Source organism: Saccharibacillus sp. CPCC 101409, assembly GCF_030518235.1.
Lineage (GTDB): Bacteria > Bacillota > Bacilli > Paenibacillales > Paenibacillaceae > Saccharibacillus.
The window spans coordinates 461,374-576,716 of record NZ_JAULSA010000003.1 but is presented as its reverse complement, the minus strand read 5'-3'; the positions used below and the strand labels follow the sequence as shown (position 1 = coordinate 576,716).

Here is a 115,343-nt window from a genome sequence, read left to right as displayed (position 1 = left end):
CCGATCGAAACCATAACCATGACGCCGACCAGCGCGGCCAAAGGAATTTGGCTGACGATGCCGCCGAGCAGCAGCAGGATAATGAGCAGAAAAGCGCCAGCGGTAAATGTGGACAATCTGCCCCGGCCGCCGGATTTGATATTGATCACCGACTGCCCGATCATCGCGCAGCCCGCCATGCCGCCGAAAAAGCCGTTGACGATATTGGCGATGCCCTGTCCGCGCGCTTCGGCGTTCTTATTGCTTTTAGTTTCCGTCATATCGTCCATGATCGTGGCCGTCAGCAGCGATTCCAGCAGGCCGACCAGCGCAAGCGAGACCGAGACCGGCAGGATCGTGCCCAGCATGGACCAGGTGAGATCGATCTGCGGGATATGGAACAGCGGCGGCGTACTGCTCAGCTCGCCCATTTCCCCGACCGTTTTGATGTCCAGCCCCAGCCAGACCGCGACCAGCGACATGACGATAATCGCCACGAGCGGAGCGGGCACAGCCCGGGTAAAGCGCGGCAGGATATAGATAATCGCCAGCGTCCCCGCCACGATCGCGTACATCGCCGGGCCCGCTCCGACAAACTGCGGAAGCTGGGCCATAAAAATAATAATCGCCAGCGCATTGACGAATCCCGTCATGACCGGCTTGGGGATAAACGTGATAAAACGCCCGATCCCGAGCGCTCCGAGTCCTACCTGAATGATGCCGGCCAGCACGCCCGCCGCCAGCAGATACTCCATGCCGTGGTCGCGGTACAGGCCGCCCATCAGCACCGCCATCGCGCCGGTCGCCGCCGAGATCATCCCCGCGCGTCCGCCGACGAAGGCGATCACAATCGCGATCACGATCGATGCGTGCAGACCCACGATAGGGTCCACGCCGGCCACGATCGAGAAGCCGATCGCTTCCGGAATGAGCGCGAGCGCCACCGTGACGCCGGACAGCACGTCGCCGCGCACGTTGCCGAACCACTGCTTTCTAAGCTCCATAACCATCCTCTTCCTGCTCATTATAATGTTGTGGAGTTTTCCCCTTTCAGAAAAACCCGGGTCCGTTATAGACAAGACCCTCATTATACAGAATTTGAATGAATGGAGCCATAGAAGCCAGCGAAAGCAGCGTGCAGCAAAGCCGCGATTTCCGGCGCAATCCGCACGCTGCCCGGCCAGGTTCCACCTTTTCGGAAAATTTGCAAGCATTCGCTTACAAATCCGCTTTTTTCGGCTATATTCGCGTTAGAACCTGCCCGACCTGAAGATGGAGAACAACAGCAGCGCCACCATCAGCACCGCGACGATCACGCCGATCTCGATAATCGGGTAGTTCCAGATCATCGTCTCTTTCTGAGCCAGCGCGGCGCCGATCACAAGTCCCGCCATCACGATGCTGAACGCGAGCAGCACGATACTGAACGCCAGCCGGTTGACCAGCCGGTCCACGCCCCTGGACGCCTGCCGGAGCACCGGCGCTTCGAGTTCGACTTTGATCCGGCCGCCGCTGATAAACGACGTCAGATGCCGCAGCCGGTCCGGCAGCCCGGTGAGCGAATCCGCCAGACCGAGCGCGCTGCTGATCGTTTTGCGGCGCAGACGGTCGGGCCCGAATTTCTCCTTCGCCAGCCTGCGGCCGAACGGTTCGGCCAGCGTGACGATGCTGAGCGTGGGATCGAGCCGCTCGACCATGCCTTCCGTCGTCACCAGCGCTTTGCCGAGCAGCAGCAGATCCGGCGGAATGCCTATGCCGTGCTCGCGGGCGGTGGAGAAGAAATCGTTGATGACCTGGCCCAGATTGACTTCCGAGAACGGTACGTCGTAGTAGCGTTCGCGCAGCCGGTCCAGATCGCGCCGCAGCGCGGTCAGGTCCGTTTCCTCGGGCACCATGCCCATCCGCTCGATCGACCGCACCATCGCCGGCGTATCCTGGCGCATCAGCGCGATGACGAGCGAAGACAGGTAATCCCGCATATCCGAGCTGAGCCGCCCGACCATGCCGAAGTCCAGAAACGTAATCGACCCGTCTTTCATCAGCAGCAGATTGCCCGGATGCGGATCGGCGTGGAAGAAACCCGAGATAAAGATCTGGTTCAGCATGGCGTTGACGATGCGCGAAGCGATCGTTTTCACATCGTAGCCGCGCTGCTCCAGATACTGCCGGTCGGTCGGCTTGACGCCTTCGACATAAGCCATCGTCAGCACGCGTTCCGTCGTCAAATCCCAGAATACGTCCGGCACATGGATATGCTCGTCTTCTTCGAACTGGGCGGAGATGCGCTCCATGTTGCGGGCTTCCGACGTATAATCCAGCTCCGCTTCCATCGAACGAGAGAACTCGTCGACAAGCTGCGGGATCTGGTAGCGGGTCACCCACTCCCAGCGCTTCTCGCCCATCGCGACCAGGTCGTGCAGAATCTCCAGATCGCGCGTGACCTGGCGTTTGACGCCGGGCCGCTGCACTTTGACCGCGACCTTGCATCCGTCCGAAACCAGCCGCGCGGTATGCACCTGCCCGATCGAAGCGGCGGCGACCGGACGTTCGGAGAATTCGCTCATCCATTCTTCCAGCGGACCGCCGAGCTCCAGCTCCACGATCCGCCGCGCTTCTTCCGCTTCGAACGCCGGCACTTCGTCCTGGAGCTTGACCAGCTCCTGCACGACCGAAGCCGGCAGCAGGTCCGCTCTCGTGCTCGCCAGCTGGCCCAGCTTGATAAACGTCGGACCCAGCGATTCCATCACCAGCCGGATGCGCTCGCCAAGCGTTTTGTTCTCCGGCGCTTCGCGGCGAATCCAGGCGGTCGGCATGCGCAGCACGCGCGTCAGCCCCATTTCTTCGGCCATATAGCCGAAGCCTTGCCGGATCAGCGCGACGGCAATCTCCCGGTAGCGCCCGGCATGACGGATATGAACCGCCATTTTACTCCGCCGGCTCGCCGCCGGACGAAGCGGACTTGTACGTATTCGCTTCGGCGGCCGGGTCCGCCGTTACCGCGGGCTTCGAACCTTCCAGTTCGGCCACGCGCCGCTCCAGCACCTCGATGCGCTGCTCCAGGCTTTGCACGTCGCTGCCCGCCGGCACATCCAGTTCCTGCAGCACGCGCTTGACCTGTTCCTGCACCAGTCCGCGGATCGTGGAGCGTTCTTCTTCGCCGCGCTCGATCAGCTTGTTGACGACCGCTTTGGACTCCGACGGGGCGAGCTCGCCTTTTTTCACCAGATCGTCGACCGCTTTTTCCACTTTCTCTTTGCTTGCCAAAGTCAGGCCGATTCCCAGCGACAACGCCTTTTTCAACAGATCGCTCATGAATGATTCCTCCGTTTGTAAATGGAATAAGTACGCTTGCCTCTTCCCGCTTGAGTCCGATTCTTCCGGCGTATCAGGCGCGGGCCGCCCACTTGGCCGTCCGGTACAGGAGCCGTCTCATCTCCGGACGCTTCAATACGCCTTCCTGGTGCCCCGGCATCACGTACACGACGCGGCCGAGGCCGTACGTATGCGCCCATGCCGCCGGGTACTTCTGTCCGTCTTCTTCGTATTCGAGCAGCACCGTCCGCTGGACGAACGGATCGAACTCGAACCGGTACGGCTCTTCCTCGATCGCAAACGGCTCGACGCCGTCCACCGCCGGATGCTCCGGCGCGGCCACCGTAAGCTCAAGCGGCCTCGCGGGCGGATGCCCGGCGAACTTCGCCCCGACCAGCTGCGCGAATTCGCTTTTGCTTTGCAGCGAGATTCCGTTGTGCAGCACCAGCAGCCCTCCGCCGGACGCGGTGTACGCCAGCAGCCCGCCCATTTGCACCGACGAGATCGGCTCGCGCCACGAGTCCGCATACGAGATGCACAGGTCGTACGCGCCCAGATTCTCCAGCCGGAACATATTCCGGTTCTCGCTGCACTGCACGCTCAGAATGTCCTGCAGAATCAGGCTGACTTCCGTATCCACGCCCTGAAGCGGGTGATACTCCGGATACGTGTAGTTGCCGATCAGCAGCGCTTTTTTCCTCAACATTGTTCATCATCCTTCCGGGTTCCGGCTTGCGCCCAAACGCGAAACGGCTCGGATTGCGGTCAGATCGTTTCTTCCGGCTGCGTCTCGGCTTCGGCGTAATACTTGGCCAGTTCCACCATCATGCTGCCCATGCGTTCTTCCTGCGGCGCCACGACGCGCCCGATGCCTTCTTCGCGGATGGACTGGGCCGTGACTTTCCCCACCGCCACCGCCACCACTTCATGCTCGAACGCGGAGCGCAGCGACGGCTCAAAGCCGCGCTTGGCCGCGTGCCCGATCAGAAAACGCACCTGCGGAGCGCTCGTAAAGGTTACGGCGTCCACGCGGCGTTCGAGAATATCGTCCAGCAGCTGTTCAAGCTGCTCTTCCGGCGGCGCGATATGCCGGTACGGCAGCACCGTCCGCACATTCGCTCCCCGGCTCTCCAGCCAGGCAACGAGCCTGGGCGCGTGGTCGCCGTGCAGCTGCACCATCACGTTCGTTCCGGCGAAATCGTACTCTTCCATCTGCCGGAGCAGTCCCTCGGTGCTGCCGTCGTCGTCGCGCACAAGCGGAGCCATTCCTCTTTTTTTCAACGCGTTGGCCGTCTTGTATCCCCTCGCCGCAATCTTCGATTGACGCACGGCTTCCATAAAAGCATCGCCGAGCCCCATCTCCTGCGCCGTATTGATCAAAGCTTCGAGTCCCATTCCCGTCGTCAGCACGGACCACTCGGGTTTCAATCGAATCCATTCCGAGATGCCGCCGCCCAGCTCCGGTTCGTCCAGAAAGATCGTGCCCTGCGCCGGACGCACCAGCGCTTTGCCGCCCATCTTCTCCACGATCGTGCCGAGTTCTTCCGCTTTGCGCGGCCCCGTGATGGCGACCCGCTTTCCTTCCAGTCTTTTCGCCAAAAGTTCCGCCCCTTCCGTTTCTATAATAGAAGGCATTCCCCCGCGCGGCTGTGCCGCTTTCCTCATATTTTCGCCTGCCGGAGGCAAAATTGCAACCGCGGCTTCAAAAGAAAGTCTCTGCCGGAAAATCGCTTTCTTTACTTCTTACACCTTGACAAGAATACTGATAACTCTCATTCTATAAAATTACTATCATAACTCTTCTTTAACATCCGATATATAATTTAACGCACACAAGCAAAAGATTCGGCAATGCGATTTCCAGCTCCCAACTCCACGCCGGGCAAGGGTTTGGCTGTTTCGGTTTTGTTCAAAAACTTTTCAAAACAAAAAGAATTGACCCTCGTTCGGAATGAAGGTATATTGTAAATTAATTGTATTAAAAGGATTATTATGATAGCGATTTTGCTAAATATCGGTTAGGTGAGTGAGGTGCAGATATGCAAACGACAACAACTCTCCGTTCGGAGATCGAAAAAGGCATCGCCGCCCTGGGCATGAACTTCTCCAGCTTCGGCGAATTGTCCGGCATCAACCGCGGAATCTTCAGCGCAATCCTCAACGGCAACCCGCCGAAGCCGATCTCGCTCAACCAGATGGAAGCTATTACCCGCGCCTTCGGCAAGCCGGCGGGCTGGATGTTCGACCTGTACATCGAGGAATGCTTCTACGACGGCAAGCCCAACCGCCGCCGCGTCGAACCTTTCCTGATCCGCTGCGCCGAACTTGGCCTGACCGACTGCATCCGCGAAGTCCTGAACCGTCTGCTCGAAGACCTCAAGCACGTCTCCATGATCTTCGATATCGGGGAGACCCTGTTTACGTCCGGCAAAAAACAGGAGTCGCTGATCTTCTACGAGTGCGTGGTGGAGAACGAGAAGTACAACCACGCCGAGCGCCTGGCCGTAAGCTATTACCGGATCTTCCGCGCGGCCCTTGGCGAAGATAACGAGAAGAACCTGCGCGCCGCCATGCGGTTCGAGCCGTTTTGCGGGAAGTTGCCGGATCATCATCGGTTGGATGGGCTGCTGCATTTGACGCATACTTACTATTCTCTGGGACGTTGGACGGAAACAGAGATTTATGCCGATGAACTCCATTCCTTTTCTCAAACCGTTTACCAATTGGAGAAACAAAGAATGAAAAATCGTTCAAAATATACGCCTCTTCCTACGGAGAGACCTTTGGTTGTTTATTATGGTCAAGGTTTTTTAATGAAAGAAGCAGTTTTAGTAGAGCATTATCAAAAACTTGAAGAAGCTAAAATCTACAATCAGGGATATACAGACTTGAGTTGGTTTGAAGGTCTAAACGAAAAAGGACATAAAGAAGTAGAAAAGTTCAAAATTTATGCCAGCGCTAATGCAATGAATATCGAAATTTTAAAAGGTAATACAAATATTCTTCCGAGTTTTATCGATTTTTTGGATTCGCATCCAAGTGAAAGACTTCCTAGTTTATTGATTATATTGCAATCAGCAAATAAGTATAATTTTAAAATCAATGAGGTGTTATTTCACTTTCACGATTTTTTAAAAGAATATGAAGATGTAAAAACCCAATATAATAAGCGAAGCAGCTTAAATTGGTATGTAAATATATGTTTTGAATTAGCAACTTACTATTTAAATTCTCGCGATTTTTCATTTGCAATAAACAGTGCTTTACGAAGTTTGGAGATGGCTATTATAATAAACAATAAAGACATGTTTATGAAATGTGTTCCCTTTTTTGAAGAATTCAGAAATAAAGCCTCAGAAGAGCAAAAGAATAAATACGAGAATTTGGTAAGGAGTGTGTATCAAAATGCATAAGACACTTTTGGGCTTCATTTTGGTTTTATCTTTCACTTCTAACATTGCAGTAGTATCTGTTCATAATTCAAGCGAACAGAGCACTACGTCGACAACCAGTCAGCAAAGCGGTCCCTTCCTCGATTCAACTTCTTCTCATCCTATCATGCGTACTTTAATCAGTGGGGCTGGCGATTCTTAACCATATAATATAGGTGAGCCACTTTAGACATAAAATTCAAGATATACAAAACAGCCGTTGTGGTTAATTTGTATGTCTTTTTTATTTTAAATAAGTCATTTAAGAATTTACAAAAAGGGAGGTATAGCTCTGTTATTCTCCATAAAACTTCACTTTGTTATGAAAAATGAAATCTTGAAAGAGTATTCCACAATCTCTCAATTTGCCGAGAAAGTTAAAATCAACCGCAGCATATTCAGTCTGATCTTTCGCAAAAATAGTCGTAAACCTATCTCTTTTGCTCAACTCACCAAAATTACTCTGGCGCTCGGCTATCGCGAGGAACACTTTTTCAGCCTTTATATAAACGAGTGCTTCTTTGAAGGCAAGCCAAACCGGAGTCGGATAGAACCTTTCCTGATCCGCTGCGCCGAGCTTCATTGTCAGCCGTACATGGATCAAGTGTTGTTCAGACTAGGTACCAATTACAGCGAGCAGTACTGGCCTCTGATTTTCGAAATTTCAGAAAAGCTCGTCCGGACCTTGAATAAAAACCATATCTTTATTCTCCTCAACTGGTTGGTTAAATATAACGTTAATCAAAAACCTGAGCATATAGCGATCGTTTATTATCGGATATTTCGAATTTCGTTAGGCGAGGACAATGCGAAAAATTTGCGAACAGCCCTGCGGTTTGAGCCGCATTTGCAAGCGATTCCCGATGAGCTCCGTCTGGATGCGCTGCTTCAACTGACCAATATCTACTTCAATCTTGCCAAGTGGAAAGAAGTCGAAGGGTACGCCGATGAATTGCGCGCACTTGCCGAGAACGTCTACTTTACTCATCAAAGCGGCTTTTCCTTTTCGACGGATCGTCATCCGGTTGTTTATTATGGTCAAAGTTATCTGCAAAAAGGGAACGCCTTGGAACATCAGCACTTGTACGACGAATCGGTCCGTTACATCAGCAAGTACGAAGATTTAAGTTGGTTCCCTAATCTGGATAATCTGGGTCATACGGAAGTTCAGAAGTTCTCGCACTGGGCGGAAGCCAATCGTTTGAATCTCGCGATATTAAAGGGAGATCATTCCGTCTTAGATGAATATACGGCGTTTTTGGAACGGCATCCTCATGAAATTTTCCCAAGTCTGCTAACGATCATGGAATCAGCCAATCAGTATAATTTTTGCGTATGCCAACTGCTCGACAAGTTTAAAGCGTTTATCATGAAGGAAACCGAGGGAAACTATTACGGGGAACTGTTCAATCTCAATCGGAGAGCAAGTTTATATTGTCGAATTGCGATATATTATGCCAAAAGAAAACATTACGAAGATGCAGAACAGTTTGCAGCTTTGGCTTTAACCCTGTCCGAGGAATTGAATAATACCCAACATTTTCGCATGCTGGCTTCACTGTCCGTTTCTTATTTATCCGGTTCATTGGAAGACGACCCCAGTAGGAGTCAAGAATTCGATTTGCAGTAAGGAGGTCTTACACGATGAACTCTCTATTTCCGCTGCGCCTTGCGCTCCAACAAGAGATCAAAGACCGAAACCTAACTTTCTCGGATTTAGCCAAGCGCGCGGGATTGAATCGAAGCGTATTTAGTCTGATCTTTCGCAAAAAAGAACCCAAACCTATCGCCTTCCAGTACTTAACTAAAATCACTCTGGCCCTCGGATATCCTGAAGATCATTACTTTGAATTATACATAGATGAATGTTTTTATGGAGGAAAGCCGAATCGAAGCCGGATCGAGCCGTTCTTGATTCGCTGCGCGGAACAGAACAAGCAATCCTATATTCGCAAAGTGTTGTTCCATTTATCGTCAGAACATCGTGAGCGGAGCCTTGCCTTTATTTTTGAAATTGCAGAGAGATTGGTTCAATCGTATGACGACAAGCGGTCAACTCCATTCTTCCAATGGATAATAGATCATGAAACAGACCTGACGTCGGAGCGTTTGGCGGTGGCACATTTTAGAATGTTCAGAATGCACAAAGGAACGGACGAAGAAAGCAACTCCAAGCTGATAGAAAAGGTCTTCTCGGTAAAGGACCAACTGCCTGACGAACTGAAATTGACTGCTCTTTTAGCCATCATAAACGCTAAACACATATACGAAGACACCAAAGATATTCTGCCAATGTGCGAAGAATTTATTCATTTGTGCATACGCCTTTTTGGCACGTCTGACCGTCCTCGTCTTTTCAAGTTCAATGCGGCTTATCCGCTTATTCATCCGCCTATTTACTATTACGGTCAGAGTCATCTATTGAAAGAAGCACATCTAACGGATAAAGGGGATTTTGAAGAAGCTGCATTGTGTCAGCAAAAATATAAGGATCTGAGTTGGTTGGCCGGCTCCAGTGAAATAGGAATTTTTTATGTGCGAAGATTCAACTTGTATTATCGATTCAACGAAATTAGTTTGCGATTATTACAAGGTCAAGAAGAAGCTTTGACCGAGTATGTTCCGCTGCTGATCGATCATCCGCCTGAAATTCTGCCCGGTATAATTACGATGCTGGACGCTGCCTGTTCCTTTCAGTTCAATCTAGATGATGTTCTGGATATTTTCAAAGCTCCTCTTCATAATTATATGAGCCTGAATGATAATGCCTACAATATGAATTTTTCCCGCAACCGTTACGTCCTTTTCCTCCAAAAACTATCCGTCTACCAGTATAACCGGGGCCGTTACGAAGAATCCCTGCAAGCCGCCATGCAAAGCTGGGAGCTTTCCCAGGAACTCAACAACCATTCGCATCTGCGCATGTTTGCTTCGCTGGCGGTCATGTATAACACACCTGTAGAAGAAACATGAAAAAGCGGCTTGTCCGGTTCTAATGGCCTGGATAAGCCGCTGCCCATGCTTTGAACGTTTCCCAGAAGTCCGGGTCGTACATCGCTTCTTTGCGCAGGTCGAAGGTCAGGGCGAGGTCGCGCCAGCGGGCATAATCGAAGTCGGCGGGATATGTCCCTTTTCGATACAGCTGAATCACCAGGCCTTCGAACGCCATCTCGTATTCCGAATGGTAGACATAATTCCTTGAGAACCCTACTTCGCTTTCCGTCAGGGTAAGTCTGGAATCGCGGATCAGCTCTTGAAGCACCCGCTCCACGTCCAGATAATCGAGAAAAGCTTCATAGGCGGACGGCTCCCGGCTGCGGATCAAGCTCACCGCTTCTTCGCGGGCGATATCCGTCAGCAGCGCCAAACGTTCGAAATCGATCGCTTGTTGCTCCAGCCAGATTCCCGCCAGCGACTCGCCGCAGCTTCCGCGAATCATTTCGCTGTAGGCCTCGTCGTTCGCCGCTTCGAGCAGGGCCGCGATCGTCTCCTCGTCCGGATACAACTCAAGCTGCATCGCCGCGTCGTCTCGTTCGGCTTCGTTTGCGGAGGGGTCGCGTAGTATATCGATCAGACGATTTCGGGACATTGCCGATACTCCTCCCAAATTCCGCGCATAAGTGGAGCTGACGGCCACCAGTTCTCCGGATCGTCTTCGTCCAGAAGAGACCAGTACTCAACCGTATTCCAATGTATACTCGAATTTCGGACCAGGTGAGCGGCGATACGCGGCCATTCGTCCCGGCTTTCGCTCGCTGTGCTCAGCCAATCGTCGTAAGACGAAATGATGATAATCATCAAAGCAAATCGTTCGTCGATCGTCAGCTCCGCCTGTTCGTAAACGTTCAGGAACTCGTCGATCCGCTCGGGATCGCCGGCGACGTATTCCCAGTCCTGTTCGAGCTGGCCGGCTTCTTCCGCAAAGGTCAGCAGGAGTTCAAGTCCTTCCCGCGCCTGCCATGTAACATACTTCGGGCAATCTTCGCGCTCGCGCATGGGCATCTTCCTTTTCTCGTTATTCAATACCGTCCCCCGTCACAACCGTATGCGACTCGGGATCTCCCGGCCTGAATATGCGCCAGAATTCGTCCTCAAGCGAATCGCTCGGGAATATCTCCAGAACCGACCCGTCGTCAAAAAGCAGTCTGGCTCCGCCCAGCCGATCGTTTTGCGCAGACGTACAGACGATCTTTCCGGCGCGATCCTCGTTAAAAAAGACCGCGCGTTCATCAAACCGGTTCGCGCCGCGCACGTCCCAGTCGAACGGCCCGTCTTGTTCCGATCGAGCGGAAGACGGTTCGAACAGATCGCCGTAACCCAGCAAAATACGATCTTCCGCGCTCCAGCGCCAGGGACACTGGATATGCAGCGCCCATTCGCCTCTCGGCGCCTGTTCTCCTGCCGCTCCAAAGATCACCCATATCATTCCCGCCGCCCGGCCGACTTTGTGCAAAGGCAAGCCGGCAAGCGGGTTCAGCGCCTGTTCGATATGCGGCTGCCGCTTATTCTTCGCTGCGGCTTCCGCTTCGAGCACCCGGCGCTCAAGCTCCATTTCTTCCAGCTTCGCCAACTGCCAGGCCGCTTCGCGGTCTGTGGGATCGAGTTCGGCGATTCGCGCAAACGCCGCCATGCCGCCTTCGAAATCCCCGTTCTTTTTCAGGATAATCCCAAGACTATACAGGGCGTCCGTGTGGTCCGGTTCCAGCCGCAGCAGTTCGTTCAGCAGCGCTTTGCACTCCTCGGCGTGCGCTTCTTCGTCCTGATCGAACAGGACTACAGCCAGATTCAACAGCGTTTCCGGCTGCTCGCGATCGTATTCGAGCGATTCGCGGTAGCACTTCTCCGCTTCGGCCGGTCTTCCGGTTCGTTCGTAAACGACGCCCAGGTAATACCAGGCGTCGTCTTCGTCTCCGCCCATCTCCAGCGCCCGTTTGCATACTTCCTCGGCGAGCTTCTCGTTCCCCATTTTCAGATAAACGATACTCCGGTTGAACCATAAACGCGGCCAATCCGGGGAAAGTTCCGACGCCTGTTCCAGTAATCGCAGCGCCTGCCCATAACGTCCCAAATACGTCTCGCATCTCGCCAGAATATTCAGCAGCGAAGCGTCCGGGCCGTATTCGTCCAATATGTCGCGCGTCCGAACCGCCGTTTCTTCGAAACGCCCGCTTGCATAGAGCGAATCGAGTTCGTCCCAAAAATCCGGCTTGTTTCCAGTCATACGGTTCCTTCTTTCAGTCGTGGTATACTCTAGAAACAACCGTGCACGACATGCGTTGAAACGCTTTATCCCATTCACTTGGAGCCGCGTTAAAGAAGCCGTCACAATTTCCAGTCCTTTTCCGGCTTTATAAATAGATATTAAATAAGTTTCCCAAACGTTTCAGTATCTCGGCTTATAATGACTCAATTGGCTTTAGCAAGCATGCAGTATTTTTGTCTGCAATTTAATCGTTTTATCGCCATCCTCGGGGTGGCTTTTTCATATTTCGTATCGAGGTGCCATCATGCAGAATTTTATCCTACTTCGTTCGGTCATCCAACGGAATATGCGCAGATTGGGCTACAATTTCTCGGGGTTATCGGAAAAAACGGGCATCAGCCGCGGAACGCTCAGCGGGATCTTTGTGCGCCGGGCTGACGGATTCGCTCCGCTTTCGTTCGACCAGCTGACGCGGATCACAACGGCGCTCGGCTTTCCGGAAGACTTCTTTTACCCTTTATATATCGAAGAATGCTTCTTCGGCGGCAGACCGAACCGGAGCCGGATCGAACCTTTCGTGGAAAGCTGTATCCGCCTGGGGCGGCCGGACGCGCTGGAGCAGGTGCTGAACCGGCTCGAAGACGAGCCCCGGTATTTGCCCCTGCTGTTCGAAATTGCGGAACGCCGGCAGGAAGAAGAAACCAAACCGCAAACCGAACGTTTATATGAATACATCCTCATCCACAACCGGGACAGGCATTCGGCCGAAACGGCGATCTGTCACTACCGCCTGTTCATGCTTCGGCTGGGCGAGGACGGGGAACGCAATTTAAAAGCACTTAACGCTTTCTCGCCTTACCGCGTCAATCTGCCTGCCGAATTAAAGCTCGACGCGCTGCTCGTCATGGGCTGTTTGCTGTACGGACTGATGGAATCGGAAGAGCTGGAACGGATCGCCGACGAATTCGTTTCGCTATGCCTCCGCCTGTTCGGAACGCGCAGGCATCCTCCCGCCAGAACGTTCAATCCTGCTTACCCGCTTGGCTGCACGCCCGCCGCTTATTACGGATACAGCCATATGCTGAAGCAGGCCGCGCTTTGCGATCTGGGCCGGTTTCGCGAAGCGGCGTCCTGCTCGGACCGGTACGAGAACCTGTCCTGGCTGTCGCAAAAAGAAAACCGGGAACAGTCCGTCGTCCGCGAACTGGGCGTCTACGCCAAAGCCAACCGGCTCGGCTGCCGCCTGATGAACGGGGAGCGGAACGTGCTGCCGGATTACATCCGTCTGCTCGAAGAACATCCGGAAGAAATCGTGCCCGGCCTGATCGCCATGGTCGAAGCCGCGAATCGTTTCGGGTTCTCCGTCGACGAATGGCTAAACCGTTTTTCGCCGGAACTGCGGGAGCTGCTTCAGCATCGCGCCGACCGCAAACGCAGGCAGCTGGACCGCAACCGTTTCGCCCGCCTGCTGTACCAGCTGTCCGTGTATCACTGGAATCGGGGACGAAAAGGCGAAGCGCACCGGCGCGCCCTGGAGAGCTGGGAGCTTTCACGCAAATTAAACAACAACCGGATGTTCCGACTGCTCGCCTCACTGACGACGACATACAGCGGAACCGCCGGCACGACGGGACTTCGAGAGGTGGACTATGGAAAAATCGTTTAAACTGCGTGCGGCGATCGAGCGGGAAATGTCAAGGCAGGGGTATAACTTTTCGACGTTTAGCGATAAATCGGGCATCAACCGGGGCGTATTCAGCGCGATTCTGAACAGTACGCCGCCCAAACCGATTTCTTTCCACCAGCTCAAGACCATCACCGAGGCGCTGGGCAAACCGGCGGACTGGCTGTTCGACGATTATGTGGGGGAATGCTTTTACGACGGCAGGCCGAACCGCAGGCGGATCGAGCCTTTCCTGCTGGCCTGCGCCGAGCTGGGTCGTTACGATCTGCTGCGGGAAGTGCTGAACCGGCTGCTCGAAGACCTGAAATACCTGCCGTTCGTGTTCGATACGGGCGAAAGCCTGTTTATGGCCGGCAAATTCAAAGCGTCCGCGCCTTTTTACAAAAATGTGATCGACCACGAAAAACACCAGCACGCCGAACGTTTGTCGATCAGCCAGTACCGCCTGTTCCGCACGCGGCTGGGCGAAGACGGCGAAGAAAATCTGAAAGCGGCGGTCCAGTTCGAATGCTTCCGCTCCGCGCTGCCGGAACGTCTCCGGCTGGACGCGCTGCTGCGGCTGGGCAATATTTATTACGAGCTGGGCAAATTCGCCGAAATGGAAAAAATGGCCGACGAGCTGTACGAAACGGCGCGCAACGTGTACGACGAAGAGCGCAAAGGCGCGCCGGCCGCGCCGGCCGAGAACGAACCCCGGCCGCTGCCGGTCAAGCCGCTCGTGTTCTATTACGGCAGCGCCCTGCTGCATAAACAGCTGGCGCTGATCGAGCAGGAGCGTTACGAAGAAGCGAAGCCTTACAGCGCGATGTACGGGGATTTGAGCGGGTTCGAAGGACTGGACGACGAAGGGCGGACCGAAGTCGAGCTGTTCAAAGTGTTCGCGCACGGCAACGGCATGGATCTGGAACTGCTGACCGGCAACTTCTCGGTGCTGCCGGAATACGCCGCGTATATGGACAGCCATCCGCACGAAGTCGTGCTCTGCCTGGTCATTCTCGTCGAAGCGGCCAACAAGTACGACGCCGACGTGGACGATCTGCTCGGCCGCTACTTCGAGCCGATCGAACGTTATCTGGAGCAGCGCCCGGACAGCTATTATCCCGAAGCGGTCACGCGCAGCACGTTCGCCAGCCTGCATTACCAGCTTGCGGTCTACGAACAGCGCCGCGGCCGCCGCGATCAATCTTCTCGGCATGTGCGCGAATGCTGGAAGCTGTCGCAGGAACTGAATAATCAGCAGCACTTCCGCCAGCTGGCTTCGCTGCTGTCGATGCCGCCGATGCTGGGCGCGGAGACGCCGACAAACGAAGCGGAGCCGGACGAAGCCGCGGACGATTGAGCCGCCGGGAATCGAATCGGCAGTGCGATTCCCGCGGCGTGTCCGCGGCGAAAAAGAAGTTTTGCGCGCGCCTATATAGAGGAGTGGGAAGAATGACAAGAAAATTCGGAATTTGGCTGCTCGTACTGACGCTGCTGGCCGTGTGCCTGCCGGCCGGGCAGCCGGCCCAAGCGGCCCAAGCGTTCAACCAGGACCAGCTTCAGGCGCTGGACAAGCTGAACAAGATCCGCGCGGCAGCGGGCGCTCCGCCGGTCGTTTTAAGCGAAACGCTTTCTGCGGCGGCGAAGAATCACGCCTCGTACTATAACCTGAACGAAGCCGAAGCCAAGGAAGATCCGCACAGCGAAACCTTCGGCAGACCGGGCTTTACGGGCCAAAGCATACGCGAACGCTTCGTGGCGGCGGGATGGTCGCCGACTTATCGGGGCGCCGTTCATTTCGGCGAAACGGGCGGCGAAGTCATGGCGTTCAAGGAACCCGGCAGTTCGCACGCCATCGATTCCTGGCTCGATACGGCCTACCACCGGGCGGGCATTCTGGACACGTCGTACAGCGAAGTCGGCATCGCTCTCGTGGACGGCACGGCCGTCTTCGATCTGGGAGGCTCCGGCGAAGCCAACGCCGCGCGGGATACGCTGCTCGTCTATCCGTACGACGGCATGCAGAATACGGGCATCGGGTTCTACGGCTTCGAAGTTCCCAATCCGCTCGATTGGTTCGGCGCGCAGTACTCCGGTTATATCGTTTCGGCGCAGGCCGAAGAGGACTTCGCGGAGTACAGCTTCACGCTCAAGAACGAGCAGGGCGAATCCGTGGACTATTATGCGGACGAGCACGGCGACCGGCTTTTCTTTATGGCAAAAGAGCTCCTGCGCCCGAACCGGACTTACCGGGCCGAGCTGAGCTATACCATCGAAGGCGACTCGTCCCGCCGAACGCGGTCCTGGTCGTTCCGTACCGGGGAAGGACTGCCGCTGCGCAGGCTGTCGCCCCGGCTGCCGCAGGTCATGGTCAACGAAGGCGATTCGGCCGCGCTGGTCGTGAATGCCGAATACCGCCAGACAAACGCTCCGGTCGAAGAAGTCTCCAGCCTGGTCGCGTGGAGTCCGGCGTCGAACGCGGGCTACCGGATCAAGAACGGACGCGTGTACGGCTCCAAAGCCGGCACTTACACGGTCAAAGCGGCTTACAACGGTAAAGATGTTTCTGTCCGGATCGTTGTCCTGCCGAAACTCAAAACGACGCAAAAAGCGGTGCCTTCCGGCGACGCGGCCGCCTGGGCGCGTCTCTCCGGCGCGCCGGCCCGCCAATCGGCCGGCGCGGTAACGGAAGCGGAATTCCTGACGCTGCTGCTCCAGGCGTACCGCGTGGATATCGCGAAATACGCGCCCAAGAAAGCCGCGCACTGGGCGGACGGCGCTTACGCCGCGGCTGCGGCGCGCAATCTGCCGGTCGGCGGCATACAATCGGCGGCGGCGCGCAATAAAGCGATTACCCGCGGCAAAGCCGCGGAGCTGATCGCGGCCGCAAGCGGCGTTTCCTACAGCGGCGACTCCGCTTATCAGTACGTGATGGGCCTGGACTACATGCGCGGCGAAATCAGTTCTTACCTGGACGGCTTCGCGCCGGAGCGTACGCTGAGCTTCGCCGAGGCGGCCGCTCTGCTGGGCGCGCTTCCGGCCAAGAACGGTTCGCTGCTCGCGCGGCCGGCCAAAGTCTCCCCGGATGCTTCGCTGCCCGCGCTGCCGGAAGAAGAATATTATGTCGTGCCCGGCAATCTGGAGAAGCCGTACCTGATCGCCCGTTACGAAGCGAACGGTACCTTGAACGTCACGGGAATGTTCGAGAAACTGGCCGGCCGGGCATTGGAGATCAAGATCGATGCCGCTTTCCCGGATTGGAAAGCGATCGGCGATTACCCCGTACAGGTCGATTCGGCGGGCAATTTCTCGCTGAACGTTCCGGGTTTGAGCGCGAAAAAGCTGAATCTGTATCTGAGGACCGAAGAAACGGACTACTTTGTCCGCGTCTCCAAAGGCACATTCAATATCGGCGAATTCGGCTGGATGGACGACGAAGACCGGATCTACGAGGGCGAAGAGTAGGCCGACGCCGGATAGCGATCATTAAAACGCCATAAAGACGCCAAAAGCGCCGCAGAACGGAGAATTCCGTGTCTGCGGCGCTTTGTTTGTAGGCGATCTTTTGCTGTTTCTTTTCGCTGATCCGCCCGGCCGTCAGCCGGATCAGCCCAGAATGCTTTCGATCCGTTCCAGAACGTCCGCTTCCAGCTTGATGCCGGATGCCGAAGCGTTCTCCCGCACCTGCTCCGGCCGGCTTGCGCCGACCAGCGCGCTCGCCACGTTCGGCTGGCGCAGAATCCAGGCGATCGCCAGCTGGCCGACTTTGACGCCCAGCTCGTCGGCGATCTTGGTCAATTCGCCGACCTTGGCGATCCGCTCCTCGTTCAAGCGGTCTTCGTTCCAGCCGAGCTTGGCGGCGCGGCTGTCTTTCGGCGCTTCCGCGCCGGCTTTGTATTTGCCGGTCAAGAGACCCTGCGCCAGCGGCGAATACACGACCTGGCCGACGCCTTTGCGCTCGCCGAGTGGGATGATCTCGTCTTCGATATAGCGGTCGAACATGTTATAGACCGGCTGGTTCACCACGATGCGGTCCAGCAGATAACGGTCCGCCGTGGACAGCGCTTCTTCGATCTGCGCGGCCGTCCACTGGCTGACGCCGATGTACAGCACTTTGCCCTGGCGCACCAAGTCGTCCAGCGCCCGCAGCGTTTCATGCACCGGCGTTTCCGCGTGATAGCGGTGGCAGTAGTAGATATCCACGTAGTCCAGGCCGAGCCGCGACAGGCTGGCGTTGCACTGTTCGATAATATGTTTGCGCGACAAGCCCTGGTCGTTCGGCCCGTCGCCCATTTTGCCGAAGACTTTGGTCGCCAGCACATACGATTCGCGCGGATACTGCTTCAGCGCTTCGCCGACCACTTTCTCCGCTTCGCCGCGCTCGTACACATTGGCCGTATCGAAAAAGTTGATGCCTGCGTCGTACGCCGCATGAATCGAATTCACCGCGTTCTCGCGCTCGACGTATCCGCCGTAGGTCAGCCAGCTGCCCAGACTGATCTCGCTGACTTTGAGTCCCGTACCGCCCAATCTCCGGTATTCCATGATTCGATTCGCCTCCATTTTCGTTGATGCGGCCTTTTTCCCGATTCGATTCGATGTGCCGGGTCGGGCCGCTTCGTCTATACTTATACGCTTTCCCGTATTATTCCCCTTAACGGAGCCGGCTAAACATTCCGTTCGCCCGTCATGTCCAGATAGCGCTCCCAGCCCTGCCGCAGATTGTCGTACGCCCACTGCGTATGCTCCGGGCCGAAGCCGCGGTATGCGCATTCGACGCACATGACCAGATCGAGGTACAGCGGGTAGAGCGCGCGGCGGATCAACAGCGAACGATCGCCTTCGCCGGACGGCTCCGCCTGCGCGGAAGACTCCGACGGTTCTCCGCCGGATTCGTAGCCGCGTTCGAACTCGGGCGATTGCATAAACTTGCCGAAACCGTACTCCATCAGCGGATCGGCCCACAGCGCGCGTTCGAAATCGATAATGCCTTCGACGCGTCCGTCTTTGACGATCACGTTGCCGGGCCACGAATCCCAGTGGATCAGGCGCGGCGGCCGCACTTCGCCCAGCGTATCGCGGTGGCGTTCCAGTTCGGCATCCAGCGCTTCGTAGGGCATCGGCAGCCGAACGCCGGCGTCGCGGCCGTCCTGTAGCACATCGCGCATCAGGGCGGCAAAGCCGCTCCCCCAATCGGACGAATCGATGCCGCTTGGCAGATAATAGCCGAAGCGATCGCCTTCGATCGTATGGATCCGCCGGAAATACCCGCCCAGCTCGAAGTCGATCGCTTCGCGTTCCTCTTCCGGCAGCGTATCGCGAACCTTGTCATACGACGTGCCGGTCAAACGCTGCATCAGGAAATATTCGCACGGCACGATCTTTTTCGAATCGTCGTAGGTATAGATCTCCGGCACCGGCACGGTTCCGAGCTGCGCGATGCGCCGCATCACTTCGACTTCGGTCTTCATCAGCCCGCGTTCGCAGCGCATTCGTCCTTCTTCCGACTCCGCCGCCGCTTTGAGGATCGCCGAAGTCCCGTTTTCCAGATCGAGCCGGTAAGCCGAATTCGCCCAGCCTTCGCTCAATTCCTCGATGTTCGCAGGGCCGCAGCCGAACGCCGCTTCCGCGATTGTTACGATTTCTTCTTCAGTGAACTTTCTTTTGGTTACGCTTTCCATTTATAAAAACCCTCCATTCGTCGCAGTGCAGTCTGCCCGTTCCGCATTTTCCGATCACGTATTCGATTCCGCAAAGACTTTTCCTTTACGCGTCTCGCGCGGGAGAAAAGCCGTTCGGACCGAATCGTTTCGAATAACGGGACTCGTTCCTGAAACTCGCTTCCGGAGGGTAGATGCTTCGACATAATCCATGCAACGTAATCATTTCGACGCCGAGCGTACAGTCCCTTTTTTAACGCAAAAAAATACCGTTCCGCAAACAATCGCTTGTTCGGCGGAACGGTCCGGCAAAAGAAGCTTTTCATAAAAAATCGATTAATCGTTGTAATGCTCTTTGCAGCCGATAATATAAATGTTTTGTTCGTCGATGCGGTAGATCAAGCGATCTTTATCCGTGATTCGGCGGCTCCAATATCCCGATAAATTATGACGCAGCGGCTCAGGCTTCCCCATACCGGTATAGCCATTTCGTTCAATGTCTTTAATCAAAGTATTGATTTTCTTGAGCACTTTTCGATCTTCTTGAAACCATGTCATGTAATCTTCCCAGGCAAGATTGGAAAAAACTTTATTCATCTTCTTCTGTCAGCAGTTCTCTCGATTCACTCAAACCCTGCTCGAGCTGTTGTCTGGACTCTAACAAACGACTATAGTTTTTCTTATTGCTCATGATAAACATGTTTTCCATCAGGTTATTGTATTCGTCTTGAGAGATCATGACTACATTCTTATTATCTTTACGCGTAATAATGACGGTTTCAAAATCATCCGTAACTTTATCGCAGTAGTCTTTGAAATTCCCTCTCATTTCCGTGTAATTGATCGCGAGCATTTTCATCCTCCTAAGTTCATAAATAACTTCAAAGCGCCTCATTAATCACTTTTTAAGTACTATTTTAAGTGCTATTTTAAGTACTTCTTATTGTACACTATACTTCAAAAAAATTCAATCCGCCGTCAGCGCCAGCCACTCTTCCGTCAGTCTGTCGATCTCCGTATCCAGCCCGTTCTTCTCCGCCAGCCATCCGCTCAGCCGCTGCGCGTCCAGCGCGTGGGCCGGGTCGGCCAGCGCTTCGCCCAGCGCCGCCGAGCGCGCCTCCAGCCCGGCGATCTCGCGCTCCAGCTTCGCGGGGTCCCGCCGCGAAGCCGCGCCGGCCCCGGCGGAGCCGGCTTTCCCGCCCGGCACGCCGCGCGCGGCCGGGCCGCTTCCACCGGACGCGCCGGCCGCGCGGCCGCCCTCAACCCCGGAGGCGGCGCGGCGCTCCGCCTTCTTCTTCCGCTCTTCGCGGTAGTCGTCGTAGCCGCCGAGCGTCGCTTCGAGCGACCCGCCTTCAAGCGCCCACACGGTCTGCGCGATGCGGTTGATAAAGAACCGGTCGTGCGAGACGGCAAGGATCGTGCCGTCGTATTCTTCCAGCGCTTCTTCCAGCGCTTCGCGCGAAGGGATATCGAGATGGTTGGTCGGCTCGTCGAGCAGCAGCAGATTGGGCTTCTGCACCATCAGCACCGCCAGTCTCAGGCGGCTCCATTCGCCGCCGGACAATCCGGCCACCGGCTTGAATACGTCTTTGCCGTAGAACAGGAACTTCGCCAGGCGGCCGCGGGACTCGCCTTCTTCCACCGCGGCGTGCTCTTTGTAATAATCGAGCACGCTCGTCCGGTCTTCCGGCGGCGCTTCCTCCTGCGCCAGATACCCCACCCGCACGCGCGAGCCGAGGCGCAGATCGCCGCCGTCGGGCTGCTCAAGCCCCAGGACCATGCGCATCAGCGTGGTCTTGCCCGCTCCGTTGCCGCCGAGCAGCACGGCGCGCTCGCCGTAGCGCAGCAGCGCGTCGGCTTCGCCGAGCAACGTGCGCCCGCCGTACGCTTTGCGGACGCCGCGGAGCGTCAGCACGTCTTCGCCGGTTCGCTCGGCGCTCGCCAGCGCAAGCCCGATCGCGGCGCGTTCGAGCACCGGCCGCTTGACCTTCTCCATCCGGTCGAGCGCTTTTTGCATCGCCGCCGCTTTGCGGAAAAACTTCGGGTTGTCGCCCTGCTTGCCCCATTCGATCAGTCTCTTGATCGCTTCTTTCATCTGCTTGATGACTTTCTGCTGCTCTTTGTATTCCTCGAACTGGCGCAGCAGCCGGACTTCTTTTTCTTTACGATACTCGGCGTAGCCGCACGGAAATACGGTCGCTTCTCCGTCTTCGAGCTCGATCACCTTTTCCACCGTCTGCGTCAGGAAATACCGGTCGTGCGATACGATCACGATCGTCGCCGGCGATTCGCGGATAAAGTTCTCCAGCCACGCGGCGGCTTCCATATCCAGATGGTTGGTCGGCTCGTCGAGCAGCAGCGCGTCCGCTTCGCTCAGCAGCAGCGCGGCCAGCGAGACTTTGGTTTTCTCGCCGCCGGACAGCTCCGCGAACGGCCGCTTCCGCTGCTCCGGCGTTATGCCGATGCCCGACGCCACCATATCCACGCGCGCCGGAATTTCATAGCCGCCGGCCCGCTCGAATTCTTCCTGCGCTTCGCCGTACTCCCGCAGCAGCCGGTCCAGGACGCTTCCTGCCACCGCGCTCATCTGCGCTTCCAGCTCCCGCAGCCTCGACTGGAGCCCCAGCGTGCGTTCGAACACGCCGAGCAGCACTTCTTCGACGCTGCGCTCCCCGTAATCCGGAATCTGTTCCGTTTTTCCGATCTTCGCGCCCCGGCGCACGGAGACCGTTCCTTCGTCCGGCGTCTCCGTCCCGTCCAGCAGGCGCAGCAGCGTCGACTTGCCCGCTCCGTTGCCGCCGAGCAGCCCGACTTTCTCGCCTTCGTAAATATCGAACGAGACATCGCTCAGAATTTCCTCCGCGCCGTAAAATTTCTTGATTTGATAACCGTTCATCATCAACATGATCGTTCATCCTTTCGCCTTTTCGTTTATTTTGCGTGTGTGAATGCGCCGCCCGCTCCGTTTCGGGGCGGAAGACGGACTTCCCCCGCGGCCGGCGTGCGGGACGCGGACGGAACTTCCGCCGCTTACGGAAGTCCGGCCGCCGCCCGAATGGTCGTTTACGGGTACGCAAAAAGGCCGCGGAGGAAATGTCCTCTGCGGCCTCGAAAGTCGAATGATCGGATTGCGGGCTGACGATGGGCGCGGGCCGGATATGCCGGACCGCGATACGGCCGGAATTTACCGTCCGGCGGGGTCCAGGCTGCGAATATATAGCGGCCGAGCGACAATCGCCGGCCTCATCCGCAGACGCGAGACAGGAGCGGCATTTCGCTGTTCATATCGAATTTTGGACAGACGGGCGCCTTTCCCGAATTTGAGCGTCGAAGGCTCAAATTTGGACAGACTAATCCCGTTGCCGTTTTCGACATGAACAATGCCGCTCAGTGCCAATGGCAGCTGATTAAGCACCACAAATAAACTTGCAAGCGATTCCTTTTGTCGCATCCTGTCTCACCTCCCTGTCGTCGTATGTTCCCATCTTAACCGCGTTCCAAACGCGAAATCAAGCTTTTTTTGACGGGTCGTCCGAAGACGTCCCGGCGCCGCTGTCGTCCGCCGCGCCTGCGCCCATTCTGTTAACCGGTTTCTTAATTCGCCGAAGTGGTAAATAAGGGGAGTAGAGTTCAGTTATTTATCTGTAGCGGTTATTTATTTCGTATCGATCGAGTTCCCGTACAGAATCTTGAGGAGGCCCACCGACATGAGCGAAAAATTCAACGTTCCATCCGAACTTCCGAGGTACCCGCAGTCCATGTGGAGAACGATTACGACGCTTCCGACCTTCCCCGAGCTTCGCGAAGACATCGAAGTCGACGTGACCGTGGTCGGCGCGGGCATCGCCGGCGTGACGACCGCCTATCTGCTTTCCCTGGAAGGCTACAAGGTCGCGCTGATCGACGCCGGCCGCATCCTCGACGGCACAACGGGTTATACGACCGCCAAGATCTCCGCGCAGCACGGCATGATCTACAGCGAGTTCCTGACCAACTTCCGGCCGGAGATCGCCAAAGCTTATTACGAAGCCAACGACGAAGCGCTGCGCTTTATCCGCGAGACGGTCCGGGCGAACGATATCGACTGCGATTTCAAAGAAGAAACCGCCTACGTATACACGAATCAGGAAGATAAAGTCGACGATCTGCGCAAAGAATTCGACGCTTACCAGGAGCTCGGTATTCCGGGACAGTGGCACGAAGGACTGCCGATTCCGGTCGAAGCCAAAGCCGCCATTTCTATGCCCGGACAAGCCCAGTTCAATCCGCTGAAATACCTCAAATTCCTGGTGGAGAAGATTGTCGAGAACGGCGGAGTCGTCTATGAAAACACCACGATCGAAGACGCCGAATACGGCAAGCCGATCCAGGTGTTCACCACGGACAAAGCCAACACGATCCGCTGCAACGAGATGGTGGTCGCTTCGCACTATCCGTTCTGGAACTTCCAGGCCGGCTACTTCTCCCGTCTGAAGATCGAGCGTTCTTACGCGCTGGCCGTCAAGCCGGAAACGACGTTCCAGGGCGGCATGTACGTCAGCATCGACGACGAGAAGCGCTCGATCCGCTCCGCGACGTTCGAAGGCGAAGAAGTGCTGATCGTCGGCGGCGAGAACCACGAACCGGGCAAAAGCGACAAAACGTTCGATCATTATCTGGCGTTGGAAAAATTCGCGGGCACCACGTTCGGCGTGACCGAAATTCCGTTCAGGTGGTCGGCGCAGGACATTACGACGCTGGACAAGATCCCGTATATCGGGCCGTTCTCGTCGGACTATCCGTTCGTGTTTATCGCGACCGGCTTCAACAAATGGGGCATGACGAACGGCACCGTGGCCGGCCTGCTGCTGCGGGACAATATCCTGCGCCGCACCAATCCTTACATGGACGTGTTCAACCCGGGCCGCTTCAACGACAAGAGCATGAACCAGAATATCGTCACCGGCTTCAAGATGGCGAAAGAACTGATCGCGGGCAAATTTGCCGGCGCGCACGAGAAGCTCTCCAACCTGGAACCCGATCAGGGCGCGCTGGTGCGCCACCACGGCAAAAAGGTGGGCGCCTACCGCGATCCGCAGGGCGAGCTGTTCCTTGTCGATACCACCTGCACGCATATGGGCTGCGAGACGGCCTGGAACGAAGCCGAGCGCTCGTGGGACTGCCCGTGCCACGGCTCGCGCTTCTCGTACAGCGGCGAAGTGCTGGAAGGACCGGCCAAAGAGCCGCTGAAGCGCGTGGAAGAATAAGCCGGCGCACTGCGCTGGCGGCGACTGTCGGCTTCTCAATCAGAGCAAGCATACGAACAGGCCCGCGGGGAGCTTCCCCGGGCCTGTTTGCGTGTAAGCATATCGCTTTAAGCGGCGGGAATCATCCGGCGCTTCGCTTTTGAATTTACCGCGTTTACCGCATTTACCGCGCCGCCCCCGCGCGCAGCGCCGTCCTCAGCCGTCCGCTTCCGCCTCTCCGCGGGCTTTGCGTCCGTGCGCTGCCGAAGCTCCGTCGCTTTCCCGCGCTTCTAGCCTCGGAAGATTGAGGTACTCCGCAAAGTTCTCCAGCAGATACGCCGCGTTGATGTCTTCGTGCAGATGGTGCCGGACCAGGTCGTCGATGCGTTCGGCATCCCGGTTCACGATACATTCCAGGATCAGCCGGTGCTCGTCCAGAATCTCTTCCAGTTTTTCTTTCTTGAGCAGATGCAGACGGCGGTAACGGGCATAATGCGCGTTCGACTGCTGGATCAGATCCCAGAGCAGCACGCGTCCCGCCAGAGCGAACAGCGCTTTGTGAAAAGCGTCGTCCCAGAACAGGAAAGCTTCGTGCGCGTGGTCCTGCCGGATCGCTTCCGCCTGCTTGTTCAGAATCTCCCGCAGTTCCAGGATGCCGCGCAGCGGCAGCGAAACGTTCTGCGCGGCCAGATTCTTGATGATGTCTTTTTCCAGAATGCTCCGCAAGTAAATGATCTGCTCGACCGACTCCAGATCGATATACGAAACGAGATTGCCCCGCTTGGGATACACGTCGATATAACCCTCGTGCGCCAGCTGCTTCAGCACGTCGCGCAGAGGCGTTCGCGAAATCTTGAAACGTTCCGACAGGACGGTCTCGCTGAGGATGCTGCCCGGTTTCAGTTCCAGGGTCAGGATCTCGCTTCTCAACTGCTGCAGAATGCCCGCTTTTGTAGACATGGAATCCCTCCTTTCCCGAGTATCTCATACCCGGATATGTACGCAAACCTTTTGCTCCTCCCCGCTGGTCGGCCTGCGTATAACCAGTAGTATACAACGTTTTTCACAAAACAAAAATAAGCGCTTACAAAAAAATGACATTCAATTCGCTTACGAATGAATTCTTTGAAAATAAAGGATTGACAGAAGAGAATTTCGAATTTATCATGAACTTGTTCTTGTATACAAGATTTGAATTCAGAAATTGGTTCATGCCAAGCAGGAGGCTATTTCATGAAGATGACCTGGCGCTGGTACGGCGAAGGCAACGACAATATCACGCTCGATCAGATCCGGCAGATCCCCGGCGTGTCCGGGATCGTGTGGTCCTTGCATCACAAGACGGCCGGCGAAGTATGGGAAATGGACGAAATTCGCGCCGAAGCGGACCGGATCGCATCCAAGGGATTCAGCACGGCGGTCGTGGAGAGCGTCAACGTGCACGACGACATCAAGATCGGGCTTCCTTCGCGCGACCGGTATATCGATATTTACGCCGATACGATCCGCAAGCTGGCCGCGGTGGGCGTAAAAGTGATCTGCTACAATTTCATGCCGATCTTCGACTGGACGCGCACGGACCTCTATCGGGAGCTGCCGGACGGATCGAACGCTTTGTTTTATGAAAAGGCTTCCATCTCGGAAAATCCCTACGAAATGGCGGAAATGATTATCCGGGGCGGCGGAGAATTCACGATCCCCGGCTGGGAACCGGACCGGCTCGCCCGGCTCGACGAACTGTTCGCCGCGTATGCGGGAGTGACCGAGGAGATCCTGTTCGACAATCTGGTCTACTTCCTTGAGCGGATCGTTCCGGTCTGCGAAGAATTCGGCGTCAAAATGGCGATCCACCCGGACGATCCGGCCTGGCCGATCTTCGGACTGCCCCGCATCGTGCGCAGCCGGGAGACGATCCGCCGACTGCTGCGGGCGGTGGACAGTCCCTGCAACGGCCTGACTTTCTGCTCCGGCTCGCTCGGAACGAGTCCGCTGAACGACCTGCCGGCGATCCTGACGGAATTTATCGACCGGGTCCACTTCGCGCACCTGCGCAATGTGAGAGTATTCGAGAACGGCGACTTCATCGAAGTCTCGCATCGTCTGGGCGACGGCAGCGTGAATCTGCCGGAACTGGTGCGCATCCTGCACGAGCACGACTACGAAGGGTATATCCGTCCGGACCACGGCCGGCATCTCTGGGGAGAGGAAAGCCGCTGCCGCCCGGGTTACGGTCTGTACGACCGCGCGTTCGGCGTGATGTATCTGCTGGGCGTCTGGGACGGTCTCGGCGATGCCCGCCGCGCGGCGGATATCGCGGCCAGGGGAGGCGAAGTGAATGTTGGAGCTGAGTGAGCGCGGACTGGAAGACCGCGAAGCCTGGGAACGGACCGGCGTGGAGCTTCCCGGGTTCGACCGGCGGCGGATGATCGCCGAGACGCGGGAGCGGCCGGTCTGGGTGCATTTCGGAGCGGGCAACATCTTCCGGGCGCTGGTCGCCAAAGCGCAGCAGAAGCTGCTGAACGCGGGATTGGCGCGCAGCGGAATCATCGCGGCGGGAACGCCCGATTCCGAAACGATCGATCTCGTCTACCGGCCGCACGACAACCTGACGCTGCTGGTGGAGACGAGCGCGGGCGGCGGACTGCGCAAAGAAGTGATCGCAAGCGTCGCGCAGGCCGTTTGCGCCGATCCCGATCGCGCGGACGATTACGCGGTGCTGACGAACGCGTTCGAGAATCCGAGCCTTCAGCTCGTGACGTTCACGATTACGGAAAAAGGCTATGCGCTGACGGGGCCGGGCGGCGAATATCCGCCGGAAGCGGCCGCCGACCTCGAAAGCGGACCGGAACGTCCGGCGCACGCCATGGGCATCGCCGCTTCGCTCGCCTACCGGCGCTACCTCGCCGGCGCTTATCCGCTGGCGTTCGTCAGTCTCGACAATTGTCCGCACAACGGCGATGTGCTGCGAAGCGCCATGCTGGCGGTTGCGCGGGAATGGGAGCGGCGCGGACTCGTTCGAAGCGGCTTCGCCGACTACCTTGCGGATAAAGACAAGATCTCGTTTCCGCTGACCATGATCGACAAGATCACGCCCCGCCCGTCCCCCGCGATCCGCGAAGAGCTGGAGCGGCTGGGCATCGGCGGCATGGAAGGTTCGGCGACTTCCCGCAATACGTACGCCGCTCCGTTCGTCAACGCGGAGATCGGCGAGTACCTGGTGATCGAAGACCGCTTTCCGGCGGGCCGGCCGCCGCTCGAAGCCGGCGGCATCCTGCTGGCGGACCGCGATACGGTCAACCGGACCGATACGATGAAAGTGACGGCCTGCCTCAACCCGCTGCATACGGCGCTGGCCGTGACGGGCTGCCTGCTCGGGTACACCCGGATCGCCGACGAGATGCGCGATCCGCTGCTGCGCAGGCTGGCCGAGACGATCGGCCGCGGCGAGGGGCTGCCGGTCGTGACCGATCCCGGCATTATCCGGCCGGAGACGTTTCTGGAAGAAGTGCTGAGCGAACGGCTGCCGAATCCTTATATCCCGGACACGCCGCAGCGGATCGCTTCCGATACGTCGCAGAAAATCGGCATCCGTTACGGGCAGACGATCCGTTCCTATATGGAACGCGACGGTATGGACCCCGCGGAGCTGACGGCGATTCCGCTGGCGATCGCCGCTTGGTGCCGGTACCTGCTCGGTATCGACGACGAAGGCCGGCCGTTCGAACCGAGTCCCGACCCGCTGCTGGAACATCTGCAAGCCCGGCTGCTTGGAGACGCTTATGAACGGCGGACGGAACGACCGGACGCCGCGAATGCTCTGGCCGATCGGGCCCGGACGGCCGACCCCCGCGCTATCCTGTCGGACACCGACCTGTTCGGCGTCGACCTGTACGCTTCGGGACTGGGCGCGAAGATCGAAAAGCTGTTTCGCGATATGCTGGACGGACCCGGAGCGGTACGGCGAACGCTGGAACGCGAACTCGGCACGCCGCAGACGCCGGGATTACAAGGAAGCGGAAGGAGAGAATAAACGTGAGATCAAAAGGCTATCAGGGCTGGCTGCCGGACGAACGGCGGATAGAAGACGAAGCGAACGCCGCAGCCTGGCGTCCCCTGCTCGGGCGCGTTCGCGCCGAAGGGAATTTCAGCGAAGGACCGGGCGCCTCGGCGCTGCATGAGTGGACCGAAGGCGTACTTGCGCTGGCCGGCATCCGCGCGGAGCTGACGACTTCCGCCGGCCCTTCCGTGCTTGTCGCCGGTTCCATCGAATCGGCCGCCTCCGACGCGGACGAATTGAAGGCGCTTCCGCTTGCGGAAGAAGCTTACGCGATCCGCTCCGGCGGACGGGGCGGCGAACGTTACCTGATCCTGCGCGGCGGCTCGGAGCGCGGACTGCTGCAGGCGGTGTTCCATTTGCTCCGCCTGCTCGGCAGCGGCGCTTCGCCCGAATCGCTGGACGGGCTGGACCTGACGGAATCGCCGCGCAATGCGCTGCGCATGATCGACCAGTGGGACAATATGGACGGCAGCGTGGAACGCGGCTACTCCGGCGGTTCGATTCTTTACCGGGACAACCGGGTGCTGCCGGAATCGGAGCGCATCCGCGATTACGCCAGGCTGCTGGCTTCGGTCGGCATCAACGCGATCTCGGTCAACAACGTCAACGTGCACCGCGAGGAAACGAAGCTGATTACCTCCGCCCTGCTGCCCGACGTGGCGCGGCTGGCGGACATCTTCGGAAGCTACGGCATCCGGCTGTTCCTGAGCGCCAACTACGCCGCCCCGCTCGAGCTTGGCGAGCTGGACACGGCCGATCCGTTGGACGAAGGCGTCCGCTCCTGGTGGCGGTCCAAAGCCGAAGAGATCTACGCGGCCGTGCCGGAGTTCGGCGGCTTCGTGGTCAAGGCGGATTCCGAGAACCGGCCGGGGCCGTTCACGTACGGACGCGACCACGCGGACGGCGCGAATATGCTGGCCGAAGCGCTGGAACCGTTCGGCGGCCTGGTCATGTGGCGCTGCTTCGTGTACGACTGCCACCAGGACTGGCGCGACCGTTCGACCGACCGCGCGAGAGCGGCATACGACCATTTCCGCCCGCTCGACGAACGGTTCAAAGACAATGTCGTGCTCCAGATCAAGAACGGCCCGATGGACTTCCAGGTGCGCGAGCCGGTCTCTCCCCTGTTCGGGGCGATGCCGCACACGAACCAGGTCATGGAATTCCAGATCGCGCAGGAATACACCGGCCAGCAGCGCGACGTCTGCTTCCTCGTTCCGCAGTGGAAGCGCTCGCTCGACTTCGATACGCATCTGCAAGGACCCGGCAGCACCGTCAAAGCGATCGCCGCCGGCGAAGTGCATCCGTTCAAGCACAGCGGAATCGCGGCCGTATCCAATATCGGCAGCGACGACAACTGGACCGGCCACCATCTGGCCCAGGCCAATCTGTTCGGCTTCGGCCGCCTGGCCTGGAATCCCGAGCTGACGGCGGAAGAGATCGCGGACGAATGGAGCCGGCTGACTTTCGGACCGTCGAGCCGAGCCGCTTCTTTCGTCAAGGAGCTGCTGCTGGAATCGTGGCCGGTATACGAAAGTTACACCGCCCCGCTCGGCGTCGGCTGGATGGTCCAGCCGCATTACCATTACGCCGTCGACGTGGACGGCTACGAATATTCCAAGTGGGGCACCTACCACTTCTCGGACCATGCCGGACTCGGCGTGGACCGCACGGTCCTCACCGGCACCGGCTACGCCGGGCAGTACGCGCCGGAGAACCGCGAAGTCTACGACTCGCTGGAGAACTGCCCCGACGAACTGCTGCTGTTCTTCCATCACGTTCCGTATACCCATGTGCTGAAATCCGGCAAAACGGTGATCCAGCACATCTACGACAGCCGCTTCGACGGCGCGGAAAAAGTGGAGAACTGGATCGCACGCTGGCGGGAGCTGGAAAGCGGCGTGGACGCGCAGCGCTTCGCGCACATCCTGGAGCGGCTGAGCGGACAGCTGAAAAATGCCCGGCAGTGGCGCGATGTGGTCAATACGTATTTTTACCGAAAATCGGGCATCCCCGACGAACGGGAGCGCCCGGTTTACGCCTGACGCGCTCCCCGAACGGAAGCCGGCATCGAAACGAGCCTTATCCGCTTCGCGGATTTCACGCCCACGGATTCGATGATCACCCCATCTTTTTAAGGGAGGACAACCGCATGACGAGTTTGACGGAGAATCGGGACAAGATCCAAACGCACAAACAAAAAGCCGGGCAGCTGGTTGCGCAGATGACGCTGAAAGAAAAGATCCACCAGATGGTCCACGCCGCCCCGGCGATCGAGCGGCTGGACGTCAAAGCGTACAACTGGTGGAACGAAGGGCTGCACGGCGTGGCGCGCGCCGGCACGGCGACCATCTTCCCGCAGGCGATCGGCCTGGCGGCCACTTTCGACGAAGACCTGCTCGAAGAAGTCGCCGACGCCATCGCTACGGAAACGCGCTCCAAGTTCAATATGCAGCAGCGCTACGGCGACACCGACATCTACAAAGGGCTGACCCTGTGGGCGCCGAACGTCAATATCTTCCGCGATCCCCGCTGGGGCCGCGGCCACGAAACCTACGGCGAAGACCCGCACCTGACGGCGCGGCTGGCCGTCCGCTTCATTAACGGACTCCAGGGCGACGACGAGAATTATCTGAAGACGGCCGCCTGCGCCAAGCACTTCGCGGTCCACTCGGGACCGGAAGATATCCGCCACAGCTTCAACGCGGTCGTCTCCGACCGCGATCTGCACGAAACGTATCTGCCGGCGTTCAAAGCCTGCGTGCAGGAAGCGCGGGTCGAAGCCGTGATGGGCGCGTACAACCGCACCAACGACGAACCGTGCTGCGGCAGCGAACTGCTGCTGGAGCAGATCCTGCGCGGCGCCTGGGGCTTCGACGGCCACGTCGTCTCCGACTGCTGGGCGATCCGCGACTTCCATCTGCATCACAAAGTCACGGCGAACGAAGTCGAATCGGTGGCGCTGGCCGTCAAGCACGGCTGCGACCTGAACTGCGGCAGTTTGTTCCTGTTCCTCGAAGCGGCGATCGAGCAGGGGCTGGTTACGGAAAAGCAGATCGACACGGCGGTCACCCGCCTGTTCACCACCCGCATGAAGCTCGGACTATTCGACGATCCGGCCGATGTGCCGTTCTCTTCGATCGGCTATACGGAAACCGATTCGCCGGCCATGAAAGAATTGAATCTCAAAGCGGCCCGCGAATCGCTTGTGCTGCTCAAGAACGACGGCCTGCTGCCGCTGGACAAAAGCAAAGTCCGCACGGTGGGCGTGATCGGCCCGAACGCCAACAACCGCCGCGCGCTGGTCGGCAACTACGAAGGCACCGCTTCCCGCTACGTCACGCCGCTTGAAGGCATCCAGGATTACCTGGGCGACGACGCGCGCGTGCTGTATTCGGAAGGCTGCCATCTGTTCCAGGACAAAGTCGGCGGTCTCGCCGCGGCCGGAGACCGCTCCGCCGAAGCCAGGGGCGTCTGCGCGGAAAGCGACGTCGTCATCGTCTGCCTCGGCCTCGACTCCGGGCTCGAAGGCGAAGAAGGCGATATGGGCAACGCGTTCGCCAGCGGCGACAAGCCGGACCTCAAGCTGCCGGGCATGCAGGAAGAACTGCTGCGCATCGCGCACGAAAGCGGCAAGCCGGTCATCCTGGCGCTGCTGTCGGGCAGCGCGCTGGCCGTCAATTACGCCGACGAGCATATCCCGGCCGTTATCCAGGCCTGGTACCCCGGCGCGCAGGGCGGCCGGGCGCTGGCCGAAGCGATCTTCGGCGACATCTCGCCGTCGGGCAAGCTTCCCGTTACGTTCTACCGCACATCGGAAGAACTGCCGGCCTTCACCGACTACTCGATGAAGAACCGCACTTACCGCTATATGAGCGGCGAAGCGCTTTATCCGTTCGGCTTCGGCCTGACCTACGGCGAGGTCGAGATCGAAGCCGCCGCGCTCGATACGGACCGCGTCACGCAAAGCGGCGTCGCCGCCAGCATCCGCCTGGTCAACCGCGGCGACCGCGCCTGCCGCGAAATCGTGCAGGCTTACGTCAAAGCCGACCGCGCAGGCACGCCGAACCCGCAGCTCAAAGCGTTCCGCAGCGTCGAGCTTGAAGCCGGGTCTTCCGCCGAGATTGAGCTGATCCTGCCGTTCGAAGCTTTCGCGCTGTGCGGCTTCGATGGCTCATCTTCCGTGGAAACCGGCAGCTACACCGTCCATATCGGCACATCCCAACCCGACCGCCGCAGCGCCGAACTGACCGGCCAAACGCCGAAGGCTTTCACCCTGCAAGCCGAAGCTTGAACAGGCTGAATTTGGAGCGGAGCGAAGCCGAGCAGGCTTGGACCGGAGCCCGGCTGCCGCGAAGCCGCGTACAAGCGGTACGGAGCAGAATCGAGCGGACTGGGCCAGGTCGGCTCGGGTCGAATAGCGATGAGACGACGCTCGAATCGCAAATAACTGCCTGTATACACTTATTTGCCGCCAAAATCCGCTTTTAGCCGAAATAAGTGCCTGCATACAACTAAATTGCCTATTTCGCGCTCCAATCTCCTGTATTTCGCAAAATAGTTGTATGTGTGCACTTATTTCCAAAAACGGACGCCACCTGATCCAAATAACTGCACCTGCGCACTTATTTCGGAATTCCTGGAATTCCCGGAAATCTCAGAATCCTAGAATCCTAGAATCCTAGAATCCTAGAATCACCAAGATTCTCGGAGTACGCGGAATTCCCGAAACATCCCGAAGACGCGTCTTCAAATTTCGAAGGAAGCAGATTTGACTGAACTTCGACTCCCGGCGTCTTGTCTCAAGCAGATCCAAACCGGTCCGCTCAAAAGCTTTCTGCAAAAATCGCTTCGAAGCCTAAACCCGGCCTTTCGCATAAAGCTGCAAAACCGCCTTAAACGAACCATGCACATACGCAATTCTTCCGAAGAACTTTCTTCGAAAACATATCTCGACCTGCAACTTTTGAACCTTAGCTTTTGCTGTTGGCTTGGCTTCTGGATTCTAGCTCTTAGCTTCCGGCTCTTACTTAGTTCTTGGCTCTCAGCCTTTAGCTCTTAGCTCTTAGCCCTTAGCTCTTAGCCTTTAGTCCTTGGCTCTTGACTCTTGGCTCTTAGCTCTTAGCCTTTAGCTTCCAACTCTCGGCTCTCAGCCTTTAGCTCTTAGCCTTTAGTCCTTGGTCCTTGGCTCTTAGCTCTTAGCTCTTAGCTCTTAGCTCTTAGCTCTTAGCTCTTAGCTCTCGGCTCTCAGCTCTTAGCTCTCGACTCTTAGCCCTTAGCTTCCAACTCTCGGCTCTCAGCTCTCGGCTCTTAGCCTTTAGTCCTTGGCTCTCAGCCCTTAGCCCTTGACTCTCAGCCCTTAGCCCTTGACTCTCAGCCCTTACTTACCTTTCTCCACCCGGGTGCCTGGGGCGTGGGGGGAAACTCTGTGTAGAAGCGTCGGCGTTCGCCTTTGAAATCGGATTCCCACCCCGCCCTTACTCCATCAGGGAATCCGATTTCAACAAGCGACCGTAACGAAACTTCCCCGGAGCCCCCCTTCACGCACCTGCCCTCTCTCCCATCCTACTTGAGGAGGTGACCCGATCATGGGAACCATGATCCGCAAACAAGTCAAAACGAGGACGAAAGAACGCGATACGCTCCTGCAGCACGTCAGAAAGGAATGGGTGCTTTACTCGTTCCTGGTCGTTCCGGTGCTCTACTTTCTGATCTTCAAATACGCGCCGATGCTCGGCAATATCATCGCGTTCCGCAAATACCGGGGCGGGCCGAATTTCCTGGGCACCGAATGGGTCGGGCTGAAGTACTTCGAAATGTTTATGAAGGACCCGACTTTCTGGCGCGCGTTCCGCAACAATCTGCTGCTCAGCATTTTTTACCTGATTATCCGCTTCCCGCTGACGCTGATCTTCGCCCTGCTGATTAACGAGCTGAAGAATATCGGCATCAAAAAGTTCGTGCAGACCGTCTCCTACCTGCCGCACTTTATCTCCACCGTTATCGTGGCGGGCATGGTCAAAGAACTGCTGTCGCTGAACGGGCCGGTCAATATGCTGCTTCAGCAGATCGGGCTGCCCAAGCTGTCGTTTATCTCGCTGCCCGAGTGGTTCCCGACCATCTACATCTCGTCGGGCATCTGGCAGGCGCTGGGCTGGGGCACCATCCTCTACCTGGCGGCGATGACCAATATCAATACCGAGCTGTACGAAGCGGCGCGGATCGACGGGGCCAACCGGTTCAAACTGGCCTGGCACGTGACGATTCCGGGCATCCTGCCGACCATTATGACCCTGCTCATTCTGGACATCGGGGGCATCCTGGGCTCGAACTTCGAGAAGATCCTGCTGCTGTACAATCCGCTGACTTACGAGACGGCCGACGTCATCTCCACCTATGTCTACCGGATCGGGATCAGCGGCGGAAGTTTCAGTTACGCGACCGCCGTCGGATTGTTCGAAGGCATTATCGGACTGATCCTCGTGACGACGGCCAATTACGTATCCCGCAGAACCACCAAATCCAGCCTGTGGTAGAAAGGAGCCCGAAGCATGGACACTTCTGTTTCTTACCGGATCTTCCGGGTATTCAACGCCATCGTCATGCTGCTGGTCGTGCTCGTCACGCTGTACCCGTTTCTGTACCTGGTTGCGCAGTCGTTCAGTTCGGAAGCGGCGATCTACGCGGGCAAAGTCAGCATTTTCCCGGTTGAGTTCACGTCCGCGACGTATCAGCTGATTCTGGGCAAACCGGACTTTTACCGCTATTACGGCAACACGATTCTGTACTCGGCGCTCGGCACGTTTATCGCGGTGTTCGGCACGGCCGTGCTCGCTTATCCGCTGTCCAAAGAACGGCTGCGGCTGAACAAATTTTTTATCCCGTTCGTGCTGTTCACCATGTACTTCAGCGGCGGACTGATCCCGAACTTCATCCTCATCTCCAAAACGCTGCATATGCGCGACACGATGTGGGCGATCATTATCCCGGGCGCGATCAGCGCGTTCAACGTCATTTTGATGAAAACGTTCTTCGCTTCTCTGCCGAACGAGGTGGAGGAAGCGGCGAAAGTCGACGGACTCGGCGGTTACGGCGTCTTTTTCCGCATCATCCTGCCGCTGTCCAAACCGATTCTCGCGACGATCACCCTGTTCTGCATCGTGGGCATCTGGAACAACTGGTTCGGACCGGCGCTGTACCTGCAGTCGAAGGAGAAATGGCCGGTCGCGCTTTATTTGAGGCAGATTATCGACAGCACGGTCAGTACCGCCGAGGTCGGCGCCAGCGCCGAATCCTCCGCGCAGATCGCCGCCACGATCAAATCCGCCGCGATGGTGCTGACGTCCCTGCCGATTATCTGCATCTATCCTTTCGTGCAGAAATACTTCGTCCAAGGCATGATGATCGGTTCGGTCAAAGGCTGAGCGGAACCCTTGCGTTAGAACCGGAAGCGGCCGCGGATTCGGGACCTTTTCCATACCGGACTCCGCGCCCTCCTTTCCGTTTCTATACAAAGCAACGCCAAATCCTTTTAAACAAATGGGAGGTCTTTATGAAAAAGTTCAGCAAATTGGGGAAAGCCGCGATTGCGCTGCTGCTGGCAGCGGGAACGACCGCCTGCGGAAGTTCCGGTTCCGATACCAAAGAAGGCGCCAACGCGCCGGACCCGGCAGGCACGCAGGAAGCGGCCGGTTACGAGTTCGGAGCGGGCAAAACGTTCCATTCCGAAGAGCCGGTTACCTATTCCATGATGTTCAGCGACAACGAAGCGTATCCGTATCAGGAGAGCTGGCAGTTCTGGAAGTCGTTAAAAGAAAAAACGAACGTTTCGTTCGACCTGGCCGTGACGGCCCGCGCCGAATACGACAATCAGAAAGCGCTGATCGTCAATTCCGGCGACGCCCCTTACATTATTCCGAAAACCTACGACGAAAGCGCGTTTGTGGCGGGCGGACAGATCGTGCCGATCAGCGAATGGACGCAGTACATGCCGAACTATACCGAAGCCGTGGAAAAATGGGGCATGGCCGACGACCTGAAAGTCAAACTCCAGCAGGACGGCAAATATTACGTGCTTCCGGGACTATGGGAATCGGCCGCCGGCGGCTACTCCTACGTGATCCGCAAAGACGTGTTCAAGAAAGCCGGCGTCGACGTGGAAGCGGGCGAAGGCAAATGGACCTATGAAGATTTTTATGAAGCTCTCAAAAAGGTGAAAGCGTATACAGGAGCCGACTACGTCTGGTCCGACCAGTACCAGGGCAAATCCACGCTGAATATCGCGGCTGTCGAGTACGGCGTAACCGGCGGCTGGGGCCTGGCGAACGGACTCAAATTCGACGAAAGCAAGAAAGAATTCTACTTCGCCGACGCCAGCCAGGACTTCAAGGACTATGTCACGTATTTCAACAAACTCGTCAAAGACGGCATCCTCGATCCGGAATCGTTCACGCAGGACGACGAAGCGGCTCGGGCGAAATTTTTCAAAGGCGAAACGTACGTGATCAACGGCAACTACCAGTTCCTCGCGGAATCGATGAGCAAAATGCAGGATAAAGACAGCGACCTGTACATGATCGTGCAGCCGGGCGGTCCGAAAGGACTGCTCCAGGTGGAAAATTCCCGGCTTGAGAACGGCGTCATGATCAGCCAGAACGCGCTCGACAATCTCGGCAAAGAAGGCTTTATCAAAATGCTGCGCTTCGTCGACTGGCTGTGGTACTCGGACGAAGGCCAGACGTTCTCGCTGTGGGGCGACGAAGGCGATACGTATACCAAAGACGCGGACGGCAAAATCATGCTCAACAAAGATATCACGTACAACGGCCTCAACGCCGATACCGGCAAGAAGCAGCTCAATGTCGATCTGGGCTTCGCGGGCGGGGTATTCGCTTACGGCGGCTCGGACGACCTGAGATATTCGCGCATGACCGAAGGCGAGCAGGACTATATCCAGCGCATCAAGGACAGCCGCGAAGCGCGTCCGGTGCAGCCTCCGATCATGGCGTCGCAGGACGAATCCGAAGAAATGAACCTCGTCGTCAAACCGCTGATGGACTACGTGGACACCATGACGCTCAAGTTCATTACCGGCCAGGAAGACATCGACGCGGGCTGGGACGCTTACGTCGCCCAGGTACAGTCGAACGGGGCGGACCGCTACGTGCAGATGGCTAACGAGATCTTCAACAATACGAAGGAAACGCTGGGGTATTAAGCGAAGTTTCCTTGTCGGAAGCGTTTTATGAATCGAAGCGTAATCGAGAATTAAAATGGAATCGAGCCTAAGGCCCGGGCGCGCGCGTCCGGGACCTTTTTTTGAGCAGGCGGGCAAACGCGCGCGGGCGAACCCGGGCAATGCGGCAGAGGAGGCTTTAACGTGAATACAACGGTTCTTTTTAACGACGGCTGGACTTTTGCAAAGAGCGGGCTGGAACAAACGGACTGGCGGGGACTGGACTTCGCGCCGGTGGAGATCCCGCACGACTGGCTGATCGGCGACACGCGGAATCTGTACGAGAACGGCATCGGCTGGTACCGCAGGACGCTGGAGACGTCCGTCGCGGCACAAGGCGGCGCCGTGCTGCTGCGTTTCGACGGCGTGTACATGGACTCGTCCGTCTACGTCAACGGGACGCTGGTCGGCGAGTGGAAATACGGCTACTCCACGTTCGAGTTCGACATTACTTCCGCCCTGACGGACGAAGCGAACGAGATCGTGGTCAAAGTCGTGTATCGAAGCCCGAACAGCCGCTGGTATTCCGGCGCGGGCATTTACCGGAACGTTTATCTGAAAACGCGCGGCGCATCGTATATCGAAAGCGACGGCATCTATGTCACGACCGCGCGCGGCGAGAACGGTTGGAACCTTGAGATCGATACGGAAACGGCGGCGGGCGAAGAATCGGTGCTGACGCATACGCTGCTGGACGGGGAAACGGTTCTGGCGTCCGTCTCGGCCGGGATTGCGGCGGACCGGCGCGAGGAAACGGACCAAGCGAACGCGGCGCGAAAGACGACCGATCGTCAAACGCTGCATATCGAGCCGCCGCGGCTGTGGAGCCCGGACGAACCCAATCTGTACCGCCTCGTTACGGAGCTGCGTTCGGCGGCAACCGGCGAAGTGACCGAAACGGTGGTTCAGAATACCGGCTTCCGGGAGTTCGAACTGCATCCCGAACACGGCTTCAGCCTGAACGGGCGGCGAATGAAGCTGAACGGCGTGTGCGAGCATCACGATCTGGGCGCGCTCGGCTCGGCGTTCAACGCGGCGGCGCAGCGCAGACGGTTCAAGCAGCTCAAAGAGATGGGCGTCAACGCGATCCGCACCGCGCACAATATGCCGGCGCCGGAAGTGATGGACCTGGCGGACGAAATGGGCCTGCTCGTCGTCAGCGAAGCGTTCGATATGTGGGAGCGGCCGAAAACGACGTACGATTACGCGCGATTTTTCCGGGAATGGGCGCCGGCCGACGTGCGCAGCTGGGTACGGCGCGACCGCAACCGTCCGAGCCTGCTGCTGTGGAGCATCGGCAACGAAATCTACGATACGCACGCGGACGAGAGCGGCCAGGAGATCACGCGGATGCTGATCGACGAAGTGCGCAGGCACGATCCCCGCGGCAATGCGCGCGTCACGATCGGCTCCAATTACATGCCGTGGGAGAATGCGCAGAAGTGCGCGGATATCGTCAAGGTCGCCGGCTACAACTACGCGGAAAAGTATTACCGCAAGCATCACGAAGAGCACCCGGACTGGATCATCTACGGCAGCGAGACGTCTTCGGTCGTGCAGAGCCGCGGCATTTATCATTTTCCGCTGGAACGGCCGATCCTGACCGACGACGACCGGCAGTGCTCCGCGCTCGGCAACAGCCCGACAAGCTGGGGCGCCAAATCGGTCGAAGCCTGCCTGCTGGCCGAGCGCGACGCGCCGTTCTCGCTGGGACAGTTTCTGTGGACGGGCTTCGACTATATCGGCGAGCCGACGCCTTACCATACGAAGAATTCGTATTTCGGACAGATCGACACGGCGGGATTCCCGAAAGATTCCTACTATATGTATCAAGCGGGCTGGACCGATTACCAGACCGCCCCGATGGTGCATATCCTGCCGTACTGGGACTTCAACGACGGCCAGACGATCGACGTGCGGGTCTGCTCCAACGCGCCGCGGATCGAGCTGCGCCTGGACGGGGAAAGTCTCGGCTTCCACGATACGGACTGGGCTTCCGGCACGCAGCCGTTCGGCCATTGGAAGCTGCCGTACCGGGCGGGCCGGCTGACCGCGATCGCCTACGGCGAAGACGGGCGGATCGTCGCGGAAGACGTCCGCGAGTCGTTCGGCGATGCGCGCAGGATCGTGCTGCGCGCCGATCGTTCTTCGCTCGGCGCGGACGGACGCGACGTGATCTTTGTGGAGATCGGCGCGGAGGACGAGCACGGACGCAGCGTCGGGAACGCGGCGAATCGCGTGCGCGTGCAGGTAAGCGGCGCAGGCCGCCTGCTCGGCATGGACAACGGCGACAGCACGGATTACGACGCCTACAAAGGCGCAAGCCGCCGGTTGTTCTCCGGCAAAGCGCTGGCGATCGTCGGGGCGACGACGGAAGCCGGAGCGATTACGGTAAGCGTGTCTTCGCCGGGGCTGGAAGGCGCGGAGCTGACGCTTGAAGCGCTGGCGGCGGGCGAAGCCGGCGGGGCGGGCGCGGGGAAGACGCGCGAAGCCGAGCCTGCGGCGCCGGAACGGGCGGGCGTCTCGGACGCGGACGGGACGGACGGCGGGACTTCGCCCGGTTCGGGGGCGAAAGCATCGGCGGGCGGCTTAGGCGAGCCGGGCGAAGCGGCGCGGGCCGGCGGCGGGCCGCGGCAGGCTCTGCCGCGCTGCGAAGACGCGCCGATCGTGACCGGAAGCGGCGGCGCGGACGAGATTCCGCTGCGCCGGATCGGCATCGTCAGCGCCGCCGGACGTGCGCTGACCGCGGCTTCGCCGTCCGCCGCGGTGCGGGCGGAGCTGTTCCCCGCGGACGCGAGCTATCGCGACGTGGAGTGGAGCGTCACGGACGACGCGGGTATCGCGTCGCATCTTGCGCGCGTCGAAGCCGACGGGCTCGACGCGGTCGTCACCGCGCTCGGAGACGGAATATTCCGCCTGCGCTGCGCAAGCCGCAGCGGCACGGACGGCATCCGGCTGATCTCGCAGCTCGAATTCGAAGCGTCGGGCCTGGGGACGGCTTATCACGATCCGTACGGCTTCGTCTCGGCCGGCGTCTACGACTACAGCCGCGGCGATGTCGGCACCGGCAACGAGCGCGGCGTCGCTACGTCGCGCGACGGCGAGACGGTCGTCGGCTTCACCCGGCTGGACTTCGGCCCGTACGGATCGGATACGATTACGCTGCCGATCTTCGCCCTGTCCGGCGAAGAATATCCGATCGCGATCCTTGCCGGTATTCCCGGCGAAGACGATTCGGAGCCGCTGGCCGACGTCGTGTATCAGAAACCGTCGATCTGGAACACGTACCAGGAAGAAACGTACAAGCTGGCGCGCAGGCTGCGCGGCGTCGAGACGCTGTGCTTCGTGCTCAACCAAAAGGTGCATATCAAAGGCTTCTCCTTCGAGCGGCAGAGCCGGGCCTTCGCGTTCAACCGCGCCGCGGACTGCGACCGCATCTACGGCGACGCGTTCGAGCGCGGCGAACGCGGCATCGAAGAGATCGGCAACAACGTCTCGCTGGAATTCGACGATATGGACTTCGGAGCGGCCGGCACGGACGTCCTGACCCTCCTGGGCCGCTCGCCGATCGACCGCAATACGATCCAGATCCGTTTCGAGAACGCCGACGGCGAATTCCGCAGGCTGATCGAATTCGCCAAGTCGGACTCCTCCGATTACGAGGAGCGCGCTTTCCCGCTGGAAAGAATCGCGGGCCGCTATAAGGTCACGTTCATTTTCCTCCCGGGTTCGCGCTTCGACTTCGGCGGCTTCCGGTTCGGGCGGTCCGGATCGGTCTGACTCCAAGCAGAGCCGCACGCAAAAAAACTTCCGGCCCCTTCTCCCTCAGCGGGAGTTGGAGCCGGAAGTTTTTGCGATAAACGGGCGATGGATCGCGTTGAAGCTCAGGCGATCGTCGCGATCAGTTCCGCATACTCGGGCAGCGCTTCGTAATAGCCGCTCAGCGACTGACCCATGATGGTATCGAACAAAGCGGGATTTTCCGTGCGCACCAGATCGTCGGCATACCGCCATGCGTTTTCTTCCAGACGAAGCGTGACGCGGATGCGGGAAAGATTGCCGCGGATTTTAACCAGACGTTCCGACAGGTATTCGAGTTCCGGGTCGTTTGCGTGTCCGAGTTCGTGCGCCAGGACGATTCGCACATACTCTTCGAAGTCGTCGAGCGTGCCGAACAACTGGATGCACTGTTCTTCCAGCACGCCGAGGTAAAGAGTGATTCGGTTGTCGTCGAGATTGTATTTGCCGCCGACCAGTCTTTTTCCGGGAAAAAGATTTTCCAACACCACTTCGATGCGGCTGTCCGAACGGGTTAGGATATCGGCGATCGTATCTTCAATAAGGGTTCTGTTCATGCATTTTTCTCCCGTTCCTTTTTACAATAGATATCGACAAACGGCGATCGTTTCTAAAGAGGAAGCCGGAGATTAGTATAACCCTAAATTTCGGAAATGTGAACAAATAATTATTTTACCCGCCTTCTTGCTCGTTGAAACAAGCGACCGAGATATTTTTGCGATTTCTTCGCTGGATCGCGGATTTCAGCCTGCCGCGTTTGGAAAATCGCGCCCCGTTCGGTACACTTTCAGAAGAGGCTTATCGCCCTTATCATACCGAACCCAAGGAGGAACATATCGTGACTACGATTGAACTCAAAGACCAGACCGCCGTCATTACCGGAGCGGGCAAAGGAATCGGGCGCGCCGTCGCCGAAGCGCTGGCCGCCGAAGGCGTGCATCTGGGCTTGATCGCGCGGACCGCGTCCGATCTGGAGAGCCTGCGCGAGGAACTGTCTTCGACTTACGGCGTAAGCGTGTTCGTTCAGGCCGCCGACGTTTCCGTGCGGACGGAGATCGAATCCGCGATCGCCCGCCTGCAGGAGCAGCTCGGCGCGATCGATATTCTGGTCAACAACGCCGGCATCGCTTCGTTCGGCAAGCTGGCGGAGATGGACCCCGAAGAGTGGGAGCGCATTATTCGCGTCAACCTGATGGGCGCTTATTATACGACGCATGCCGCGCTGCCGTTTATGCTGGAACAGAACAGCGGCAGTATCCTGAACGTCGCGTCCACCGCCGGCGAGCGCGGCTTTGCGACGGGCTCCGCTTACTGCGCGTCGAAGGCGGCGCTGATCGGCATGAGCGAAGCGCTGATGCAGGAAGTGCGCAAGTCGAATATACGCGTGACCGTCCTGACGCCGAGCACCGTGAATACGGAGCTGGCTTCCAGCAACAATCTTCCGATCGGCGACGAAGACCGCATGATGCAGGCGGAAGACGTAGCCGAGCTGGCGCTGGCGACGCTCAAGCTGCCGGCCCGCGTGTTCGTGAAATCGGCGGGCATCTGGACGACGAATCCGCAGTAACGGCGAAGCGCCGTTTCTTCGGCTGCCGTATTTTTTTGAAAAAGAAAGGACTTCTCCCTCCGCCCACAGCGGAAGTTGAAGTCCTTTTTACGATGCTTGCTTTCCGCGCGCGCCGTTCCGGTCCCGGTCTTAATGAAACGGACAGCCGCGCTTACTTTCGCTTTCCGCGCGTGGCGCGGACGGCGGCAGATCGGATGCAGACGCCATCCCGCCGGAAGCGCCGGTCACCGGGCAAACGCCGACCGGCGCGCCGGTTTCTTTTTCCGCTGCCGCACCGTTTGTGCCGCTTTCCGCCCGCGTCCCGTCTTCGAATCCCGTCAACAGTCCGGCATACGGCTTTTTGGCATAAAAAAAGTTCGGCTTCACGATCGTATTGTCATAGCGCTTGTGGAACACGTGCGTGGTCGCAGGCGACATCGGCGGAATGAGCCAGGCCCAGTTGCCGGTTACATCGCGTCCCGCTTCCCGCTCGCGCTTCTCGAACGTTTCGAACTGCGCGGCCGCCGTATGATGGTCCACCATGCTGACGCCCGCCGCCCGGTAAGATTCCAGCACGGCGACGTTCAGCTCGACCAGCGCGCGGTCCTGCCAAAGCGAACTGCGGCGGCCGCGGTCCAGCCCCATCAGGTCGGCCACGGCCGGCAGCAGATTGTAACGGTTTTCGTCCGCAAAGTTGCGCGCGCCAATCTCCGTCCCCATATACCAGCCGTTAAAAGGCGCGCCGCCGTAGCGGATGCCGCCGATCTCCAGCCGCATGCCCGAAACGGCGGGAACGGCGTACCATTTGAGCCGCAGTTCGTCGAAGCCCGCAAGCTCCGGATGGCGAATATCCACTTCCAGCACTTTATCCGCCGGGAGTTCGAACCATTTAGGCGCGCCGCCGTCCAGTTGGATGACCAGCGGCAGCACGTCGAAGTCCGACCTTTTGCCCCGCCACCCCATCTTCTCGCACAAACGCGTAAACTCCAGCGAAACGGGATCGCCGATGCGTCCGCCGTTCGGCGTTTCGTAGCCCGCGTAGCGGATCAGCTGCTCGTTCCAGACGCGCGCGCCCGGGCTGTTTCCGCTCTCCGGCTTCAAGATAGTGATCGTCGGACGGATGCGTCCTCCGTTCGTCGCAAAGTCCAGATGGTCGAGCAGCGCCTGCGCGATCTCCTCTTCCGAATCGGCATCGCGCCGGTCCAGCACATGCAGGCTGTCCCACGGCAGGCGGCCGATACAGCGGTTGCTGTTGCGCCAGGCCATCCGCGCCCCGTGCCGCAGCTCGTCGAACGTATGGGTATAGGTGCCCGTCCGCTCGATCTCAAGTGCAATCTCTCCGATCCGGCTTCTCGTTTCTTTTTCCGTGAGGTCCAGTTCACTGTAGCATTGTTCAATAAAAAGCTCCGCTTCCGCAAGCAGAGCCGCGTGTTCGTTTTCATGGGTCGTCATGGTTTGCGCACCTCGCCTTATGCTGTCCGTTTACTGCTGTAAATGATTACGATCACATCTATAAGTATCATAAGTCAGGATCGCTCGCGATAAGCAGACTTTTCGCGTCGATTTGGTGACCAAACGGTTCGAACGTCCACGCCGGGCGAAAGGAAAGCGCAAAAAAGCCGGCCCTGCCGCCCGTCGTTTGCGCGGGCGCGCCAGGACCGGCCGGACGGCGCGATGCCTTGTTTTTCACTGCATTTTGCTTCAGTTTCAGCTTCAGCGGCCCAGGTACGCTTCCAGCATCCAGGCGTCTTTCTCGACCGCGCTTTGCAGCCCGATCAGCAGGTCTTCGGTCGCTTTGTCGCCCAGCGCTCCGGCGATCTCGATCGCGTGCTCCAGCTCCGCGGCTTCGGCGCGAAAATCGCGGATCAGCGCATCGACCATCTGTTCGGCCGTTTCCCCGCCCGCCGCTTCGCTTACGCGCGTCAATTCCAGGTGCTCGCGCAGCGTAGCCGCCGGCGCTCCGCCGATGGTCAGCAGGCGTTCGGCCACTTCGTCCAGCCGCTCGGCCGCGGCGTTGTACAGCTCTTCGAATTTTACGTGCAGCGTGAAGAAGTGGGAGCCTTTGACGTACCAGTGGTAGTTGTGCAGCTTGGTGTACAGGACGGACCAGTCGGCGACCTGCTTATTCAGCGCGCGATGAAGCTCGGCGGCGGTATCGGTGTTTGCGTTTACGTTCGTATTTTCATGTGCGGTTTTCATTAGAGGTAACTCCCCTTTATTTTAAATTTAGACTTATTCTAAATCCTATTTAAATTATAGCATCTAGTTTTGGAAAAAGCGAGTGCCGGTGGGAAGTTTTTTACGGATTATTTTTGCGGGTTATGCTTGCGGGTCGGAGTTTGTCTTCCGCTTGCGAAGGCGCGCCCGGCGGTTGCTTGTTCACAATAACTGCCGATATACACTTATTTTCGCCCAATCGGACGAAATCGGCCGAATAACTGCACACGTACATCTATTTCCGCTCAAATCGTCTTTGAAGGCTTAAAAAACGAAAAATAGTTGTATCTGTGCGCTTATTTGATTTAACGGCGTGCCGGAAGACGAATTAAGTGTATGGAGGACGCTATTTGGGAGGACGGCTCTTCTACAAGACGGAACTGCGCCAAACTTGAAGCAAATCGAACATAGCGCGAAAAAAGCCGCCAACCCCTTTAAGGATTGGCGGCTTCACGTGTGAAAGTTTGCAGCGAAAGAACGCCGGTCGAAGCGTATTCTAGTAGCGCCTAGGCGCGGCTCCTTTCGCCAGCTCGGTAATATAGTCAAAGAAGCCCGTTCCGTTCACGTCGTAGACCAGCTGGACGGGGCGGCCTTCGGCCGTCTCCACCGTGCGGCCCTGACTCGGGCCGTCGGGGACGACCACGGCGTTGACCGTGCGGCGCTCGACCAGGTCCGGCTTGCCGAGGGAAGCGGTCGTCAGCACGTCCCACAGATAGTAGGTCGAGTTCGTTTCCATGTACACGAGCGGCGGGCAGAACGCGTAGCACTGGCCGAGGAAGTCGACGCCTTCGTAGCGGCGCTCCGACGCCCAGCGGTTGCGCACCGCCAGGGTCAGCGGCACTTTGTTGGTGCTTTCCAGCGCGACCAGGTCGATCTCGATGCCGCTGCGGAACACGCGGTCGGCCGCTTCCGGGTCCCAGAACACATTCCACTCCGCCGTTCCGTCGTGTTCCGGCTCCTGCACATTGCCCGCCTGGAACGTGCCGCCCATCCAGAACAGCCGCGCAATCTTCTCTTCGATCTCGGGCGCTTCGTCCAGCGCGCGCGCAAGATCGGTCAGCGGACCGGTAAACAGCAGCGTCGTTTGGCCTTCGGTGCTTTTGACCGTTTCGATCAAATGTCGATGCGCCGACAGCGCCGACAGCGGGGCCTCCATCGTGCCGGACTCGTTCAGCATCGGCACCGCGTCCACCAGGAACGAGTGCATGCGCCACTCGGCCGGGAACGGATTTTTGCCGCGGGAGTTGGACTTCGCCACTTCCACACGTTGTCCTTTGCCGAAACGGTCGATAATCTTGCGGCTCGCGTCCGTCGCCGGCTCCAGATAACCGTCGGCCGGAATCACCGATACGCCCGTGACTTCCACGTCTTCCATTTGCAGCAGCAGAAACAGCGAAACCAGATCGTCCACTCCGCCGTCATGATTGAAATAAACCGGTGTTTTCAAACTTTCCACTCCTTAAATCGATCAGTTTATCCATTGATAATGCCTACCCGTCACAACATTCTCATTATGCAGGGTGCAAGCGGGCGAGTAAAGACGATCGAAGAAAGAATCCCGGGCCGCGGCGAAAAAAATTCGCGGAAGCGCGGCCGACGACGCTCCGGCACACGGCTTTATGCCTTATGCCGGATGCGTATCGTCGCGCTGCGCTTCTCCGCCGCCTGCGGGAGCCCGTCCCGGCCAGAACGCCGCACGGCCTAGCAGCATCGTGATCGCCGGCACGAGGAACGGACGGACGATGAACGTATCGAGCAGCACGCCCAGCGCGGCGACGACGCCGAACTGCACCAGTACCTGAATCGGCAGCGTCGCCAGCACGGCGAACGTGCCCGCAAGAATGACTCCCGCCGAAGTAATCACCGTGCCCGTTTCCCCGACGCCTTCGCGAATCGCGTCTTTGAGCGGCAGACGGCGGCTTTTTGCCCAGATGCTCGAGATCATAAAAATATTGTAGTCTTCGCCCAGCGCCACCAGGAATACGAATGCGTACAGCGGAATCGCGCCCTGGATCGCTTCCTGGCCCATTACGCCGTGCAGAATCAGCCAGCCCAGCCCCAGCGCGGAAAAATACGACAGCACGACGGTCGCGATCAGGTAGATCGTGGCGACGATCGAGCGCAGGTAAAGCAGAAGCAGCAGCGCGATCAGCCCGATCACGACCGGGATTACGATGTCGGTATCGCGTTCGGTCGCGGTCCGGGTATCGGCCTGCGCCGCGGTCTGGCCGCCGATCCAGACTTTCTGCGGCGCGTCCGCCACTCCCGCGCCGTTCAGCGCCTGTTCCGTCGTCTCCCGCAGCTCGGCGATACGGTCCATCGCTTCGTTCGAATACGGATTGACGTTCAGCCGCACGCCGTACAGCTCGATATTCGGATTCTCGACTCCCTGCTGCGGCTGCTCGACTTCGTCCACGAAATCGAGCGCCGACAGCGACGAAGCAAGCTCCGTTTCTTTCCCTTCCGTATCCGCCATCACCTGGACGGGTGCCAGCTCGCCGGGCGAAAAGCCTTCCGCGATCGCGTCGAAGCCTTCGACCGACGGCATGTCGGACGGAAACGCGGACAGCAGATCGTACGTAAACCGAATCTGCGACGAAGCGGCGGCCAATCCGCCGAGCACGATCAGCGCGGCGATCACGACGGTCCAGGGCCGGGTCGTGACCAGCGTGCCGATCGCGCCGGTCTTCTTCGCGCGCCGCCGGACCGGCTTGCCTCTGCGCCGGGCGCGCGCGTCTTCCATCTCCGGCGTGCGCGGCACGAACGGGAAGAACGAGACGCGGCCGAAGATGGCGAGCAGCGCCGGAACCAGTGTCAAGCTGGCGATGCCCATTACCAGAATCGCCAAGCCGAACGGCACGGCGAAGCGGTGGTACGCGCCGTACTGCGCCAGCAGCAGCGTAAACAGCGACAGCACGACGGTCAGTCCGCTCATGGCGATCGCGCCGGACGATCCGGAGATCGCGTCTTTGAGCGCCGCGCGTTTGTCCCTGTGCTCCGTCAAAGCCTGCCTGAACCGCGTAATCAGGAACAGACAGTAATCGGTGCCCGCGCCGAACAGCAGCACCGTCATGATCGAGATCCCCTGCGAATCGGCCGTGATCCAGCCCCGGTCGGCCATTGTGCCGAGAATCGGGCTGACGACCAGATACGCGAAGCCGACGGCGACGATCGGAATCAGGGCCAGGATCGGCGAGCGGTAGATCAGCAGCAGGATCGCCAGCACCAACACTACGGTCGCGATCAGCAGCGACACGTCGGCGTTCTCGAACAGCTTGCCGCCGTCGATCGCGATGCCGACCGGCCCCGTCAGCCGGACGGACAGTTCGTCCGTTCCGGTCGGCGCGACGAACGGATCGCCGCCGCCCAGCAGCGAAGCCGCGCGCGTCTCAAGCTGCGCCGCGCTTTCTTTCAGCGCCTCGGTGTCGGCCGCCTCGCCGAACGTCAGCGGCAGCACCAGCGTACTGCCGTCTTCGGACAGCAGCGCCTGCCGCGCCGCTTCCGGCAGCCGGTCCAGCGGCAGTACGCCGGTCTGCTCCGGCAGCGGCTCCGCTTCGAGCGACTCCGTCAGCCGCGACAGCCCGTCCAGGTCGGCGGCGCCCAACCCTCCCGCGCGCTGCCAGACCAGCAGCGCCGTCTGCCCTTCTCCCGCGGGGAATTCCCGCTCGGACAAAGCCGCGGCCCGCACCGACGGATAGCCGCCGCCCAGATTGGCGGCGCCGTTGTCTTCCCGCTCGCCGACTCCCGGCCAGATCGTGTTGAGCAGCAGAGCCGCGGCGATCCATGCCGCCAGTACGACCCAGCGGCCGACCGGACCGGCCAACCTTCCGCTTATTCCGATTCTTTTTCTTCCGTTCATTTCCGCCTCCTGTTCGGCATCCCCCAATGCCTTTGTGTTGTTTTGTAATAATTCGGCGTTTCCGCCGGTATCTTCCGTATACGAATAGCTCCCGTTATGACTGGCCGGTCATTAATGAATATTATGACTCACCAGTCATTTTTGGTCAACCGAAAATATGCACGCTTGGTCAGCATTCCCGGCAAAAAAGAAAGGAGAAAGCAAAATGCTGACTTTTGGACCGCATTTTTGAGAGTAACCGACGTTTTTAGCGATTTCCCTTCCTAAATGTGTGCATTGGGTCAGCATTTTAGTCCATAAACCGGAGGTTTCCGAGAAATGCTGACCTGCCGTCAACATTTCTTTGCTCAAGGCGGAAACGCCCCGCATCGTTCCCGGCCGTCGGCCAATCCTTCTGTTCATTCAGCCGCCGGAAGTTCCCAAACTGTCCGAACCGCGCAGCAGCTCGTTCAGGTTCGCTCCGGCTTCTTCGCCGTAATAGAAGCGCAGATGGCCGGGCAGCACGGAAATATCGGCGGGCGTCTCCAGATAAATCTCCCCGTCCGTATCGATGCGTTTGGGCTCGTCGGTCTCGATGCGCAGATTCGAAGTCTGAATATACTCGATCACGCCGCCGCACGCCCGATAATCCGTCAGATCGCCTCCGTTGATCACCTGCCAGGCGAGCGTAAGGCCGGCTTCGCGCACAATCAGCACATCGAGCATGCCGTCCTGCAGCGCATTTTCCGCAAAAGGAAGCCTGGCCGTGCCGAGCGATCGGCCGTTCGCCGCCAGGATCATCACCGCTTCGCTCTCGACCGTTCCTTCGTCGTGCGTCAGCCGGAAGCGGAACGGCTCGGCCTGGCGCAGCGTCCGCAGGGTGCTTAGAAAGTAGCTGAGCTTGCCCATTTTGTCTTTCTGGTCGGAGTCGATATTTTCGGACGTATCCGTAATCAGCCCGATCCCGACGAAGTTGGTAAAAAAGCGTCCGTTGACCTTGCCGATGTCCGTCTCCAGCAGCCGCTGCGCCAGCACCGTTTCCGCCGCCCGGCCGATTTGCAGCGGAAGCCGCAGCGTTCTTGCAAAGTCGTTGCAGGTGCCGCCGGGCAGCACGGCGATATCAGGCCGACGCTCCGCCGCGGCCGCGCCGTTCACGCACTCGTGCACCGTGCCGTCGCCGCCCAGCAGCAGAAGCAGATCGCACTCTCCGCCCCGCTCCCGGCACACCTTTTCCCCGTCGCCCGGCTGCTCGGTCTGCACCAGTGTCAGCTCGCCCGCTTCGGCCGCCAGTGCTTCCACGGCGGCGCCCAGCTGTCCGGCTTTTTCTTTGCCGGCTTTGCGATTATATACAAGCATCGCTTTATTCCAACGCATCCTGTTCATCTCCCGTTTGGCCCGATTCCGAAGCAGGGCGGCCGCGACGCTTCGCCGCGCCGGCTCCCTGTTCCTTCATTACCCCGGACCCCGGCCGGCCTACGCTTGAAATAAAGAAGAAGCCGGCATTTCCGCCGGCTTCTTCCGCAGTCTATTCCTTTTCCGCCTTCGCATTCAGCCGTTCCCGTTCGAACAACCCCGCCTTCCGCTTCTTTATTCGCCGGAAGCATTAACGCGCCAGGCACCGGCTTCCGCTTCTTCGGGCGGCATCGGTCTTCCGTAGTAATAGCCCTGCATCAGCCGGCAGCCTTTGGACAGCAGGAATTCGGCTTGTTCGCGCGTTTCCACGCCTTCCGCCACCACTTCGAGATCGAGCAGCCGGGCGATGCCGATAATGCCGCTGATCAGCGCCTGTTTGGAGGCCAGATTGCTGCTTTTGACGAACGACTGGTCGATCTTCAGCGTATCGACCGGAATCTCGTCGAGCCGGCCGAGCGAGGAATGTCCCGTGCCGAAATCGTCCATCGACACATGCACGCCGAGCTTGCGCACCTGCTGAAGCTGGGACAGCGTGATGTCCATATTCTTCATCGCGATCGATTCCGTGATTTCGAGTTCCAGCATCGGGCCGGACAGCCCGCTGAAGCGCAGCGCGGAATCGACCATGTCGAACAGCGTCATGCTCTCGAATACGCGGTACGACATATTGACGGAGATGCAGACGCGGAATCTTCCTTCGTCGTGCCAGCGCTTGTTCTGCTTGCACACTTCGACCAGCATCCATCTCGTCATCTGTACGATCAGGCCCGTTTCTTCCGCGATCGGGATAAATTCGCCCGGCGAAACGATGCCTTTGGTCGGGTGCCGCCAGCGCAGCAGCGCTTCGAAGCCGGCTTCTCGGCCCGCCGCCGCGTCCCATTTGGGCTGATAGACGATAAAGAACTGCCTGTGTTCCAGCGCGAGCCGCAGATCTTTCTCCAGTTCCATTTTGCGGCTGAGCTGCCCGCCGATTCCGGCGTTGAAGAAAACGGTTTTGTCTTTGCCCGAGGACTTCGCCTGGTACATCGCCGCATCGGCCGCTTTCAGCAGCGCGGCGCGGTCGCGGCCGTGTTCCGGGAACAGGCTGATGCCCGCGCTTGCCGTTATGTAAAGTTCGTTGCCTTCGATCATATACGGATGGCTGATCTCGCCGAGCATCCGGTTCACCCGGTGCAGCAGCGCGGACGCGTCGTTTTCTTTGCCCAGCAGCAGGAATTCGTCTCCGTCCATCCGGAACAGCGCTTCGCCTTCGAACGTACGCGTTCGAATCCGCTGCGCGGCGTGCATGAGCAGGCGGTCGCCGAAGTCGCGCCCGAGCGTGTCGTTGATAACTTTGAAGCGGTCCAGATTGATCAGCACCATCGAACCCAACCGTTCTTCGCTCAGCCTCCGATCGGCTTCTTCCGGCAGCGCGTAGCGGTTGCGAAGACCGGTCAGCGGGTCTTTGTACACGATCTGCCGCAGCGCCCGCCGCTCGAACACCATGAAGATCCACGCGATCGCGAGAATCGCCGCCACCAGCGCGGACATCCCCGCCACGAAATAAGAAGACGGCAGCTCTTTGTAGCTGAGCGGTACGGCGGTCGAACGCACGGTGTCGATACTCAGCGCGCCGAGCGCGGCGTACTGCATCCCGAATAGGCCCGAGCCCAGAATCAGCGCGGCTACCGGCTTGGACAGGCCGAACCCCGACGGGCCGCCGAAGTTGCCGAACACGTACAGCGAGAAGTAGCACGCGACGAGCACGATCGCGACCGCGAATCCTCCGATTTCCGGATCGACGCGAACGAACAGCGAAGGCCGCAGCGCGTAAGTCCCCAGCAGGGTCATGACAGACAGGCCCAGGCCGAATACGACTCCGGACAGGCGGCTGCTCACCGGCTTCTGACGCTGGAACAGAGCAAGCATTATGTACGCGGACAGGCAGACGACGGCAATCGCGGCCAACGACCAGATCCGGTTGTATTCGAGCGTGAAGCGGCGATGATAAGAAACCAGACTCATAACATGGACCAGCCAGGCGCCCAGTCCAAGAACCAGCGACGCAGCGGCTCGGTTCAGCCGTTTCGCGGAATTTCGGTTGCCCGCTTTTCTTCCGGCCAGATCGAAGCCCAGATAAGCGGATACGAGCGCCGCCAGCAGCGACAAAATCACCAGTATGCCGTTCCAATTCTCCGTTAAACCTGTAGCGAGGACAGAGGTCATAAATCGGTACCCACTTTGCGTTATGATAGTTTTTCGACATTTCGCCGATGCTCTTGCTATAAGCAAGTAAACCTTTTTCTTAATTATATCGGATAAATACCTGAAATCCATCAGAACTATTTCAAAGTCGGAGAAAAAATTGACATATCCTATCGAAACGACAAAAGAACCGGCAGCATATGCCGGTTCCTCCATCTGTTCCCTGTCGGTTGCCTGCTTCTTTACCGTTGGATCGGCTTTGCAGGCTGTGCTTGGCGAAGCCGGTCCCGCCCGGGGGGTTACACGGCTTCTTCCGAGAATTGGCTGTTGTACAGATCCGCGTAGAAGCCGCCGGCTTCGAGCAGCTGTTCGTGCGTGCCCTGCTCGATCACTTCGCCGTGATCCATGACCAGAATCAGGTCGGCTCCCTTGATCGTGGAGAGACGATGCGCGATAACGAAGCTTGTCCGTCCCTGCATCAGCTCGCCCATCGCCTGCTGGATAAAGATCTCGGTCCGCGTATCGACGCTGCTTGTCGCTTCGTCCAGGATCAGGATGCGCGGATCGGCGAGCACGGCCCGCGCGATGGTCAGCAGCTGCTTCTGGCCCTGCGAAATATTCGACGCGTCTTCGTTGAGCACGGTATCGTAGCCTTCCGGCAGCGTGCGGATAAAATGGTCCGCCCTCGCCGCTTCGGCCGCGCGCACGATCTCGTCTTCGGCGGCGCCTTCGCGTCCGTAGGCGATATTCTCGCGGATCGTGCCGCCGAACAGCCACGTATCCTGGAGCACCATGCCGAACAGCGCTCTCAGCGGGTCCCGGTCGATCTCGCGGGTGTCCACGCCGTCGATCTTGATCGCGCCGCCGTTCAATTCGTAGAAGCGCATCAGCAGATTGATCAGCGTCGTCTTGCCGGCGCCGGTCGGCCCGACGATCGCGACGGTTTGTCCCGGCTGCACTTCGATATTCATATCCTTGATCAGCGGCTTGTCGGCCACGTATCCGAATTGAACGTGCTCGAATTTCACTTCGCCGCGGCCGGACAGGTGACGGTCCAGTTTGCGGTCCGGCGTTTGCTCTTCTTCGTCCAGCACTTCGAAGACCCGTTCCGCCGAAGCGATGGTGGACTGGATGATATTCGCGATATTCGCCGTCTGGGTGATCGGCTGGGAGAACTGTCTGGCGTACTGGATAAAGGCCAGGATATCGCCGATGCTGATGCGTCCGTTGGTCGCGAAGATCCCGCCGACGACGCAGATCAGCACGTAGCCGATATTGCCGATAAACGACATGAGCGGCATAATCAGCCCGGAGATAAACTGCGCTCTCCATCCGGCTTCGTACAGTTCTTTGTTATGGTTCTCAAACTGCTGCTGCGAGGCTTCTTCGCGTCCGTAAGCTTTGATGACGCGCTGGCCGTTGTACATTTCTTCGACGTGGCCGTTCAGGTCGCCGAGGTAGCGCTGCTGGCCGGCAAAATATTTCTGCGAGCGTTTGGCGACCAGAATCACGACTACGAGGCTGAACGGAATCGTCAGCACGGTAATCAGCGTCATCACCGGGCTGATCGTCAGCATCATCACGATAACGCCGACGATCGTCACGAGCGACGTAATGATCTGCGTCAAGCTCTGCTGGAGCGTATTGCTGATATTGTCCATATCGTTGGTCACGCGGCTGAGCACGTCGCCGTACGGATGGTTGTCGTAGTATTTCAGCGGCAGGCGGTCCAGCTTTTCTTTGACTTCTTTGCGCAGGCCGTACGAAGTACGCTGCGCGACGCCGGCCATAATGTACTGCTGCAGATAACCGAACAGCGCGCTGACCACGTACAATCCGGCGAGGATCATCACGATCTGCCAGATATACTGGAAATCGACCGCGGCGCCCGGCACGCCTTTCATCTTGGCGATCACGCCTTCGCTGAGCCGGGTGACCGCTTTGGCCATGACTTTCGGCCCGAGAATATTGAACACCGTGCTCAGGATCGCCGCAAGCAGCACCGCGAGCAGATGGAATTTATACGGGGCCAGATAGCCCGACAAACGCTTGAATGTCGCTTTGAAATTTTTGGGCTTGGCGCCCGGCATCATCATGCCTCCGGGACCGCCCATGCCGGGTCCGGGACCCGGGCCCCGGCGCGGAGCCGGGGCTTTGCTGTTGTTGTTTTCGCTCATTACAGAACCTCCTCTGCGCGCGCAGCGATCTCTTCTTCCGAGAGCTGCGAAGATACGATCTCGCGGTAGACTTCGCACGTGCGCATCAGTTCGCCATGACGGCCGATGCCGGCGACGCGGCCCTGATCGAGCACCACGATGCGGTCGGCGTCCATGACGGTGCTGACCCGCTGCGCGACCATCAGCACGGTGGACTCCCGCGTCTCGCTCTTGAGCGCGGCGCGCAGCCTGGCGTCGGTCTTGAAGTCGAGCGCGGAGAAGCTGTCGTCGAAAATGTAGATTTCCGGACGGCGCACCAGCGCTCTGGCGATCGACAGCCGCTGTTTCTGGCCGCCCGAAAGGTTCGATCCGCCCTGCGAAACCGGCGAAGCGTAGCCTTCTTCAAGCCCGTCGATAAACTCGGCGGCCTGCGCGATCCGCGCCGCTTCGCGCACTTCCGCGTCGGTCGCCGACGCTTTGCCGTAGCGGATATTTGCTTCCACGCTTCCGCTGAACAGCAGCGCTTTCTGCGGCACGTAGCCGATCTTGCCGCGCAGACTTTCCTGCGTGAGTTCGCGGATATCCACGCCGTCCACCAGCACCGCGCCCGACGAAACGTCGTAGAAGCGCGGGATCAGACTGACCAGCGTCGATTTGCCGGAGCCCGTTCCGCCGATCACCGCGGTCACTTCGCCGGGGCCGGCTTCGAACGAGATATGCTGGATCGCCGGCGCTTCCGCTCCTTCGTAGCTGAACGAAACGTCGCGGAACTCAAGCCGTCCTTGCCGGGCGACCGACCTCGGCGCGGTCGTATCTTCGATATCCGGCACCGCTTCGAGCACTTCGTTGATCCGGCCTGCCGAGACGGAAGCCCGCGGCACCATGACGAAGATGATGGAAACCATAATAAGGGAGAACAGAATCTGCATGGCGTACTGGATAAAGGCCATCAGGTTGCCCAGCTCCATCTGCCCCGCATCGATGCGGATGCTGCCGAACCAGACGATCGCGATCGTCGAGAAGTTCAGAATCAGCATCATGGCCGGCATCATCAGCGCCATCAGTTTGTTGACGCGGATCGCCGTGTCCGTCAGATCGCCGCTGGCCTGGTCGAAGCGTTCGCGTTCGCTGCGCTCGCGTCCGAACGCGCGGATAACCCGGATACCGGTCAGGTTCTCGCGCAGCACGAGGTTCAGCCGGTCGATCTTTTTCTGCATCGCTTTGAACAGCGGCAGCGCGCTGCGCCCGATCAGCAGGATCAGCAGCGCCAGCACCGGAATGACCACGACGAGCACCAGCGACAGCTTGGCGTCTTTGGATACGGCCATGATAATGCCGCCGATCATCATCATCGGCGCCATCGCCAGCATCCGCAGCATCATCGTCAGCACCTGCTGGATCTGCGTGATATCGTTGGTCGTGCGCGTAATCAGCGACGCCGTTCCGAATTTATCGAATTCTTTCAGCGTAAAAGCCTGTGCGTGCGAGAACACCCGGCTGCGCAGATCCCGGCCGAAGCCGAGCGATACTTTGGCGGACAGGTAACTTGCGACAATCGAGCAGATCATGCCGACCAGCGCCACGCCGAGCATGATTGCGCCGATGCGCCAGATGTACGGGATATCGCCTTTGGCAATCCCGTCGTCGACGATATCCGCCATCAGGGTCGGCAGATACAGCTCGGACAGCGACTGCATAAATACCATCAGCAGGACGAAGATCACGCCGATTTGGTAAGGCTTCAGCATGCGAAACAATTTCATCATAACGGTCTCTCTCCTTTATCGGACGCCGAGGCGTCGCTGTCTTGCTCCCCGTCCGGGTCCGGATTTTTATCCAGTTCGGCGAAGTAATCGTGCGTCCGGTTGAGCAGTTGGATCAGCTGCCGGGTATCGTTTTCGCCCAGATAATCCGTCAGTCCGCCGATCATCGACTCCATTTCCCGAATCACCGAATCGGTCACTCTCACGCCTTCGTCCGTCAGCGAGATCCTTACGGCGCGGCGGTCGGCCGGATCGGCCGTGCGCTCGACCAGTCCGTCGGATTCCAGTCCCTTGATCAGCTGCGTGACGGTCGGCGATTTGACGTCGAGTATGCGGCTGATCTCCGATACCATGATGCCCGGCTCGCCGTGGTCGACTTTGCGCCGCAGCACCATCAGCAGCATGCCTTCGCTCTGCTTGCGCCCCGCCATCGGACCGGAACGCTTTTTGCCGCCGTGGCGGAAGCGCCGGATCACGATCATCAGCTCGCGGGCAAGCGGACTCATTTTCGTTTCCAAGTCCTTCTCCCCCTTTCCTTCCTTACCTTTCATCGGCCAACCGAGATTCCATTTTAAGTAAAAAGAAAATATTTAGGTTGGCTAATATTTAGGTATGCAATCTATTAGCTACCTAATATTATCTCCGCGAACGATGAATGTCAACATTTACATGCGGAAACTTTGTCGAAGCTTCCACCGACTGCGCGAACACCGGCTATCGTAAAGCATGACGCCGCGTCAGCCGCAAGTTTTATTTTCGCAAGCAAGCACCAACAAGCGCAAATAAAAAGAAGATTCCTTCGGACCGCTCCGAAGAAATCTTCCGGTTTGCATTTAACTCATGCGGCTTTGGCCCGCAGCGTTACGGTGCCGCCCTCAGCGCATCCCCCACTCCTCCGGCAGCAGCGAACGGTACGGTTCCTGCAGGAAGCGGTCGTCGGCCAGGATCAGCACGCCGCGGTCGTCTTCGGTGCGGATCAGCCGGCCTCCGGCCTGCTGGACTTTGTTCATGCCGGGATAGACGTAGGCGTAGTTGAAACCGCTGCGGCCGTGTTCGTTGAAGTAGTCCCGGATAATATCGCGCTCCAGCCCGATCTGCGGCAGGCCGACGCCCACCACCGCCACGCCGGTCAGCCGGTCGCCCGCCAGGTCGATTCCTTCGGAGAACACGCCGCCCATGACCGCGAAGCCGACCAGCGTCCGCTCGCGGCCGGGCACGAAAGCGTCGAGGAACGCGGTCCGTTCGCTTTCCGACATGCCGGCGTCCTGGTTCAGAATCTCCACGTCCGCTCCCTCGATCCGGATCTCGAACGCCTGGCGGATTTCCTGCAAATACGCGTACGACGGGAAAAAGAACAGGTAGTTGCCGGGACGCTCCAGCACCGTTTCCGCCAGAGAGACGGCCAGGCTTTCCCGCGTGCGCTCCCGGTCGCGAAACCGGGTCGAGACGGGCAGGATACGCGTTTCGAGCTGCTCGGGACTGAACGGCGACGGAATGGACAGCGTGTAATCTTCCTCCGACGCGCCGAGCATTTCGCGGTAGAAGCCGAGCGGCGCGAGCGTAGCGGAAAAATAAACGGCCGAGCGGTAATTTTTCGACGCTTGGAGCAGAAGCTCGGACGGATCGAGGCAGAACATCTTCATCTTCACTTCGCTGCCGTCCGTTTCCACGTACGTTACGTACGGGTCGCCGTACAGCTTGCCGATGCGCAGGAACGTCTGGGCGGCGAAGTACGCTTCCAGCAGTTCTTCTTCGGACTCGCTCCCGTGCACCGTAATCAGGGCGTTCTCCGCCTGCTCGACGAATGGCTCCAGCAGCTTGAACATAACTTCCGGCGGCTCGCTGCCGACGAATTTGCCTTCTTCGCCCGCCTGCTTGCGCAGCAGGATCAGGTAGGCGTTGACCCGGTCGGCCGCGGCGCGCACCCCTTCGTGCACATTCTTGTATCCGCGCTTGATCGCCAGAAAAGCCGACTTGACCAGCTCCGCCGAGAACATTTCGCGCCCGCGCTCGACCAGGTTGTGCGCTTCGTCGACGAGCAGCGCCGACGAGTTCCGCTGTTCGTCGGACAAACGCTTGAACGCGATGCGCGGATCGAACACGTAGTTGTAGTCGCACACGACCACATCGGCCGCGTAAGCGGCGTCGAGCGAGAATTCGAACGGACAGACGGTATGCTTGCGCGCGTACGTCTCCAATACATCGCGCGTAATCAGCGTTTCGTGTTCGAACAGATCGAGCAGCGCGTCGTTGATCCGGTCGTAATAGCCGAGCGCGAACCGGCACTGGCCGCCGGCGCAGTCTTCTTCTTCCTTGAAGCAGACTTTGTCTTTGGCCGTGATCGTTACCGCGCTCAAGTAAGCGCCGCTGCGTTCCAGCAGCGCCAGCGCTTCTTCGGCGCCGGCGCGGGTGGTCGTCTTCGCGGTCAGGTAATACACGCGCCCGACCAGCCCTTCGCCGATCGCTTTGACGGCGGGAAACAGCGTCGAGATGGTCTTGCCCGTTCCCGTCGGCGCGCGGGCGAGCAGGTTTTTTTCTTCGCGGATCGTTTTGAATACCGCGCCGGCGAACAGCCTTTGTCCCTCGCGGTAGCGCCCGAACGGAAATCCGAGCTGCGAAGCGGCCAGATTGCGCTTCTCTTCGCGCCGCTTCAGCAGCAGCGCATAAGGAGCGTAGCGTTCGGCGACGTCTTCCACGAACGCGGTCAGCTCTTCGCGCGTCTGCACAACCTCGAACACGCTGCGCTCGCCGCCGGGTTTGTGCACGTAGGTCAGGCGCACGCCGATCCGCTCCAGCTCCGCTCCCCGCTCTTCGGCCAGCATGTACGCGTAGAACTTGGCCTGCGCCCAGTGCACGTCGTGTCCGCCGTCCAGCTGCTCCGGCAGTTCCGACGTCGATTTGATCTCGTCGATCGTATACAGCCCGCTTTCATCCAGCAGCAGCCCGTCGCAGCGGCCTTCGACCTGGATCGTCAGTTCGCCGCCCGCGCAGACCAGTTCCGTTTTCAAAAAGACTTCCTTGCGGTCGTTCTCCCCGTACTTCTCCTGCACCTCGCGGTGGATGCGCGTGCCTTCCTGCAGCGCGCTGCCAAAGCGCGTGCCGGATTGCAGGCTTCCGCCGCGGAACACGTACTCCACCAGCGGGCGGACGGAGGTGCGAACGGTGTAAGGCATATGTCTCTCCCTCCCCTTCCGCTTCTGTATCGATATTCGGCCGTAAAGCGGCGGCAGGGCCGACGCCCGGGCCGCGCCAATCGCCGCTTCGGCAATTCTTTCGTGACGAACGCGCGTCTTCGCGCGTCTACTCTATTATAGGGAAACGCCGCCGCGCAAAAAAGCGGCTCCCGCCGAAAGGCGAAAACCGCGGATGCCGCGCGCCGCCCCGAAAACGACTCGGCCGCGGCATTTATAGAACTCGGGAACGCTCGAAGGCGGCCGAAAAAGTTTGCGGATACGCTCTACGGCAGCACCCGTCTGGCCGATACATAATGGTCCTGCCAGTATTTCAGGTCGAGCGGAGACACGACGACGCCGTCTTTGCTCGCGCTGTTGTGCACCAGGTTGCCGTTGCCGTCGTAGATGCCCACATGGCCGATCACGCCGGGAATGCTGCTCCAGAAAAACAGCAGGTCGCCTTTTTGCCAGTCGTTCTTGTCCACGGCCGTGCCGATATCTTTCTGGTAAGCCGTGCCGAGCGGAAGCTGGACGCCTTCAAGCCCGAATACGTAGCTGGTAAAAGAAGAACAATCGAAAAGCACCGGCGCTACGTTCTTTCCGAAGCCGTAGTGGGTAATTCCTTGTAAAGAAAGCGCGTTGGCAATCACGCGGTCCGCCGCTCCCGGCGAGACCGTGCTTCCGTCCGGAAGCTGGGGAAGTACGGGCTGCGGCAGCAGGTCGCCGGTCGAAGGAACGGGCAGTACGGCCGGAACGGCCGGAGTCACGGTCGGCGGCACCTGTACAACCGGGACGGAACCGCCCGCGTATGTAACGTAACCGGTGGACACATAACCGCTCACGCCGCTGCCGTCGGCGATCTTGATCCACGAGGCATTCGTCAGTTCGACCACCGTAAACGATTCGCCGGCGGACAGCACGCGGTAAACGTCGCTGCCCGTCGTCGGCTCGGCGCGGAAATTCACGTTCTTCGTCACGACGCCGGTTCCGTCGGCCGGAGCGACTGCGGCCGCAGGGGCGGGCGTTTCCGAGACCGTCTTAACGGGAGATGCGGCGGGTGTCGAGGCGGCTGGCTTGGCCGAAGCCTGCGAAACCGAAGACGCCGGTTTGCTCGCGGAAGCCGCGGCGGGTTTGACGGCCGGCGTTTTGGTATCCGCAGCCGCTTTCGCATCGGTAACCGGTTTGGCGGCGGAAGCCGTTTGGGCTCCGGACGTCTTGGCGGTGTCGATAGGGGCGGCGGGCTTGCTGTACGTTACATAGGAAGAAGACACGTAGCCGGTCGTTCCGCCGACGGATACTTTGATCCAGGTCGAGCTCAGTTCGCTCAGCACTTCGAACTTGGTTCCCGGCTGGAGCGTGCGGTAGACGCTGCCTTCCGACGCCGACGGGGCCGATCGGAAATTGACGGGGCGGTCGACTTTGCCCGAAGCCGGGGTCGCGGCCGAGGCCGAGGATGCTTCTGCGATAGCAGGCACAGTCATTAATAGAGCGGATGCAGCGAACATGCTGAAGATCTTTCTTTTCATGATTGCCTCCTTAGGTAAAATACGATAAGCGCTTCCGAAAAAAACGGGACGGAAACGACGGGCCCTGCCGGTCCTGCTTGGAAAGTCACTATTCTAACGATATTTTATCTTCTATCGGCCGGAATCGCCAGCTTTTTGAGGAAATCAAGCAACGATTTTGACATCTTTTGCAGTCGGGAGCATAATAGCTAAGGATTCGGGCGCCGAAAAGGCGGTTCGAACATGATTTTCCCTTTTAAAAAACCCGCGGAGCCGGGAGAATTCACTTCTCTTTATTGTCGTTACAGCGAGACAAGTCACCGGATCTGCCGAATATTTTTCCGAGAAAAGGAGCTTTTACCGTGGAGTCGATTAAAAATTGGCGCGCTTGGCTGAGCCGTCCCTTTATTCTGTTTACGCTGATCCTGCTGGTCAAAGGCTATATCGCCTGGGGCCCGATCTTTGAAGATACGCCTCTCTGGGGGCCGCTGCTGACGGAAATCCCGTTCCTGTGGATCCTGTTCTGCCTGTTCGAATGGCTGGCGACCAAACGCAAACTGCTGTGGTATATGATTACGAATCTGCTTGTGACGGGGCTGTTTTTTACGGCGATCATCTACTTCAAATACTACGGCACGCTGGTCAACTATCATGCGCTGGACCAGACCAAGCAGGCCGTGGAGGTCAGCGACAGCGTCGTTTCGCTGCTCTCGCCGCAGTACCTGCTGATCTTCACCGACGTGATCGTGCTGAGCGTGTGGTTCTTTGTCAGCAAAAAAGCTCGCGTATGGCGGGCAAATGTGGCGCACAGCCGCATGAGCCGCCGCGCGCTGGGCAGCGTGCTCATCTTGTCCCTCGCGTTGTGCGTAATGAACGTATGGCCGAACCGCGCGAGCATGAACGAAGTGAAGCAGGCGGAGAAAATGGGCATCCTGAATTACGAAGCTTACACGCTGCTCACGGACCGAGAAGAAGAACCGGTTCCGCTCGACCAGATCACGCAGGCGAAGATCGACGGACTCAAAGGCATCGAAACGCCGGAGAATCCGGCTTACTTCGGCGCCGCCAAAGGCAAGAACCTGATTATCCTGCAGCTGGAGTCGCTCCAGAACTTCATGGTCGGGCTCAAAGTCGACGGCCAGGAAGTGACGCCGAACCTGAACAAGCTGGCCGCGGAAGGTTTGTATTTCCCGAACTTCTACCAGAGCGCGGGCCAGGGCAATACGTCCGACGCCGAGTTCACGGTGAATACGTCGTTTTATATCCCGCCGCGCCGGGCGTCCGTGATGGCTTACGGCGGCAAGGAGCTGCCGAGCCTGCCCAAGCTGCTGTCGGAGAACGGGTACCAGACCGCCACTTTCCATACGAACAAAGTCACCTTCTGGAACCGCAACGAATTGTACGCGGCGCTCGGCTTCGATAAATACTACGACCAGGATTTCTTCGGTACGGACGATGCGGTCTTCTTCGGCCCGTCCGACGAAACGCTGTATGCCAAAACGACGGACGAGCTGCAAAAGATGGACGAGTCCGATCAGCCGTTCTACGCGCAGATCATCTCGATGAGCTCGCACCATCCGTTCACCATTCCGGAGTCGAAGTATAAAATGACGCTGCCGGAACGCTACGAAGGCACGCTTGTGGGCGATTATATCCGCGCGCAGAACTATTCGGATTACTGCCTGGGCCTGCTGATCGACGAGCTCAAGGAAAAAGGGCTGTGGGACGACAGCGTCCTGATGCTGTACGGCGACCATCTCGGCCTGCCGATCCACTCGTTAAGCGAAGAAGATCTGGCGCTGATGCAGGAAATCTACGGACACGAGTACACGTACAGCGATATGCCGAATATTCCGTTTATGATTCTCGGCAAAGACATCAAGCAGCCGGAAGTCATGACGCAGCTCGGCGCCCAGGTGGACATCCTGCCGACGGCCGCCAATCTGCTCGGGGTATCGCTCGAGAACCATATCCACTTCGGCCAGGACCTGCTGAACCAGCAGGACAACATGGTTCCGGAACGCTACTACTGGCCGTCCGGATCCATGATCGCCGGCGACACATTATTCGTCCCGGGCACCGAATACGCGGACGGCACGTTCTACCCGCTCAAGAAAGGCGGCACTTCGACTTCCGGCGTAACGGAAGACCAGTACAACCGCATGCTGGAATTGTTCAACCTGTCCAGCAGCTACGTCCGCCAGCAGCCGGACCGGCCGGAAAGCGAAACGGCCGTGGAAGGCGAGGAGTAGGTTCGAAGCGAGTTCAGAGCAGGTTCGAAGCGAATTCGAAGCGAGTTCGAAGCAGGTTCGGAGCGAGTTCGGAGCAAGATTGAAGCCGGAAGAAGGCCGGAAGTTTCCCGATGGGGAAGCCTCCGGCCTTTTGTGTGCCGAAATGCAAAAATCCACTTTATCTTCGATCCGCGGGCCGTTTCGGGCGAATCAAGTGCGAGAATCCATTTTATTTTGTACAAATGGGCGGGAAAAGAGCGGAACCGGAAAATAAAATGGAGATTTGCATTTTATTTTCCCGGTGCAGCGAACCGACGACGAATAAAATGGATTTTGGAGCTTTATGCCGCCGGCGGAGCTCAGTCCAGCTCCGCCACGGTGAAGCGCAGGCAGGCGCCGCCTTCGGGCAGATTGCGCGCGGCGATGCCGCCGCCGTGCCGGTTCACGATGGTCCGGGCGATAAACAGCCCGAGGCCGGAGTGCCCGCTCCGGCTGCGGTCGCCGGAGCTGTAGGGGAGCGGCGCTCCGGCGGGAGCGGAGGCCGGCGGCTCTCCGGGGGCCGGGCCGCCGCTCTTGGAGACGGCGCCGTCGGACGCGCCGCCGGCGGGGATTGCGCCAGCCGCAGCGGCGGCGGGCGGGGCGGACCCCGAGGCCGCGCCCGGTCCCCCGGCGAGGCTCCCGCTGCCAGCGGAGCCGGAGCCGGGCGCATTGCCGCTGCCGGAAGCGCCGCGTCCGGCAGAACCCGCGCCGCGGACGAAGTCGCCGGCGGCTCTTGCCGCATCTTCGCGATAGAACTTCTCGAAGATGCGGCCTCCCCCGGCCTCCGCGAAGCCGGGGCCGCTGTCGCGCACTTCGAATTCGGCCTCGCCCGGCCGGATTCGAAGCGAAAGCGCGACGCTGCCGCCCTCCGGCGCGTAGCGGAGGGCGTTGCTCACCAGGTTGTCCAGCACCCGGTTGATCCGGTGCTGGTCGAGCCGCAGCGGGCCGCGCTCGCGCTCGGCCCGCAGATCGCGCGCTTCCAGCGCGAAGGTCACGCCGCGCTGGCGGCACAGAAAAGCGTACTCCCGCCCTTTGGCGCGGACGGCCGCTTCAAGATCGACCGGCTCCGGACTCAGCGTGAAGTCCGGACGCTCCACCCGCGCGGCTTCGGACAGGTCCTCCGTCAGCCGGATACACCGCCGCGCCGCGCCCAGGATCGTCGCGGCGTAGCGTTCCGCCCGCTCCGGACGCCGGCCGGCGTCCTCCAGCATGACCTCGGCGTGGCCGAGGATCACGCTGAGCGGCGTGCCCAGATCGTGGGCGACCGCCGCCGTCAGATCGCGGCGCTCGCGCTCCAGTTCCCATTCGCGCCGCAGCGATTCTTGCAGCGCTTCGCGCATCTGCTCGAACGCCGCCAGCAGCTGGTTCAGCTCGCGCACGCCGGTGCCGCCGCTCTCGAGCGAGAAGTCCAGATCGTGCTCGCGGATCTGCTCGGCGGCCGCGATCAGCCGGTCGAACGGTTCTTCCAGCCTGCGGCTGAGGCGGCGTCCTTCCAGATACGTGAACAGATACAGATAGCCGAACGGAGCGGCCGCCATCAATAGGCCGCCCAGTCCGATGACCAGGCCGAACGCCGGATTGGCGGAAGCCACCGTCAGCTTGTAGCGCAGCGCCAGCGCGCCGGCGAAGCTCCCGTCCGGTCCGGTCAGCGGCTCGTACCGGATATAGAAGCCGTCCGAAGAGACATGCGTATTCAGCCGGCGCAGAAGATCGGCCGCGTCCCGCACTTCGGCGTCTCCGGACGCTTCGAACGAGCCGTAGACCGTCCGTCCCGACGAGTCGATAATCTGATACCCCATCCCTTCGAGCGGGATCATGTCTTCCACTGCGCCGCGCGAAACCGGCGAAAGCGGATCGTCCAGCCGCCGCACCCGTTCGGCGATCTGCGGAATCCGGCTCTCGTAATAGTTCGCGGGCCGCAGCGAGCCCCAGAGATAGAACGCCGTCAGCGCGAGCGCCCAGGTCAGCAGCGCGGCCAGCGCGCTCAGCAGCAGCGTGCGGTGAAACGACCGCCCGATCAGCGCTTTGAGCGCGCGTTCCCTCGGCGGCTTTCCGGCCCGGCGGCCCAATATCCCCGCCGCCGGGATCTTTTCGCCGCTTTCTTCCGGCCGCGCGCCGTCCGGCCCGTCCGGACCGGCTGCTTTTCCATCGCTTCCCCGGACTTGTTCCCCGCTTTCCCCACCCCGCTTCAAATCCGCCATTTGTATCCGACTCCCCATACGGTCTCGATCGCGTTCAGCGACGGATCGGCCGCGTTCAGCTTCGCCCGGATCTTTTTGATATGCTCCGTGACCGTCGCCGAATCGCCGTCCGCTTCCAGGCCCCAGATCCGCTCGTAAATATCTTCCCGGCCCAGCACCCGCGACGGATGCAGCGCCAGCAGCAGCAGGATATCGAACTCCCGCGCCGTGAGCGCAACCGGCACGCCGCCGGCCGTCAATTCCCGCCCCTGCGCGTCGATCGACAGGCTGCCGAAGCGCAGATAGCGGTCCGCCGCCGCGCGATCCCTTTTTTCCCGGCGCAGATGCGCGTAGATCCGGGTCTTGAACTCGCGCAGGCCGAACGGCTTGACCAGATAGTCGTCCCCGCCCGCCAGCAGCCCGCGCACCCGGTCTTCTTCGGTCCGGCGGGCGCTGACGAACAGGATGGGGCACACCGCGCTCTCGCGGATTCTCTCGCACAGCTCGTATCCGTCCATGCCGGGCATCATCACGTCGAGCACGACCAGCCCCGGCTTGCGGGGTAGCAGCGCCAGCGCTTCCTCGCCGCTGTACGCGCACAGCACCTCGTAACCTTCGTCTTCCAGCGCATCGCGCATAAACGCCACAATATCCCGCTCGTCGTCCACCAGCAGCACTGTATCGGCCATGGGCCGCGCCTCCTTTTTCGCCCGATTCGCGTTACTGCGTCCACTCTCTGCGTCTCCAGCTCAACGTCCCTATTATAACGCAGCCGGCCAGCAGCGCGCAGACAATCCAGCCGAGCGAAACGTCGCTTCCGCCGTCCCCTCCGAGGAAATGGAAGATCGAATCGGACACCGACAGCAGAAAAGCCAGCCGGTCCGACACATAGATGCCGCCCACGACGACGCCCAGGATGCCGATATAAGCCAGCACGGGATTGGGCACGATTCTCGCCACGATTCCGCCGACCCCGATCAGCGCCAGAAAAATGCAGAACGCGACCGCGTAGAAGCCGAGCGTGAACAGCAGCGCCCCGCCGCTTCCGACCGTGCCCGCGCCCATCAGCGTCGTTCGATCGGCATGCGGCATCGCGATCCGGCCGAACGCCGTCCCGATCCCCCAGGTCAGCAGTGTCAACGTCCCGACCAGCATGCCCTGCACCAGCCACTTCGCCAGAAACAACCGGCTTCGGGAAGCCGGACGGATCAGCACCAGACGCAGCGCGCCCGAGGAGACGTCTCCGCCGAAACTGTCCGCCGCCAGCATCGGGATGACGACAAAGTTCATCAGCAGCGCCAGTTCCCGCAGCAGAAAAGGCGCCGCATTGAGCGAATCCAGCGGCACGCTGCGCCCCGGATCGTAGAAGCTCGTATTCGTCATCGTCAGGAATATACAGTCCAGCAGCACGAAGATCAGATAGACGGCCGCGACGAACCCGGTTCGTTTTCGCTTGAACACCCGCTGACCTTCGCTTTTGAGCAAACTGCCCATACTCACATTCGTCTTCATTCTTCCCGCCGCTCCTTCGCGATTACTCAAAATTGTCCCTCCTTTTCCATACGCCGAACGTCAGCAGCCCGAACAGCGATCCGTAACCGGCGATCACGCCCAGATTCCAGACCAGCACGTCGTAGCGCTTCCCCAGCATCGCCGCGATGCCTTCCCACTCGATCATCAGCAGCGACAGAAAATGAATGCGGATAAACGTGTCCGGGTCAAGCAGCGGCCGAAAGTACGTCAGCACCGTCGGCAGCGCGTAGGACAGCAGCAGAAAGCCGATGCCCACGCCCAGCGTTACCGTGGACGAACGGCCGACCGCCGCGATCCACAGCAGCACGGTCAGCATCGCGGCCAGCACGAGCGCGGCCAGGCCGTAATATTTCAGATCGTACAGCAGTCCGCCGGCGTACGTGACATCGCCCGCGTCGAAGAACAGCGGGTACGTCTCCGGGTTCGGAAAAAACATCCGGCCCGCCGCCAGCGTGCACAGCAGATACAGACCGAGCTGGATCAGCATAAACGTCAGACATACCGTCCACTTGGCCGCCATCGTCCGGGTCAGCGGCGCGGCGCGCAGCATGCTCATGCGCAGCCGTCCGCCCCGGTACTCTTCCGTCACCGAAAGCCCGGCCAGCACGAGCATCATCCCGCTGAATGCGGTAATCAGCATTTCGGACAGCGCCAGCACCGGCACATTGCCCGCCGTCGCATATTCCGGAAGTGTCGGATCGAGCACGGCGTTCTGCGACAGCAGATACTTGGCCGACACCAGCGCCAGCAGCGGCGCGGACAGCGCCATCAGGCGGACCGCGCCGCTTTTCCACAGCCGGTGCCATTCCGCCGCGACCAGCCGCCGGAAGCCGACTCCGCTACCGGCCGCCGCTTTTCCGCGCTTCGGCCGTTTTTTTTCGTTCGCGCCGCTCATCGCTCCATCATCTCCACGAAAGCTTCTTCCAGACTTTCGCGCCCGCCGATCATCGCTTCCCGGCTGCCTTCGAACACCCGCTCGCCTTCGCGGATCACGACGATGCGGTCGCAGATCTTCTGGAGCTCGTCCAGCAGATGGCTGGAGACGAGCACCGTTTTGCCCAGTTCGTTCTTGAGGCGGAGAATCAGCTCGCGCAGCTCGCGGATGCCCATCGGATCGAGGCCGTTGGCCGGCTCGTCGAGAATCAGCAGCTCGGGATCTCCGAGCAGCGCCTGCGCGATGCCGAGCCGCTGCTTCATGCCGAGCGAATACGTTTTGACCTTTTCGTCCGCGCGCTTGTCCATCCGCACGATCTCCAGCACTTCGCGCACGCGCTGCCGCCGGGCCTGCCGGTTCTCAAGATCCGGATGCAGCAGCGCCAGATTGTACAGATTGTCGCGCCCCGTCATATAAGGGAAAAAGATCGGGGATTCCACAATCGCGCCGACGTGCAGCACAGCCGATTCCCGCTCCTTCGCCACGCTGTGCCCGCCGATCGTCACGTCTCCGGCACTCGGCCGGATCAGGCCGGTCATGACGCGGATCAGCGTCGTTTTGCCCGCTCCGTTGGGACCGAGCAGCCCGCAGATCTCGCCGTGCCCTATCGTAAAAGATACATTGTTCAGCAGCGCTCTGCGCCGCACTTTCTTCGTGACGCCGCCGATCTCCACCAGCGGACGCCCCGCCTCGGGAGCGGCCGGAACGCTTCCGTTTGTTCCTTGTTCTTTTTCCATCTTATCGTTCGCCTCTCTTTCGCTTTCCGTCGTTTCCTTTTCCGGATATGTCCAGTGTAGAAAGCAAATCTAAAGAAAGCATAAAGAAAGCGGGCAGAACGCAAAAAAGCCGTCCGGCGGGAAATTGGCTTATCCCGGGACGACTGTCTTTTTGAAGGTAAAACGAAGCTTTGCCGCATAAGAGCAGCCGAGCAGCGCGTAGCAGAAGCCGAGTCCGATATACAGTCCGGTCAACCCGAAGCGATCGATTGCCGCGTAGATCGCGACCAGCGACAATCCGTAGATGCCGGCCGAAACCCACAGCACCCATTTCTCAAGATCCACCGCCTGAAGCGTCGAGCGCAGCACCATCTGCACGCCATTGAACACGCCGACGACCAGCGCGACCGGCAGCACATCGTGCACGATCCCCGCAATCGCTTCTTTGTCGGTAATCCAGCCGGCCAGCGGAAGCGAGAACGCGTTCATCACTACGGCCAGCGGCAGCAGGCACCCCAGCATCATCAAGCAGGAAAGAAGAGCGTACCGCCTGCCTCCGCCGCCCGACCTGCCGTGCTCCTGGGCCGACAGGGTCAGGCACGCGCCGGAGAACCCGTACATCGGAATCATAAACAGCTCCAGCAGCGTGACTGTGATCGTATAGGCGGCCAGCAGCTTGACGTCCAGTCTCGCCACGAACGCGCTCAGCGCAATCGCAAACAGCGTATATTCCACCAGGTCCTGGAGCGCCAGCGGAACGTAGAGCCGAAACAGCCGGGCCGACATCTGCCGCGGCAGTCCGAACGAGAAGCGAAACAGCCGGCGTTTGCGAAACAAAGCGATACTGATCGCGATGCTGGTCAGATAACCGATCACCGAACCGGCCGCCGCCCCTGCGACGCCCCATTCCGGAAAACCGAATTTGCCGTATACGAGCGCATAGTCCATAAACACGTTGACGACGCTGGCGGAAGCCAGGCTGTACACGAGCACGCGCGCCCGGCCGGTATTTTTGAAATAAGCCGAGAAGTTGAACAGGATCATGTTGATGCCGATCGTCAAACCGCCCATGTACAAATATTCGCACGCCGGGTTCAGCACATCCGGTCCGAGTCCGTATACGCCTTTGAGCAGCGGCCGGCCGCCGAGCAGGATCAGTCCTTCGAACAAGGCGCCGAGCACCAGGCTCAGGCTCATCGAGGTGTTGAACGCGCGGCCGAACCCTTCCGTATCGCCCTCGCCCAGACATTTTCCGCCGATAATATTGAACGCGCCGCACAGCATCCCCAGCGTTCCCGTAATCAGAAAAATAAACGAAGAAGCCACGCCGATCGCCGCGAACTCCTCCACGCCCAGCCTGCCCACAATCGCCTGATCGGCAAATTGAAAAAAAATCTGGATCAGTTGCGTGAACATCAGCGGCAGAACCATTCCGCGGATGATCCGCATCTCGCTCCGGTTGGCCGCCGCCCATTGTTTAACCATGATCGTTCTCCCTTTCGATAAAACGGCAAACCGCGTGCTGCAATATATCCAGTATAGCGGCCGTTCTTCGGCAAGTCCTATGAACGATGTCACTAAATAACTATTGTCCCTGTTTGTAACTCCGGAAGCGGTTTATCCCTCGATCGGCGTTCCGCCCAGCCACTGCCGCGTAAAAGCGATCCATTCGCGCGCCGCGTACGATTGATACCGGTCCCTGTGCCAGATCACGCCGAGCCTCCACAGAATCGCCGGTTCTTCCAGCGGTACGATGGAGACGGATTTGCCCGAGGCCTGGCGGCAGATCGTTTCCGGCAGCAGCGCCACGCCGAGCCCGGCCGCCACCATCTCGCTGATGAGGTCCCACTGCGAGCTTTCGTACACGATGCGCGGCTGGAAGCCGGCCTGCAGACATTCGCCGATAATCCGGTCGTGCAGCGTGAAATCTTCGCGAAAAAAAACGAAGTTCTCCTGGGCCAGCTCGTCCAGCCGGGCGCTCGGCGCTCCCGCCAGCGCGTGCGCCGACGGAACGATCAGGTTCAGCCGCTCCTCGGCGAACTGGAACGAGTCGAACACGTCGAACGACAGCGGCAGCACGACCACCCCGATATCCAGCAGCCCTTCCGCCACGTCCGATTCCACTTTTTTCGCGCCGTCCTCGAATACCTGCATCGTCACGTCGGGATAACGGTCGTGGAACGCGCCGATGACTTTGGGAAAAAAGCTCGATCCGACCATCGGCGGCAGGCCGATGCGGATATGCCCGCGCCGCAGCTCCGCCAGATCGCCGAGCTGCGCCGACAGATTCGAGAACGACTGCGTGATCGCCTGCACCTGCTCCAGCACGACGCGTCCGGCGTCCGTCAGCTCGATGCGTTTGCCGATCCGGTCGAACAGCGTCGCGCCCAGCTCTTCTTCGAGCTGCCGGATCGCTTTGCTGACCGCGGGCTGGCTGACATACAGCGACTCCGCCGCCCGCGTAAAGCTTTTGAGCCTGGCCGTTTCCAGAAAATACGCCAGATGCCGGATATCCACCGCGCTTCATCTCCTTTTTTGAAAAGATTCGTTCCATAACCATAAGGAATGATTCTTATTCTTTTTATTCATTTTACTCATGAAAAGATAACGTGTAAAATTTTCATTACAGAGATGAGTTACAGAATATTTTCTATAACATTTTTCACACCAAGCGAAAGAAGGAACCTCCCATGAAAAAAGTGCTGCTCGCCGCGATCCAGATCGCGGTCCTGATGGGCTTCTCCGAGCTGATGAACCGGCTGGCAAGCTGGATGCACATCGGTCTTCCGGGCAGCATTCTCGGCATCTTCGTCCTCTTCCTGCTGCTGCAATTCCGTATCGTCAAGCTGGAATGGATCGAACTCGGCGCCACCTGGCTGCTGGCCGAACTGCTGCTGTTCTTTATTCCCGCCGCCGTCGGCGTGATGAACTATATTCCGCTGCTCGAACAGGACGGCATCCGCATCTTCGCGGTCGTGCTGCTCAGCACCCTCATCGTCATGGTTAGCTCGGGCCTGCTGGCCGGGGCATTGTCCAAAAGAAAGGAGAGCACCCACTCATGATCGCTCAAGCCGTCACGTACTTAACCGCCACGCTGCTGATCTATTACGCCGCCAAATGGATGTATCGCAAATACCCGCGGGTGTATCTCTCTCCGCTGCTGATTACGCCGATCGTGCTCGTCGCCCTGCTGCTGTCCACGCACGCGTCGTATGCCAGCTACAATGCGGGCGGCGTCTGGCTGTCCAAACTGCTTCAGCCCGCCACGGTCGCGTTCGCGGTTCCGCTGTACAAGAATCTTCAAACGCTCAAAAAGCACGCCGGCGAGATTGTCGCCAGCGTCCTGTTCGGTTCCGTGATGGCGATGCTGTCGTCGGCTTTCCTGGCCCGGCTGATGCATCTGGACGGCTCGCTCGCCAGCAGCCTCGTGCCGCGCTCGGTAACGACGCCGATCGCGATGAACGTGTCGCAGATGATCGGCGGCGTGCCGACGATTACCGCCGTGTTCGTGATTATGACCGGACTGCTCGGAGCGATGATCGGGCCTTCCGTCGTGAAGCTGCTGCGCATCGAAGGCGATATCGCCCGCGGCGTTCTGTTCGGAACGAGCGCCCACGGCACCGGCACTTCCAAAGCTTTCGAACTGAACCCGCTCACCGGCACGATCTCCAGCATCTCGATGATCCTGGCCGCGCTGTTCACGCTGGCGGCCGCTCCGGCGCTGCTGAGCCTGCTCGGGTAAGCGGCAGATCCGGGTTCCGGACGGCCGCCGAAAAACCGCATAGAAAGCACAACAAGGAGACGCTTTTGCCGGCCGGCAAAAAAAGCGTCTCCTTTTTCGATGCGTTTCTTTGAATTTTTTTAAGTCTTGGTTGGATTAAAGCTCAAGCCGGCGCCGGGCAGAATCCGCCGATCGTGCGGATTCCTCCCTTGCGTCGTGTGCGCCGCGCCTTTGCGCCGCTGCGGCTTGATTGTATCCATGTTCTCTCGGTATTAACGGACGAAGTTGTCGCTCATGCGGTCGAGCAGTCTCGAAATGACGGTTGCGGCTTCCGCGCGCGTCGCATTGCCTTTCGGATCGAGGTTGTTGCCCGGCTTGCCGATAATCAGGCCTTCGTGCAGCATGCGGGACATCGGTTCCTGCGCCCATTTGCCGACGCTGGAGTAATCTTTGTACGTCATGGCTTTCGCGTAATCCGGATCGTCGGTGAATACGTCCGATTGCAGCCACTTCATGGCATTCATCATGATCTGCGTCATTTCCTGGCGCGAGACCGTTTGATCCGGCTGGAAGCTTCCGTCGCCGTAACCGTTGACGATGCCCTGCTCGAACGCGCCCTGTACATACTTTCCGTGCCAGTCGCTTCCGTCCACGTCGTTAAACTGCGGATCTTTGTCGGAAGCCACGCCCAGCAGCGACGAAACCATCTTGGTGAATTCGGCCCGGGTGACGCTGCTGTCCGTATCGAACGTATTCGCGTCCTTGCCGTCGATCACGCCCAGCGAAGCCAGGCGTTCGATCGCGCCTTGGGCCCAGTGGCCCTGAATATCGTTGAACGTCTGGCTGCCGCGGCTCGTCAGCTTGACGCTGCGGCCGCTTTCGCCGAATTCTTCGCCTTCCGACGCATTCTGCGCCGTTACCGGATTGCTGCCTGTACCGTTGGCCGCAGCGGCCGGAGTATTGGCCGGCGTCGTTTCGCCGCCGGCTGCCGGGCTTCCGCCCGCCGCGCCTCCGGTATTGCCGCCCGCGCCGCCGCCTGCTCCTCCGCCGGTATTGCCTCCGCCGGTACCGCCTCCGGGCGTTCCTCCGCCCGTATTCACGGCCGCGTAAGTCTGCACGGTCGCAGTGCTGCTTACGCCTCCGCGGGTTACCGCGGCCTGGATGCGGCCGCCCGCCGCGTCCAGCGTAACCGGAATGCTGACGCTCGTCGCTCCCGCCGGAACCGTAACCCGGCCCAGCACGGTAACTCCGTTTGCGGCGTAAACCGTGACGATATCGCCCGGCTGCACGCCGCCGATCCGCACGCTGCTCGAAGCGCCGTTATTGGTCACGGCGATATTGACTGCCGGCAGAGCCGGTACGCTCGGCGCTTCCGCCGTATAATCGACTTCGGTCGCCGCGCTTTCGACTGCGCCTCTCAGCACCGAGACGCGGATCTTGCCTGCGGATGCGCCGAGCGTCACGTTTACTTTGACGCTGGTCGCCCCTGCGGGCACCGTCGCCCGGCCCAGCACCGTTGTACCGTTCGGCGCGTAGATCGTGACGATGTCACCCGCCTGCAGTCCCGTCGCTTCGACAGTATCGACGGAGCCCGCATTGTTGACGATGCTGACCGAAGCCGCCGGGATCGGAGCCGTAACCGGCGCCTGCGGTTCGGCGTCATACGAGACGAGCGTCGCGGCGCTCGTGACTCCGCCGCGAGCCACCGCTACGCGGACTTTGCCGCCGGATGCGTTCAGCGCGACCGGAACGTCGACTTTTGTGCTTCCCGCCGGAACCGTAATACGGTCCAGGATCGTCAGGCCGTCTTCCGTATACACGATGATAATATCGCCCGGCTTGACGTTGTTTACCGTGACTCTGTCTGCGCTGCCCGACAGATTGTTTACCGTGATATCGGCGCTTGGCAGCGCCGGCACGGACGGCACGGACGGAACAGTCGGAGTATCGACCGTGTAATTCACCTTCGTCGGGCTGCTCGTTACGCCGCCTCGGACCACCACAACTTGCAGATGATCGGCCTCAGGATTCAGCGAAACGGGTACCTGAACGCTGGTTTCGCCGCTCTTGACCACTTCGCGCTGAAGCACGGTCGTGCCGTTCGCGGCGTAAACGATCACGACGTCGCCCGGCTTGAGATTCTGGACCGTTACCGTATCGCCGACGCCGGGCACGCTTGCGATAGCGACGTCGCCTTCCGCCGGTCCCGGCAGATTCGAAGGAACCGCGGTGTAATCTTTTCCGACAACTTCGCTTGCTTTATTATCCCGAACGACTTGAACTTTGATCGTGCCCGCCGAGTCGCCCAGGACGACCGGAATTTCGACGCTTCCGTTCTTCTCCTGCGCGGCCGTCACGACAACGCGATCCAGAATCGTCGTTCCGTTCTGCGCATAAACGGTAATCGTATCGCCTTCTTTCACGCCGCTGACCGAAACGGTGCTCGTTCCGTTCGTACGGTCGCCGATGACGATATTCGCTTCTTTGAGTTCGGGCGCCTGCGTTCCCGGATTGCCTCCGGGATTTCCGCCGGGATTACCGCTGCCCGGATCGGGATTGCCCCCGCCGCTGTCGGGAAGCTGAACCGGGAGCTGGCCGCTTTCCTGGCCGACTCTCGTTACCGTCACTTGAGCATTGCCCGTTTCGCCCGCCGAAGCGGTGATCGGCACGACTACGCTCGTCTGGTTCGGCCCGACAACGGCGCGGCCGATAACGGTCGTTCCGTCTTCCGCGTACACCGTCACGATGTCGCCTTCGACGACTCCGTTCACACTCACGGTCACCGGATCGGAAGATCCCGGCTGGCCGCCGCCGACGGTTACGGAACCCGAATCCGGCGTTTGAGGCGCTTGAGGCGCGGCCGGAGGCGTTTGTACCGGTCCGTACAGGAAGCCGACTGCCGCCCCCGTGCTGCCTTCGCGGGAAATCGCGATATTGAGCACTCCGCCGTTGTCGTCCAGCGTAACCGCGACGGAAGCCGTATCGGTCTCGGCCGGCTGGGAAGTCCAGCCGCCGTTATCCGCGCCTCCGTTGACCAGCACGGTATCGCCGGACGTCAATCCGCCAACGGTAACCGTGCCGCCGCTGCTGTTTCCGTCTCGCGAAATATCGACCTGAGTCGGCTGCGGAACGCCGGTGCCCGGATCTACCGGAGACGGCGGAACGCTGTAGTTTCCGTTTGCCGAAGGGCTGTTCAAGTTTCCGCGCTGCACGATCGCTTCGATCGTACCGTTTCCGCTAAGAGCTCCTTGCGGCAGTTGAATCGTCACGCTGCCGTCCGCCTGCACCTCTGTCGTTCCTACGGACGCGCCGTTTACGCTCAGCGTGACTTTGTCGCCCGCCAGCACATTGCCGACGACGACCAGAGCCGCGCCGGAAGAATCGGCAGCGGATACATTGACGCTAGGCGTCGCAATCTCTTCCGCGTCGTACCCCTTCGAAGCGCCTTCGCTTTCCAGCGTTCCGCGGATAATGCGGACCTCGACGCTTCCCGTTTCCGGCGTCAGCGCAACCGCCACGGTCACATTGCCTCCCGCGGAGACGGCGCTGCCGATCAGCGTACCGTTCAGGTAAACGGCGACGATATCGCCCGCCGTCACCTTCTCAACCGTTACGCTGTCCGGCGTTCTGCCGGAATTGTTAACGACGGTGATATCGCCGGAGTCCGGCGTATCGGGCTTCGTCGGAGTCGGCGTACCCGGTCCCGGAGTTCCAGGGTCCGGAGTTCCCGGATTCGGCGTTCCCGGGTCAGTAGGCGTACCCGGATTCGGATCGGACTTTTCGGCATCGTATTCCACCGCTTCGGAGCGGTCGCTTTCCACGCCGCCGCGCACGATCGTCACTTCCACTTCGCCGCCGCTTGGATCGAGCGCGACCGGGATTTCCAGATCGCCGGCGCCGGATTCGATCCGGGCCAGTTGGGCCAGCAGAATACTGCTGCCGGCTTTGTAGACTTTGACGATGTCGCCCGACTGCACCACCTCTCTGACAACGACCGTGTCGGACAATACGCCGCTTGCGTTATTGACTTCGATCTTGTTCTTCGATGGAGCGGCCGGCTGCGGGTTAGTCGGTTCCACGGGTTCGGCTTTCTCCGCCTCGTAAGCGACAGGAACGGAGAACTCGCTTTCCGCGCCGCCGCGCGTAATCGAAACTTTTACTTTGCCTTCGCCGGCGTTCAGGATCACGGGAATCGTTACGCGTCCCGTACCCGCTTCCGTACGGACAAACTCGGCCAGCGGAGCGCCTCCGTCGACATCGTATACTTTTACGATATCGCCGGTTTGCACGTCCTCTACCGTTACCGTATCGTTCAGCTTGCCGGCGTTGTTCACCGGCTTGATATCGCCCGCTTTCGGCGCGTCCGGACGCTGCGCCGCAGGTTCGGCATCATAGTCCGCCCGAACGGATTTGTCGCTTTCCAGACCGCCGCGCACGATGGCAACCTGTACGCCGCCGGCGGTCTTTTTCAATACGACCGGAATAACCAGCTCGCCGCTGCCGGCATCGCTGCGCGCGAGCTGGGCCAGCAGGCCGCCTCCGTCCGCGTCGTACACCTTCACGAGATCGCCGAACTGCACGTTATCGACCTTGACCGTATCGTTCAGATCGCCCGCGGCATTCACCGCATGGATCTCGTTCTTGGCCGGCGCATCCGGACGCACCGCAGGCGAAGCTTCCGCCTTGTAAGGAACCGGCGCGGAGCGGTCGCTTTCCGAACCGCCGCGTTCGACGCTGACGCGCACGCTGCCTCCGGCCGGATTGAGCGCGACCGGAACCGTCACGCTGTAGCCCGCCGCCGTCGCGATACCGATCGGCTGAGCCGCGTTTCCTTCATACACGCGAACCACATCGCCGCTCTGCACGCCGTCGAGCGTCACTTCGTCTCCGGCACTGCCCGGAGCATTCACGACCGTCACGTCCGCCGCGTAAGGCGCAGGCGTCGCGAACGGCTCGGCCGCGTACGGCTTCAATGTGCCGATGCTCTCGGTATCGCCCTTCACAATACTGACGCGCACCGCTCCCGGAGCCGCGCCCAACTGCACCGGCACGAAGGCCGACGCGCCAGATGCCCGGACCTCGCCGATCAGTACGCTGCCGTCCGCGGTATACACGCGGATTACGTCGCCGGCGGTCACATTCGCCACCGTCACGCTGTCGTTTGCCGTGCCCACATCGTTCACGACCTGGATATCGGCGGCTTTCGGCGGAACGACAGCCGAAGCGCGGGCCGGATAGTCGACCGCCAGCGGACCGCTGACGGCTCCGTTCCGGTTTACGTTCAACGTAATCGTGCTCGCATACAGCTTGAGCCGCAGCGTACGCAGCGCAGCGACGCCGGAAGCATTGGCCGTCGCCGTGCCCAGCTGCGTTTTGTTGTCGTCGTAGAACGTAACCAGATCGCCTTCGAGCAGACCGTCGACCATGATTTCGTCTTCAACGGACGGATCGGCCGAACGCGCAATCGTAACGGATTGTTCCGAAGGCACGGCCGGCTGCGAAGCAGCGACCGCCGAATATTCTTTCGTCGTGCGGGCGCTCTCGACCTGGCCGCGGACAACCGAGACCGAGATCCGGCCGGCCGCGGCATCGGCCAGGTTGACGGGAATCGTCAGGCTGCCGTCGGCTTCGGCCGTGCGGCGCGCAATTTCTTGTCCGGCCGCATTGTATACGACCACAATCTCGCCCGCCGCCAGGTAATCGACGACGACGGTATCGCTGCCGCCGGCGTCGTTCGTAACGGTAATATCGGCCGCCGAAGGACCGGCTCCCGGAGCCGCGGCTTCCGCTTCGTACTTAAAGGTTCCCGGAAGGCCGTTGACTCCGCGCCGCTGGAGAGCGACCCGCACGCTGCCTCCGTTCGGATGCAGGGCGGCCGGGATCGTCAGCACGCCGCCTGTCGGAACGCCCGGCGAACGGCCGAGCTCCGTCATATTTTCGTCGTACGCGATATAGATATCGCCCGGCAGGAAATCGGCGTTTGCCAGATTGACCCGGACAACGTCCAGAGGTCCCGTCAAATTATCGGCGTCCAGCCATTCGTTTGCCACGGCGGGAACCTGTTCCGGATCGACCGCGACGGTTATGCCCGTGCTTTCGATGCCGCCGCGCACCCGGACCAGCGTCACCGTTCCGCCGACAGGCGGGAAAGTCAGATCGATGGTGACGGAGCCGTCGGCGTCGGCTTTCTTGACGCCGATAACCATGCCGTTGCCGCCGTAGGCGCGTACGCTCTCGCCGGCATACAGTCCGTCCACGACGATTTTGTCGTTATCGTTAGGCTCGTTCATCACCTCTACCAGCGCAGGGTCGATCGGAGAGACCTTTTCCGCTCCGTAGTTCACCAGCGTATAAACACTCGATTGACCGCCGCGTTTGATCGCGACGTACAGGCTTCCGCCCGCCGTTTCCAGATTGGCCGGAATCGGGGCCGCGGCTGTTCCCGTTCCGCCAGAGACTGCGGCGCTGGAACCGACCAGATTGTACAGGAAGTCGTACACATTCAGGATGTCGCCGTCTTTCAGCCCCTGCGTTACCGTAACGGTATCGACTGCGCCCGCAGTCGTATTGGGCACGTTGTCGACGGTAATATCGTCCGCCGAAGGCGCCGGCACTTCTTCCGGCAGATAAGGAATCTGCGTAGGCAGACTGACAACGCCGCGGCGCGCGATAAACGCCTGGATCGCGCCGCCGTTTGCATTCAGCTTCACATTGCCGAGCACTGCGGTTCCGTCGGCTCCCGCCGCCTGCGAACCCAGACTCACGCCATTTTCATACACGGTAAAAAGGTCGTTTTCTTCAAGGCCGGAGATACTGATTGTATCGTCGTCGCCGACCGCGTTGACGATCGAGATCTTGTCTGCCGCAGGCGGCATCACCGTCTCGTTCCGGTAAGGCGTAAGTGTACTCGCGCTTTCCGACCCGCCGCGCACGATCGTAACGCGTACGCTCCCGCCGGCCGGATTCAGGATCACTTTCGCGGAATTTGCGCCGGAAGCGTCCGCTCCCGACAAGCTCGCTCCGAGCAGATCGCTTCCGTCTTCGTTGTAAACGTTGATAAAGTCTCCCGGTTCAAGCCCGTTAACGCTCACCGTGTCTTTATCGTCCGGATTGTTAATCACGGTAATCAGATTGAACAGCGGCGCCGGCACGATCTCGGCATTGTAGGACAGCGAGGCGGGCACGCTTTGTACAATATCGGACGCATCCAGTCCGGTGCGGGTAACGATCACTTCGACGTGACCGCCTCCGGGAGCCAGAGCGATGGCGACCTGCGCCGAATCGGCATCGGCCGCGGCGTTTACGCGGGCGACTACCGCATTGGAGAGATCGTAGCTGACGACTTCGTACTTGTCTCCGGCCGTCAGACTGCCGATTTGGACCGAGTCGCCGCTTGTGCCCGGCTCGTTGTCGATGCTCAGCACGGCGGCCGGAGCCACAAACTCCGCTCCGTACACCGCTGTAGTGACTTCGCTGGAAATCGTATTCACCGTGATGCTTACCGTAACCGAGCCGCCGGCAGCGGCCAGGGGCAGGGTAACGGACGCCGTGCCGCCGGCAGCGGTCCGCTCGACCGCCGTTCCGGCAATGCCGCCGCGATAAGGCGTCACGACAATAACGGCGCCGTCCGGCAGGTTCTTGACCGCAACCGTATCGCCGTCCGTCCCGGACGCGTTAACGATCGTAATATCGCCCAGCGCCGGCGCCGCTACGAATTCGGCGCCGTAGCTGGCGCGCACCGGATCGCTGACGCGGGAATCGCGCTTGAGCGTCACGATAACAAAACCGCCGGCCGGAGCCAGCTTCAGAGGCGTTACGGCCGTCGCGCCCGCCGCCGGTACCGATTGGGAGTCGATCGGAGTCCCGTTCGGATCGTCTCCGCTGCCGTAACTGCTGATCGTCAGCAGATCTCCGGTCTGCACGCCGGACACGGTTACGGTGTCTTTATCGCTGCCCGAATTGTTCACCGCGACGATATTGTTCGCCGAAGGCGCGCTGAGCGGCTCCGGACCGTAGTCGACATTGACCGGATCGCTCAGCGCCGCGCTTCCGCGCTGGAAAGTGAAGCTGAGCGATCCGCCCGCCGGATTGAGCGCCAGCGGCTTGGCCTGGAATTGGCCCTGAGCGTTCGCGACGCCCGAATCGAGCACGCTTCCGGCTGCATTTTTGTCGCTATAAACCGTGATCTGATCGCCGGACTGCATGCCGTTCAGCAGGAAAATATCGTTGTCGCCTTCTTCGTTGACGACCCAGATTGCGCCGCTGAAGCCCGGAATCTCGGCCAGATACACGACGTGCGTCTGCACGCTTTCGATGCCGCGGCGGACCAGGCTCACCCCGAGGCTGCCGCCCGAAGTTTCCAGCGTCAGCGTTGCCGTGGCGGAATGACCGTCGCCGGACGGCACGGCGGTTTCTTCGATCATGTTTCCGGTAGTCGGATACACGCGAATCTTATCGCCGGGCAGCAGTTTGGTCACGACGACCGTATCTTCCGCCGGAGCCGCTTGGTTGGTTACGGTAATCGAAGGCGGAGCCGGCGGCGCGACGACTTCCGCGTTGTAGGGCGCTGTCGTCCGCGCGCTTTCGATCGTGTTGCGCACGATGCTGATCTGGAGGCTGCCGCCGGTCGCGGTCAGATCCAGACTGCCGACGGTTGCCGAATATCCGCCGCCCGCAGCGGCTGCGGCCGGACCGGAAGCAAACGAAGTCGTCGCCCCCGGCGTATAAACAAAGATCTGGTCCCCGGCCTGCAGATTGCCGACCGTGACGCTGTCCTGCGCAAACGGATTATTGACGATCGAAATATCGACCGGCAGCGGCGGAGTCACCACTTCGGCGTTGTACGCCGCCGCTGTGCGCAGGCTGGTAATGCCGTGACGGCGAATCGAGACGTAAACCGAGCCGCCCGCGGGCAGCAGCGCTTGTTTGACGACGGCTTCGGTGCCGGTCGCGGTCGCGCGCCCCAGTTCGTCCATTCCGTTGACAGACGTATAGACCACGATTTCATCGCCCGATTTCAGACCCGACACGCTGACGCTGTCGTTGGCGTTGCCGGAATTGTTCGCAACCGTAATATCGGTCGGCGCGGGCGGATTGACCGCTTCCGAATCGTAAACCACCATCAGGCGCGAACTTTCCACGGTGTTGCGCACAACGCTGATATTCAGACTGCCCCCTTTGGGCAGCAGCGTAACCGGGATGTCCACAGGACCGTCCGCCGTTACGTCGTACAGTACAGAACCGCCGCCCGTCACATCGATGCGCACTTTGTCGCCATTTTTGACGCCCGTTACGCGAATGTTATCGTCATCGCTCGAATTGTTGGTCACAATGACTTGATTCGGCACCAGCGCGGCTACGGTCTCCGCCGCGTACAGCGCCGTCAGCGCAAGGCTGCGCACGCCGTTTCGTTCCACGACCAAATAGACGCTGCCGCCGCTCGGCGTCAGCTTCAAGCTGCCGGAAGCCACGCCGAGCGCATCGGCTTTGAGCGACTGAAGCTGCTCGCCTTCGCTTGTATACACAAGCAGGGTATCGCCTTCCTCAAGTCCCGTTACGCTTACCGTATCGGTGTTGCCCGAGGCATTGTTCAGCGTAAGCTGCCCAATCGTCAGCTGAGCCGGCGTTTCCGGCTGGTAGGCGACCGGCATGCGCAGACTTTCCACGCCGTTGCGAATGCGCGCAATATAGAACGTCCCGCCCGCTTTTTTCAAAGTCACATTCAATTTAACCGACGTTTCGCCCGTATTCGGCGTACCCGATGTGTAAAGGGCCGTAGTCGCTGTCGCAGTATCGTACAAACGGAACGTATCGCCCGCGGCAAGACCCGACACCGTCACCGAGTCGGACGTTCCCAGCGCATTGACCGCCGTTACCGAAGCCGCCGCGATCGCCGGCACCACTTCGGCCGCATAGCCGATTTGCACGCGCGCGCTTTCGACGCCGCCGCGGGTCAGGCTGACGCCGATCGTGCCGCCGGCCGGAAGAAGTTTAAGCGGAATCTCCAGCGTGCCGGCGGCACTTGCCGTCAGCGTCGTCCGGAGCGTTCCGTCGAGATTGTAAATTTTCACCGAATCGCCGACTTTCACGTCCGCTATGCGAATCGTATCGGCGTCGTCGGGATTGTTGTTTACCGTAATCGCCGCGGCCGGAAGCGCAAGCGCGGCAACGGCCAGGTTCGCGCCTTCCGTCAGGCTCGGAGTCGTGCTGATTACGGTAAGGTTCAATCCGTACACGCGCAGCTCAAAAGGAAAGTTCCCCGCCGCCGGCAGGACTTTCTGATTCAGCTTCAGTGCGGCGCTTGTTTTCAATAGGGAAAGCCCGAGTCCGCTGATGCGAACGCGCTGTCCCCCGTCCAGAATCTGCGAAGCCGTCAAAGGCGCGCCGTTGAACTGGTCGCCCGTCGTCGCCCGGATTCCCGGAGGCAGCAGAAAATCGACCGCTCCTATAGTAAGATTCAGTACGTCGAAAGACTCGTAAGATACCGTAATGTCCGTCGTGTCTCCCGCTACGGCCGCGGGGTTCGACAGCGTTACCGTCAGAGGCGCGGCCGCGAGCGTGCGCGCCGGCGCCAGGGGAAACAAAGTTACGATAAGAAGAACAGCCAACATCCCGCTTACCCAGGCCTTCCATGTCCGCCGTTGCAGCCTTTTCTCCATCATGTACAGCATCCTCTCTTGTTTGCATTCTTTGGTATTTTGAACATATCGGGGGCTTTGTGTGTTTTCCGTATACCCTTTTATATCGTCAAAACCCATTTTTTTCTATATAGGAATACAAAAAAAGGAATTTAGTACCGCTTTTTGGATTTTGAACAAAACAAAAACAGCCTCCAAAATAGGAAGGCTGTTTAGTTTCAAATTTGAAATTTTGGACGTTCTAACCGATTCCCCGATTAAACACCCTGGCGATGGCCTGAGCCCGGTCGCTCACGCTCATCTTGTTGAAGATATTGGTCAGGTGGTTCTTGACCGTGTGCTCGCTGATAAACAGCTTGGCCGCAATGTCTTTGTTGCTGGAAGCCCGCACGACCAGTTCCAGCACTTCTTTTTCCCGCTTCGACAACCCGAATTCCTTGACGATCGCTTCGATGCCGCGTTCCTCCGCTTCGGCGGGGTTGAAAGCGGCCGTCGAGCCGTCCGACAGAATCACTTCGCTCTGCACGGTATGACGAACCGCCATAAACTTCCGGAAGTGATTGAACATTTCCGGGGACACCCCGTTCAGGTGCAGACGGCTGGCCGTGTCTTCGTCCAGCGCGGCAAAGTACAGCACCGTGCGCAGCAGCTGCGCTTCGCGCGAATACGAGAAGTTTCCCGTCTGTCCTTCGCTGTCGAGCATCGAACGGTATTCTTTGAGCACGGCGATCTCGTCGCCGAACGCATCGCCGAATTCGCGGCGCGCCGGCTCGTCGAGCACGGACAGACGGGAGGCGCGCTGCAGGAACACCGATTCTTCCGACGTGATTCCGCTGTAGCGGGCGTACTCTTCGAGCAGGCGCAGCGACAAATCGGTATCTTTGCCCTGCTTCTCCTCGCCGCGTTTGGACGAGTCGTACATCATTTTCAGGAAGCGGTCGTTCTGGAGGCGAAGCTGATGCTGGTCGTGGACCGACTGCAGGATGATGCTGCCCATCGTCGCCAGCGCCAGCAGCACTTCTCGGCACTCTTCCGCTTCCTGCTCGCTGCTCAGCGAGACCGCCAGCACCCCGCGCGTTTTGGATGCATAAACGATCGGATATTCGATCATCAGCTGGCCTTCTTCGGTTTGCGACAGCTCGAAGCCCGGCGTATGCATATGGTTTTCCCGCAGCACCCGCTTGGCGACGTCGCGCGCATACTGCTCCGCGAATTCGTTGCCGATGCCGCGCGAGACGATCTGCACTTTTTCTCCGCTTGCGCTCTCGTGCACGATAATAGCGGAAGACGGATTCCAGACCAGGCTGAGGCTCATGTCCACCAGCATGAACAGGATGCGCTGCGTGTTCTGGGCCGAGATCATAAAGCGCGTGACTTCCATTAAAGGACGCAGCCGCTGGATCTGGCGCTCCATGCGCATCTCGATCGTGCCGCTGGCGATATATTCGCAAATCAGCGCCACCAGCACATCCTCGAACTCCCTCAGCAGAGGATCGACTTCGTACTTGCGCTTCGCCACGATAAACAGGATGCCGAGCTGCTCGCCGCCCATTCGCACCGGGAAGCAGCGCAGGCCGTAGATCTCGCCGATGCCCCGCTGCCGCAGGAAAAAGGATCTCGGGTCGCGCTGGATATCGGTCCACTGCATCGGCGATTCGCTCAGCGCGGCCTGACCCAGAAAACCTTCGCCTTCCCGGAATTCCGCGTCCAGCAGCCCGCCTCCGTCTTTGCCGGAGATACGCGAGATCCGGTATTCGCCCGGCCCGGTTTTCTCGGCGTAGCCCATCAGGTCGGCCGTACCGCTGATATCCGTAAACTGTTCGAACGTCAGCTCCACGGAAGCCCGCTCTTTGCGCGCCGTGGTCAGCGTAAGGCGCAGTTCGGCCAGCCGCTCGCGGATAAACGTTTCGCGGTGCACGGACTGGAGGATGCGTTCGACCGCTTCGGCCAGCTTCCCGATCTTCTCGCGCCAGACTTCGGCTTCTTCTCCGGACAGCTCCTCCGCTTCGAGCACCAGGTCGAGCAGCAGCTTGCGCCCTTCGTCGTATAAACCGGCATGAGCCACTTCTTCTTCAAGCATCGTTTTGGTTCCTTGCTGGATCAGCACGCCCGCCACGACGTAGCAGGTCGCGTCGCCTCCGGGCGCTTTGAACGGGGCGATGATGAATTTAACGCCCGGCAGCCAGAGGTCGCACAGGGCGGGGCGCGTCAAACCGGCATACTGCCGGACTTCTTCCCAGAAGCGTTCGCGCACTTCGCCTTCCGGATCGGACAGCTTTTTGAAAAAAGGCTGGTGAGCGGACGGCTTGACGAGCGGACGGCCCTGGTTGTCCACGATAAGAACGGAGAGACGGGTAAACTCGGCATAGGTTTGTTGGATTTCTTCGACGGTTTTCTTCACGTCCATGGTCCAGTTCTTTTCGATCATATTAACGGATCTCCACTTCGTTTTGAGTATAAGGGGTTTTGTACGAATAAATAGCCATGTTCCCTTCACCTCTTTTGTCCAGGATGGAGATTGCGGCCAGACGGTTCAGCACGACCTGAAGCGGTTCGATGCCCCGGCCAAGCTTCTTGGCCAGGCCGCGCGCCGTCTCGTAGGCGTAAGGGTTGTTCTCGAAAAACATCGTGCATTCCATCTGCAGTTTCAACAGCTCCTGATCCGAAATCGTCATCGTTCTCATGTGCCCCCTATATCAGCCTAACATACGGTCTGTCTCTGATATTGTCGACGATATGAGGAGCCGACATGCGGCCGCCCGGGGATTTCGTGATCTGAAGATACTGATAGCTTCCGTCCACCCAGGTCCGGATCACTCCGTTGGAGGCCCGTTCGAGGAAAGAGGCCGTCTCCAGTCCGATTTCCGTAAAGTTGCACTGGCAGAGCACCGTCACCCCGTTCGCTCTGCATCTGGCCATCTCGTCGGCGAAATGTCGTTTGACAAATTCCCGTCCATGTTCGGAGATAATCGTGTTGAGGTCGTAGTGGATAAACCATCTTCTTCCTTTAAGCGAGCTCTCGCGAAAATACGGATAGATCGATTCGTACACTTTCTTCTGGTACTCTTCGTTGGACAGCCGGTCGGCGTAGATCATCCACTTCTCGAACTCCGGTTTGACCGGTCTGCGGTAATGATCGATAAAAAACACCCGTTCTTCGCGCGCGGCTTCTTCCAGGGAAGCACCGAACAGCGTAAGCGTCTGCTCCAGCACATCGACCGAAGTCAACCCGGACAGCATGAAGATTACGCAGTCTCCCTGCTTCAACCGTTCCGCGTACATCGAAGTCACGAGGTATTTGTAGTTCGCTTTGCTGTTGCTGTCCACCATAAAAGCACTGCCTTTGGAAAGGCCGCCCTGAAGCAGATCGTCCAGCGACGGAATGCCCGTGGACAGGCGTTCCACGCCGTCGTTGAGAATCTTGTCTTCCACCATCGAGAGGGCGGGCAGAATGCAGATGCCGTCGCTGAGAAAACGGTAATGGTGCTCGCCTTCCACAATGTGGGCGCCGCGCATTTTCAGAATCTCGACGGTGCGTTTGCGGAACTTCTCGAGATGCTCGCGCAGCGACAAACGGATAATGCCGTCGCAAACATAGTTCTCGAACGGCGTCGAACGTCCTTCCCACTCGCCGTATTCCCGCAGGAACAAGGCGGTAAGCTCGAACTTGCGCATAATGTTGCGGATGGAATAAATCTGCTCGCGGCCGTCCGTCTGCATGCCGCCCAACGTGCGGAACAAGCTGATGCTGTCGATCACGACGCGCTTGCAGTCGATCTCGCGGATCAGCTGTTCGAACAGCCCGTCGGTCCGCATCATCTGGTCCAGCAGCACGTCCGGTTCGAGACAGATGATGCGCAGCTTGTTCTGGCGTTCGAGTTCCTTGAGATCCCAGCCGAAGCCGGACATATCGCGGTAGATCTGTTCCGGCAGTTCTTCGAAAGTGATATAGATGCCGGATTCTCCGTACTGCCGGGCGCCTTCGAGCAGAAACTGGATGCCCAGCGTCGTCTTGCCGGTACCCGGATTGCCTTCGAGTATGGTCGTCGTGCCCCTGGGCAAGCCGCCGCCGAGCAGCTCGTCAAGTCCCGTAACTCCAGTGTGTACGATATTCTGTTCCAACCCCGTCTTTTGCATAAGCTCCGCCGACCCCCTTGAATCGAAGTGATTACTTCAGATTATACGCTTCCTTTTCCAGATTATACGCGTTTTTTAGTAGTACGGTTCACAAAAGGCAATAGGAAATTCCTCTTAGTATTGATCTTACCCGATTATACATGCGTTTGAAATAGCTCTTACCATTTTTTCCATGATGCTGTAAAAAAACGTTTCAGCGATTTCCGATCGGACTGCGGCTCCATGCCCGGGCATTGGCCCCGATCATCAAAGCCAGCAGCAGCCAGACGCCGTAGGCGGGCAGGAAGTACCAAATCGCGTAGTGAACCGCCGCCAGCAGGGCAAGAACCAGCATCGCGAGGATCGTCTGAAAGCCCCCGCTTGAGTTGGAGGTCGGAAACGGCAGGGAAAACGGCAGTTCGGATCGGGTCATGCGGAGACTGACGGGAAGCATCAAAGCCGAAGCCGCCAGCACCGCAAGCAGATCGGGAAGGATACGGATGCCGAACAGCATGGAGAATACGACGGCTTCCACCAGGAACAGCGGCAGGAACAAACGGACGAACAGCGCTTTGAGCGTGCCCCGGTAGAGCGCGTCCGGACTGCCGAGCGGCGCGGCGCCGTAGATCCAGCTTCCTTTAAAATTGCCCGAGTACTGCATCATGCCGACAACGGTCGGGATCATGATCGCGCACGAATAGACGTTGAGGTAGCCGGCGCCGTGCTCGAAGTCGATGCCGGACAGCCCTCCGCTGCCCACGGCAAAGCTGAACAGGAAAATAAACGGCACCGCCAGCGAGAAGCCGAGCGAAGGATACACTTTAAGCTTGAATTCCCGCTCGCCGGACAGCATCGAAGAAGCAAAAACGTAGAAAGCCCGCTCCTGCGCGCTTCGGCAGAGCAGATTCGCCAGCCTGCGGCTTCTTGCGCCCGCGCGCGGACGCCGGGCGCGGGCCGCGCCGCCGGACAGCTTCTCCAGATTGCGTTCGAACATCGGCATCGACCGGTAGAACACGATCGCGCCGAGCGGCGGCAGAATCAGTCCCAGCAGCGAAGGCGCGATATACAGGGGATCGGAACGTCCGGACAGCAGCCACTCGAAGCCCGCCGCGTACCACAGCGGAGGCAGCGCGAGCTCCCACCAGCCGGGCCGAAATTCCGCCGACAGACGCGACAGGTCCATGGCCCGGATCGCGATCTGATAGCCGACCAGCATAAAGACGGTCATGGCGATCTGGACGTAATTGATCATATCCTTTAACGTTTCGCCGTCGAACAGCTTCAGGACGAGCAGGTAAACGAATGCCGTAAAGACCGCGACCAGCAGTCCGCCCAGGATCAGCGAAGCCAGCAGCAGCAGAGCGAAGCCGGGACCGTAGCGGAGCGCTCCGACCAGTACCGGCACAACGCCCAGCGCGAGCACGCACTGCATAAAGTAGATCAGGACATGCAGTGCCTTGGCCATGCCCAGCGTCCGGCCGTCAACCGGCTTGGTATGCAGAATCGGCTTGTCCCGCACATCCAGCAGCACGGAGGAGAAGTCGGACAGCATCGCCGTCATCATAATAAACAGCAGCACCGTCAGCACGATGCCCGCCTGAAGCATATACGTTCCGCCGGTCAGAAGAAAAAGCGAGGAAAGCCCGCCGTACAGCGCATAGAAAAACAAAATCCGGCCCGACCCGGCATTCTCCGCCGGCTGCTCTTTGGGCTTCAACGGGCCGCCGCCGGACTTCATCGAACCGCCGAACAAAGCCGCGGCTCCGCTCGTCCGCCGTCCGTCGAGCGTCAGCTTGAGACCGAGAATGCGGCGCATTGCCGGATAATCGACGCCCATCCGTTCGAACAGCGGACGCGCGCGGTCCAGCGCGCGCAGAATCCGATACTCTTCCATGCTCAGCGCTCCCCTACGGCGGCCGCGAGCCGCTCCGCGATCTGGCGGTGCTCGTGGAAATCGGTGATCTGGTTGAACAGCTCTTCAAGCGATTTCTCTCCGCCGAGCCGGCGCAGCTCTTCGAAGCTGCCGTCGGCGGCGACGCGCCCGCCGCTCAGCAGCACGATCCGGCTGCTGATTTTCTCGACCACGTCCATAATATGGGACGAATAAAAAATCGTTTTGCCCTGCCGGGCCAGCAGCTCCAGCAGTTCCTTGATGACCATGACGCTGTTGGCGTCCAGGCCGCTGAGCGGCTCGTCGAGAAAGATCAGGTCGGGATCGTGCAGCAGGCTGGACGAGAGCAGCACCTTCTGCTTCATCCCTTTGGAATACGAGGCAATGCGCGAGTCCATCGCGTGGGCCAGGCCGAACCCTTCCATCAGCCGGCCGGCTTTGCGCTCCGCAAGATCCGGCGCCAGCCCGTACAATTCGCCGGTAAACGTCAGGTATTCCCTCGCGGTCAGATTGTCGTACATTTCCGCCGTTTCCGGCACGTAGCCGATGCGGCTTTTGTATTGGGGTCCGGCTTCGGCGATGTCTTCGCCGAAGATCCGCACTTCGCCCGTGTACCCGCGCACCAGGCCGAGCATGATCTTGATCGTCGTGCTCTTGCCCGCCCCGTTGGGGCCGATATAGCCGATCACCTGGCCGCGTCCGGCTTCCAGGTCGATTCCGTTCAGCACATAACGGCCGTCGTACTGCATGCGCAGCCCGCGAATCGACAGCACGCTTTCTTTGGCTTGTCGTTGTTCATCGATCGCTGCATTTTCCATCTCTATCCCGTCCCTTCGCGTTCGAAACGCGCTTCGTCCGAAGCCCCGTCTCGCTCATGTTTCCCGAGTCGGTTCACCTCCTCGTATATATCCATGAACGAAGTCATTCGATTATCCGTTTTCGTTTATGCAGGATTTATTTATTCGTAAAACGATTCCGTTCGAAGTTTGCGTTCAGCGATATTCGTCGTAAGCGGCAAACGAGGCGTCTCCCGCCTGGAGCACGCCGTTTTCGTAGGTGTATGCGATCTTGAGATCGCCCACAAACTCCGCCGTGCCGACCTGCACGGCCGCCGTAGCGGTCAGCCGGCCGTCTTCGACCGCATAACGAAGCACGCTGCCGATTCCCGGCTTCACGTCGTTTCCCGGCCCGCTCCCGGTCAAACGGTCTTGAGCGATCGCCGTGCGGACGCCGTTCGCTTGGATCTCGACTCCCGCGTCCGTGCGGATGCCTTTGAACTGTTTGAGCATGGCGACGAGCGCGTCTTCCATCGGAATCCGGTTCCATTCGCCGTCGTAAACGACCGCTGCGTTCAGATAGACGCCCGTTCCGTAGCCCTGCTGGAGCAGTACGATCGTGTCGGGCGAACCGCCGCCCGTCAGATCGGCCGTTTTGAATTCCGGCTCATAGCTGCTGTCGGCTCCCAGCGTCTTTCCCGGCAGATAAACGTCCCGGTCCCGGCCGTGCAGCCGCAGTTCGTCCCACATTCCGTATTTCGTTTCCAGGGTTCCCGTGATCCAGAGCGAGCCGTCTTCGGATTTGGATACGACGCCGCTGCGTTCGTCCACATGCAGAACCCGGTCCTTTGCGTCGTAATCGACCCGCTGCGCAAACAGTTCTTCGGCCAGAGCGAGCGGGATCATCACCTGGCCTTCGACGACGACGGGGGAAGCTTCCGCGACCGTTTCGGTTCCGTTGCGGAACACTTTGATCGGGGAAGCCGCGGAAGCGGTCAGCGCGGCGGCGGCGACCGAAAGACAAACCAGGACGGAGGCGGCAAGGCGGCGTGTAGTTTTCATGGGTCAAAGTCCTCATTTCGTTCCCGTAGGAAATATATGGTGGAAAACGCCTGTCGCGAGTACCTTGTCAACACTAAAGGTGAGGTTACGCCCCCTGAAACGCACCTGAAGCGTGTGCGTTTCAGGCGAACGTAAACCTCTGATTAAGAGTTGACAAGGTACTTAGGCGTCTAAATTAGACGAAGGAAAAGGCAAACATGCAGAGAGCCGAACGTTCGGCTTATTGCAAGGTGGAAATCGTATCTTTTGTTTATGAGGAAGCGAATTTCCCGGCAGTCTTGCTCGGAAAAAGCCTCTATCTTCTAGCTTAAAACATCATAGCGTTTTTTCCAGGAAAAAAGTTGTAACCTTATATTACAGTTCCATGACAAAGACCCCTTTCCTGCCGAAAAGGGGTGAAAAACCTCAGCTTGTCGTGCTTTGTTCGATTAATGTTCGCTTTCAGGCGGCCGCGGCCACAGCAGGCGCCCGAAACCGAGTCCGGCCAGACCGAGCAGCAGCACGAACAGCCCGGCCAGGCCGAACACCGGGCCGGGCCCGAAGCGCTCCACCAGCAGGCCGCCCAGCAGGGGCGCGGCGATCATAACCGCGCTGAGCAGCGTGTTCTGGATACCGAATACGCGGCCCGTCATCCGCGGCGGCGTTTCTTTTTGCAAACCGTAATTGAGCGTAATCATGACCAGCCCGTTGCCGAAGCCGAGCAGCAGACCGGCGGCAAGAATCGCGCCGGGCCCGGTGCCGGCCGGCAGCAGGCCGAGCCAGCCGATCGACAGGCCGATCAGCGCATAGCCGATCCCGATCTTGACTCCGTATCCCGCTTTCTTCAATAAAGGTGCGCGGTTCAACGCGAACAGCGCGGCGATCGCGCTGAGGCCGGAGGCGGCCAGCAGCCAGCCGATCGCGCCTTCGCTCTCCGGCGCGAGGAAGCGGAACAAGCCGACGAACTGGTAATCGACCAGTTGGATGACCAGCATGCCGGCCAACGAGAACAGCAGCGTGCTCAGCAGCGGCCGGCTGCCGCGCACGAACGTCCAGCCTTCGCGCAGCAGCCGCGCGAAGCCGGGCCGCTCTTCGCCGGCTGCTTCGGCCGCCGCTTCGGGGCGGACCGAACGGCCGGCCGCAAGAGCCGCGGCATCCGCGGCGGCGCGGATCGAGCGCAGCAGGCCGTACGACGCGAAGCGCGCCGCCGCGTTCAGCAGCAGGCACGCCTGCGGCGAGAAAGCGGCCAGCACGGCCGCGCCGAGCAGCGGCCCGGCGATGCGCGAGAGCTGGCCGACGAGCCCGTTCAGCGAGGTGGCTTCGAGCAGCTGGTCTTCGCGCACGACGCGGCGCGTCTGGGCCTGCTGCGCGGGCATGTTGAACACGCCGAGCGCGGCGCGCAGCGCCAGGAGCGGGAGCAGCCAGTAAATGCCCGGCGCCAGCAGGATCAGCAGCGTAACGAACGCGGTCAGCAGATCGCAGATCCGCATCAGCTTCAGCCGGTCGAAGCGGTCGGCGGCCATTCCGGCCGCCGTGCCGAGCAGGATGCCGGGCACGGCCATGCAGACCGGCACCAGCGCGATCTGCATCGGGCTTGCGCCCCAGCGGTAAACGATCAGCACCTGAACGGCGATCGCGTCGAACCAGTCGCCGAGCACGGCCAGCGAATAAGCGGCGAACATCCGCGCGAAAACGCGGTTTTTGAGCAGCGCCGGGCGCCCGGAAGCGGGCGCCCGGGGAGCTTCGATCGAAGCGGGCATAACTCTTCATTCCTCTCGGATTGGGGTGATGATCCGAGTATGCCGCAGGAATGTCAGAGGAACATCAGAGGGCGCGAATCTTTCTCCGCTATGCAAAAAGACCCGGCCGCGGCGGCAATCGTCAGCGCCGGTCTTGCCCGTATTCCGTCGCGTCCAGGTACTTCTCGAGCACGCCCGTTACTTCCGGCAGCAGCCCCGCCAGTCCCAGGCGGTCGTATTCGCTCCGCAGGCGCTCGCGCAGCCGACGGTCCGCCCCCGTGCCGGGCAGATGCCGCCGCAGGACCAGCGAAGCGCCGCGCAGGGCGAGCAGCAGATTCGGCACGAAACCCGAGCGCTCCAGCGTGTCAATTCCTTCGCGCAGCCGCCGCTCCCCGGCTTCCGCCTCGCCGAGCATCAGCAGCCTGGCGCCTTCCAGCAGGCGAAACGTGCCCACTTCGCGCAGATACGGCTCGTCGTCCAGCATCTTCCGGATGCGCGCGGCCTGTTCGTCCGCCGCTTCCAAATTGCCGCTCAGCAAATACGCGTACAGCACCGTATTCTCCACCATAAGTTCAAATCCGCCCAGCCGCTGCGGCTCGGACGCGATAGAAGCGCGCGACCGCTCCAGCACGGCGAGCGCCAGATCCGGGCGTCCTTCGCCCACATAGACGGTCGCGATCGTCAGCATCTCCAGCTCCAGATGGTGATCGGGTGAGAGCGCGCCGAGCCGCAGCGCCCGTTCGCAAAGCGGCGCTTGCGCTTCGGGCGTATCCGTCAGCAAATAGATCAGCAGCAGCCAGTCGATCCGCTGCCGCAGCGGTACGTCTGCCGCGTCCAGAAACCAGCGGAAGTCGCCGCGGATAAACGGGATATAGGCGCGGTAATACTCGCTGACCTGAAAGCCCAGCGCCTGCTGCTGCCCGGCCAGCGCCAGCAGCGGTTTGCCTTCGCCCAGCCGATGGTAGCGCGAGAATACGCCGTGCATCGCCGCGCGCATGGCGGGATCTCCGCTCGAGAGGCCGGGTTCTTGCTCCGGCTCGATCACCAGGCAGTATCCGACGCCGCGGATCGTCTCGATGCGCGGACCGCCGGCCGCCGCTTTCAGCTTCTTGCGCAGCCGGTAGACATGGTCGTCCACCGTGCGGTCGACCGGGTACTCGCCCGGCCATACCCGGTCGAGCAGCCGCTCGCGGCTGAATACCCGGTTCGGATGACCGTACAGAAAGCGCAGCAGCGCGTATTCTTTCGCCAGCAGCGGCAGCCGGGCCCCGCCAAGCTCCGCCTGCAGCCGTTCGTCGTCGAACAGGATCGACGCCATCTTGCATGCCTCCTTTCCGCTTCCAGGCCGAAGCCGCCTTACGCTTCGCCTGTATTCTTGTACGGCCATTATACCGCAAGGCCGCTTGCTGCGCTTGTTGCGCTTGCTCCGCTTGTCGAGACGCTAACGGAACTGAGCGACGCTTAGAAGCGCAATTCCGCCTTTTCGAAATCCTAACGGAACGAGCAGCCGTTAACATTCCTTTTCCGCCGATTTCGGCGCTGCAAACGCCGATTTCCGGTATTTAACGGCGCCCGGTTCCGTTAGAGAATCGCATCGTCTCCGAGTCGGGCTTCTAACGGAATGACGTTCCGCCGGCGCGGTCCGGGGCGTCAGGGAATTTGCTCCGGTTCTTCGCGATCTGCCGCTCTGCGGATTCTCCAATTGGCCAGTCCGCCAACATAGTCGGTCCGCCCCTGCCTCCTCCCCTCCGCCCCGCATCAAAAAAAGCGCCCGGAGCGCCTTAACAGGCGCCTCCGAACGCTTTCTTTTTCATCCGTATCTTTCGTTTCGCAATGCTCTCGTCTCGACGTCGCCCCGCTCGGCCCGGTTTATTTCACCGCGCCCTGCGTCACGCCGTTGATGATCCATTTCTGCGCAAACAGGTAGATGATAATCATCGGCAGCATCGCCAGCAGGTAGGACGCGAACGCCAGGTTGAATTCGGTGTTGAATTGTCCCTGGAACACGTACTGCACCAGCGGCAGCGTATACTGGCTCTGGTCGCTGATGATGACGAGCGGAAGCAGGAAGTCGTTGTACGTCGACAAGCAGATCAGGATGCCCACCGTCGCGTTGATCGGGGCCATCAGCGGGAAAATGATCCGCCAGAACGTGCCCCAGGTGCCGGTGCCGTCCACCGTCGCCGCTTCTTCCAGGTCGATCGGGATGGAGCGGATATAGCCGACGTAGATAAACACGTTGAACGCCAGACCGTATACGGTATGCAGAATAATCAGGCCGATCAGATTGGTCATGCCGAGCGACGCCGTCAGCTTGACGATCGGCAGCATGATAATCGGAAACGGGATAAACATGGCGCTGATAAAGTAGAAATACAATCCTTTGAAAAACTTGCTGCGGCCCATATTGCGTGCGACCGCGTAAGCGACGAGCGAGTTGGACAGGATGGTCAGCACAACAGTCGAAACGGTGACGAACGCGCTGTTGCGCAGCGCCTGGAAGAAGTTCGTCAGCTCGATCGCCCGCGAGAAGTTCTCGAACCGCAGATGCGTCGGCAGGCCGAAGATGGAATTGAGCATGTCGTTCTGGTTTTTCAGCGCGATGGTGACGGCCATGTACAGCGGGAACAGGATGAAGATCGTGCCCAGCGCTATCAGAACCATCGCGAACCAGTTGGTGCGTTTGCCCGTTTTCATTACATATCCGTCTCCCTTCTTTGCAAGTATCGGATCTGCACGATCGAGATGACGGCGATGACGATAAAGTAGATGACGGAGTTCGCCGATTGATACGCGAATTCCCCGCCTTCGAAGCCGCCCGTGTAGATCAGGTGGGAGATCGACTGCGTGGCGCGTCCCGGACCGCCGTTGGTCAGCGCGACGATCAGGTCGAACACCATCAGCGCGTTCTTCATCGCCAGGACCATGTTAATGGTGAAAAACGGCGCGATGAGCGGGAACGTAATTTTCCAAAATTCCTGCCACTTGTTCGCGCCGTCCAGGCCCGATGCTTCGTACAGCTGCGTCGGAATGGTCTGCAAGCCGGACAGGTACAAAATGGTATTCAGCGCGATGCCCTGCCACACGGCGACGAACACGACGCCGACCCAGGCCAGCGTCTGGCTGCCGAGCAGGTTGGTGGACAACCAGCCCAGGCCCAGGTTCTCGCCCCAGACGGTGAACACGTTGGAGAACAGGTAGTTGAATATGTAGCCGACGATCAGGACGCTCAGGATGTTCGGCAGGAAGTACACGCCGCGGAAAAAGTTCCGCGCTTTGATGCTGGCGTTCAGTCCCATTGCGATCAGCAGGCTGAGCACGTTGATGATAACGGTGACGACGACGGCGAATTTAAACGTGAACCAGTAGGCGTTGCCCACGTTGTCGTCCTGGAACAGATAGTAGTAGTTTTTGAAGCCGACGAACTCGTACGTTTTGGCGAATCCGTTCCAGTTGGTGAAGGAGTAGAACACCCCTTGCAGCGCGGGAAACGTATGGAAAACGAAAAACAGCAGCAGTGCCGGCACGGTCATCCAGTAGAAAGCGGCTTTTCTTTTTGCCATCGTGGGTCCTCCTTTTTCTCGGCGGGCTGGGCGGGCTGTGGTGCGGTTGGGCGCAGGGCGGTCCTGGGTGCTTAAGGAGGCGCTGCGGGCGGGGAATCCCTGCAATCGCTGTCTCGGTCCGATTTTTCGATTGAAATTTTATAAGGTGAAAATCGGACCTCAAAGGCGACCGCTTCGCTTTTCCGGGATTTCCCCGCCCTCCGCCGCCAGACGCGCCGAGTTACTTTTTTGTGTTAAGGGCGGAACTGCCGTCGGCCCTGTTGCGGGGCCGACGGGTGGGACTGTGTGCTCATGCGTGCATGTTGGAGATGGATGCGGGATGCAGGCACGAAATGCGCAGCGGTCCGCTGCGCGGCGCGGCTCGCCTGTCGGGGCGAGCGGAGCGGCTGCGCCGCTGCGGGAAATGTCGGCGGCTGCGGCCTGGACTTTTCCCACGGGACACCGGGCGGCTGCGCCGCTGCGGGCGGGAAAGCGTCGGAGGCTTCGCACCGACTGTTCCCACGGGACACCGGGTGGCTGCGCCGCTGCGGGCGGGAAAGCGTCGGAGGCTTCGCACCGACTGTTCCCGCGGGACACCGGGCGGCTGCGCCGCTGCGGGCGGGAAAGCGTCGGAGGCTTCGCACCGACTGTTCCCGCGGGACGCCGGGCGGCTGCGCCGCTGCGGCATGAAGGCCGGCTCCCGCGCAAATGCTGACTTTAAGTGCGCATTTGGCCTCTTCACGGCCGGCGGCGTATCGAATGCTGACTTTTGGTACGCATTTGAGGCGATTTTTGCTGCCCATCGGCGAAAAAGACGTCAAATGCTGCCTTCAAGGCAGCATTCGCTTTTCAACAGCCGTTTTGCGCGCCGAATGTTGACTTTCGGTGCGCATTTTATTTGGCGCGCTCGATCCGTTCGGTCCGTTCGATCCGCCCGGTTTACGATCTCCGGTTGGCGACTTTGGTCCATTCGCTGTCGAGGCGCTTCAGGAACGCGTCGACGTCGCCGCCCTGCAGGAAGCCCTGCACCATGGAGTTGAGCTGGACGGCGGCGGGGATGTAGTGGTCGGCGAAGTCGACCAGGCGGCCGGATTCGAAGTACGGCTGAAGCTCGGTCACGGCCGGGTCGTCCTGGTCGATGCCTTCGACGGCGGAGAAAGCGGTTTGTTCTTTGATATACTGCGAGATCTGTTCGTCCGCCAGCAGGAACTCGACGAATTTCAGCGACTCCGCGCGGTGAGGCGTATTTTCGGACACCGCGAGCAGCGTATCGACGCCGGAAACGAGTTTGTTGGCTTCGGCGTCGTCGCCGGTCGGGGTCGCGAAGAAGCCCAGGTCGATATCGGCGTTGGCTTTGCGGATCTCCGGGATGGCCCAGCTGCCCTGGATATACATCGCGGCTTCGCCATTGGCGAAAGCGCGGTTGCCGTCGGCGTAGGTGCGGCCGAAGTTGTCGTTGGTGCCGAACGGCAGCACGGCCAGCGCTTTCTCGGCGACTTCGCGCATGACCGGGTCCTGGAAGCTGACTTTGTCGTCGCGGCGCTCCAGGAAGAAGTCGATGCCCGCGATATTCGGCGCCAGGGCGTTGAACAGCAGGTTCGACGTCCAGTCGTCTTTGTAAGTCAGGTAGAACGGCGTGATTCCGGCGTCTTTGATCTTCTGCGCGGTATCGAGCAGCTCGTCCCAGGTCTTGGGTACTTCAAGATTCAGCTTTTTGAAAATGGCCCGGTTGTACATAATGCCGTCGGCGTTGGCCGCATACGGAATGCCGGTGATTTCTTTCCGGCCGGTCAGGTCCGTCAGCATCTGCATGTAGCGCGGATTGATCCGGTCGAGCAGAGGTTCCCCGGTCAGGTCGGCGAAAATATCGCTTTGTCCCAGCACGGAATACGTGTCGGTCGCGCCCATGCCGATCACGTCGGGCACGTCTTCTTTGACGACGCGCGTCATAAGCACCGTTTCGGCGTCCGGCGGATTGCTCTGCGTCACGACGATATCGGGATTTTCTTGATTGAATTTGTCGATCAGCCGGTTGAACGATTCTTTGGCTTCCGGCTTGTTCTGGAAAAATTCGATATGTACTTTGCCGTCGGCCGACTGCCCGTTTCCGCAGGCCGTCAGCGCCAGCAGCATGCTCAGCAGGCACGCCGCTCCCAGCAGTCTGCTCCATTTTGCCATGTGATGCGCCTCCCCGCAGTTTATAAGGTCTGTTGTGTACGGACGACGAAAATAGAGACGCGAATCGGCCCGTGTCCCCGATGCGTCCGCCGCTTGCCTGTCCGCTTAACAATACCCGGGAAAAGGCCGCGGCGAATCTCGGTTGTAAACCGCTTTCGGGAAAAGGGACGCAAAAAAGCCCGGCGGGACGCCGGGCAAGGCGAAGCGAAAAAATTTAAAACTGTCCCGCCGCGGCGGACAAGTCAGAAGTTCAGCGGGACGTTCTTTTTCACATAATTCTCCACTTGAGCAGTCTGCTTGTCGCCGGTTTTCTCCAGCAGGTCCAACAGGCCTTTCATATGGGTCAGCACGCCGCTGGCTTTGATCTCCGCGTCGCTTTTGCCGTCGAGCAGCTTTTTGTAAGCGGCTTTCGCCTGCGGATCGACTTTCTTTGTGGTGTACTCGAACAGCGGCGTGTTGTCGAGACCGTAGAAAACCATCATCTTGGAACCTTCGAACAGCCGCTTCACGTCTTCGATCCGGTTCGACGTCTTGTGCCTGGCGATAAACGCTTCCCGGTCCAGCGCCCGCTTCGCCGCTTCGTCCCAACTGATAATCAGCCCCGCGTCGGCCGCAGACGGCTGCTCCGATTCCGCGGATTGCAGATCGATATACGCAGCGATATCGTCTTTGACGCGCGTTTTGAACTGGCGGTAATCTTTGTAATCGATAATCGGATAGAATATGCCTTCCGTCGTTTCCAGCTTGTAATGAATCGCCTGCATGTCCTGGAGAACGACGGCCGCTTCGGTACCCGATACTTTGCCGAGCACCTGGTTCAGCGTCATACCCGGCTCGTACACCGATATGATTTTGTCCTGGACCTTTTCTTCCCAGAGGCGGTCCGTCATTTTATTCAAATAAGCGTTCTGCGCGTTCTCCAGCTTCAGCACGGCGAGCGTCGCCTGATGCCCGGTAAACGTCTTGGCGTGGTTGACCAGCACGGCGCGCGCCAGCGACAGCGACGAAGGCGACGGCGCCCGGCTCACATAATCGTTGAAACGGTCGTACGCGTTCGATTGGCCCGAGGCCGCCGCGGCCGACACGCTTTGCGTCGCGGCGGGGCCGGTCCCCGCAAGTCCGAAGCCGGTAAAAGCGACGGCGAGACTCAGGCCCAGCAGGGTCGTTTTGCTCCAGGGTTGTCCGTTCATATCTTTTCCCTCCCGTAGATAAGAGGGCGTTCCCGCGAGGGGGCCGCCCGTTAATATGGACGTTCACGGTTATAGACGTTCCGACGCTCCGATAAAGTTGCGCTTCGAAGCGCTTTCTTCTTTGTTACCCGATATTCGGTTGTTTAATATAAACCCTTGCGATATCCGCCCTCCGAATATTCGACGCGGCGGCCGCGCGGACGCTTGTCCGTCCCCGTTTTCGGCCCGTCTTCCCGGAAAGGGGAGCGGAGAAAGTTTATGTATTTTTAAATTGTGCGCGATTCAAGTCGGGTTTTCGGGTAATAAATAAGCGTTCGGCCGACGGCCTTCGCCGCGGAGTCCTTCCCCCGATTCCGGCGGCGCGGCAGCGGCCCTTGATCGAACGTATGCGGAAATATCGGAAACACGCGGCTCGGTCCAATCCGGCCGCCGCAATAAATAAGTACCGGGTATCCAACACACATCGAGGAGGAATTTCAGTCATGGGAAAATACGTTGAAGTAGAACCGGGAGTTAATGTTTACGTCGAAGATGTCGGCCAGGGGCGGCCGGTGGTATTCCTGCACGGATGGCCGCTCGACTCGCGGATGTTCGAATATCAGTACATGCGCCTTCCGGCGCTGGGCTTCCGCTGCATCGGCATCGACGCCCGCGGTTTCGGCAAATCCGACGCGCCGTGGGAAGGCTACAACTACGACCGCTACGCCGACGACGTTCGCGCCGTTATCGACGCGCTGGGCGTGCAGGACGCGGTGCTGGTCGGCTTCTCGATGGGCGGCGCCACGGCGGTGCGCTACGCGGCCCGCCACCAGGGACACGGCATCTCGAAGCTGCTGCTGATCGGCGCGGCCGCTCCGAGCTTCACGGTGCGCGACGGCGTGCCGGACGCGATGACGCCGGAAGAAATCAACGAGCAGATCATCCAGCCGACGCTGGAAGACCGTCCGAAGATGATTACGGCGTTCGGCAAAAAGCTGACGCACAAAACGCCTAGCGTCTCATCGTTCGCCTGGGTCGAAATGGTGGCCTTCCAGGCTTCCGCGGTCGGTACGCTGCGCGCCGCCGAAATGCTGCGCGACGAAGACCTGCGCGGCGATCTGGCCCAGATCACCGTTCCGACGGCGATCTTCCACGGCGAGAAAGACAAGATCTGTCCGTTCGGCCTGGCCCAGGCCATGAACGCCGGCATCGCGACTTCGCACGTCGTCCCGTTCGAGAAAAGCGGACACGCCGTCATGATGGACGAGCCGGAGCGCTTCAACGAAGAAATTCTGGCGTTCCTGCGTTAAGTCCCGCACGATAAGCGGATACGCGCAAACCCGCGCCGCATCAAGCCTTTTCGCTTGTCCGGAAAGCAGAAAGACCGCCCTATCCGCTTGCCGGAGAGGGCGGTTTTTGTTTTTTGGCGACGATTGGCGCTCGTTCAGTGCACGATCCAGGCCGCCGCCGCGACGACCAGTACGCGCACGCCGGTCAGCAGCACGAAATTTTTGACCGACAGGATAAACGTGCGGCGCTTGGACGGGTCCGCGGCGAACGCGCGGATATGGCGCGTGAGCGGAATCAGCGTGGCGAGAACCGGCAGGATCAGCAGCGGATGCACGCCAAGCCACAGCAGGACGAAGATATCCAGATAAGAAACGTAGTAGATCGCCCGGAACAGCCGGATCGCGTTGCTGCGGCCGATATAAACGGGCAGCGTATAACGGCTGTTCTCGACATCTTCCTCCATATCGCAAATATTGTTGGCGAGCATGATATTGGCGATACTTGCGACCGCGGGCAGCGAGACGAGCAGCAGCAGCGCCGCTTCGAGCAGGTTCACATGGATTTCGATCGAGCCGCCGATATAAGACAATGAGGCGATGCGGTCGGGCGCGACCTGGATATAAGCCGATACGAAGGTGATGACGAAGCCCATAAACAGGCCCGAGAACAGTTCGCCGAGCGGCATCCGCGAGATGGGCACGGGACCGAACGAATACAGGATGCCCACGCCGAACGAAAGAAAGCCGAGCAGCAGCACGAGCAGTCCCGCTTCCCGCACAAGCAGGATGCCGGCGGTCACCGCCGCGGCGAACAGCACCGCGATCAGCGCCAGCACCAGCCAGGGGTTAAGCTTGTGTTTGACGATGGCGTTGTGCTCCTCGTAGCCGTATCCGTGGGTGCGCACGGCTTTGCGATAATCGTAAAAGTTGTTCATCGTCGTCACGACCAGGTCGAACGACAGCAGCGAGACCAGCATCAGCGCAAAATGCAGCGGGCGGAATTCGCCGAATCGCAGCAGCGCGTAAACGGTGCCGAGCGTAAAAGGCAGCATGCTCGCCACTTTGGTGCGGATCTCCACCAGATCGAGGAAGCTTCGAACAGTCAGCATAAGGTCTCCTTTCCGGGTCCGGCCGCGCGTTCGCTTCCGGACGATTATTCCGATTTCCCATCTTAGCACGGAGCCGGGCGCTTCGTCACCGGGTAGACACCGAATCCGCCTTTACTTTGGCACAGGCCGGTAATACAATGAATCGGACATCCCATCTCTGACAACGCGAGGAAGAACCCTTATGTTTAAACCTATAAAAAGCCGCAATCCGCTGCTTCGGCTCAATCCGCCGCAGGTGCTGGCCGCCGGCTTCCTGGTGATGATCCTGGTCGGTTCGGGACTGCTGTCCCTGCCCGCCGCTTCGGCGTCCGGACATTCCATGTCCTACCCCGACGCGCTGTTTATGTCCGCTTCGGCCACCTGCGTCACCGGTTTGTCCGTGCTGAATCCCGGCGTCGACCTGACCGTGTTCGGCCAACTCGTCTTGATCGGGCTGGTCCAGCTCGGCGGACTCGGCTTCATGACCGTGGCGACGCTGATCGCGCTCGTGTTCCGCCGCCGCATCACGTTTCGCGAGCGGCTGATCCTCCAGGAAACGCTGAGCCAGAGTTCGACCGAAGGCATCGTCCGGCTGATCCGCAAAGTGCTGCTGTATGCGCTCGTGATCGAAACCGCGGGCGCGCTCATGCTTTTTGTCCGGTTCGCTTTCGAAATGCCGGTCGGGCAGGCGGCTTACTTCGGCGCTTACCACAGCATTTCCATTTTTAACAATGCGGGCTTCGATTTGTTCGGCGCGATCGAGGGACAGGCGAGCAGCCTGATCCACTATGTGGACGACCCGTTCGTCAACCTGATCGCCATGCCGCTGATCCTGCTGGGCGGCATCGGTTTTATCGTGATCGCCGACCTGCTGGACTTTCCGCGCAAACGCCAGCTTTCCCTGCACAGCAAAGTCGTTCTGTCGATGACCGTCCTGCTGGTGGTCGTCGGGGCGATCGTTATTTTTATTTTCGAGTTTTCCAATCCGGCCACGCTGAAACCGCTGGATTTCTCCGGCAAATTCTTCGCGTCGGTATTCCAGTCGGTCACGTCGCGCTCCGCCGGCATGATGACGCTCGACGTGGGGGCGATGCGCCAGGCGACGCAGTTCTTTATCGTCATTATGATGTTTATCGGCGCGGCGCCGGGCTCGGCGGGCGGCGGCATCAAAGTCACGACTTTCGCGATCCTGATCGGAGCGGTCGTATCGATGATCCGCGGCAGACAGGATATCGTGTTCTTCCGTTACCGGATCGGGCAGGACCGCGTTTATAAAGCGATCACGTTCTCGCTGCTGTCCTTCCTGCTGATCGTCGTCGCGGCCATGATTCTGTCGGTCACCGAACATTACTCGTTTCTGGGCATCCTGTTCGAAACGACTTCCGCTTACGCGACGGCGGGCATCTCGATGGGACTGACGTCGGAACTGACGCCGTTCGGCCAGATCCTGATCACCGCCTTGATGTTCGTCGGCCGCCTCGGTCCGATCACGCTGGCTTTTACACTGACGCCGAAAATGGACAACGAACCGTTCCGCTATCCGGAAGGCAAGATCACGATCGGGTAACAGGCCGGGAACCGATACGTTTACTTGAACACGCTTATGCAAAGAAAGGAGGAACACAAGATGGGCCGCAAACGAAGCAAACAAAGTCGCGCGGCCGCAGCGGATCTTCCGGCGAACCCGCCGCAGGATTCCGCGCGGACGAATGAGCAGCAAACGGAGACGACGCGGACCGAAGAACGAGAACCGATCGAGCCGGCGGCTGCCGGCGAACGCGAGGGTTCTGCCGAAGGCGCGAAGCCCAAAGCCGCCCGGCGGCGCAGACGCGGCAAGCGCGGAAGCGCCAAATCGGCGGGTTCCGCCGCAGGCGCGGCGGGCGAAGCGAACGCGGCAGGCGCGGAAGAAGAAGCGGAGGGCTTCGCGCCGTCCGGAACGCGGCAGGGCGATACAGGCGGCGAAGCGATTCCAGGCGGGCCGCGATCCGAAGAAGCGGCGGCCGCGCAGCCGGCCGGCCCGCGCAAACGGAGCCGCGGCAAGCGCGGACGCGGCGGCAGGGCCGCCCAGGGCGCGGTCAAAGCGCCGGGGAGCGTGATCGGCGGAGCCGGCGGCGCGGCGGCGGAACCGCGCGGGAGCGAAGCGTATACGGCCGAGGCGCTTGAGGACCAAGCGGCGCTGGACGCGGAAGTCTATATGAAAGCCGGACGGACGGCGGAAAGTCAAGAAGCCGCGCCGCTCGGCGCAGGCGAACGGCGCCGGGGGGAGCGGGAAGGCCCCGGCGAAGAAAGTACGGGGACTTCCGGCGGCGCAGATGCGGCAGAGGTCGGACGCGAAGACGGAATGCCGGCGGCGCAGGATGAAGCCGCTGCCGGTTTGGACACGCCCGGCGCGGCTGCCGGGGCGCCGGGCGAAGCGCCCGCCGGCCGCAAACGCGGCCGGCGGCGCAAGAAAAAGCCGCAGGGCGCGGTCTCCGTCGCGACCGGAGCCGCTGACGCGCCGGCTCCGCCTGTGCCGGCGGACGAGGCCGGAAGCTCGCGCGAGGCTGCCGCGAGCAAAGCCGGCAGCCTGCGCGAAGCGGCTGCCGCGGAAGCGCCGCCCGCCGGGCGCAGCGCGGGCGAGCCGGGGCCGGACGCCGCTGCCCGCGGCGGCGTCAAGGTCTGCCAGTACTGCGGCGAAGCGAAGCCGCTGACGGACTTTCTGCGCCGGACGGGCAAGAAGTCCGGCGCGGAGTCGCGGCGCGGAGCCTGCCGCGACTGCCGCAAGCAGCGGCGCGGGGCGGCCGGGGACGGCCCGGACGCCGCCGGGGCGCCGCCTGCGGGCGGGCGGCCTCCGGCGCTTTCGCCGGAGGCCGAGGCCGTCGAACCGGCGGCGCCCAAGCGGCGGGTCAGACGGCCGCCGCCCGAGCCGCCGGCGTCGGCGCTGCTTGCGCCGACGCGCGAAGCGGAGCTGAAGCCCACGCGACAGGGAACGATCCGCATGCGCGGACGCACGGACAAAGGCCGGCGCTGGCAGCAGGATACCGATCTGGAGATGGCGCGCTGCCTGGTGCGCGAACACGCGGCGGTCGTGGTGAACCGCTTTACGATCCGGCGCCTGTATACAAATCGTTCGTTCCGGCGCTATATCCTGGAGCGCGACCGGTATACCTGCCACTTCTGCGGCGAATACGGCGATACGATCGACCATCTGCTGCCGCGCGCCAAAGGCGGCCATACGACGCCGCTGAACTGCGTCTGCGCCTGCATGCTCTGCAACCAGAACAAAGCGGACCGCGACCTCGACGAATTCATGGAGGACGCCGAACCGTTCCCGCCGGACGCGGAAGACGCGCAGGCCGGCAATCCGGCCGGACACGCCGCGCCTTAGCGCGCCTGCGATGCGCGTCCGCGCCATCCCGACGCCCGACCCGGACATCTCGCGGCCGAAACGGGCACAAACAGAAGCCGCTGAACGGCCGGCAGCGATCGGCGCATGCCCGAACCCGAGCGGCTTTTAACACGCCCGGACTCTTTTGCACCCCGCTTCATCAAAAAAGGACCGTCGCCTTCCCGCTCTCGCGGCTCTCGGCACGGTCCTTTTTTTGCACGGTCTTCTTTTTGCACGGCCATCCATTCTGCTTATAAATAACGGCGTATATGCACTTATTTTCGATGCATTTCCGCTTTTCGAACAAACAGCTGCGCACGTACATCTAATTCATCGCTTCGGCGTCTTTATGGAGCTTTTTCCGCAAAATAAGTGTACGTGTGCGCTTATTTTAAAATAAAGCCGCAGTTTGAACGAAATAGATGTACCTGCGCGCTTATTTCAAAAAACGATGCGGCGGCCTATATCGGAACTGCGCTGCCCGCGCCCGCCAAATATCACGGCGAGACTTTTGGCGGCCGCGGAGCCGGGCAGGATTCGCTGCGGATTTCCGCCTTTTCGCGCGATCGACCCTTTGAATTCCGCCTTTCACTTCGCGTGCTGGTCGGCGGGCAGATTGCAGGCGGTTCGCAGCGCGTACAGCAAACTGCTCTGTCGGACCGGCTTGGTCAGCGTGAGGGCGGAGGAGCGGCCTCGTCTGGAGGTGCTTTCCGTGTGCGTGAACGGCAGCAGCAGAAGCAGCGGCGCCGGTTCCCGGCCGGCCTCCCCCGTCCGCGCAAGCCGCGACGCTTCTTCCTCGATGTCCCATTCGCTCAGTACGAGATCGAACGGCTTCCGCCGGACGATCGCGTCGATCGCTTCCGCGCCGCTGGATACCGCCTGGACTTCAAGCCCCCAGCGCTCGGTCAGCAGAGACAGCGCGCGGCGCGTGCCGGGACCGCCCGCGGCAATCAGCAGGCGTTTGCCGCGCAGCTCGGTTTCGGGCGTTCCGGACGTTCCGCCGGTTTTCGCTTCCCGCCCGATCTTCAGCGGCAGCACGAACGTCATTCTCGTCCCCTGTCCTTTGCGGCCTTCCGCCCAGATCCGGCCGCCCATCAGATCGACCAGCTTCTTGCTGATCGACAGGCCCAGGCCGGTGCCGCCGTAATCGCCTTCTTCCGGCCGATGCACCTGAGAGTAGTCGCGAAACAGCTGCTTGATGCCCGCTTCGGACAAGCCGATGCCGGTATCGCTGACGCGGAATTCGATCCAGGCCCGGTCGGGCTCGTCGCCTTCGAGCCGCCGCGCGGCGATCCGCACTTCGCCGGCGGCCGTAAATTTGATCGCGTTGCTGACCAGATTGCCGAGCACCTGACGGATCTTGCGCACGTCGCCGATCAGGGTCAATTCGGGATCGAGATCCAGGTTCAGCGTCAATTCGAGCTCGGGCCGCTGCGCCGCTTTGGCCGCGAATTGGTAGGCGGTATCTTCGAGCGCCCCGATCAGATCCATCGGCTCGGGTTCCAGCTTGACCTGGCGGGCTTCCAGTTTGCCGTAATCGAGAATGCTGCCGACCAGCTCCAGCATGGACTGCTGGCTGTCCTCGATAATTTGCAGGTAATTCCGCTGCTCGTCGTTCAGCTCGGTTTCTTTGAGCAGCTGCGACATGGCGACGATGCCGTTCATCGGCGTCCGGATCTCGTGCCCCATCATCGCCAGCAGCTCGCCCGTATTCTGCGCTGCCAGCTGCGCGTTCTTGCGGCTCTGGAGCAGGACTTCCTCGCGTTTGCGGATCGATTCGCGATGCTCGGATTCCACCAGACTCGCGAACAGGGAAGCCGCACGTTCCAGCGCGGTTCGCTCCGCCTCGCCGAAAGGCTTCCCGGCGCGCAGAGCGCCCAGGACGCCGTGCTGCCTGCCGCAGGTAAAAGGCAGTTCGACGGTTATCAGGCGGCTTTCTGCGCTTTCGGACGGCAGCCTGAGCGCCCGCCCGCTGCGTATGCCCTCCCGTTCTTCGCCCCACGAAACCAGCGTGTACCGTTCCGTTTCCGTCTGTTTGGCGACGAAAAGCGTTTCCGCATTCACGGCCGCCGCTGCCAGAGCCAGCAGTTCTTTGGCCGTCGGAGGCAGCTTGGACAAGCAAACATTCACATGTTCGGAGTATTCCATTGTGCTTTCACCTGCTTTCAGCGGAAATGGGATGATTCAAGACGCCCGTTCCAATCGAACGGAAGCAAACACGGGCGGAAAGGCAATCGAATAGCCGTTTGCCGGTTCGATCTGCCGGGGCGGTCGCATGGATGAAAAGGAAAAGCGGGGGAACTGAAGCAAACAAGCAAAGCCGGGCGAATCGGGACGGGCGTCGAATCGGTCATCCGGATCGCTGCGCGGCCAAGAACGTTCCGCGCGCGGATGTCATGTTCCCGGACGGTGTCCGCTTACGGCCGCGGGCCGTGCGGAACGGTCGAGCCGATCGGCGGCTTTCCCGGCCGTCTACTTCCGATTAGGCATGTTCCAAGTACCATGACCGCTTGAGAGGTTGGGTTACGCCCATCGAAAACCCGCTTGAACCGTGTGCGTTTCCGATGAACGTAAACCTGTGATTAAGAGTTGAAAGGGTACTAGTGATGATGGTTGTCCGCTGCCGGCAAAAAGCTTTTGAATTTCGCCGACCGTAATGTTTGCAATCATTATACCACCAACCCGGGGGGCTCCGTCCAATCAAAACAATTGATCGTCCTAAACACGCGTGTAAATAAAGCGCTTTCCGTTTGAAAAATCCCCTGCCGGGGTAAGTAATACATAGCTTCACAACAAAAGAATTTATCCCTTAGCTACGAAGGAGCTGTTTAGAATGAGCGACAACGGAATGAGCGATAAAATCAAAGCCGGCGTAAACAAAGCCAAAGGCGAAATCAAGGATCAGATCGGCAATGCCAAGAACGATCCGGGTCTGCAGGCCGAAGGCAAAGCGGACAAAGCCAAAGGCGCGGTTCAAGACAAAATCGGCGATTTGAAGGATCGTCATTAAGACGATTCGATAATCTCCATACGTATAACGGACCTGCACACAACAGGAACGCTTTCGAGCCGATCGGAAGCGGCCGGGACCCAGGGTTCCGGTTCGAAGCACGACGAAGGCCGCCCCCGGCACGATACCGGGATGCGGCCTTTTTGATGCGCGCTTTTTTCGTTCTTTGGGCCAAGTTCATATTTGGGTCTAAAAACGGGAAGGGGAGCACCCGCGATGCACCTCGAATGTTGACGCCACGTCAGCATTTGAGCGAACAATTCGAGGATCGAACGAAAATGCTGACTAAATGTGTACATTGGGGCGTGAGAATCGCGAAAAACGACGGTTTGTTCGTAAAATGTAGACGAAAAGTCAGCATTTCCCTGTGCCTGTTCTTTTTCCGTCCGAAATGCGGACGAAAAGTCAGCATTTTCTGCGGAGCTTCAAAAGACTTGCACGGCGGGAGCGTAAAAAGAAGGCGCTTATTCCGCTTATTCCGCTTCCCGCACCTCGAACAGCCGCGCCGTGCGCTCCCGCTCCAGCGTCACGTCGAGCGCGCCCGCTTCCGCGTCCCAGGCGCATGAGCCGCCCGGACGGCCCTGCGGATACAGCAGGCGGCAGTCCGCCGCCTTCCCGGCCATGCCGGGCAGAGGCAGCGCCGCTTCGCTGTCGGCGGCATCCAGCCGCCATACGGCAATATAGCGCTTGCCGCCCCGGCGCAGGCCGAAGCTGACCCAGCCGTCTTCGACTTTCGGCAGCCCCAGCGGCCAAAAAGGCAGAGATTCGCGAATGTCTCCGCGAATCGACTTGTACACGTCCAGCGCCTCGCGCACCAGCTCGCGGCGCGGCGCGCTCAGCTCCGCCAGATGCCCGCTCTGGTGCACCCGCAGCAGCAGCGCGTTCACCATGTTGAACACGACTTCTTCGTCGTCGCCTTCGCGCAGCGGATACGACCAGATCGCCGACTGCTCCGGCGTCAGCGCCGCCGGCGAGCTCGCCGCGATCTGCGCGTACTTCACGTAGTCTTCCTGGTCGCTCGTGGACTGGATGCTGTGCCGGCTGAGCATGGCGTAATCCATGCGCATCCCGCCGCTGGAACAATTTTCGATAACGAGTTCCGGATAGGTCCCGAACACGCGGTCGATCCACGAGAGATACGCCCGGTTGTGCCCGAGCAGCCCTTCGCCCAGGCTGTCCGCGCCCGTCTCCGTGCCGAGCCCCGCGTTGATATTGTAGTCCATTTTGATATAGCCGACGCCGTAATCTTCGACCAGCCGCCGGATCACTTCGTCCGCATGGGCGACGACGGCCGGAGTGCGAAAATCGAGCTGGTAGCGGCTGCGGTCTTTGACCCTTTTGCCGTGCCGCATAAAGAACCAGGAGTCGTCCGTTTGCGCAAGCTTGGGACTGTTGACGCCCATCACTTCGATCTCCAGCCACAGCCCCGGAATCATGCCTTTGCCGCGGATATAGTCGAGCACGTATTTGATGCCTTCCGGAAAACGCTCCTCCGACGGCAGCCACTCTCCGACGCCGTCCCACCATTTGCCGGGCGAGTACCAGCCGCAGTCGATACAGAAATATTCGCAGCCCACGTCCGCGGCGGCGTCGATCAGCGGCAGCAGATTCTCCGTCGTCGGATTGCCCCACAAACAGTTCATATAGTCGTTGAAAATAACGCGCAGCTTCTCGTTGTCCGTATTCGGGCGGCGGATGAGGCGGCGGTAGCGGGTCAGCCCGCCGATCGCTTCCTCGAAGCCTCCGCGCACGAATCCGACCGCCACCGGTACGCTTTCGAACGACTCGCCCGGCCGCAAATTTTTCCACCAGCCGTGGTCGTGCTCCGACGGGCCGCTGACCAGCAGCGACAGATGATCGAACTGGTTCAGCAGCTCCCAGTGCCACGATCCGTTATGCTCGATCTGCCAGAAGACCGTCGCGTTCGCTTCCTCGTTCTCCAGCAGCCCCATCGGCAGATGCTCGGCGGCGGCCCAGGAACCGGTATTGCTTAAAGCGACCCTTTTCGAGCTGCGGTCCGTCATATGCGACAATCCCAGCTCCGGCAAAGTATTGCTGCGCCACTGCACCTCGCTCTGCCAGCCGTTGTGCGCCAGATGCAGCTTCATTTTGTCGTCCTGGTCGCCCGCGCCTTCCTTCGCCAGCCCGTTCAGCGAAAAAGACGACACGTACTCCACGCCCAGATCTTCCGCGCCTTCGTTGACGAGCGTCGTCCAGGCGCGCAGCACCGGAAGACCGTCGTAAAACTGCCAGCGGCACTCCGTTTTCAGCCCCGTTTGCGGATCGTTCATCTCCACGGTAAAGCGCAGGCCGAGATCGTTCCGCTCCATGGCATGCCCGCTGTAGGTCATGCGCAGGCCCGGATACGAAGCCCGGTGGCTGCGTCCGTGATACTCGTCCCGGTCCTCGCCGCTGAGCTGGACTTCCAGCAGACGGAAGCCCTCGCGCTGCTTGTCTGCGATCCGCAAATCGTCGTACGGCAGCACGCCGACGTGCAGCAGCCGCACATCCCCCTTCTCCGTTACCTCCAGCACGACGTTTAAACCGTTTTCGGAAAAAGCGATTCTTTGCCCCCATCCGCTTTGCCGTTCTTCCATTTACCGCGTCCCCCTTCTTCGCTTCACCGGCTTTGCTTTTTGAAAAATCCGGACGAAAGCGTCTGTTCATATCCCGTATTATACCGCAGCCCACCGCTGATGATAACGCTTTATTTTTGATTCCGATCCATGCCAAAAAACGCCCCGCAGCCGCTCGAAGCGAATACGAAGCGCCAGCGTTGACGCAAGCGGCTGAACGCTCAGGCCGGAGGCCGCGTGAAATACGCCTCCACCCGCCGGCTCAGCCAGAACGACAGCGCGAGGAATGCGGCGACGTACAGCAGCTCGTACGGACGCTCCGCGAACCGGCCCAGATCGTGCCCCACGTACGACACGGCCAGCACCATCACCGCTTTGCCGCCCGCCACCGCGAGGAAAAAGGCCAGTTTCGGCATGCGCGCGATCGCGGCGGCCGTGTTGACGATCGCGAACGGGCCGACGGGCAGCATGCTCAGCATAAAGACGAAGCTGACGGCGTTGCGGCGCGCCCAGAGCAGACTTTTCCGGACTTTCGGACGTTCCGCCCAGCGCAGGAAGTACGGCCGCGACGCCACCTTGCGCACGATCAGAAACGTGGTCATGCAGCCCGCCACCAGTCCGATCCACGAATACAGAAAACCGGGCCATAAGCCGTACGCGGCCGCGTTCACGCCCACGATCACGGCGGTCGGCAGCGGCGGTACGAACGATTTGAGAAACGTCAGGAAAATCCCGGGCAGGGGCCCCAGCTCGCGAAAACGTTCGAGCCACTCGTACAGATTCTCCTCCGTTATGTAAGACAGCAGGTTGAGCAAACGGCTTTCGCCCCTTTCTTGGGTCCCGTCCCGCTTCGCTTCCGGCGGCAAGCCGAACGTCTGCTTAAAGCGCGGCATCGGGCGGACGGGGGACGGCATCTTCGCTATTATAGCGGTTAAACGGATTTTTAGGCCGCAAAATTATGGATTTTTCCGTAATGCCGCCGGTTTCGGGCCGCTCTTCGGGTAATAACAGACAGGCGAATACAGAAGCGGAGGTCCTTTTTTGCGGACGAGCCGACATGACGAAACGGAGGCGTTTAAGATGAACGACAAGCGCGATGCGCAGTTTTTTACTTTTGAAGACGACGGCATCATTCCCAATAATCCCAAGCTGCCGGTGATCCTGTATCCCGGCGCGCTGAGCGACCGGGCCGAGTGGACGGAATCGGTGTTCAACAGCCACGGCTGGCGGAACAGCTGGGAGAACGGCGTATTCGATTACCATCATTACCACAGCAACACGCACGAAGTGCTCGGCGTGACGCAGGGCACGATCCTGATCCGGCTGGGCGGGGAAAACGGGCGCTCGTTCGATCTCAAAGCGGGCGACGTGATCGTTCTGCCGGCCGGCACCGGCCACAAGCGCATTACGTCGAGCGGCGACTTCCGCATTGTGGGCGCTTATCCGGACGGGACGGATTACAATACGCGCATCGAAAACGACGGCAAACGCGAACAGGCGATCGAAGAAATCGCGCATGTGCCGCTGCCGCGCACCGATCCCGTGTACGGGGACGAAGGTCCGCTGACGAAGAACTGGCCGAACGTTTAAAAATTGTATAGTTTTATATCGAAATAATTGGCAGGCCCACTCTTTTCCGCTCGGATTTATGGTATGATTTGCATGAAATTGCGGACTATGCCGCAATATGTTGACGCAACCATATTCGACGGACAGGAGCCCGGACGTTCATGAATACCGCTTTTTCCACTTTTATCGTATTATTCGCCATCTCCGGCGTGCTGAGTATTCTGCTGGCCCTGTACGCCGGTTTTCAAAAAACGAGATTCTCCGGCATGCGCTGGTTCGTCTTGATGTCCGCAGCCACGGCGCTGTATACGTTCGGCAGTTCGTTCGAACTGGCCAGCACGTCGCTGCGGGAAATCAAGTTCTGGATCTCGATCGAATACCTCGGGCTTCCCTTTATCTCGGCGCTTAACCTGATCGTGGTCCTCCACTACATCGGCCGCGAGAAGATGCTGGCCTCGCGCAAGACCGTCCTCCTGCTCATCCTTCCCGCAATCACCACTCTGCTCATGCTGACCAACGACCGGCACGGCCTTGTTTATCAAGGGATCCAGCTGCGCGAAGGAACGCCCTGGCCGCTCGCGGATATTACGATGGGCCTCTGGTACGTCGTCAACGGAAGCTATACGCTCGGCTGCGGCCTTGTGGGCATGTGGCTGCTCGCCCGGCATATGCGCCAGACGCTCAATGTATACCGCAAGCAGACGGCGACGATGTTCGTCGGTTTGCTGCTGCCGATCGGCGCTTCGCTGGTGTATGTGCTGAACCTGACTCCTTTCCATATCGATCCCGTGCCGGCCGTGATGAGCCTCACCAATATTCTGTACTGCTGGGCGATCCTGTCCGCGGGCATGCTGACGTCGACCTCCGTGATCCGGGAAAATATCCTGGACAGCATGCGCGACGGCGTGATCGTGATCGATCCGGCCGGACGCATCGCGGATTACAACAAAGCCGCTTCGCAGCTGTTTCCGTTTCTGAACGCGGAGCTGATCGGCGAAAATGCGGCCGCTTCGTTTCCGCGCGAGCGGCTGCACGGACGCGACGCCGATATGTCTTTCCTGGAAGACGACGACCGGCAGATCGAGTGGATGACGGATCTGGGCACGCATTATTACCGCATCCGCTCCACTCCGGTGTACCGGCGCGGCGGAGCGTTCACCGGACGGACCGTCGTCGTGCTGGACGTGACGGAGAACGTGCTGCTGCACCGCAAGCTGGAGCGGCTCGCCACGCACGACGGGCTGACGCAGATCTACAACCGGGCGTACTTTGTGGAACGCTCGGAAGACCTGGTGGAAGAAACGCGCCGCGCGGGCCGGCCGCTCTGCTTCGCCCTGCTGGATATCGACCGCTTCAAGTCGATCAACGACGGCTTCGGCCACGATGTGGGCGACCTGGTGATCCGGCACGTCGTGCACGCCTGCAAGATCTATCTGGGCGACCGCGACGTGTTCGGCCGCTACGGCGGCGAGGAATTCGCGCTGTGCCTGCCGGACCGCACGATCGAAGAAGCTTACGGACTGCTGGAATGCGTCCGCCGCGAACTGGCTTCCGGGCCGCTGATGACGGAGTCCGGCCCGATCGGGGTCACGGCCAGCTTCGGCCTTGTCGAAGCTCGCCCGGGCGAGCCGCTCGGCGCGCTGACCAAGATGGCCGACCAGGCCATGTACCGCGCCAAGCGCAGCGGCCGCAACGCCGTGCGCATCGCCGGCGAGGACGACGGCACGCGGCATGCGACGCGGATCTCCTCGCCGGCCGCGGGCTTCGGCGAGGAGCCGGGCGGCTCGGGTGCCGGGAGCGCGGTGGGCGCTGCCGGGGCCTGAGCGAGGCCGCGCAGCAGGCGCGGCTGGCGCGGCTGGCGCTTGAGCCGGGCCCCGGAGCGGGAGCCCCGGGTATGGCCGGCTCCTGAGCGGGGCCGCGCGCCGGAAGCCCCGGGCATGGCCGGCTCTTGAGCAGGGCCGCGCGCCCTGTGCGGAAAGCCGCCGACTGTCGGACTGCAAAAATCCACTTTAATCCGCCCGACAGCCCGCCAAATACTCGATGAAGTGCAAAAATCCACTCTATTCGTCCGCAAAGCTTCGGAAAGAAGCGTATGACGGAATTAAAGTGGAGGATTGCACTTCTTTGCTTATTCGGCGGCCGGCCGCGATAAATAAAGTGGATTTTTGCATTTGCTTTTCCCGTACTGCCGTGCCGCTTCGCTGCTATGGGGCTTTGTGCGCACCGGCTGCTTGAGGCATACTGTACTTATGCAACAAGTCCAGAGAAAGAAGGCTGAATCCATGAATTTTCCAGAGTATTCGAACTACGACGCCGTCGGATTGGCGGAACTGCTGGCCAAGCGCGAAGTCTCCGCGGCCGAGCTGGCCGAAGCGGCGTTCGCGCGGCTGGACGAAGTCAATCCGTCCCTGAACGCCGTCGTGCGCACGCGCCGCGAAGCCGCGCTGCAAGAAGCGGCGGACATGCCCGCTCCTACCGCCGAGCGGCCGTTTGCCGGCGTGCCGTACCTGCTCAAAGACATCTCGCAGGCGCTGGCCGGCGAGCCGCTGACCTCCGGCTCGGGGCTGCTTCAAGGCAATATCGCCCGGCGCGACTCCAATTACGTCGCCCGCCTGCGGGCCGGCGGACTGATTCCGCTCGGCC

The 115,343-nt window shown here is 59.9% G+C and carries 78 protein-coding genes and 1 pseudogene (2 of these 79 only partly in view); 27 read left to right on the top strand and 52 right to left on the bottom strand.

Going from position 1 to position 115,343, the window contains the following annotated elements:
• The 5 genes from QWJ34_RS10285 to QWJ34_RS10265 form a co-directional block, all read right to left on the bottom strand.
• A protein-coding gene (locus tag QWJ34_RS10285) for a SulP family inorganic anion transporter (protein WP_302727481.1) crosses the window boundary here: on the bottom strand, positions 1 to 983 show its 5' portion. Its footprint begins 460 nt before the window's first position; only the first 983 of its 1,443 coding nucleotides appear in the window; its start codon is at positions 981 to 983; its stop codon lies off the left edge, out of view.
• 246 nt (positions 984 to 1,229) lie between these two features.
• Positions 1,230 to 2,903 (bottom strand): ABC1 kinase family protein, encoded by a 1,674-nt coding sequence (locus QWJ34_RS10280; protein WP_302727480.1) that lies wholly within the window; start codon positions 2,901 to 2,903, stop codon positions 1,230 to 1,232.
• 1 nt (position 2,904) lies between these two features.
• Positions 2,905 to 3,291, bottom strand: a complete 387-nt coding sequence (locus QWJ34_RS10275; protein ID WP_302727479.1) for a phasin family protein — start codon at positions 3,289 to 3,291, stop codon at positions 2,905 to 2,907.
• 73 nt (positions 3,292 to 3,364) lie between these two features.
• Entirely contained in the window at positions 3,365 to 3,997 is a 633-nt protein-coding gene (locus QWJ34_RS10270) for a ThuA domain-containing protein (protein ID WP_302727478.1), read from the bottom strand.
• A 59-nt stretch (positions 3,998 to 4,056) separates the two neighbouring features.
• Positions 4,057 to 4,890, bottom strand: coding sequence for a uroporphyrinogen-III synthase (locus QWJ34_RS10265; protein WP_302727477.1), 834 nt, complete (start codon positions 4,888 to 4,890; stop codon positions 4,057 to 4,059).
• A gap of 440 nt (positions 4,891 to 5,330) precedes the next feature.
• On the opposite strand from QWJ34_RS10265, the gene QWJ34_RS10260 reads away from it, so the two are divergent.
• The 3 genes from QWJ34_RS10260 to QWJ34_RS10250 all read left to right on the top strand — a co-directional run bounded on the left by QWJ34_RS10260 (position 5,331) and on the right by QWJ34_RS10250 (position 9,695).
• Positions 5,331 to 6,704 (top strand): DNA-binding protein, encoded by a 1,374-nt coding sequence (locus tag QWJ34_RS10260; RefSeq protein WP_302727476.1) that lies wholly within the window; start codon positions 5,331 to 5,333, stop codon positions 6,702 to 6,704.
• Between the two features lie 340 nt (positions 6,705 to 7,044).
• Positions 7,045 to 8,352, top strand: a complete 1,308-nt coding sequence (locus tag QWJ34_RS10255) for a hypothetical protein (RefSeq protein ID WP_302727475.1) — start codon at positions 7,045 to 7,047, stop codon at positions 8,350 to 8,352.
• A 14-nt stretch (positions 8,353 to 8,366) separates the two neighbouring features.
• A complete protein-coding gene (locus QWJ34_RS10250; protein WP_302727474.1) occupies positions 8,367 to 9,695 on the top strand; it encodes a helix-turn-helix domain-containing protein in 1,329 nt (442 codons plus the stop codon).
• 19 nt (positions 9,696 to 9,714) lie between these two features.
• Here QWJ34_RS10250 and QWJ34_RS10245 read toward each other — a convergent pair whose 3' ends face one another.
• From QWJ34_RS10245 to QWJ34_RS10235, 3 genes are read right to left on the bottom strand one after another with little or no spacing between them, the layout of a single operon-like run.
• Entirely contained in the window at positions 9,715 to 10,311 is a 597-nt protein-coding gene (locus QWJ34_RS10245; RefSeq protein WP_302727473.1) for a hypothetical protein, read from the bottom strand.
• Entirely contained in the window at positions 10,293 to 10,718 is a 426-nt protein-coding gene (locus QWJ34_RS10240) for a hypothetical protein (protein ID WP_302727472.1), read from the bottom strand. The genes QWJ34_RS10245 and QWJ34_RS10240 overlap by 19 nt, the downstream gene beginning before the upstream one ends.
• 19 nt (positions 10,719 to 10,737) lie before the next feature.
• Positions 10,738 to 11,943: a tetratricopeptide repeat protein gene (locus QWJ34_RS10235; protein ID WP_302727471.1), complete on the bottom strand. Its 1,206-nt coding sequence runs from the start codon at positions 11,941 to 11,943 to the stop codon at positions 10,738 to 10,740.
• 286 nt (positions 11,944 to 12,229) lie between these two features.
• On the opposite strand from QWJ34_RS10235, the gene QWJ34_RS10230 reads away from it, so the two are divergent.
• The 3 genes from QWJ34_RS10230 (at position 12,230) to QWJ34_RS10220 (ending at position 17,053) form a co-directional block, all read left to right on the top strand.
• Complete coding sequence (locus QWJ34_RS10230; protein ID WP_302727470.1) at positions 12,230 to 13,591, top strand: hypothetical protein; 1,362 nt, start codon at positions 12,230 to 12,232, stop codon at positions 13,589 to 13,591.
• Positions 13,575 to 14,948, top strand: a complete 1,374-nt coding sequence (locus QWJ34_RS10225) for a hypothetical protein (protein ID WP_302727469.1) — start codon at positions 13,575 to 13,577, stop codon at positions 14,946 to 14,948. Before QWJ34_RS10230 ends, QWJ34_RS10225 begins: the two co-directional genes overlap by 17 nt.
• 92 nt (positions 14,949 to 15,040) lie before the next feature.
• Entirely contained in the window at positions 15,041 to 17,053 is a 2,013-nt protein-coding gene (locus QWJ34_RS10220; protein ID WP_302727468.1) for a CAP domain-containing protein, read from the top strand.
• Positions 17,054 to 17,194: 141 nt separating this feature from the next.
• Here QWJ34_RS10220 and QWJ34_RS10215 read toward each other — a convergent pair whose 3' ends face one another.
• From QWJ34_RS10215 to QWJ34_RS10190, 6 genes are all read right to left on the bottom strand, one after another.
• The gene (locus QWJ34_RS10215) at positions 17,195 to 18,133 is read right to left on the bottom strand and encodes an aldo/keto reductase family protein (protein ID WP_302727467.1); all 939 of its coding nucleotides are present in this window, start codon (positions 18,131 to 18,133) and stop codon (positions 17,195 to 17,197) included.
• Positions 18,134 to 18,255: 122 nt separating this feature from the next.
• A complete protein-coding gene (locus tag QWJ34_RS10210; protein WP_302727466.1) occupies positions 18,256 to 19,269 on the bottom strand; it encodes a phosphotransferase family protein in 1,014 nt (337 codons plus the stop codon).
• 315 nt (positions 19,270 to 19,584) lie between these two features.
• Positions 19,585 to 19,845, bottom strand: coding sequence for a Txe/YoeB family addiction module toxin (locus QWJ34_RS10205; protein WP_302727465.1), 261 nt, complete (start codon positions 19,843 to 19,845; stop codon positions 19,585 to 19,587).
• Complete coding sequence (locus tag QWJ34_RS10200) at positions 19,838 to 20,101, bottom strand: type II toxin-antitoxin system Phd/YefM family antitoxin (RefSeq protein WP_302727463.1); 264 nt, start codon at positions 20,099 to 20,101, stop codon at positions 19,838 to 19,840. Before QWJ34_RS10200 ends, QWJ34_RS10205 begins: the two co-directional genes overlap by 8 nt.
• A 114-nt stretch (positions 20,102 to 20,215) precedes the next feature.
• Complete coding sequence (gene abc-f, locus QWJ34_RS10195) at positions 20,216 to 22,153, bottom strand: ribosomal protection-like ABC-F family protein (RefSeq protein ID WP_302727462.1); 1,938 nt, start codon at positions 22,151 to 22,153, stop codon at positions 20,216 to 20,218.
• Between the two features lie 279 nt (positions 22,154 to 22,432).
• Entirely contained in the window at positions 22,433 to 22,699 is a 267-nt protein-coding gene (locus QWJ34_RS10190) for a hypothetical protein (protein WP_302727461.1), read from the bottom strand.
• A 256-nt stretch (positions 22,700 to 22,955) separates the two neighbouring features.
• On the opposite strand from QWJ34_RS10190, the gene QWJ34_RS10185 reads away from it, so the two are divergent.
• Complete coding sequence (locus QWJ34_RS10185) at positions 22,956 to 24,494, top strand: FAD-dependent oxidoreductase (protein ID WP_302727460.1); 1,539 nt, start codon at positions 22,956 to 22,958, stop codon at positions 24,492 to 24,494.
• Positions 24,495 to 24,689: 195 nt separating this feature from the next.
• On the opposite strand, the gene QWJ34_RS10180 is transcribed toward QWJ34_RS10185, so the two are convergent.
• Positions 24,690 to 25,433, bottom strand: a complete 744-nt coding sequence (locus QWJ34_RS10180) for a GntR family transcriptional regulator (protein WP_302727459.1) — start codon at positions 25,431 to 25,433, stop codon at positions 24,690 to 24,692.
• 273 nt (positions 25,434 to 25,706) lie between these two features.
• Here QWJ34_RS10180 and uxuA point away from each other — a divergent pair, with 273 nt between their 5' ends.
• The 8 genes from uxuA to QWJ34_RS10140 all read left to right on the top strand — a co-directional run bounded on the left by uxuA (position 25,707) and on the right by QWJ34_RS10140 (position 41,545).
• A complete protein-coding gene (gene uxuA / locus QWJ34_RS10175) occupies positions 25,707 to 26,825 on the top strand; it encodes a mannonate dehydratase (RefSeq protein WP_302727458.1) in 1,119 nt (372 codons plus the stop codon).
• On the top strand, positions 26,809 to 28,503 hold the full coding sequence (locus QWJ34_RS10170) for a mannitol dehydrogenase family protein (protein ID WP_302727457.1): 1,695 nt from the start codon (positions 26,809 to 26,811) through the stop codon (positions 28,501 to 28,503). The genes uxuA and QWJ34_RS10170 overlap by 17 nt, the downstream gene beginning before the upstream one ends.
• A 2-nt stretch (positions 28,504 to 28,505) precedes the next feature.
• Positions 28,506 to 30,575, top strand: coding sequence for an alpha-glucuronidase (locus QWJ34_RS10165; RefSeq protein WP_302727456.1), 2,070 nt, complete (start codon positions 28,506 to 28,508; stop codon positions 30,573 to 30,575).
• A gap of 107 nt (positions 30,576 to 30,682) precedes the next feature.
• Complete coding sequence (locus QWJ34_RS10160) at positions 30,683 to 32,824, top strand: glycoside hydrolase family 3 C-terminal domain-containing protein (protein WP_302727455.1); 2,142 nt, start codon at positions 30,683 to 30,685, stop codon at positions 32,822 to 32,824.
• A gap of 1,303 nt (positions 32,825 to 34,127) precedes the next feature.
• Entirely contained in the window at positions 34,128 to 35,066 is a 939-nt protein-coding gene (locus QWJ34_RS10155) for an ABC transporter permease (protein ID WP_302727508.1), read from the top strand.
• A gap of 15 nt (positions 35,067 to 35,081) precedes the next feature.
• Positions 35,082 to 35,954: a carbohydrate ABC transporter permease gene (locus QWJ34_RS10150; RefSeq protein WP_302727454.1), complete on the top strand. Its 873-nt coding sequence runs from the start codon at positions 35,082 to 35,084 to the stop codon at positions 35,952 to 35,954.
• A gap of 128 nt (positions 35,955 to 36,082) precedes the next feature.
• On the top strand, positions 36,083 to 37,747 hold the full coding sequence (locus QWJ34_RS10145) for an ABC transporter substrate-binding protein (RefSeq protein ID WP_302727453.1): 1,665 nt from the start codon (positions 36,083 to 36,085) through the stop codon (positions 37,745 to 37,747).
• A 162-nt stretch (positions 37,748 to 37,909) separates the two neighbouring features.
• On the top strand, positions 37,910 to 41,545 hold the full coding sequence (locus QWJ34_RS10140) for a glycoside hydrolase family 2 TIM barrel-domain containing protein (RefSeq protein ID WP_302727452.1): 3,636 nt from the start codon (positions 37,910 to 37,912) through the stop codon (positions 41,543 to 41,545).
• 104 nt (positions 41,546 to 41,649) lie between these two features.
• Here the strand turns inward: QWJ34_RS10140 and QWJ34_RS10135 are convergent, their stop codons facing one another.
• Entirely contained in the window at positions 41,650 to 42,120 is a 471-nt protein-coding gene (locus tag QWJ34_RS10135) for a hypothetical protein (protein WP_302727451.1), read from the bottom strand.
• Positions 42,121 to 42,410: 290 nt separating this feature from the next.
• Between QWJ34_RS10135 and QWJ34_RS10130 the strand changes: the two genes are divergently transcribed.
• Positions 42,411 to 43,130, top strand: a complete 720-nt coding sequence (locus QWJ34_RS10130) for a 3-ketoacyl-ACP reductase (RefSeq protein WP_302727507.1) — start codon at positions 42,411 to 42,413, stop codon at positions 43,128 to 43,130.
• 330 nt (positions 43,131 to 43,460) lie between these two features.
• Here QWJ34_RS10130 and QWJ34_RS10125 read toward each other — a convergent pair.
• The 12 genes and pseudogenes from QWJ34_RS10125 to QWJ34_RS10070 all read right to left on the bottom strand — a co-directional run.
• Positions 43,461 to 44,561, bottom strand: a pseudogene (locus QWJ34_RS10125) (nitric oxide synthase oxygenase); the annotation flags it as partial.
• Between the two features lie 261 nt (positions 44,562 to 44,822).
• On the bottom strand, positions 44,823 to 45,308 hold the full coding sequence (locus tag QWJ34_RS10120) for a Dps family protein (protein ID WP_302727450.1): 486 nt from the start codon (positions 45,306 to 45,308) through the stop codon (positions 44,823 to 44,825).
• Positions 45,309 to 45,822: 514 nt separating this feature from the next.
• Positions 45,823 to 46,773: a nucleoside hydrolase gene (locus tag QWJ34_RS10115; protein WP_302727449.1), complete on the bottom strand. Its 951-nt coding sequence runs from the start codon at positions 46,771 to 46,773 to the stop codon at positions 45,823 to 45,825.
• Between the two features lie 177 nt (positions 46,774 to 46,950).
• A complete protein-coding gene (locus QWJ34_RS10110; RefSeq protein ID WP_302727448.1) occupies positions 46,951 to 49,185 on the bottom strand; it encodes an MMPL family transporter in 2,235 nt (744 codons plus the stop codon).
• 135 nt (positions 49,186 to 49,320) lie between these two features.
• Entirely contained in the window at positions 49,321 to 49,536 is a 216-nt protein-coding gene (locus tag QWJ34_RS10105; protein ID WP_302727447.1) for a hypothetical protein, read from the bottom strand.
• Between the two features lie 51 nt (positions 49,537 to 49,587).
• Positions 49,588 to 50,538: a diacylglycerol/lipid kinase family protein gene (locus tag QWJ34_RS10100; RefSeq protein ID WP_302727446.1), complete on the bottom strand. Its 951-nt coding sequence runs from the start codon at positions 50,536 to 50,538 to the stop codon at positions 49,588 to 49,590.
• Positions 50,539 to 50,751: 213 nt separating this feature from the next.
• A complete protein-coding gene (locus QWJ34_RS10095) occupies positions 50,752 to 52,782 on the bottom strand; it encodes a putative bifunctional diguanylate cyclase/phosphodiesterase (RefSeq protein WP_302727445.1) in 2,031 nt (676 codons plus the stop codon).
• A 278-nt stretch (positions 52,783 to 53,060) separates the two neighbouring features.
• Positions 53,061 to 54,938: an ABC transporter ATP-binding protein gene (locus QWJ34_RS10090; protein WP_302727444.1), complete on the bottom strand. Its 1,878-nt coding sequence runs from the start codon at positions 54,936 to 54,938 to the stop codon at positions 53,061 to 53,063.
• A complete protein-coding gene (locus QWJ34_RS10085; protein WP_302727443.1) occupies positions 54,938 to 56,683 on the bottom strand; it encodes an ABC transporter ATP-binding protein in 1,746 nt (581 codons plus the stop codon). Before QWJ34_RS10085 ends, QWJ34_RS10090 begins: the two co-directional genes overlap by 1 nt.
• Positions 56,680 to 57,198 carry a MarR family winged helix-turn-helix transcriptional regulator gene (locus QWJ34_RS10080; protein ID WP_302727442.1) on the bottom strand — a complete coding sequence of 173 codons (519 nt, stop codon included), beginning with the start codon at positions 57,196 to 57,198 and terminating at the stop codon, positions 56,680 to 56,682. The genes QWJ34_RS10085 and QWJ34_RS10080 overlap by 4 nt, the downstream gene beginning before the upstream one ends.
• Positions 57,199 to 57,555: 357 nt before the next feature.
• Positions 57,556 to 59,853: a helicase C-terminal domain-containing protein gene (locus tag QWJ34_RS10075; protein WP_302727441.1), complete on the bottom strand. Its 2,298-nt coding sequence runs from the start codon at positions 59,851 to 59,853 to the stop codon at positions 57,556 to 57,558.
• A gap of 284 nt (positions 59,854 to 60,137) precedes the next feature.
• Entirely contained in the window at positions 60,138 to 61,379 is a 1,242-nt protein-coding gene (locus QWJ34_RS10070; RefSeq protein ID WP_302727440.1) for a C40 family peptidase, read from the bottom strand.
• 341 nt (positions 61,380 to 61,720) lie between these two features.
• Here QWJ34_RS10070 and QWJ34_RS10065 point away from each other — a divergent pair, with 341 nt between their 5' ends.
• Positions 61,721 to 63,610 carry an LTA synthase family protein gene (locus QWJ34_RS10065; protein ID WP_302727438.1) on the top strand — a complete coding sequence of 630 codons (1,890 nt, stop codon included), beginning with the start codon at positions 61,721 to 61,723 and terminating at the stop codon, positions 63,608 to 63,610.
• Between the two features lie 338 nt (positions 63,611 to 63,948).
• Here QWJ34_RS10065 and QWJ34_RS10060 read toward each other — a convergent pair whose 3' ends face one another.
• The 7 genes from QWJ34_RS10060 to cidR form a co-directional block, all read right to left on the bottom strand.
• A complete protein-coding gene (locus QWJ34_RS10060) occupies positions 63,949 to 65,829 on the bottom strand; it encodes a sensor histidine kinase (RefSeq protein ID WP_302727437.1) in 1,881 nt (626 codons plus the stop codon).
• Positions 65,817 to 66,497: a response regulator transcription factor gene (locus tag QWJ34_RS10055; protein ID WP_302727436.1), complete on the bottom strand. Its 681-nt coding sequence runs from the start codon at positions 66,495 to 66,497 to the stop codon at positions 65,817 to 65,819. The genes QWJ34_RS10060 and QWJ34_RS10055 overlap by 13 nt, the downstream gene beginning before the upstream one ends.
• Before the next feature lie 31 nt (positions 66,498 to 66,528).
• Entirely contained in the window at positions 66,529 to 67,350 is an 822-nt protein-coding gene (locus QWJ34_RS10050; RefSeq protein WP_302727435.1) for an ABC transporter permease, read from the bottom strand.
• Complete coding sequence (locus QWJ34_RS10045; RefSeq protein WP_302727434.1) at positions 67,343 to 68,236, bottom strand: hypothetical protein; 894 nt, start codon at positions 68,234 to 68,236, stop codon at positions 67,343 to 67,345. The genes QWJ34_RS10050 and QWJ34_RS10045 overlap by 8 nt, the downstream gene beginning before the upstream one ends.
• Positions 68,233 to 69,012: an ABC transporter ATP-binding protein gene (locus QWJ34_RS10040; protein ID WP_302727433.1), complete on the bottom strand. Its 780-nt coding sequence runs from the start codon at positions 69,010 to 69,012 to the stop codon at positions 68,233 to 68,235. Before QWJ34_RS10040 ends, QWJ34_RS10045 begins: the two co-directional genes overlap by 4 nt.
• 129 nt (positions 69,013 to 69,141) lie before the next feature.
• Positions 69,142 to 70,476 (bottom strand): MATE family efflux transporter, encoded by a 1,335-nt coding sequence (locus QWJ34_RS10035; protein ID WP_302727432.1) that lies wholly within the window; start codon positions 70,474 to 70,476, stop codon positions 69,142 to 69,144.
• 132 nt (positions 70,477 to 70,608) lie between these two features.
• Positions 70,609 to 71,508 carry a cidABC operon transcriptional activator CidR gene (cidR, locus tag QWJ34_RS10030; RefSeq protein WP_302727431.1) on the bottom strand — a complete coding sequence of 300 codons (900 nt, stop codon included), beginning with the start codon at positions 71,506 to 71,508 and terminating at the stop codon, positions 70,609 to 70,611.
• A 173-nt stretch (positions 71,509 to 71,681) separates the two neighbouring features.
• Between cidR and QWJ34_RS10025 the strand changes: the two genes are divergently transcribed.
• Both QWJ34_RS10025 and QWJ34_RS10020 read left to right on the top strand, forming a co-directional pair.
• Positions 71,682 to 72,053, top strand: a complete 372-nt coding sequence (locus QWJ34_RS10025) for a CidA/LrgA family holin-like protein (protein WP_302727430.1) — start codon at positions 71,682 to 71,684, stop codon at positions 72,051 to 72,053.
• Positions 72,050 to 72,733: a CidB/LrgB family autolysis modulator gene (locus QWJ34_RS10020; protein ID WP_302727429.1), complete on the top strand. Its 684-nt coding sequence runs from the start codon at positions 72,050 to 72,052 to the stop codon at positions 72,731 to 72,733. Before QWJ34_RS10025 ends, QWJ34_RS10020 begins: the two co-directional genes overlap by 4 nt.
• A gap of 251 nt (positions 72,734 to 72,984) precedes the next feature.
• On the opposite strand, the gene QWJ34_RS10015 is transcribed toward QWJ34_RS10020, so the two are convergent.
• From QWJ34_RS10015 to QWJ34_RS09965, 11 genes are all read right to left on the bottom strand, one after another.
• The gene (locus QWJ34_RS10015) at positions 72,985 to 83,373 is read right to left on the bottom strand and encodes an S-layer homology domain-containing protein (protein ID WP_302727427.1); all 10,389 of its coding nucleotides are present in this window, start codon (positions 83,371 to 83,373) and stop codon (positions 72,985 to 72,987) included.
• A 217-nt stretch (positions 83,374 to 83,590) separates the two neighbouring features.
• Positions 83,591 to 85,777 carry a LuxR C-terminal-related transcriptional regulator gene (locus QWJ34_RS10010; protein ID WP_302727425.1) on the bottom strand — a complete coding sequence of 729 codons (2,187 nt, stop codon included), beginning with the start codon at positions 85,775 to 85,777 and terminating at the stop codon, positions 83,591 to 83,593.
• Between the two features lies 1 nt (position 85,778).
• Complete coding sequence (locus QWJ34_RS10005; protein WP_302727423.1) at positions 85,779 to 86,024, bottom strand: hypothetical protein; 246 nt, start codon at positions 86,022 to 86,024, stop codon at positions 85,779 to 85,781.
• Between the two features lie 16 nt (positions 86,025 to 86,040).
• Entirely contained in the window at positions 86,041 to 87,486 is a 1,446-nt protein-coding gene (locus tag QWJ34_RS10000; RefSeq protein ID WP_302727421.1) for an ATPase domain-containing protein, read from the bottom strand.
• A 193-nt stretch (positions 87,487 to 87,679) separates the two neighbouring features.
• The gene (locus QWJ34_RS09995; protein ID WP_302727420.1) at positions 87,680 to 89,359 is read right to left on the bottom strand and encodes a hypothetical protein; all 1,680 of its coding nucleotides are present in this window, start codon (positions 89,357 to 89,359) and stop codon (positions 87,680 to 87,682) included.
• 2 nt (positions 89,360 to 89,361) lie between these two features.
• On the bottom strand, positions 89,362 to 90,174 hold the full coding sequence (locus QWJ34_RS09990; RefSeq protein ID WP_302727419.1) for an ABC transporter ATP-binding protein: 813 nt from the start codon (positions 90,172 to 90,174) through the stop codon (positions 89,362 to 89,364).
• A 174-nt stretch (positions 90,175 to 90,348) separates the two neighbouring features.
• Positions 90,349 to 91,194, bottom strand: coding sequence for a stalk domain-containing protein (locus QWJ34_RS09985; protein ID WP_302727417.1), 846 nt, complete (start codon positions 91,192 to 91,194; stop codon positions 90,349 to 90,351).
• A gap of 428 nt (positions 91,195 to 91,622) precedes the next feature.
• Positions 91,623 to 92,933 (bottom strand): MFS transporter, encoded by a 1,311-nt coding sequence (locus QWJ34_RS09980; RefSeq protein ID WP_302727415.1) that lies wholly within the window; start codon positions 92,931 to 92,933, stop codon positions 91,623 to 91,625.
• Positions 92,934 to 93,054: 121 nt separating this feature from the next.
• Positions 93,055 to 94,230 (bottom strand): winged helix-turn-helix domain-containing protein, encoded by a 1,176-nt coding sequence (locus QWJ34_RS09975; protein WP_302727413.1) that lies wholly within the window; start codon positions 94,228 to 94,230, stop codon positions 93,055 to 93,057.
• A gap of 551 nt (positions 94,231 to 94,781) precedes the next feature.
• Entirely contained in the window at positions 94,782 to 95,609 is an 828-nt protein-coding gene (locus QWJ34_RS09970) for a carbohydrate ABC transporter permease (protein ID WP_302727411.1), read from the bottom strand.
• A complete protein-coding gene (locus QWJ34_RS09965) occupies positions 95,609 to 96,475 on the bottom strand; it encodes a carbohydrate ABC transporter permease (RefSeq protein WP_302727410.1) in 867 nt (288 codons plus the stop codon). The genes QWJ34_RS09970 and QWJ34_RS09965 overlap by 1 nt, the downstream gene beginning before the upstream one ends.
• Before the next feature lie 319 nt (positions 96,476 to 96,794).
• On the opposite strand from QWJ34_RS09965, the gene QWJ34_RS09960 reads away from it, so the two are divergent.
• Positions 96,795 to 97,169: a hypothetical protein gene (locus tag QWJ34_RS09960; protein ID WP_302727408.1), complete on the top strand. Its 375-nt coding sequence runs from the start codon at positions 96,795 to 96,797 to the stop codon at positions 97,167 to 97,169.
• 224 nt (positions 97,170 to 97,393) lie between these two features.
• Here QWJ34_RS09960 and QWJ34_RS09955 read toward each other — a convergent pair whose 3' ends face one another.
• Both QWJ34_RS09955 and QWJ34_RS09950 read right to left on the bottom strand, forming a co-directional pair.
• The gene (locus tag QWJ34_RS09955; protein ID WP_302727406.1) at positions 97,394 to 98,632 is read right to left on the bottom strand and encodes an ABC transporter substrate-binding protein; all 1,239 of its coding nucleotides are present in this window, start codon (positions 98,630 to 98,632) and stop codon (positions 97,394 to 97,396) included.
• 242 nt (positions 98,633 to 98,874) lie between these two features.
• Positions 98,875 to 99,822 (bottom strand): hypothetical protein, encoded by a 948-nt coding sequence (locus QWJ34_RS09950; protein WP_302727404.1) that lies wholly within the window; start codon positions 99,820 to 99,822, stop codon positions 98,875 to 98,877.
• A gap of 482 nt (positions 99,823 to 100,304) precedes the next feature.
• On the opposite strand from QWJ34_RS09950, the gene QWJ34_RS09945 reads away from it, so the two are divergent.
• Positions 100,305 to 101,111, top strand: a complete 807-nt coding sequence (locus QWJ34_RS09945) for an alpha/beta fold hydrolase (protein WP_302727402.1) — start codon at positions 100,305 to 100,307, stop codon at positions 101,109 to 101,111.
• Positions 101,112 to 101,245: 134 nt separating this feature from the next.
• Here the strand turns inward: QWJ34_RS09945 and QWJ34_RS09940 are convergent, their stop codons facing one another.
• Complete coding sequence (locus tag QWJ34_RS09940; RefSeq protein ID WP_302727506.1) at positions 101,246 to 102,196, bottom strand: 1,4-dihydroxy-2-naphthoate polyprenyltransferase; 951 nt, start codon at positions 102,194 to 102,196, stop codon at positions 101,246 to 101,248.
• A gap of 184 nt (positions 102,197 to 102,380) precedes the next feature.
• Here QWJ34_RS09940 and QWJ34_RS09935 point away from each other — a divergent pair, with 184 nt between their 5' ends.
• Positions 102,381 to 103,745, top strand: coding sequence for a TrkH family potassium uptake protein (locus QWJ34_RS09935; protein ID WP_302727401.1), 1,365 nt, complete (start codon positions 102,381 to 102,383; stop codon positions 103,743 to 103,745).
• A gap of 60 nt (positions 103,746 to 103,805) precedes the next feature.
• Positions 103,806 to 105,545 (top strand): HNH endonuclease, encoded by a 1,740-nt coding sequence (locus QWJ34_RS09930; protein WP_302727399.1) that lies wholly within the window; start codon positions 103,806 to 103,808, stop codon positions 105,543 to 105,545.
• A gap of 588 nt (positions 105,546 to 106,133) precedes the next feature.
• Here QWJ34_RS09930 and QWJ34_RS09925 read toward each other — a convergent pair.
• Positions 106,134 to 107,693, bottom strand: coding sequence for an ATP-binding response regulator (locus tag QWJ34_RS09925; protein WP_302727397.1), 1,560 nt, complete (start codon positions 107,691 to 107,693; stop codon positions 106,134 to 106,136).
• A gap of 685 nt (positions 107,694 to 108,378) precedes the next feature.
• Between QWJ34_RS09925 and QWJ34_RS09920 the strand changes: the two genes are divergently transcribed.
• Positions 108,379 to 108,555: a CsbD family protein gene (locus QWJ34_RS09920; RefSeq protein ID WP_302727396.1), complete on the top strand. Its 177-nt coding sequence runs from the start codon at positions 108,379 to 108,381 to the stop codon at positions 108,553 to 108,555.
• 473 nt (positions 108,556 to 109,028) lie between these two features.
• On the opposite strand, the gene QWJ34_RS09915 is transcribed toward QWJ34_RS09920, so the two are convergent.
• Both QWJ34_RS09915 and QWJ34_RS09910 read right to left on the bottom strand, forming a co-directional pair.
• Positions 109,029 to 111,152 (bottom strand): glycoside hydrolase family 36 protein, encoded by a 2,124-nt coding sequence (locus tag QWJ34_RS09915; RefSeq protein ID WP_302727395.1) that lies wholly within the window; start codon positions 111,150 to 111,152, stop codon positions 109,029 to 109,031.
• Between the two features lie 200 nt (positions 111,153 to 111,352).
• Positions 111,353 to 111,946, bottom strand: coding sequence for a TVP38/TMEM64 family protein (locus QWJ34_RS09910; protein WP_302727393.1), 594 nt, complete (start codon positions 111,944 to 111,946; stop codon positions 111,353 to 111,355).
• Between the two features lie 265 nt (positions 111,947 to 112,211).
• Here QWJ34_RS09910 and QWJ34_RS09905 point away from each other — a divergent pair, with 265 nt between their 5' ends.
• From QWJ34_RS09905 to QWJ34_RS09895, 3 genes are all read left to right on the top strand, one after another.
• Entirely contained in the window at positions 112,212 to 112,721 is a 510-nt protein-coding gene (locus QWJ34_RS09905; protein ID WP_302727391.1) for a cupin domain-containing protein, read from the top strand.
• 140 nt (positions 112,722 to 112,861) lie between these two features.
• A complete protein-coding gene (locus tag QWJ34_RS09900) occupies positions 112,862 to 114,523 on the top strand; it encodes a histidine kinase N-terminal 7TM domain-containing diguanylate cyclase (protein WP_302727389.1) in 1,662 nt (553 codons plus the stop codon).
• 459 nt (positions 114,524 to 114,982) lie between these two features.
• Positions 114,983 to 115,343, top strand: the 5' end (the start) of a protein-coding gene (locus tag QWJ34_RS09895; RefSeq protein ID WP_302727387.1) for an amidase. It continues 1,139 nt past the right edge of the window; 361 of the gene's 1,500 nt are visible here — the first part of the coding sequence; the start codon lies at positions 114,983 to 114,985; its stop codon lies off the right edge, out of view.

What these genes read in the sequence shown, in the direction of transcription:
- QWJ34_RS10015 (WP_302727427.1), bottom strand. Translation starts at nt 83,373, where the DNA reads ATGATGGAGAAAAGGCTGCAACGGCGGACATGGAAGGCCTGGGTAAGC.
- QWJ34_RS09925 (WP_302727397.1), bottom strand. Translation starts at nt 107,693, where the DNA reads ATGGAATACTCCGAACATGTGAATGTTTGCTTGTCCAAGCTGCCTCCG.
- QWJ34_RS09930 (WP_302727399.1), top strand. Translation starts at nt 103,806, where the DNA reads ATGGGCCGCAAACGAAGCAAACAAAGTCGCGCGGCCGCAGCGGATCTT.
- QWJ34_RS10155 (WP_302727508.1), top strand. Translation starts at nt 34,128, where the DNA reads ATGATCCGCAAACAAGTCAAAACGAGGACGAAAGAACGCGATACGCTC.
- QWJ34_RS10100 (WP_302727446.1), bottom strand. Translation starts at nt 50,538, where the DNA reads ATGCGTTGGAATAAAGCGATGCTTGTATATAATCGCAAAGCCGGCAAA.
- QWJ34_RS09960 (WP_302727408.1), top strand. Translation starts at nt 96,795, where the DNA reads ATGCAGGCACGAAATGCGCAGCGGTCCGCTGCGCGGCGCGGCTCGCCT.
- QWJ34_RS10210 (WP_302727466.1), bottom strand. Translation starts at nt 19,269, where the DNA reads ATGGAAAGCGTAACCAAAAGAAAGTTCACTGAAGAAGAAATCGTAACA.
- QWJ34_RS10035 (WP_302727432.1), bottom strand. Translation starts at nt 70,476, where the DNA reads ATGGTTAAACAATGGGCGGCGGCCAACCGGAGCGAGATGCGGATCATC.
- QWJ34_RS10150 (WP_302727454.1), top strand. Translation starts at nt 35,082, where the DNA reads ATGGACACTTCTGTTTCTTACCGGATCTTCCGGGTATTCAACGCCATC.
- QWJ34_RS09945 (WP_302727402.1), top strand. Translation starts at nt 100,305, where the DNA reads ATGGGAAAATACGTTGAAGTAGAACCGGGAGTTAATGTTTACGTCGAA.
- QWJ34_RS09980 (WP_302727415.1), bottom strand. Translation starts at nt 92,933, where the DNA reads ATGCCCGCTTCGATCGAAGCTCCCCGGGCGCCCGCTTCCGGGCGCCCG.
- QWJ34_RS10170 (WP_302727457.1), top strand. Translation starts at nt 26,809, where the DNA reads ATGTTGGAGCTGAGTGAGCGCGGACTGGAAGACCGCGAAGCCTGGGAA.
- QWJ34_RS10270 (WP_302727478.1), bottom strand. Translation starts at nt 3,997, where the DNA reads ATGTTGAGGAAAAAAGCGCTGCTGATCGGCAACTACACGTATCCGGAG.
- QWJ34_RS10220 (WP_302727468.1), top strand. Translation starts at nt 15,041, where the DNA reads ATGACAAGAAAATTCGGAATTTGGCTGCTCGTACTGACGCTGCTGGCC.
- QWJ34_RS10185 (WP_302727460.1), top strand. Translation starts at nt 22,956, where the DNA reads ATGAGCGAAAAATTCAACGTTCCATCCGAACTTCCGAGGTACCCGCAG.
- QWJ34_RS09985 (WP_302727417.1), bottom strand. Translation starts at nt 91,194, where the DNA reads ATGAAAACTACACGCCGCCTTGCCGCCTCCGTCCTGGTTTGTCTTTCG.
- QWJ34_RS10190 (WP_302727461.1), bottom strand. Translation starts at nt 22,699, where the DNA reads ATGCGACAAAAGGAATCGCTTGCAAGTTTATTTGTGGTGCTTAATCAG.
- QWJ34_RS10260 (WP_302727476.1), top strand. Translation starts at nt 5,331, where the DNA reads ATGCAAACGACAACAACTCTCCGTTCGGAGATCGAAAAAGGCATCGCC.
- QWJ34_RS10110 (WP_302727448.1), bottom strand. Translation starts at nt 49,185, where the DNA reads ATGAACGGAAGAAAAAGAATCGGAATAAGCGGAAGGTTGGCCGGTCCG.
- QWJ34_RS09975 (WP_302727413.1), bottom strand. Translation starts at nt 94,230, where the DNA reads ATGGCGTCGATCCTGTTCGACGACGAACGGCTGCAGGCGGAGCTTGGC.
- QWJ34_RS09965 (WP_302727410.1), bottom strand. Translation starts at nt 96,475, where the DNA reads ATGGCAAAAAGAAAAGCCGCTTTCTACTGGATGACCGTGCCGGCACTG.
- QWJ34_RS09950 (WP_302727404.1), bottom strand. Translation starts at nt 99,822, where the DNA reads ATGAACGGACAACCCTGGAGCAAAACGACCCTGCTGGGCCTGAGTCTC.
- QWJ34_RS10240 (WP_302727472.1), bottom strand. Translation starts at nt 10,718, where the DNA reads ATGCGCGAGCGCGAAGATTGCCCGAAGTATGTTACATGGCAGGCGCGG.
- QWJ34_RS10055 (WP_302727436.1), bottom strand. Translation starts at nt 66,497, where the DNA reads ATGGCCGATACAGTGCTGCTGGTGGACGACGAGCGGGATATTGTGGCG.
- QWJ34_RS10120 (WP_302727450.1), bottom strand. Translation starts at nt 45,308, where the DNA reads ATGAAAACCGCACATGAAAATACGAACGTAAACGCAAACACCGATACC.
- QWJ34_RS10225 (WP_302727469.1), top strand. Translation starts at nt 13,575, where the DNA reads ATGGAAAAATCGTTTAAACTGCGTGCGGCGATCGAGCGGGAAATGTCA.
- QWJ34_RS10245 (WP_302727473.1), bottom strand. Translation starts at nt 10,311, where the DNA reads ATGTCCCGAAATCGTCTGATCGATATACTACGCGACCCCTCCGCAAAC.
- QWJ34_RS10000 (WP_302727421.1), bottom strand. Translation starts at nt 87,486, where the DNA reads ATGCAAAAGACGGGGTTGGAACAGAATATCGTACACACTGGAGTTACG.
- QWJ34_RS10085 (WP_302727443.1), bottom strand. Translation starts at nt 56,683, where the DNA reads ATGATGAAATTGTTTCGCATGCTGAAGCCTTACCAAATCGGCGTGATC.
- QWJ34_RS10235 (WP_302727471.1), bottom strand. Translation starts at nt 11,943, where the DNA reads ATGACTGGAAACAAGCCGGATTTTTGGGACGAACTCGATTCGCTCTAT.
- QWJ34_RS10275 (WP_302727479.1), bottom strand. Translation starts at nt 3,291, where the DNA reads ATGAGCGATCTGTTGAAAAAGGCGTTGTCGCTGGGAATCGGCCTGACT.
- QWJ34_RS10005 (WP_302727423.1), bottom strand. Translation starts at nt 86,024, where the DNA reads ATGACGATTTCGGATCAGGAGCTGTTGAAACTGCAGATGGAATGCACG.
- abc-f (WP_302727462.1), bottom strand. Translation starts at nt 22,153, where the DNA reads ATGTTGATGATGAACGGTTATCAAATCAAGAAATTTTACGGCGCGGAG.
- QWJ34_RS09900 (WP_302727389.1), top strand. Translation starts at nt 112,862, where the DNA reads ATGAATACCGCTTTTTCCACTTTTATCGTATTATTCGCCATCTCCGGC.
- QWJ34_RS10095 (WP_302727445.1), bottom strand. Translation starts at nt 52,782, where the DNA reads ATGACCTCTGTCCTCGCTACAGGTTTAACGGAGAATTGGAACGGCATA.
- QWJ34_RS10010 (WP_302727425.1), bottom strand. Translation starts at nt 85,777, where the DNA reads ATGATCGAAAAGAACTGGACCATGGACGTGAAGAAAACCGTCGAAGAA.
- QWJ34_RS10205 (WP_302727465.1), bottom strand. Translation starts at nt 19,845, where the DNA reads ATGAATAAAGTTTTTTCCAATCTTGCCTGGGAAGATTACATGACATGG.
- QWJ34_RS09970 (WP_302727411.1), bottom strand. Translation starts at nt 95,609, where the DNA reads ATGAAAACGGGCAAACGCACCAACTGGTTCGCGATGGTTCTGATAGCG.
- QWJ34_RS10020 (WP_302727429.1), top strand. Translation starts at nt 72,050, where the DNA reads ATGATCGCTCAAGCCGTCACGTACTTAACCGCCACGCTGCTGATCTAT.
- QWJ34_RS10180 (WP_302727459.1), bottom strand. Translation starts at nt 25,433, where the DNA reads ATGTCTACAAAAGCGGGCATTCTGCAGCAGTTGAGAAGCGAGATCCTG.
- QWJ34_RS10075 (WP_302727441.1), bottom strand. Translation starts at nt 59,853, where the DNA reads ATGCCTTACACCGTTCGCACCTCCGTCCGCCCGCTGGTGGAGTACGTG.
- QWJ34_RS10160 (WP_302727455.1), top strand. Translation starts at nt 30,683, where the DNA reads ATGACGAGTTTGACGGAGAATCGGGACAAGATCCAAACGCACAAACAA.
- QWJ34_RS09920 (WP_302727396.1), top strand. Translation starts at nt 108,379, where the DNA reads ATGAGCGACAACGGAATGAGCGATAAAATCAAAGCCGGCGTAAACAAA.
- QWJ34_RS09905 (WP_302727391.1), top strand. Translation starts at nt 112,212, where the DNA reads ATGAACGACAAGCGCGATGCGCAGTTTTTTACTTTTGAAGACGACGGC.
- QWJ34_RS10025 (WP_302727430.1), top strand. Translation starts at nt 71,682, where the DNA reads ATGAAAAAAGTGCTGCTCGCCGCGATCCAGATCGCGGTCCTGATGGGC.
- QWJ34_RS09915 (WP_302727395.1), bottom strand. Translation starts at nt 111,152, where the DNA reads ATGGAAGAACGGCAAAGCGGATGGGGGCAAAGAATCGCTTTTTCCGAA.
- QWJ34_RS09935 (WP_302727401.1), top strand. Translation starts at nt 102,381, where the DNA reads ATGTTTAAACCTATAAAAAGCCGCAATCCGCTGCTTCGGCTCAATCCG.
- QWJ34_RS10230 (WP_302727470.1), top strand. Translation starts at nt 12,230, where the DNA reads ATGCAGAATTTTATCCTACTTCGTTCGGTCATCCAACGGAATATGCGC.
- QWJ34_RS10250 (WP_302727474.1), top strand. Translation starts at nt 8,367, where the DNA reads ATGAACTCTCTATTTCCGCTGCGCCTTGCGCTCCAACAAGAGATCAAA.
- QWJ34_RS10215 (WP_302727467.1), bottom strand. Translation starts at nt 18,133, where the DNA reads ATGGAATACCGGAGATTGGGCGGTACGGGACTCAAAGTCAGCGAGATC.
- QWJ34_RS10200 (WP_302727463.1), bottom strand. Translation starts at nt 20,101, where the DNA reads ATGCTCGCGATCAATTACACGGAAATGAGAGGGAATTTCAAAGACTAC.
- QWJ34_RS10090 (WP_302727444.1), bottom strand. Translation starts at nt 54,938, where the DNA reads ATGAGCGAAAACAACAACAGCAAAGCCCCGGCTCCGCGCCGGGGCCCG.
- uxuA (WP_302727458.1), top strand. Translation starts at nt 25,707, where the DNA reads ATGAAGATGACCTGGCGCTGGTACGGCGAAGGCAACGACAATATCACG.
- QWJ34_RS10060 (WP_302727437.1), bottom strand. Translation starts at nt 65,829, where the DNA reads ATGGCGGATTTGAAGCGGGGTGGGGAAAGCGGGGAACAAGTCCGGGGA.
- QWJ34_RS09995 (WP_302727420.1), bottom strand. Translation starts at nt 89,359, where the DNA reads ATGGAAGAGTATCGGATTCTGCGCGCGCTGGACCGCGCGCGTCCGCTG.
- QWJ34_RS10070 (WP_302727440.1), bottom strand. Translation starts at nt 61,379, where the DNA reads ATGAAAAGAAAGATCTTCAGCATGTTCGCTGCATCCGCTCTATTAATG.
- QWJ34_RS09955 (WP_302727406.1), bottom strand. Translation starts at nt 98,632, where the DNA reads ATGGCAAAATGGAGCAGACTGCTGGGAGCGGCGTGCCTGCTGAGCATG.
- QWJ34_RS10280 (WP_302727480.1), bottom strand. Translation starts at nt 2,903, where the DNA reads ATGGCGGTTCATATCCGTCATGCCGGGCGCTACCGGGAGATTGCCGTC.
- QWJ34_RS10145 (WP_302727453.1), top strand. Translation starts at nt 36,083, where the DNA reads ATGAAAAAGTTCAGCAAATTGGGGAAAGCCGCGATTGCGCTGCTGCTG.
- QWJ34_RS10045 (WP_302727434.1), bottom strand. Translation starts at nt 68,236, where the DNA reads ATGAGCGGCGCGAACGAAAAAAAACGGCCGAAGCGCGGAAAAGCGGCG.
- QWJ34_RS09990 (WP_302727419.1), bottom strand. Translation starts at nt 90,174, where the DNA reads ATGGAAAATGCAGCGATCGATGAACAACGACAAGCCAAAGAAAGCGTG.
- QWJ34_RS10040 (WP_302727433.1), bottom strand. Translation starts at nt 69,012, where the DNA reads ATGGAAAAAGAACAAGGAACAAACGGAAGCGTTCCGGCCGCTCCCGAG.
- QWJ34_RS10135 (WP_302727451.1), bottom strand. Translation starts at nt 42,120, where the DNA reads ATGAACAGAACCCTTATTGAAGATACGATCGCCGATATCCTAACCCGT.
- QWJ34_RS10255 (WP_302727475.1), top strand. Translation starts at nt 7,045, where the DNA reads ATGAAAAATGAAATCTTGAAAGAGTATTCCACAATCTCTCAATTTGCC.